The sequence below is a fragment of the Streptomyces sp. DH12 genome, assembly GCF_020873895.1.
Taxonomy (GTDB): domain Bacteria; phylum Actinomycetota; class Actinomycetes; order Streptomycetales; family Streptomycetaceae; genus Streptomyces.
Map to the genome: position 1 here is coordinate 115344 of NZ_JAHWGT010000010.1, position 85385 is coordinate 200728.

The 85385-nt window shown below is 73.0% G+C and carries 82 protein-coding genes and 1 pseudogene (1 of these 83 only partly in view); 69 read left to right on the forward strand and 14 right to left on the reverse strand.

Features of this window, described 5'->3' with window-relative positions; genetic code table 11:
• From rpoB to tuf, 6 genes are all read left to right on the forward strand, one after another.
• Positions 1-1176 carry the end of a DNA-directed RNA polymerase subunit beta gene (gene rpoB / locus LPA54_RS11635; RefSeq protein ID WP_228976535.1) on the forward strand. It extends 2310 nt beyond the left edge of the window, so the window shows 1176 of its 3486 coding nt (coding positions 2311-3486); the start codon falls outside the window, past its left edge; the stop codon is at positions 1174-1176.
• 92 nt (positions 1177-1268) lie between these two features.
• On the forward strand, positions 1269-5177 hold the full coding sequence (locus tag LPA54_RS11640; protein WP_228976537.1) for a DNA-directed RNA polymerase subunit beta': 3909 nt from the start codon (positions 1269-1271) through the stop codon (positions 5175-5177).
• Positions 5178-5826: 649 nt separating this feature from the next.
• On the forward strand, positions 5827-6198 hold the full coding sequence (gene rpsL, locus LPA54_RS11645) for a 30S ribosomal protein S12 (RefSeq protein WP_003948652.1): 372 nt from the start codon (positions 5827-5829) through the stop codon (positions 6196-6198).
• Positions 6199-6200: 2 nt separating this feature from the next.
• Entirely contained in the window at positions 6201-6671 is a 471-nt protein-coding gene (rpsG, locus tag LPA54_RS11650; RefSeq protein ID WP_023587042.1) for a 30S ribosomal protein S7, read from the forward strand.
• A 38-nt stretch (positions 6672-6709) separates the two neighbouring features.
• On the forward strand, positions 6710-8836 hold the full coding sequence (gene fusA / locus LPA54_RS11655) for an elongation factor G (RefSeq protein WP_228976538.1): 2127 nt from the start codon (positions 6710-6712) through the stop codon (positions 8834-8836).
• Between the two features lie 162 nt (positions 8837-8998).
• On the forward strand, positions 8999-10192 hold the full coding sequence (gene tuf / locus LPA54_RS11660) for an elongation factor Tu (RefSeq protein ID WP_058942712.1): 1194 nt from the start codon (positions 8999-9001) through the stop codon (positions 10190-10192).
• A gap of 174 nt (positions 10193-10366) precedes the next feature.
• On the opposite strand, the gene LPA54_RS11665 is transcribed toward tuf, so the two are convergent.
• Entirely contained in the window at positions 10367-12559 is a 2193-nt protein-coding gene (locus LPA54_RS11665; RefSeq protein ID WP_228976539.1) for a PIG-L family deacetylase, read from the reverse strand.
• Positions 12560-12803: 244 nt separating this feature from the next.
• Between LPA54_RS11665 and LPA54_RS11670 the strand changes: the two genes are divergently transcribed.
• Positions 12804-13331, forward strand: a complete 528-nt coding sequence (locus tag LPA54_RS11670; RefSeq protein WP_228976545.1) for a MarR family winged helix-turn-helix transcriptional regulator — start codon at positions 12804-12806, stop codon at positions 13329-13331.
• A gap of 73 nt (positions 13332-13404) precedes the next feature.
• Here the strand turns inward: LPA54_RS11670 and LPA54_RS11675 are convergent, their stop codons facing one another.
• Both LPA54_RS11675 and LPA54_RS11680 read right to left on the reverse strand, forming a co-directional pair.
• Positions 13405-16656 carry a poly(A) polymerase gene (locus tag LPA54_RS11675; RefSeq protein ID WP_228976547.1) on the reverse strand — a complete coding sequence of 1084 codons (3252 nt, stop codon included), beginning with the start codon at positions 16654-16656 and terminating at the stop codon, positions 13405-13407.
• A complete protein-coding gene (locus LPA54_RS11680; protein ID WP_228976549.1) occupies positions 16657-18414 on the reverse strand; it encodes an RNA ligase family protein in 1758 nt (585 codons plus the stop codon).
• 630 nt (positions 18415-19044) lie between these two features.
• Between LPA54_RS11680 and rpsJ the strand changes: the two genes are divergently transcribed.
• The 31 genes from rpsJ (at position 19045) to truA (ending at position 36480) form a co-directional block, all read left to right on the forward strand.
• On the forward strand, positions 19045-19353 hold the full coding sequence (rpsJ, locus tag LPA54_RS11685) for a 30S ribosomal protein S10 (RefSeq protein WP_003948644.1): 309 nt from the start codon (positions 19045-19047) through the stop codon (positions 19351-19353).
• A 13-nt stretch (positions 19354-19366) separates the two neighbouring features.
• Complete coding sequence (gene rplC / locus LPA54_RS11690) at positions 19367-20011, forward strand: 50S ribosomal protein L3 (RefSeq protein WP_149184893.1); 645 nt, start codon at positions 19367-19369, stop codon at positions 20009-20011.
• A gap of 7 nt (positions 20012-20018) precedes the next feature.
• Positions 20019-20669, forward strand: coding sequence for a 50S ribosomal protein L4 (gene rplD, locus LPA54_RS11695; protein WP_058942715.1), 651 nt, complete (start codon positions 20019-20021; stop codon positions 20667-20669).
• On the forward strand, positions 20669-20995 hold the full coding sequence (gene rplW, locus LPA54_RS11700) for a 50S ribosomal protein L23 (protein WP_058942716.1): 327 nt from the start codon (positions 20669-20671) through the stop codon (positions 20993-20995). The genes rplD and rplW overlap by 1 nt, the downstream gene beginning before the upstream one ends.
• Before the next feature lie 41 nt (positions 20996-21036).
• Positions 21037-21873 carry a 50S ribosomal protein L2 gene (rplB, locus tag LPA54_RS11705; protein ID WP_228976551.1) on the forward strand — a complete coding sequence of 279 codons (837 nt, stop codon included), beginning with the start codon at positions 21037-21039 and terminating at the stop codon, positions 21871-21873.
• 12 nt (positions 21874-21885) lie between these two features.
• Entirely contained in the window at positions 21886-22167 is a 282-nt protein-coding gene (rpsS, locus tag LPA54_RS11710) for a 30S ribosomal protein S19 (RefSeq protein ID WP_003974263.1), read from the forward strand.
• A gap of 49 nt (positions 22168-22216) precedes the next feature.
• Complete coding sequence (gene rplV / locus LPA54_RS11715) at positions 22217-22564, forward strand: 50S ribosomal protein L22 (protein WP_009327087.1); 348 nt, start codon at positions 22217-22219, stop codon at positions 22562-22564.
• Positions 22564-23391 carry a 30S ribosomal protein S3 gene (gene rpsC / locus LPA54_RS11720; protein WP_023587025.1) on the forward strand — a complete coding sequence of 276 codons (828 nt, stop codon included), beginning with the start codon at positions 22564-22566 and terminating at the stop codon, positions 23389-23391. The genes rplV and rpsC overlap by 1 nt, the downstream gene beginning before the upstream one ends.
• Before the next feature lie 5 nt (positions 23392-23396).
• A complete protein-coding gene (gene rplP / locus LPA54_RS11725; RefSeq protein ID WP_017949658.1) occupies positions 23397-23816 on the forward strand; it encodes a 50S ribosomal protein L16 in 420 nt (139 codons plus the stop codon).
• The gene (gene rpmC / locus LPA54_RS11730; RefSeq protein WP_058942719.1) at positions 23816-24040 is read left to right on the forward strand and encodes a 50S ribosomal protein L29; all 225 of its coding nucleotides are present in this window, start codon (positions 23816-23818) and stop codon (positions 24038-24040) included. Before rplP ends, rpmC begins: the two co-directional genes overlap by 1 nt.
• The gene (gene rpsQ, locus LPA54_RS11735; protein ID WP_228976554.1) at positions 24040-24324 is read left to right on the forward strand and encodes a 30S ribosomal protein S17; all 285 of its coding nucleotides are present in this window, start codon (positions 24040-24042) and stop codon (positions 24322-24324) included. Before rpmC ends, rpsQ begins: the two co-directional genes overlap by 1 nt.
• Positions 24325-24424: 100 nt before the next feature.
• The gene (gene rplN, locus LPA54_RS11740; RefSeq protein WP_003956455.1) at positions 24425-24793 is read left to right on the forward strand and encodes a 50S ribosomal protein L14; all 369 of its coding nucleotides are present in this window, start codon (positions 24425-24427) and stop codon (positions 24791-24793) included.
• A gap of 2 nt (positions 24794-24795) precedes the next feature.
• Entirely contained in the window at positions 24796-25119 is a 324-nt protein-coding gene (rplX, locus tag LPA54_RS11745; RefSeq protein ID WP_058942721.1) for a 50S ribosomal protein L24, read from the forward strand.
• A complete protein-coding gene (gene rplE / locus LPA54_RS11750; protein ID WP_228976555.1) occupies positions 25119-25676 on the forward strand; it encodes a 50S ribosomal protein L5 in 558 nt (185 codons plus the stop codon). Before rplX ends, rplE begins: the two co-directional genes overlap by 1 nt.
• Positions 25677-25678: 2 nt before the next feature.
• Positions 25679-25864, forward strand: a complete 186-nt coding sequence (locus LPA54_RS11755) for a type Z 30S ribosomal protein S14 (protein ID WP_003956452.1) — start codon at positions 25679-25681, stop codon at positions 25862-25864.
• A gap of 209 nt (positions 25865-26073) precedes the next feature.
• Positions 26074-26472 (forward strand): 30S ribosomal protein S8, encoded by a 399-nt coding sequence (gene rpsH, locus LPA54_RS11760; protein WP_228976557.1) that lies wholly within the window; start codon positions 26074-26076, stop codon positions 26470-26472.
• Between the two features lie 21 nt (positions 26473-26493).
• Positions 26494-27033 carry a 50S ribosomal protein L6 gene (gene rplF / locus LPA54_RS11765; RefSeq protein WP_228976559.1) on the forward strand — a complete coding sequence of 180 codons (540 nt, stop codon included), beginning with the start codon at positions 26494-26496 and terminating at the stop codon, positions 27031-27033.
• A gap of 3 nt (positions 27034-27036) precedes the next feature.
• Positions 27037-27420, forward strand: coding sequence for a 50S ribosomal protein L18 (gene rplR / locus LPA54_RS11770; RefSeq protein WP_228976560.1), 384 nt, complete (start codon positions 27037-27039; stop codon positions 27418-27420).
• Between the two features lie 43 nt (positions 27421-27463).
• Entirely contained in the window at positions 27464-28072 is a 609-nt protein-coding gene (rpsE, locus tag LPA54_RS11775; protein ID WP_005481208.1) for a 30S ribosomal protein S5, read from the forward strand.
• Complete coding sequence (gene rpmD / locus LPA54_RS11780) at positions 28072-28254, forward strand: 50S ribosomal protein L30 (protein ID WP_053846785.1); 183 nt, start codon at positions 28072-28074, stop codon at positions 28252-28254. Before rpsE ends, rpmD begins: the two co-directional genes overlap by 1 nt.
• Position 28255: 1 nt before the next feature.
• Positions 28256-28711, forward strand: a complete 456-nt coding sequence (rplO, locus tag LPA54_RS11785; protein ID WP_228976562.1) for a 50S ribosomal protein L15 — start codon at positions 28256-28258, stop codon at positions 28709-28711.
• 452 nt (positions 28712-29163) lie between these two features.
• Entirely contained in the window at positions 29164-30483 is a 1320-nt protein-coding gene (gene secY / locus LPA54_RS11790) for a preprotein translocase subunit SecY (protein ID WP_228976564.1), read from the forward strand.
• On the forward strand, positions 30483-31142 hold the full coding sequence (locus LPA54_RS11795) for an adenylate kinase (RefSeq protein ID WP_228976566.1): 660 nt from the start codon (positions 30483-30485) through the stop codon (positions 31140-31142). The genes secY and LPA54_RS11795 overlap by 1 nt, the downstream gene beginning before the upstream one ends.
• A 153-nt stretch (positions 31143-31295) precedes the next feature.
• Positions 31296-32147 carry a type I methionyl aminopeptidase gene (gene map / locus LPA54_RS11800; protein ID WP_228976568.1) on the forward strand — a complete coding sequence of 284 codons (852 nt, stop codon included), beginning with the start codon at positions 31296-31298 and terminating at the stop codon, positions 32145-32147.
• A gap of 189 nt (positions 32148-32336) precedes the next feature.
• Positions 32337-32558, forward strand: a complete 222-nt coding sequence (infA, locus tag LPA54_RS11805) for a translation initiation factor IF-1 (protein WP_003956442.1) — start codon at positions 32337-32339, stop codon at positions 32556-32558.
• A 63-nt stretch (positions 32559-32621) separates the two neighbouring features.
• The gene (gene rpmJ, locus LPA54_RS11810) at positions 32622-32735 is read left to right on the forward strand and encodes a 50S ribosomal protein L36 (RefSeq protein ID WP_003956441.1); all 114 of its coding nucleotides are present in this window, start codon (positions 32622-32624) and stop codon (positions 32733-32735) included.
• Positions 32736-32919: 184 nt separating this feature from the next.
• Positions 32920-33300: a 30S ribosomal protein S13 gene (gene rpsM / locus LPA54_RS11815; protein WP_058943152.1), complete on the forward strand. Its 381-nt coding sequence runs from the start codon at positions 32920-32922 to the stop codon at positions 33298-33300.
• A 65-nt stretch (positions 33301-33365) separates the two neighbouring features.
• A complete protein-coding gene (rpsK, locus tag LPA54_RS11820) occupies positions 33366-33770 on the forward strand; it encodes a 30S ribosomal protein S11 (RefSeq protein ID WP_003956432.1) in 405 nt (134 codons plus the stop codon).
• A gap of 153 nt (positions 33771-33923) precedes the next feature.
• Entirely contained in the window at positions 33924-34946 is a 1023-nt protein-coding gene (locus LPA54_RS11825; protein ID WP_003956430.1) for a DNA-directed RNA polymerase subunit alpha, read from the forward strand.
• A gap of 80 nt (positions 34947-35026) precedes the next feature.
• On the forward strand, positions 35027-35539 hold the full coding sequence (rplQ, locus tag LPA54_RS11830; protein ID WP_228976569.1) for a 50S ribosomal protein L17: 513 nt from the start codon (positions 35027-35029) through the stop codon (positions 35537-35539).
• 77 nt (positions 35540-35616) lie between these two features.
• Complete coding sequence (truA, locus tag LPA54_RS11835; protein WP_228976572.1) at positions 35617-36480, forward strand: tRNA pseudouridine(38-40) synthase TruA; 864 nt, start codon at positions 35617-35619, stop codon at positions 36478-36480.
• On the opposite strand, the gene LPA54_RS11840 is transcribed toward truA, so the two are convergent.
• Positions 36445-37527: a hypothetical protein gene (locus LPA54_RS11840; protein ID WP_228976573.1), complete on the reverse strand. Its 1083-nt coding sequence runs from the start codon at positions 37525-37527 to the stop codon at positions 36445-36447. The genes truA and LPA54_RS11840 overlap by 36 nt on opposite strands.
• Positions 37528-37583: 56 nt before the next feature.
• Here LPA54_RS11840 and LPA54_RS11845 point away from each other — a divergent pair, with 56 nt between their 5' ends.
• The 4 genes from LPA54_RS11845 (at position 37584) to glmM (ending at position 41945) form a co-directional block, all read left to right on the forward strand.
• Positions 37584-39206 carry an ABC-F family ATP-binding cassette domain-containing protein gene (locus tag LPA54_RS11845; protein WP_228976574.1) on the forward strand — a complete coding sequence of 541 codons (1623 nt, stop codon included), beginning with the start codon at positions 37584-37586 and terminating at the stop codon, positions 39204-39206.
• Positions 39207-39472: 266 nt separating this feature from the next.
• Positions 39473-39916 carry a 50S ribosomal protein L13 gene (rplM, locus tag LPA54_RS11850; protein ID WP_023587008.1) on the forward strand — a complete coding sequence of 148 codons (444 nt, stop codon included), beginning with the start codon at positions 39473-39475 and terminating at the stop codon, positions 39914-39916.
• 41 nt (positions 39917-39957) lie between these two features.
• Entirely contained in the window at positions 39958-40476 is a 519-nt protein-coding gene (gene rpsI, locus LPA54_RS11855) for a 30S ribosomal protein S9 (protein WP_058943147.1), read from the forward strand.
• 110 nt (positions 40477-40586) lie between these two features.
• Entirely contained in the window at positions 40587-41945 is a 1359-nt protein-coding gene (glmM, locus tag LPA54_RS11860) for a phosphoglucosamine mutase (RefSeq protein ID WP_228976576.1), read from the forward strand.
• Positions 41946-42158: 213 nt separating this feature from the next.
• Here glmM and LPA54_RS11865 read toward each other — a convergent pair whose 3' ends face one another.
• Both LPA54_RS11865 and coaA read right to left on the reverse strand, forming a co-directional pair.
• Positions 42159-43097: a DUF389 domain-containing protein gene (locus tag LPA54_RS11865; RefSeq protein WP_228976578.1), complete on the reverse strand. Its 939-nt coding sequence runs from the start codon at positions 43095-43097 to the stop codon at positions 42159-42161.
• Between the two features lie 31 nt (positions 43098-43128).
• Entirely contained in the window at positions 43129-44136 is a 1008-nt protein-coding gene (gene coaA, locus LPA54_RS11870) for a type I pantothenate kinase (RefSeq protein WP_308112836.1), read from the reverse strand.
• Positions 44137-44323: 187 nt separating this feature from the next.
• Here coaA and LPA54_RS11875 point away from each other — a divergent pair, with 187 nt between their 5' ends.
• The 9 genes from LPA54_RS11875 to LPA54_RS11915 all read left to right on the forward strand — a co-directional run bounded on the left by LPA54_RS11875 (position 44324) and on the right by LPA54_RS11915 (position 53450).
• The gene (locus tag LPA54_RS11875) at positions 44324-45136 is read left to right on the forward strand and encodes a hypothetical protein (protein ID WP_228976579.1); all 813 of its coding nucleotides are present in this window, start codon (positions 44324-44326) and stop codon (positions 45134-45136) included.
• 161 nt (positions 45137-45297) lie between these two features.
• Positions 45298-47145 carry a glutamine--fructose-6-phosphate transaminase (isomerizing) gene (gene glmS, locus LPA54_RS11880; protein WP_228976582.1) on the forward strand — a complete coding sequence of 616 codons (1848 nt, stop codon included), beginning with the start codon at positions 45298-45300 and terminating at the stop codon, positions 47143-47145.
• Entirely contained in the window at positions 47142-47510 is a 369-nt protein-coding gene (locus LPA54_RS11885) for a holo-ACP synthase (protein ID WP_228976584.1), read from the forward strand. Before glmS ends, LPA54_RS11885 begins: the two co-directional genes overlap by 4 nt.
• Before the next feature lie 4 nt (positions 47511-47514).
• Positions 47515-48942, forward strand: coding sequence for an NAD(P)H-hydrate dehydratase (locus tag LPA54_RS11890; RefSeq protein WP_228976586.1), 1428 nt, complete (start codon positions 47515-47517; stop codon positions 48940-48942).
• A gap of 112 nt (positions 48943-49054) precedes the next feature.
• Entirely contained in the window at positions 49055-49696 is a 642-nt protein-coding gene (locus tag LPA54_RS11895; protein WP_228976588.1) for an SMI1/KNR4 family protein, read from the forward strand.
• Positions 49697-49858: 162 nt separating this feature from the next.
• Positions 49859-51142 carry an alanine racemase gene (gene alr / locus LPA54_RS11900; RefSeq protein ID WP_228976591.1) on the forward strand — a complete coding sequence of 428 codons (1284 nt, stop codon included), beginning with the start codon at positions 49859-49861 and terminating at the stop codon, positions 51140-51142.
• A gap of 49 nt (positions 51143-51191) precedes the next feature.
• The gene (locus tag LPA54_RS11905; RefSeq protein WP_228976658.1) at positions 51192-52499 is read left to right on the forward strand and encodes an alpha/beta fold hydrolase; all 1308 of its coding nucleotides are present in this window, start codon (positions 51192-51194) and stop codon (positions 52497-52499) included.
• A gap of 9 nt (positions 52500-52508) precedes the next feature.
• Entirely contained in the window at positions 52509-53042 is a 534-nt protein-coding gene (gene tsaE / locus LPA54_RS11910; protein ID WP_228976592.1) for a tRNA (adenosine(37)-N6)-threonylcarbamoyltransferase complex ATPase subunit type 1 TsaE, read from the forward strand.
• Positions 53043-53198: 156 nt separating this feature from the next.
• Positions 53199-53450, forward strand: a complete 252-nt coding sequence (locus tag LPA54_RS11915; protein WP_228976665.1) for a hypothetical protein — start codon at positions 53199-53201, stop codon at positions 53448-53450.
• A gap of 61 nt (positions 53451-53511) precedes the next feature.
• Here LPA54_RS11915 and LPA54_RS11920 read toward each other — a convergent pair whose 3' ends face one another.
• The gene (locus tag LPA54_RS11920) at positions 53512-54066 is read right to left on the reverse strand and encodes a L,D-transpeptidase (protein ID WP_228976659.1); all 555 of its coding nucleotides are present in this window, start codon (positions 54064-54066) and stop codon (positions 53512-53514) included.
• Positions 54067-54192: 126 nt separating this feature from the next.
• Here LPA54_RS11920 and tsaB point away from each other — a divergent pair, with 126 nt between their 5' ends.
• From tsaB to LPA54_RS11945, 5 genes and pseudogenes are all read left to right on the forward strand, one after another.
• On the forward strand, positions 54193-54846 hold the full coding sequence (gene tsaB, locus LPA54_RS11925) for a tRNA (adenosine(37)-N6)-threonylcarbamoyltransferase complex dimerization subunit type 1 TsaB (RefSeq protein WP_228976595.1): 654 nt from the start codon (positions 54193-54195) through the stop codon (positions 54844-54846).
• A 20-nt stretch (positions 54847-54866) separates the two neighbouring features.
• A pseudogene (rimI, locus tag LPA54_RS11930) lies at positions 54867-55298 on the forward strand (ribosomal protein S18-alanine N-acetyltransferase); the annotation flags it as partial.
• Positions 55299-55494: 196 nt separating this feature from the next.
• Positions 55495-56592 (forward strand): tRNA (adenosine(37)-N6)-threonylcarbamoyltransferase complex transferase subunit TsaD, encoded by a 1098-nt coding sequence (gene tsaD / locus LPA54_RS11935; protein ID WP_228976601.1) that lies wholly within the window; start codon positions 55495-55497, stop codon positions 56590-56592.
• Positions 56589-56933 carry a hypothetical protein gene (locus tag LPA54_RS11940; protein WP_228976603.1) on the forward strand — a complete coding sequence of 115 codons (345 nt, stop codon included), beginning with the start codon at positions 56589-56591 and terminating at the stop codon, positions 56931-56933. The genes tsaD and LPA54_RS11940 overlap by 4 nt, the downstream gene beginning before the upstream one ends.
• Before the next feature lie 103 nt (positions 56934-57036).
• On the forward strand, positions 57037-57942 hold the full coding sequence (locus LPA54_RS11945) for a polysaccharide deacetylase family protein (RefSeq protein ID WP_228976605.1): 906 nt from the start codon (positions 57037-57039) through the stop codon (positions 57940-57942).
• 417 nt (positions 57943-58359) lie between these two features.
• On the opposite strand, the gene LPA54_RS11950 is transcribed toward LPA54_RS11945, so the two are convergent.
• Positions 58360-59583, reverse strand: a complete 1224-nt coding sequence (locus LPA54_RS11950) for a methyltransferase domain-containing protein (RefSeq protein ID WP_228976607.1) — start codon at positions 59581-59583, stop codon at positions 58360-58362.
• 92 nt (positions 59584-59675) lie between these two features.
• Here LPA54_RS11950 and LPA54_RS11955 point away from each other — a divergent pair, with 92 nt between their 5' ends.
• The 3 genes from LPA54_RS11955 to groL all read left to right on the forward strand — a co-directional run bounded on the left by LPA54_RS11955 (position 59676) and on the right by groL (position 62959).
• Complete coding sequence (locus LPA54_RS11955; RefSeq protein WP_228976608.1) at positions 59676-60632, forward strand: polysaccharide deacetylase family protein; 957 nt, start codon at positions 59676-59678, stop codon at positions 60630-60632.
• Positions 60633-60870: 238 nt separating this feature from the next.
• Positions 60871-61179: a co-chaperone GroES gene (gene groES, locus LPA54_RS11960; RefSeq protein ID WP_017949608.1), complete on the forward strand. Its 309-nt coding sequence runs from the start codon at positions 60871-60873 to the stop codon at positions 61177-61179.
• 157 nt (positions 61180-61336) lie between these two features.
• The gene (groL, locus tag LPA54_RS11965) at positions 61337-62959 is read left to right on the forward strand and encodes a chaperonin GroEL (protein ID WP_228976609.1); all 1623 of its coding nucleotides are present in this window, start codon (positions 61337-61339) and stop codon (positions 62957-62959) included.
• 158 nt (positions 62960-63117) lie between these two features.
• Here the strand turns inward: groL and LPA54_RS11970 are convergent, their stop codons facing one another.
• Positions 63118-63891, reverse strand: coding sequence for an SDR family oxidoreductase (locus tag LPA54_RS11970; RefSeq protein WP_228976611.1), 774 nt, complete (start codon positions 63889-63891; stop codon positions 63118-63120).
• A 10-nt stretch (positions 63892-63901) separates the two neighbouring features.
• Positions 63902-64648: an MOSC domain-containing protein gene (locus tag LPA54_RS11975; protein ID WP_228976613.1), complete on the reverse strand. Its 747-nt coding sequence runs from the start codon at positions 64646-64648 to the stop codon at positions 63902-63904.
• A 79-nt stretch (positions 64649-64727) separates the two neighbouring features.
• Between LPA54_RS11975 and LPA54_RS11980 the strand changes: the two genes are divergently transcribed.
• Positions 64728-65621 (forward strand): LysR family transcriptional regulator, encoded by an 894-nt coding sequence (locus LPA54_RS11980; protein WP_228976614.1) that lies wholly within the window; start codon positions 64728-64730, stop codon positions 65619-65621.
• A 197-nt stretch (positions 65622-65818) separates the two neighbouring features.
• Here LPA54_RS11980 and LPA54_RS11985 read toward each other — a convergent pair whose 3' ends face one another.
• Positions 65819-66136 carry a WhiB family transcriptional regulator gene (locus tag LPA54_RS11985; RefSeq protein WP_228976616.1) on the reverse strand — a complete coding sequence of 106 codons (318 nt, stop codon included), beginning with the start codon at positions 66134-66136 and terminating at the stop codon, positions 65819-65821.
• A 367-nt stretch (positions 66137-66503) separates the two neighbouring features.
• Between LPA54_RS11985 and LPA54_RS11990 the strand changes: the two genes are divergently transcribed.
• The 4 genes from LPA54_RS11990 (at position 66504) to LPA54_RS12005 (ending at position 70907) form a co-directional block, all read left to right on the forward strand.
• Positions 66504-67115 carry a response regulator transcription factor gene (locus tag LPA54_RS11990; protein WP_003948568.1) on the forward strand — a complete coding sequence of 204 codons (612 nt, stop codon included), beginning with the start codon at positions 66504-66506 and terminating at the stop codon, positions 67113-67115.
• A gap of 263 nt (positions 67116-67378) precedes the next feature.
• Positions 67379-67984, forward strand: coding sequence for a sigma-70 family RNA polymerase sigma factor (locus tag LPA54_RS11995; RefSeq protein WP_058943125.1), 606 nt, complete (start codon positions 67379-67381; stop codon positions 67982-67984).
• Between the two features lie 191 nt (positions 67985-68175).
• Positions 68176-69678, forward strand: a complete 1503-nt coding sequence (gene guaB / locus LPA54_RS12000; RefSeq protein WP_228976618.1) for an IMP dehydrogenase — start codon at positions 68176-68178, stop codon at positions 69676-69678.
• A gap of 104 nt (positions 69679-69782) precedes the next feature.
• A complete protein-coding gene (locus LPA54_RS12005) occupies positions 69783-70907 on the forward strand; it encodes a GuaB3 family IMP dehydrogenase-related protein (RefSeq protein ID WP_228976621.1) in 1125 nt (374 codons plus the stop codon).
• A 94-nt stretch (positions 70908-71001) separates the two neighbouring features.
• Here LPA54_RS12005 and LPA54_RS12010 read toward each other — a convergent pair whose 3' ends face one another.
• Both LPA54_RS12010 and LPA54_RS12015 read right to left on the reverse strand, forming a co-directional pair.
• Positions 71002-71511: a hypothetical protein gene (locus tag LPA54_RS12010; protein ID WP_228976623.1), complete on the reverse strand. Its 510-nt coding sequence runs from the start codon at positions 71509-71511 to the stop codon at positions 71002-71004.
• 178 nt (positions 71512-71689) lie between these two features.
• Positions 71690-72931 (reverse strand): nucleotide sugar dehydrogenase, encoded by a 1242-nt coding sequence (locus LPA54_RS12015; RefSeq protein WP_228976625.1) that lies wholly within the window; start codon positions 72929-72931, stop codon positions 71690-71692.
• A gap of 240 nt (positions 72932-73171) precedes the next feature.
• Here LPA54_RS12015 and LPA54_RS12020 point away from each other — a divergent pair, with 240 nt between their 5' ends.
• Positions 73172-74878 carry a glycerol-3-phosphate dehydrogenase/oxidase gene (locus LPA54_RS12020; protein ID WP_228976626.1) on the forward strand — a complete coding sequence of 569 codons (1707 nt, stop codon included), beginning with the start codon at positions 73172-73174 and terminating at the stop codon, positions 74876-74878.
• Between the two features lie 120 nt (positions 74879-74998).
• On the opposite strand, the gene LPA54_RS12025 is transcribed toward LPA54_RS12020, so the two are convergent.
• A complete protein-coding gene (locus tag LPA54_RS12025; RefSeq protein ID WP_228976628.1) occupies positions 74999-76072 on the reverse strand; it encodes a serine hydrolase in 1074 nt (357 codons plus the stop codon).
• A gap of 157 nt (positions 76073-76229) precedes the next feature.
• Here LPA54_RS12025 and LPA54_RS12030 point away from each other — a divergent pair, with 157 nt between their 5' ends.
• The 4 genes from LPA54_RS12030 to LPA54_RS12045 all read left to right on the forward strand — a co-directional run bounded on the left by LPA54_RS12030 (position 76230) and on the right by LPA54_RS12045 (position 85345).
• Entirely contained in the window at positions 76230-78605 is a 2376-nt protein-coding gene (locus LPA54_RS12030; RefSeq protein ID WP_228976630.1) for a serine/threonine-protein kinase, read from the forward strand.
• Positions 78606-78751: 146 nt separating this feature from the next.
• On the forward strand, positions 78752-81427 hold the full coding sequence (locus LPA54_RS12035) for a protein kinase (protein WP_228976632.1): 2676 nt from the start codon (positions 78752-78754) through the stop codon (positions 81425-81427).
• A gap of 163 nt (positions 81428-81590) precedes the next feature.
• Complete coding sequence (locus tag LPA54_RS12040) at positions 81591-83408, forward strand: serine/threonine-protein kinase (protein WP_228976634.1); 1818 nt, start codon at positions 81591-81593, stop codon at positions 83406-83408.
• 233 nt (positions 83409-83641) lie between these two features.
• Positions 83642-85345: a serine/threonine-protein kinase gene (locus LPA54_RS12045; protein WP_228976662.1), complete on the forward strand. Its 1704-nt coding sequence runs from the start codon at positions 83642-83644 to the stop codon at positions 85343-85345.
• Positions 85346-85385 lie beyond the last annotated feature (40 nt).

Here is an 85385-nt window from a genome sequence, read left to right on the forward strand (position 1 = left end):
GACGAGCGCGGCATCATCCGCATCGGTGCCGAGGTCGTCGCCGGCGACATCCTGGTCGGCAAGGTCACGCCCAAGGGCGAGACCGAGCTGACGCCGGAGGAGCGCCTGCTCCGCGCGATCTTCGGTGAGAAGGCCCGCGAGGTCCGCGACACCTCGCTGAAGGTGCCGCACGGCGAGACCGGCAAGATCATCGGCGTGCGCGTCTTCGACCGCGAGGAGGGGGACGAGCTGCCCCCGGGCGTGAACCAGCTGGTCCGCGTCTACGTCGCGCAGAAGCGCAAGATCACCGACGGTGACAAGCTCGCCGGCCGCCACGGCAACAAGGGCGTCATCTCCAAGATCCTTCCGATCGAGGACATGCCGTTCCTGGAGGACGGCACCCCGGTCGACATCATCCTCAACCCGCTGGGCGTCCCGTCCCGAATGAACCCGGGACAGGTCTTGGAGATCCACCTCGGCTGGCTCGCCAGCCAGGGCTGGGACGTCTCCGGCCTCGCCGAGGACTGGGCCAAGCGGCTCCAGGTCATCGGCGCCGACGTGGTCGAGCCCCGCACGAACGTCGCGACCCCGGTCTTCGACGGCGCGCGCGAGGACGAGCTGGCGGGCCTGCTGGAGAACACGCTCCCCAACCGCGACGGCGACCGCATGATGCTGCCGTCCGGCAAGGCGCGCCTGTTCGACGGCCGCTCCGGTGAGCCGTTCCCGGACCCGATCTCGGTCGGGTACATGTACATCCTCAAGCTCCACCACCTGGTCGACGACAAGCTGCACGCCCGGTCGACCGGTCCGTACTCGATGATCACCCAGCAGCCGCTGGGCGGTAAGGCTCAGTTCGGTGGCCAGCGCTTCGGTGAGATGGAGGTGTGGGCGCTTGAGGCATACGGCGCCGCGTACGCCCTCCAGGAGCTGCTGACCATCAAGTCCGACGACGTCACCGGCCGCGTGAAGGTCTACGAGGCCATCGTCAAGGGCGAGAACATCCCCGAGCCCGGCATCCCCGAGTCCTTCAAGGTGCTCATCAAGGAGATGCAGTCCCTGTGCCTCAACGTGGAGGTGCTGTCCTCGGACGGCATGTCCATCGAGATGCGCGACACCGACGAGGACGTCTTCCGCGCAGCGGAGGAGCTCGGCATCGACCTGTCCCGGCGCGAGCCGAGCAGCGTCGAAGAGGTCTGACGGGTCGGCCGGCCGGATCTCCCATCCGGCCGGCCTCCCAGCGACCCGTACAGACCATTGATTGACACAACCCTGAGAGGGATTGACGCATAGTGCTCGACGTCAACTTCTTCGACGAGCTGCGGATCGGCCTGGCCACCGCGGACGACATCCGACAGTGGTCCCACGGCGAAGTCAAGAAGCCGGAGACCATCAACTACCGCACCCTGAAGCCCGAGAAGGACGGCCTCTTCTGCGAGAAGATCTTCGGCCCCACTCGGGACTGGGAGTGCTACTGCGGCAAGTACAAGCGTGTCCGCTTCAAGGGCATCATCTGTGAGCGGTGTGGCGTCGAGGTCACCCGCGCCAAGGTGCGCCGCGAGCGGATGGGCCACATCGAGCTCGCCGCCCCCGTCACCCACATCTGGTACTTCAAGGGCGTCCCGTCCCGGCTCGGCTACCTGCTGGACCTCGCCCCGAAGGACCTGGAGAAGGTCATCTACTTCGCGGCGTACATGATCACGTACGTCGACGAGGAGCGCCGTCAGCGCGACCTGCCGTCGCTGGAGGCCCACGTCTCCGTCGAGCGCCAGCAGATCGAGCAGCGCCGCGACGCCGACCTCGAAGCCCGCGCCAAGAAGCTCGAGACCGACCTGGCCGAGCTGGAGGCCGAGGGCGCCAAGGCCGACGTGCGCCGCAAGGTGCGCGAGGGCGCCGAGCGCGAGATGAAGCAGCTGCGCGACCGCGCCCAGCGCGAGATCGACCGCCTCGACGAGGTGTGGAGCCGCTTCAAGAACCTCAAGGTCCAGGACCTCGAGGGCGACGAGCTGCTCTACCGCGAGCTCCGCGACCGCTTCGGCACGTACTTCGACGGCTCGATGGGCGCCGCCGCGCTGCAGAAGCGCCTGGAGTCCTTCGACCTCGACGAGGAGGCCGAGCGCCTCCGCGAGATCATCCGCACCGGCAAGGGCCAGAAGAAGACCCGCGCGCTCAAGCGCCTCAAGGTCGTCTCCGCCTTCCTGCAGACCAGCAACAGCCCCAAGGGCATGGTGCTGGACTGCGTCCCGGTGATCCCGCCGGACCTGCGTCCGATGGTGCAGCTGGACGGTGGCCGCTTCGCGACCTCCGACCTGAACGACCTGTACCGCCGCGTCATCAACCGCAACAACCGTCTGAAGCGGCTTCTCGACCTCGGCGCGCCCGAGATCATCGTGAACAACGAGAAGCGCATGCTCCAGGAGGCCGTCGACGCGCTCTTCGACAACGGCCGCCGCGGCCGCCCGGTCACGGGCCCCGGCAACCGTCCGCTGAAGTCGCTGTCCGACATGCTCAAGGGCAAGCAGGGCCGCTTCCGTCAGAACCTGCTCGGCAAGCGAGTCGACTACTCGGCGCGTTCCGTCATCGTCGTCGGCCCGCAGCTCAAGCTGCACCAGTGCGGTCTGCCGAAGGCCATGGCGCTGGAGCTCTTCAAGCCGTTCGTGATGAAGCGCCTGGTCGACCTGAACCACGCGCAGAACATCAAGTCGGCCAAGCGCATGGTCGAGCGCGGCCGCACGGTCGTGTACGACGTGCTCGAAGAGGTCATCGCCGAGCACCCGGTGCTGCTGAACCGTGCGCCCACGCTGCACCGTCTCGGCATCCAGGCCTTCGAGCCGCAGCTGGTCGAGGGCAAGGCCATCCAGATCCACCCGCTCGTCTGCACCGCGTTCAACGCGGACTTCGACGGTGACCAGATGGCCGTGCACCTGCCGCTCTCCGCGGAGGCGCAGGCCGAGGCCCGCATCCTGATGCTGTCCTCGAACAACATCCTCAAGCCGGCCGACGGCCGTCCGGTCACCATGCCGACCCAGGACATGGTGCTGGGCCTCTTCTTCCTCACCACGGACGAGGAGGAGCGCGAGGTCAAGGGTGAGGGCCGCGCGTTCAACTCGACCGCCGAGGCGATCATGGCCTTCGACGCCCGGGAGCTCTCGCTCCAGGCGAAGGTGGACATCCGCTTCCCGGTCGGCTCCATCCCGCCCCGCGGCTGGACCCCGCCGGCCGAGGAGGACAACGACCTCGGTGTCGGTCCCTGGCAGCAGGGCGACTCGTTCCGGCTGCGGACGACCCTGGGCCGCGCGCTCTTCAACGAGCTGCTGCCCGAGGACTACCCGTTCGTCGACTACACGGTCGGCAAGAAGCAGCTCTCCGAGATCGTCAACGACCTCGCCGAGCGCTACCCCAAGGTCATCGTGGCGGCGACGCTCGACAACCTGAAGGCGGCCGGCTTCTTCTGGGCCACCCGCTCCGGCGTCACCGTCGCCATCTCGGACGTCGTCGTCCCGGAGGCGAAGAAGGCGATCGTCGCCGAGTACGAGGCGCGCGACGAGAAGGTCCAGAAGCAGTACGAGCGTGGTCTGATCACCAAGGACGAGCGCACCCAGGAGCTCATCCAGATCTGGACCGAGGCGACCAACAAGGTCGCCGACGCGATGAACGAGAACTTCCCGAAGACGAACCCGATCTTCATGATGGTGAACTCGGGCGCTCGAGGAAACATGATGCAGATGCGCCAGATCGCGGGTATGCGCGGTCTGGTGTCGAACGCCAAGAACGAGACGATCCCGCGTCCCATCAAGGCGTCCTTCCGCGAGGGCCTGTCCGTGCTGGAGTACTTCATCTCCACGCACGGTGCCCGTAAGGGTCTGGCCGACACCGCCCTGCGTACCGCCGACTCGGGTTACCTGACCCGTCGTCTCGTGGACGTCTCGCAGGACGTGATCATCCGCGAGGAGGACTGCGGCACCGACCGCGGTCTGAAGCTGCGGATCGGGTTCAAGGACGAGGCCGGCATCCTGCGGAAGGCGGAGGACGTCGAGACCTCCGTGTACGCCCGGATGCTCGCCGAGGACGTCGTGGTGGACGGCAAGGTCATCGCGCCGGCCAACGTCGACCTCGGTGACGTGCTCATCGACCAGCTCATCGCGGCGGGTGTCGAGCAGGTCAAGACCCGCTCGGTCCTCACCTGCGAGTCCGCGGTCGGCACGTGTGCGTACTGCTACGGCCGTTCGCTCGCGACCGGCAAGCTGGTCGACATCGGTGAGGCGGTCGGCATCATCGCCGCCCAGTCCATCGGTGAGCCCGGTACGCAGCTGACGATGCGTACCTTCCACACCGGTGGTGTGGCCGGTGACGACATCACGCAGGGTCTGCCGCGTGTCGTCGAGCTCTTCGAGGCCCGCTCCCCGAAGGGCATGGCCCCGATCGCCGAGGCGTCGGGCCGGGTCCGCATCGAGGAGACCGAGAAGACCAAGAAGATCGTCATCACCCCGGACGACGGCAGCGACGAGACGGCCTACCCGATCTCGAAGCGCGCCCGTGTCCTGGTCGGCGAGGGCGACCACGTCGAGGTGGGCCAGAAGCTCACCGTGGGTACCGAGAACCCGCACGACGTGCTGCGCATCCTCGGTCAGCGGGCCGTCCAGGTCCACCTGGTCGGCGAGGTGCAGAAGGTCTACAACTCGCAGGGCGTGTCGATCCACGACAAGCACATCGAGATCATCATCCGGCAGATGCTGCGTCGCGTGACGATCATCGAGTCCGGCGACGCGGAGCTGCTGCCGGGCGAGCTCGTGGAGCGTTCGCGCTTCGAGCAGGAGAACCGTCGTGTGGTCACGGAAGGCGGCCACCCGGCCTCCGGCCGTCCGCAGCTGATGGGTATCACCAAGGCGTCGCTGGCGACGGAGTCGTGGCTGTCCGCGGCCTCCTTCCAGGAGACGACCAGGGTCCTGACGGACGCGGCGATCAACGCCAAGTCCGACTCCCTGATCGGCCTCAAGGAGAACGTCATCATCGGTAAGCTCATCCCGGCCGGTACGGGCCTGTCCCGCTACCGCAATATCCGGGTCGAGCCGACCGAGGAGGCCAAGGCCGCCATGTACTCGGCCGTCGGCTACGACGACATCGACTACTCGCCGTTCGGCACCGGCTCCGGCCAGGCCGTCCCGCTGGAGGACTACGACTACGGTCCGTACAACCAGTAAGCGCGCAGTCTGATCGGAGGGCGGCACCCCGTCGCGGGACGGGGTGCCGCCCTCCGGCGTGCCCGGGGCCCGGTGGGTCCGGCCTCCGGGCGGCGGGGGTGCCCGGGGCCGCGGATGTGTCGATCCGGCCACTCCTCGTACGGATGTGCGTTTCTCCGTACGGGCTGGTCCGCCCGCTGTCGGCGGGCGCCCGGCGGCGGGGGCCCGTGCGCCCCTACGGGCCTGGCGGCCGTGGTGGTACGGAGGCGGCGCCTCCGGCTCCACGCGGGCGCACAGGGCCGCCCAGGGGACCGGGAAGGGGCAGTTCAGGGCCGCCGCGGACCGTGCGGCGGCCCTGCGGCGGGGGGCCGGCGGCCCATCCGGCCGCTCATCCGTGTGGCGGGGGCCCGTGGCCGGTCGTGACTGATCTTCGGCGTGGCATTTGTTTTGACCGGAGTCCATGCGATAGGTACGCTCAGACCTTGTGCCTGGGGTGTGCCTGGGCTCCTGTGCGTGTCCTCAACCGCACGGCGAGTCCGTCAAAGGCCACCGCGATCCGCGCTCCTCCCCGCCCGGGGCGGGGGTTCGCCGGATCCGACACACCCGACCGCGTGGGTCGGCGACGTTCCAGGTTAGCTTCACTACACGGCACACAGAAACCGGAGAAGTAGTGCCTACGATCCAGCAGCTGGTCCGGAAGGGCCGGCAGGACAAGGTCGAGAAGAACAAGACGCCCGCCCTCGAGGGTTCCCCTCAGCGCCGCGGCGTCTGCACGCGTGTGTTCACGACCACCCCGAAGAAGCCGAACTCGGCCCTCCGTAAGGTCGCGCGTGTGCGTCTGACCTCCGGGATCGAGGTCACGGCCTACATTCCGGGTGAGGGACACAACCTGCAGGAGCACTCCATCGTGCTCGTGCGTGGTGGCCGTGTGAAGGACCTGCCGGGTGTTCGCTACAAGATCATCCGCGGTTCGCTCGACACCCAGGGTGTCAAGAACCGCAAGCAGGCCCGCAGCCGCTACGGCGCCAAGAAGGAGAAGTAAGAATGCCTCGTAAGGGCCCCGCCCCGAAGCGCCCGGTCATCATCGACCCGGTTTACGGTTCTCCTCTGGTGACCTCGCTCATCAACAAGATCCTGCTCAACGGCAAGCGTTCCACCGCCGAGCGCATCGTCTACGGCGCCATGGAGGGTCTCCGTGAGAAGACCGGCCAGGACCCGGTCATCACGCTGAAGCGCGCGCTCGAGAACGTCAAGCCGGCTCTCGAGGTGAAGTCCCGCCGTGTCGGTGGCGCCACCTACCAGGTGCCGATCGAGGTCAAGCCCGGTCGCGCCTCCACGCTCGCGCTGCGCTGGCTGGTCGGCTACTCGCGCGCCCGTCGTGAGAAGACCATGACCGAGCGCCTGATGAACGAGCTGCTGGACGCCTCGAACGGCCTCGGCGCCTCGGTCAAGAAGCGCGAGGACACGCACAAGATGGCCGAGTCCAACAAGGCCTTCGCGCACTACCGCTGGTAGTCGCACCCACATCGAGACCGAGAGAAGACTGAAGCCTTATGGCTACCACTTCGCTTGACCTGGCCAAGGTCCGCAACATCGGGATCATGGCCCACATCGACGCGGGCAAGACGACCACCACCGAGCGCATCCTCTTCTACACCGGTGTCTCTTACAAGATCGGTGAGGTCCACGACGGCGCTGCCACGATGGACTGGATGGAGCAGGAGCAGGAGCGCGGCATCACGATCACGTCCGCCGCGACGACCTGCCACTGGTCGCTCGAGGACGTCGATCACACCATCAACATCATCGACACCCCGGGTCACGTCGACTTCACCGTCGAGGTGGAGCGTTCGCTCCGCGTCCTCGACGGCGCCGTGACGGTGTTCGACGGTGTGGCCGGTGTCGAGCCGCAGTCCGAGACCGTGTGGCGTCAGGCGGACCGCTACGGCGTTCCGCGTATCTGCTTCGTCAACAAGCTCGACCGTACGGGCGCCGAGTTCCACCGCTGCGTGGACATGATCTCGGACCGCCTGGGCGCGCAGCCGCTCGTCATGCAGCTGCCGATCGGTGCCGAGGCGGACTTCAAGGGCGTCATCGACCTGGTCCGCATGAAGGCGCTGGTCTGGTCCGCCGAGGCCGCCAAGGGCGAGATGTACGACGTCGTCGACATCCCGGACACCCACGCCGAGGCCGCCGAGGAGTACCGCAACAAGCTCGTCGAGGCCGTCGCGGAGAACGACGAAGAGATCATGGAGCTGTACCTGGAGGGCCAGGAGCCTTCCGAGGAGCAGCTGTACGCCGCGATCCGTCGTATCACCATCGCCTCCGGCAAGGGCACCGGCACCACGGTGACCCCGGTGTTCTGCGGCACCGCGTTCAAGAACAAGGGCGTCCAGCCCCTGCTCGACGCGGTCGTGCGCTACCTGCCGTCGCCCGTCGACATCGAGGCCATCGAGGGCCACGACGTCAAGGACGCCGAGACGGTCGTGAAGCGCAAGCCGTCCGACGACGAGCCGCTGTCGGCGCTGGCGTTCAAGATCATGAGCGACCCGCACCTCGGCAAGCTCACCTTCGTCCGGATCTACTCCGGTCGCCTGGAGTCCGGCACCTCGGTGCTGAACTCCGTCAAGGGCAAGAAGGAGCGCATCGGCAAGATCTACCGCATGCACGCGAACAAGCGTGAGGAGATCGACTCGGTGGGCGCCGGCGACATCATCGCCGTCATGGGTCTGAAGCAGACCACGACCGGTGAGACGCTGTGCGACGAGAAGTCCCCGGTGATCCTGGAGTCCATGGACTTCCCGGCGCCGGTGATCGAGGTCGCCATCGAGCCGAAGTCCAAGGGTGACCAGGAGAAGCTGGGTGTCGCCATCCAGCGTCTCGCGGAGGAGGACCCCTCCTTCCAGGTGCACACCAACGAGGAGACCGGCCAGACCGTCATCGGCGGCATGGGCGAGCTTCACCTCGAGGTCCTCGTCGACCGCATGAAGCGCGAGTTCAAGGTCGAGGCCAACGTCGGCAAGCCGCAGGTCGCGTACCGTGAGACGATCCGCAAGGCCGTCGAGCGCGTGGACTACACCCACAAGAAGCAGACCGGTGGTACCGGTCAGTTCGCCAAGGTGCAGATCGCGGTCGAGCCCATCGAGGGCGGCGACGCCTCGTACGAGTTCGTGAACAAGGTGACCGGTGGTCGCATCCCGAAGGAGTACATCCCTTCGGTCGACGCCGGTGCGCAGGAGGCCATGCAGTTCGGCATCCTCGCCGGGTACGAGATGACCGGCGTGCGCGTCACGCTGCTCGACGGCGCCTACCACGAGGTCGACTCCTCCGAGCTCGCCTTCAAGATCGCCGGCTCGCAGGCCTTCAAGGAGGCCGCGCGCAAGGCGTCCCCCGTGCTCCTCGAGCCGATGATGGCCGTCGAGGTCACCACGCCCGAGGACTACATGGGTGACGTGATCGGTGACATCAACTCCCGCCGTGGCCAGATCCAGGCCATGGAGGAGCGTGCCGGTGCCCGTGTCGTCAAGGGCCTGGTGCCGCTGTCGGAGATGTTCGGCTACGTCGGCGACCTCCGCAGCAAGACCTCGGGTCGCGCAAGCTACTCGATGCAGTTCGACTCCTACGCCGAGGTTCCGCGGAACGTCGCCGAGGAGATCATCGCGAAGGCCAAGGGCGAGTAACTCCACCGAGTTCACGCTTTAGGCTTGTCACCGGATACACCGGGGCGTTCCGCCGCACACCGCGCGAGCGGAGTGACGGAACGCCCCGGGGCCGGCATCCCAGCAAAGATCACCTGGCGCCGATGAGTAAGGCGTACAGAACCACTCCACAGGAGGACCCCAGTGGCGAAGGCGAAGTTCGAGCGGACTAAGCCGCACGTCAACATCGGCACCATCGGTCACATCGACCACGGTAAGACGACCCTCACGGCCGCCATTACCAAGGTGCTGCACGACAAGTACCCGGACCTGAACGAGGCCTCGGCCTTCGACCAGATCGACAAGGCTCCTGAGGAGCGTCAGCGCGGTATCACCATCTCGATCGCGCACGTCGAGTACCAGACGGAGTCGCGTCACTACGCGCACGTCGACTGCCCGGGTCACGCGGACTACATCAAGAACATGATCACCGGTGCGGCCCAGATGGACGGTGCCATCCTCGTGGTCGCCGCCACCGACGGCCCGATGCCGCAGACCAAGGAGCACGTGCTCCTGGCCCGCCAGGTCGGCGTGCCGTACATCGTCGTCGCCCTGAACAAGGCCGACATGGTGGACGACGAGGAGATCCTGGAGCTCGTCGAGCTCGAGGTGCGTGAGCTCCTCTCCGAGTACGAGTTCCCGGGCGACGACCTGCCGGTCGTCAAGGTCTCGGCGCTCAAGGCGCTCGAGGGTGACGCCGAGTGGGGCCAGTCCGTCCTCGACCTGATGAAGGCCGTCGACGAGTCCATCCCGCAGCCCGAGCGTGACGTCGACAAGCCGTTCCTCATGCCGATCGAGGACGTCTTCACGATCACCGGTCGCGGTACGGTCGTCACCGGCCGTATCGAGCGTGGTGTCCTGAAGGTCAACGAGACCGTCGACATCGTCGGTATCAAGCAGGAGAAGACCACCACCACGGTCACCGGCATCGAGATGTTCCGCAAGCTGCTCGACGAGGGCCAGGCCGGTGAGAACGTCGGTCTGCTCCTCCGTGGCATCAAGCGCGAGGACGTCGAGCGCGGCCAGGTCATCATCAAGCCGGGCTCGGTCACCCCGCACACCGAGTTCGAGGCGCAGGCGTACATCCTGTCCAAGGACGAGGGTGGCCGTCACACGCCGTTCTTCAACAACTACCGCCCGCAGTTCTACTTCCGTACCACGGACGTGACCGGCGTCGTGACCCTCCCCGAGGGCACCGAGATGGTCATGCCGGGCGACAACACCACCATGTCGGTCTCGCTGATCCAGCCGGTCGCCATGGAGGAGGGCCTGAAGTTCGCCATCCGTGAGGGTGGCCGGACCGTCGGCGCCGGCCAGGTCACCAAGATCGTCAAGTAAGCTCCGCTTGCTCGACGGCCTGAACGGCTGACCTGGTAGCTCCTGGAGCTGCACGCGAAGGGCCCCGCACCGTGAGGTGCGGGGCCCTTCGTCGTTCCCGTTCCGTCGTTCCCGTTCCGCTCCCGGTGCTTCCGGCGCGGCCGGGGGCCGGTGGGTGCCGGTGGGGGCGCCCGGTCAGGCCGTGTCGGTGTGGGCCGACCACGACCAGGGGTACGCGTCCGCGCCGAGGCCGACCGCCGTCGCCCCCTTCGGGCCCAGGTGCAGCGTCGTCGGCTCCAGGGCGGTGACCCCCTGCGCGCGGACCGCGGTACGGCCGCCGACGTGCAGCTGGACGCGGCCGCGTAGGTCGCGGCCGAGGAGGACCGGGCCCCGCGGCGTACCGGTGGCGGTGACCGCGCCGTACCCGTCGAAGCGCGGTACGGGCAGCCGGCCCCCGTCGACCCGGACGGCCGTGAGTTCCTCGCGGGCCGGCTGCCGGTAGTACAGGGCGAGGTCGCCCGCGGGGGTGGTCGCCACGTCGACCGGCCCGCCCGGTACGGGCAGGGCGCCGCCGGGCCGGAAGGCGACCGGCCCGCCGGCCGCGTCCTGCGCCCAGTGGTGCACGGTGTCCCGCCCGGCGGCGAAGAGGTGCACCAGACCGCGCCCGTCGACCGCGGCGGACAGCCCGTCCTGGACCTCGGCGCCGCCCGCGTCCCGCCAGCGGGACCACGTGCCGTCGGCCTCGCGGACGCGGGTGCTGACGCCCTTGTCCGCGTTGCGCACGAAGAGGTGGACGCGCCCGTCGGGGGCCGTCACCGCGACCGGCACGCCCACGCGGCGGCCGCGGTCGTCGCCGCGCTCGGGGTTGCCCAGGCCCGCCCAGGCGAGGAACGGCCCGCCCGGGGCCCGCTGCTCCAGCACCACGACCTCGCGCTCGTTGGCGCCGCCGTGCCCGCCGAGGGCGGCGAACCGCAGCCCGAACAGCAGCTGCCGGCCGTCGAGCAGGGTCGCCGTGCCGAGCCCCGGGGCGAGGGGGCCGCCGCCCAGGTCGGTCGGGTCGCCCCACTGTCCGCTGCCCGGCTCCGTCTCCTGCCAGCACACCGCGCGCAGCCCCAGCACCCCGTACACGCGCAGCCGCCCGTCCGGGCCGGTCGCGACGACCGGGCCCGGGCCGGGGTAGCGGTGGTGGGTGGAGCGGACCCAGCCCTTCTTGTTGGTGAGCGGGCGGGTGCCGCCGACCATGTAGTCGCCGCAGCCCGCGCTGTTGCCGCACTGCCACGACGGGTCGCCGCCGTACGGGACGAGGTGGGCGGCCTTCTCGCGCAGGACCGGCTCGGGGAGGTTCTTGGGCCAGTGGCGGTTGTAGTAGCCGCGGAACGAGGTGGCCACGAACCCCGGTATCGCCCCGCCGTCGCCGGTGGCCTCGGCGACCCAGCGGACCAGCGCGGCCCAGCTGAAGGAGGCGACGGCGGTGTGGTCGGCGTGGTCGGAGTACCCCGGCTGCTCGGAGTCCTTCTTGCGGGTCGCCTCGTCGCTGTGCTGGATGTCGGGGTCCGGGTCGAGCGTGTGGACGACGGTCGGCCGGTAGCGCTCCAGCAGCCCGACGAGCACGTCCACCAGGCCGTCGTAGTCGTAGTCGCTGGCGCGGCGGACGGGGGAGCCGGTGGCGAGGACGGTCCGCAGGCCCAGCGCGCGGTCCTGCCACAGGGCGGGCAGCGCCATCCAGCGGCGCGGAGTGTGCATGGGGAGGTTGAGGAAGACGAGCTCGACGCGGCGGGTGCCGTGCGTGAGGGTGTTGATCTCGGCCTCGCGGTCGCCGCGGAGGGTGACGACGGCCTTGTGCCAGGGGGTGAACTTGTCCAGGCCGATCATCTCGGCGTACGCCTGGCGCAGGCCCTGGTGGCGGGCGGAGGAGTAGGCGGCCCGGTCGGCGACGGGCTCGGTCCGGCTGCCGGGGACGTGGTTCTTGCCCGTGTGCTCGCCGGCGGAGACGTACACGCAGACGAGGGGGACGCCGGCGTCGACCATGCGCCGGCAGTCGGGGTTCATGAAGTACAGGTCGTCGTCCGGGTGCGCCAGGACCTGCATGAGCTGCGCCCGCCGCGAGCTGGTGATCGGCATGCCGGGGGCCGGGTCGGCGGTGGGCCCGCCGCGGCGCGGGGCGGGGACGGAGCAGCCGGTGAGGCCCGCGGCGCCGACCGTTCCGGCGAGGGCGGTGGCGGCGGCGGTGGCGAGGGTGCGGCGCCGGCTCGGGCCGCGGGGCGCGGGGGAGGGGCGGTCGGCCGCGGTGCGGTCGGTGGCGGGGGGCGTCCGGCCGGCCCGGCCGGTCCGCGCGCCGCCGTCCCGGAACACGGCAGCGCGAGGCCGGCCCCCCGGTATGTCGTTCACTTGTGCCCCCGTACTGCTGCTGCGGCGGATGCTGCTGGTGGTGCTGGTGGTGCCTGGGTGGTGAGCTGGGAGTGGCGGTCGAGGCGCTGGTCGAAGCGCCCTCCGGTCAGCTAGACGGATTATCGACACCGTGGGTTGCCCGGGGCGCGGCGGGGTGTTCAGCGGGGGAGCGGGGCGGTCCGGGGCGAGCGCGGGGACGGTCCGCGGTTGACCTCAAGTCGGGTCGAGGTCCTAGCGTCGAGGCATGACCACGACACGCCTCACCCCCGCCGTCGCCGATCCGGACGCCACCGACGCCGAACTAGCCGCGCAGCCCGTCGGCTACTGGAGCGGTACGGCCCACCGGGCGGTCATCACCTACCTCCGTGACGCCATGGCCCGCCTCGACGTCACCCAACCCCAGTGGTGGTCCCTCAACCGGGTCCTCGCCGCCGGAGAGGACGGTGTGGCCCGCGCGGAGGTCGCCGTACTCCTCGCGGAGGTCGCGGACGGCCCCCGGGAGGTGCCGCGCGCCCTCGACCAGCTCCTGCACCGCGGTTGGATCGCCGCCGGCCCGGCCGGTGCCCTGCGCATCACGGACGCGGGCCGGGAGGCCCACGCCCGGATCAAGCAGCTCGTCACGCGGTTGCGGGCGGAGGTCCACGAGGGCGTACCGGACGAGGAGTACGCGGCGGCGCTGCGCGTGCTGCGCCGGATCGCGGCGAACGCGGCGGCGGCCTCGGCGAAGGCGAAGGCGGAGGCGGAGTCGGGAGCCGAGGCTTCCGTGGGCTGAGGTTTGCTGGGCTGGCGCGGGGGGCCGTCGGCGTCCGGTCGGGGCCGGGCGCCGGGGACGCCGCAGGCCGGCTTCAGCCGAGCGTGGGCACCTCCCCGCCGTCCGCCCACGTCAGCGTCACCCCGGGCAGGCCGCGCAGCCACCGGTCCGCCACGGCCGCGAGGGCGGCGCGGTTCGGCGGGGCGGCGCCCAGCCCCACGGCGTACCGGAGCACGCCGGGCCCGGTGTCGAAGGGCCGGGGCCAGGCGTGGGCGTCCGGCGCGCCCGCCTCGGCCAACGCGGTGAGCAGCGCGCGCGTACGGCCCCGGACGCGCCCCTCCAGGGGGCCCGGCGGCACGGACACCACCGCCCAGGCCGCGTGGCGGCGGTGCAGCGGCGGCGGGGCGCAGAGCCGTTCCCGGGCGTCGGGTCCGCCGTCTTCGAGCAGCTCCCACGCCCGGTACAGCTCCTGTGCGAGCAGGTCGCGGCCGCCCGGCGTGACCTGGTCCGTGCACGGGCGCCGGGGGTACGTCGGGGTGAGCACGGTCAGAGGCGGGGCGCCGGCGTCCCCCGGGCGCGCCTCCCCGGCGCCGCCTCCGGGAACGGCCACGGCGATCCGCCAGTCCCAGGCGGCCCAGGTGGCGAAGAAGCGCCGCAGCAGCTCCGGCGGCCTCAGGTCGTCCGCCTCGCGGACCGTGCGGGCCGCCAGCAGCGTCCACGCCAGACCGGGCAGGCCGCCGAGGGGGGCCGCGTCCAAGCCGCGCGCCCGCGCCCACCGCTTCACCTCGCGCGCCAGCCCCGCGAAGGCGACCCGCCGGTCGCCCGCTTCGGCGAGGACGGCGTCCGCGTCACTCACCGCGCTCAGCGCCACGGCGGCGTCGCCGTCCAGCTCGGCGCGGCGCGCCACGGCGTCAGCCGGCGGTACGGCGCCCGTGCCGACCACGACCAGGTCCACGACGAGGTCCAGGTCCTCGCCCCCGTCGTCGTCCCGGTCCCGGTCCCTGCCCCAGGCCAGGCCCCGGGCCAGGTCCGGGGCTCCGACCACGGCGGGGCCCCGCCCCCTGGCGCGTGCCGTGTCGGTGCCGCCCCCGGTCCCGCGCCGCCCCGCGGGGCCACCGGCGCGGACGGTGAGGCGCAGCCCGGGTACGCGGGCGCCGACCACCTCCCGCACGTGCCGGAGCCCCGGGAGCGCGGCGGTGACGCGGGCCCGCACCTCGGCAAGGTCGGCTCCGCCGGGCAGCGCCGCCACCAGGTCCAGGTCGGCGCCCGGCAGGGCGCAGCCCATGCGGCGCGAGCCGACCACGTGCACGACGCCCTCCGGAAGCGCCTGCGCCACCCGCCGCGCGACCCTCGCCGCGTGGGTCGCGCCGACCGCGCCGGGGTCCTGCCCGAGGTCCTGTCCGAGACCGTGCCCGGGGTCCTGCCCGGGGTGGGCCGGGGCCGGGCGTCCCGTACCGCCCGCCGGACCGTCGTCCCGCCATCGCACCTCACCCGAGCCGAGGGCGACCGTCGCCCGGACCCGCGGCGGTTCGTCGCCGCGCCGGGACAGCAGCGCCACCTGGTCGACGCGCGCACCCCGGGCGCCGCCCCACCGGCCGGCCCGGTTCCCGCCGCACCGCGGGAACTTCCGCTCCAGCGCCCGGCGCAGCTCGTCCCACGGCGCGTCACCGCCTGCCGCCGGGCCCGACCGCACGGTGGCGTCCTCGCCGTGGCCGGAGCCGGGGCCGTCCGGCGGCCGGGTGTCGAACGGCGCGAGCCCGCGGACGGCCTCCGCCACCAGCTCGGCCGCCCGCTCGAACTCCGCCTCCGGGACGAAACCGGAGAGCAGGTCCACGCGCGCCGACCGGCGGGACACCTCCGGGTCGTGGTCCGGCCGTACGTCCCGGTCCGGCAGCCACGCCACCGCCGTACGGGCCGTCGGCCGCACGTCCGGCGCCCCGGCCCCGTCCACCCGTGCAGGCCCAGGCCGAGGCCCAGGGGCAGCATCATGACCGGAGCCGGAGCCGGAGCCGGAGCCGGAGCCGGAGCCGGAGCCGGAGCCGGAGCCGGAGCCGGAGCCGGAGCCGGGGTCCGGCCCCGCGCCCGGCGGGCCGTCGACGCCCAGGTCGACGACCACCCCGTAGTGGTCCGAGACGAAAAGCCCGTCCGCCGCCGCCGGCGCGTCGCCGGCCAGCACCGCCGCGTCCGCGCGCAGTCCGTCGCCGCGCAGCAGCACCCGGTCCAGCCGCGACGCGCGGCCCGACAGCGAGGAGACGGCGGCCAGCGGGTTCGCGCCCGGGTCGAACGTCGGCGTGCGGTCCTCCGGCCCGTGCACCTCGCTCCACGCGTCCCGCATGCCGAGCGCCGCCTGCGGCAGGTCACCGCCGTCGTTGACGTCCCCGGCCAGCACCACGTCCGCGTCGACGCCCGCGAACACCTCGGCCAGCCGGGCCAGTTCGGCCGCCCGCCGCCCGGCGCCGTCCTGGGAGTGGTCGCTGCTCAGGTGCGTCACCGCGACCACCGGCGGCCGTGCCGCACCGGTCTCCAGGACCACCGCCGCCACCGCCTTGTGCGGGCCCAGCACGTGCACGGCCGCCTCCCGTACGGGTACGCGGCTGAGCAGCAGCAGCCCGCACTCGGCGACGTCCCGCCCGCCCGGGTCGGTCGCCACCGCGTACGCCCGGCGCACCCACGGCGCGGCGAGCAGCGTGCCGAGCAGCTCCGGTTCGACCTCCTGAAGGGCGATCACGTCCGCGTCGGCGTCCCGCAGCGCCTCCAGCAGCAGCGGGCGGCGCCGCGCCGTGTCGATGCGGTCGCTGTCGTACCGGTCCCACAGGGTGTTCCACGTCAGGACCCGCAGCCCGCCGACCGCCGGACCCCCCGCACCGGGCCCGCCCCCCGCACCAGGCCCGCCCCCCGCACCGAGCACGCCCCCCGCACCAGGCCCGCCGACCGCCGGACCCCCGACACCATGTCCGCCTCCCGCACCGAGCCGGCCCCGCAGGCCGGCCACCCCGTCGCCGCCCCCGCCCGGTGTCCCGCCCGGTTCCCAGCGCCTGGCCGCCGCGTCCCACGCGTACGGCCGGCGCGCCGTGAAGAACGGCGACCGCAGCAGCCGCGCCTCCCGGACCCGGCCCGCGCCGGTCGCGTCGATCCGGTCGACCCCGGTCGCCCGGTCCCACACCACCTCGCCGTCCGCCTCGAAGAACAGCACCCGGTGCCACGGCACCTCCCCGCCCGGCACGAACGCCGGCAGCGGCACCCGCTTCGGCGCCGCCCCGCGCTGCAGGACACCGACGGTGAACCGCGCCGGGTCGAACCGCGGGTCCCACCGGACCCGGTGGTAGATCTCGTCGCTCGTACGCACCTACGCCTCCTCCTCCACGGTGCCGCGCGCGCCGATGTACCAGGTGCGGTGCGCCTGGCCCGGGTACGGCGGCACGAACCGGCGCAGCTGCGCGGCGAGCACCCCGGCCGGTACGGGGTGCTGCCGCACGGCGTTGCGCCGTACCAGCTCCTCCTCGTCGACCAGCACCACCGCGTGGGTCAGCAGCGCGTCCCGGCGGCGGGCCACGCCGTGGACCAGGGAGCGCTGGTGCGGGTTGAGCGAGGTGGCGTCCCAGACGACGGTCCCGCCGACGGGGGCGGCGGCGGTGAGGGCCGCGTCGAGCCGCTCCAGGGCCGTCCGCAGCACGGCGCCGCCCCCGCGCTGGTCGGCGCGGTCGCCCCGCTCCTCGCGGACCGCGTCCGGCGAGACGTACGCGCCCACCCCGGGCAGGCCGCGCGCGAAGGTGCTCTTGCCGCTGCCCGACGGCCCGACCAGGTGCACGAGACGCGGGAAGCGCCCGTCCCGCAGGCGCCAGGTGGCGGCGACGGCCTCCTCGGGCGCGGTCACGCGCCCGAGCGCGCGCAGCTCGCGCGCCTCGCCCCGACACCGCGCCGCCACGTCCGGCTCCAGTCCGGCGAACGGGTCCTCCGCGTACGCCCCCTCGGGCCCGCCCGGCAGCCCGCGCAGCTCCTGCGCGAACAGCGCCGACCACTCCACCTGCTCCCGCTCCGGCGCCCCCGCCGCGGTGGCCGCCGCGACGGCGTGCAGGACGCGCAGGTCGGCGGCGTACGACAGGCGTACGAGTCCGGCGGCTCGCTCGTCGTCCGGGTACGGGCGGTGCAGCGCCCCCTGGAGGCCCACCAGGTCGGCGACGCGCCGGGCCGCCGGCAGCCCCACGGTCGGCGCCAGCCGCCCGGCGAGCGGGCCGCGCCGCTCCCGGTGCAGCAGCGCCGCCAGCACCCCGGCGAGCCGCGCGTCCCCGCCCACCGACGGCGGGACGACGCCGCCGTCACCGCCGTCCCCGACGCCGCCGTCACCGCCGGCCTCGCCGAGCCGCGCGGCGGCCTCGGCGGCGGCCGCGGCGTCACCGTCGGCCACGCCCACCGCGGCGAGCAGCGCCCCCGCGTCGGGCGCCGCCCCGGACCGCACGTCCCACAGGGCGGCGGACACCCCCAGGCCGTTCGGCGTGACCGCGGCGTGCATCCAGTGCGTACCGGTCCGCACGTGCGCGGCCCGCACCCACTTCGCGACCCGCCGCCCGAACTCCGCCGCCGGGAAGCCCTCGGCGGTCCGGACGACGTACCCCTCCTGCCGGGCGGTGTCCACCCGCAGCCGCCGGAGCGCCCGCTCGTCGAAGACCCCGCGCCACAGCACGCGCGGCACGGGCACCCCCAGCCCCCGCAGGAACACCACCGTCCGGTCCCAGTCCAGGCAGCGCCCCCGCCCGTCCCACACGGAGAAGCCGTAGAAGTAGCCGTCCAGCGCGTCGTACGCGAGCGAGTGGCGGGCGTAGAGGTTCTCGCCGCACACCCGCCACCCCGCCGGGACGGCGTGCCCGACGCGCGCCTGCAGCGCCTTGACCCACGCCCGCGACGGGTGGTGCGCCGAGTCGAGGGACCGCGCGTGGAGCCCGTCGGCGTACAGGGTGGTGTTCTCCCCGTCGAGCTTCTCGGTGACCACCACCTCCCGCCCGGCGAACCCCGACAGGTCGGCGGCCCGGACGTCGTCCCCCGCCACCCCCGGCGACCAGGGCAGGTGCGGCGTGCGCGGATAGTGGGTGCGCTGCTGCGCGGCCATGGCGATCGACCCCCGTCGGTCTGGTGAGGTGCCCGGTCACTGTAGGAGTCGCCCCGGCGCCGTACGACCGATTAACCCGGCGCCCGCGGCGTGCCCGAGCCGCGCCGGTGGCGGCCGTGGGGCAGGCGGGGCGCGGGCTTCGAAGGGGGCCGGAGGGGTCGGGCGACCGCCCGGGAAGGCACCACGAGGGCCGGGCGGCGGCCGGCCGGAGGTCGGGTGCGGGCGGCTCGCCCGCGTGCCCCAGTTTGATCAGCAGGCGCCCCGGGGTATTCTCTTCGGCTCGATTGGCTTTGAGGCTGCCCCGTATGGCAGACTGTCCGGGTTGCTCGGTTGAGTGCCGATGCTGCGCGCCTCCCGCCGGGAGGACCGGAAGCGAGTCCCACAGTACTCGTCGTCCCTGCGTGGGGCGGACGTACGGGAATCTTCCGGGAAGTGTCAGCGGGGCCCCGACCAGGCACCCGGTGGGTGTCTCCCCCGGACCCGCGGTCACAGGCCCGCACCCCCTTGGTTGGGAAATCCTTCGGGAGATCTTCGTAGAGGGAGCGCGACACGCCCGACCGCGTGGGTCGGAGAAGACACGAAGCCCACCAGGTTCCAGAGCGTTACGAGAGACAGGACTACTGAGTAGCCATGGCGGGACAGAAGATCCGCATCCGGCTCAAGGCCTACGACCACGAGGTCATCGACTCCTCGGCGAAGAAGATCGTCGAGACGGTGACGCGCACTGGTGCGTCGGTCGCGGGCCCGGTGCCGCTGCCCACTGAGAAGAACGTGTACTGCGTCATCAAGTCGCCGCACAAGTACAAGGACTCGCGCGAGCACTTCGAGATGCGCACGCACAAGCGCCTCATCGACATCCTCGACCCCACGCCGAAGACGGTCGACTCGCTCATGCGTCTCGACCTGCCGGCGGGCGTCGACATCGAGATCAAGCTCTGAGGTGACGCGCGAGATGGCTAAGAACATTAAGGGCGTCCTGGGCGAGAAGCTCGGCATGACCCAGGTCTGGGACGAGAACAACCGGGTCGTCCCGGTCACCGTCGTCAAGGCCGGGCCGTGCGTCGTCACCCAGGTCCGCACGAACGACACGGACGGCTACGAGTCGGTCCAGATCGCCTTCGGCGAGATCGACCCGCGCAAGGTGAACAAGCCCCTCAAGGGTCACTTCGCCAAGGCCGACGTCACCCCGCGCCGCCACCTGGTGGAGCTGCGTACCGCTGACGCCAGCGAGTACACGCTCGGCCAGGAGATCACCGCTGCCGTGTTCGAGTCGGGCGTCAAGGTCGACGTCACCGGCAAGAGCAAGGGCAAGGGCTTCGCCGGTGTCATGAAGCGTCACAACTTCAAGGGCCTCGGCGCCGGTCACGGCACCCAGCGCAAGCACCGCTCGCCCGGTTCCATCGGTGGCTGCGCCACCCCGGGCCGCGTGTTCAAGGGCCTCCGCATGGCGGGCCGCATGGGCAACGAGCGGGTCACCACCCAGAACCTGACCGTCCACGCCGTTGACGCGGAGAAGGGTCTGCTGCTCATCAAGGGCGCGGTCCCGGGTCCGAACGGCGGCCTCGTCCTGGTCCGTACCGCGGCCAAGGGGGCCTGAGGTAACGATGAGCACCATTGACATCCTTTCGCCGGCAGGCGACAAGGCCGGTACCGTCGAGCTCCCCGCGGAGATCTTCGACGCGAAGACCAGCGTTCCGCTGATCCACCAGGTCGTCGTCGCACAGCTGGCCGCTGCCCGTCAGGGCACGCACAAGACCAAGACCCGTGGCGAAGTCCGCGGTGGCGGCAAGAAGCCGTACCGCCAGAAGGGCACCGGCCGCGCCCGCCAGGGTTCGACCCGTGCGCCGCAGTTCGCCGGCGGTGGCGTCGTCCACGGCCCCGTGCCGCGTGACTACTCGCAGCGCACCCCGAAGAAGATGAAGGCCGCCGCCCTCCGCGGTGCCCTCTCGGACCGGGCGCGTCACTCCCGCATCCACGTCGTCACCGGCGTGGTCGAGGGCGAGGTCTCCACCAAGGCCGCCAAGACGCTGTTCGGCAAGATCTCGGAGCGCAAGAACCTGCTCCTGGTCGTCGACCGCGCCGACGAGGCCGCGTGGCTCTCCGCCCGCAACCTGCCCCAGGTTCACATCCTGGAGCCGGGCCAGCTGAACACGTACGACGTGATCGTCTCCGACGACGTGGTCTTCACCAAGGCCGCTTTCGAGTCCTTCGTGTCTGGCCCCCAGACCGCTGAGACCGAAGGGAGCGACGCCTGATGACTGAGGCCGTCGTCACCAGCAAGACCTTCTCGGACCCGCGCGACATTCTCGTCAAGCCGGTCGTCTCCGAGAAGAGCTACGCGCTGCTGGACGAGAACAAGTACACGTTCATCGTCGACCCGCGCGCCAACAAGACCCAGATCAAGCAGGCCGTCGAGGCGGTCTGGCCGGCGGTCAAGGTCGTCGGGGTCAACACGATCAACCGTCAGGGCAAGCGCAAGCGCACCCGCACCGGTTTCGGCAAGCGCGCCAACACCAAGCGCGCCATCGTGACCCTTGCCGAGGGCAGCCGTATCGACATCTTCGGCGGTCCGACCGCCTAAGGGCGGTCTGGATCGTCCGAATATCGGACGAGGACTGAGAAATGGGTATCCGCAAGTACAAGCCGACGACTCCGGGCCGTCGTGGCTCCAGCGTCGCCGACTTTGTCGAGATCACGCGGTCCACGCCGGAGAAGTCGCTGGTCCGCCCCCTGCACAGCAAGGGCGGCCGTAACAACACCGGTCGTGTGACCGTCCGCCACCAGGGCGGTGGCCACAAGCGCGCCTACCGAGTGATCGACTTCCGTCGTCACGACAAGGACGGCGTGCCGGCGAAGGTCGCTCACATCGAGTACGACCCCAACCGCACCGCGCGCATCGCGCTCCTGCACTACGCGGACGGCGAGAAGCGCTACATCATCGCCCCCCGTGGCCTCAACCAGGGCGACCGGATCGAGAACGGTCCCGGCGCCGACATCAAGCCCGGCAACAACCTGGCGCTGCGCAACATCCCGGTCGGTACCACGATCCACGCGATCGAGCTCCGTCCCGGCGGCGGCGCCAAGTTCGCCCGCTCCGCGGGTGCCTCCGTGCAGCTGCTCGCGAAGGAGGGCTCGATGGCCCACCTCCGCATGCCGTCCGGTGAGATCCGCCTGGTCGACGCCCGCTGCCGCGCCACCATCGGCGAGGTCGGCAACGCCGAGCAGTCGAACATCAACTGGGGCAAGGCCGGCCGCAAGCGCTGGCTGGGCGTTCGCCCGACCGTCCGTGGTGTCGCCATGAACCCGGTCGACCACCCGCACGGTGGTGGTGAGGGCAAGACCTCCGGTGGTCGCCACCCGGTCTCCCCGTGGGGTCAGAAGGAGGGTCGTACTCGTTCTCCCAAGAAGGCGAGCAACAAGTACATCGTCCGCCGCCGCAAGACGAACAAGAAGCGCTAGGAGCGGGTTTAGATGCCGCGTAGTCTCAAGAAGGGGCCCTTCGTCGACGACCACCTGATCAAGAAGGTGGACACTCAGAACGAAGCCGGCACCAAGAACGTCATCAAGACCTGGTCCCGTCGCTCGATGATCGTCCCGGCCATGCTCGGCCACACGATCGCGGTGCACAACGGCAAGACCCACATCCCGGTGTTCGTCACCGAGTCGATGGTCGGCCACAAGCTCGGCGAGTTCTCGCCGACGCGCACCTTCCGGGGTCACGTCAAGGACGACCGGAAGTCGAAGCGCCGCTAACGCGGGGTGAAAGACCATGACGAACGTGTCAGACACTGAAGGGACAACCATGGAAGCCAGGGCCCAGGCGCGGTACATCCGCGTCACGCCCATGAAGGCCCGCCGCGTGGTGGACCTCATCCGTGGCATGGATGCCACGGAGGCTCAGGCGGTCCTGCGTTTCGCCCCGCAGGCCGCCAGTGTGCCGGTCGGCAAGGTGCTGGACAGCGCCATCGCCAACGCCGCGCACAACTACGACCACACGGACGCCTCCTCGCTGTTCATCAGCGAGGCGTACGTCGACGAGGGCCCGACCCTGAAGCGGTTCCGGCCGCGCGCCCAGGGTCGTGCCTACCGGATCCGCAAGCGGACCAGCCACATCACCGTGGTCGTCAGCAGCAAGGAAGGAACCCGGTAATGGGCCAGAAGGTAAACCCGCACGGGTTCCGGCTCGGCATCACCACCGACTTCAAGTCGCGTTGGTACGCCGACAAGCTGTACAAGGACTACGTCAAGGAAGACGTCGCCATCCGTCGGATGATGACGTCCGGCATGGAGCGCGCCGGCATCTCCAAGGTCGAGATCGAGCGCACCCGTGACCGCGTCCGTGTGGACATCCACACCGCGCGCCCGGGCATCGTCATCGGCCGCCGTGGCGCCGAGGCCGACCGCATCCGCGGCGACCTCGAGAAGCTGACGGGCAAGCAGGTCCAGCTGAACATCCTCGAGGTCAAGAACCCCGAGGTCGACGCTCAGCTCGTGGCCCAGGCCGTGGCCGAGCAGCTGTCCTCCCGCGTCTCCTTCCGCCGTGCCATGCGCAAGAGCATGCAGTCGGCGATGAAGGCCGGCGCCAAGGGCATCAAGATCCAGTGTGGTGGCCGTCTCGGCGGCGCCGAGATGTCCCGCTCGGAGTTCTACCGCGAGGGCCGTGTGCCGCTGCACACGCTCCGCGCGAACGTCGAGTACGGCTTCTTCGAGGCCAAGACCACCTTCGGCCGCATCGGCGTGAAGGTCTGGATCTACAAGGGCGACGTCAAGAACATCGCCGAGGTTCGCGCCGAGAACGCCGCGGCCCGCGCCGGCAACCGTCCGGCCCGTGGCGGTGCCGACCGCCCGGCCCGCGGTGGCCGTGGTGGCGAGCGTGGCGGTCGCGGCCGCAAGCCGCAGCAGAACGCCGCTGCCGAGGCCCCCAAGGCCGAGGCCGCTGCCGCTGCTCCGGCTGAGAGCACCGGAACGGAGGCCTGACCGAAATGCTGATCCCCCGTAGGGTCAAGCACCGCAAGCAGCACCACCCGAAGCGCAGCGGTATGTCCAAGGGTGGTACGCAGGTTGCGTTCGGCGAGTACGGCATCCAGGCCCTCACTCCGGCGTACGTGACCAACCGCCAGATCGAGGCGGCCCGTATCGCGATGACCCGCCACATCAAGCGTGGCGGCAAGGTCTGGATCAACATCTACCCGGACCGCCCGCTGACCAAGAAGCCCGCCGAGACCCGCATGGGTTCCGGTAAGGGTTCCCCGGAGTGGTGGGTCGCGAACGTCAAGCCCGGTCGGGTGATGTTCGAGCTGTCCTACCCGAACGAGAAGATTGCGCGTGAGGCGCTTACCCGCGCTGCTCACAAGCTTCCGATGAAGTGCCGGATCGTTCGGCGCGAGGCAGGTGAGGCGTGATGTCGGCCGGTACCAAGGCGTCCGAGCTGCGCGAGCTGGGCAACGAGGAGCTTGTCGGCAAGCTCCGCGAGGCCAAGGAAGAGCTGTTCAACCTCCGCTTCCAGGCGGCCACGGGACAGCTCGAGAACCACGGTCGGCTCAAGTCCGTCCGTAAGGACATCGCCCGGATCTACACCCTGATGCGCGAGCGCGAGCTGGGCATCGAGACGGTGGAGAGCGCCTGATGAGCGAGAGCAACGTGACTGAGAACAAGGTTGAGCGCGGATTCCGCAAGACCCGTGAGGGTCTGGTCGTCAGCGACAAGATGGACAAGACCGTCGTCGTCGCCGTCGAGGACCGTGTGAAGCACGCGCTGTACGGCAAGGTCATCCGCCGTACGAACAAGCTCAAGGCGCACGACGAGCAGAACGCCGCGGGTGTCGGCGACCGTGTCCTCCTCATGGAGACCCGGCCGCTGTCCGCGACGAAGCGCTGGCGCGTCGTCGAGATCCTCGAGAAGGCCAAGTAAGCACTTGAAGGGGTAACCCTTCGAGTTCGTTCCGCCAGGCTCGGCGTCCCGTGGGTTCGCCCACGGGCGCCGGGAACCGGCAGACAATCAGGAGATAGACGTGATCCAGCAGGAGTCGCGACTGCGTGTCGCCGACAACACTGGTGCGAAGGAAATCCTTTGCATCCGTGTGCTCGGTGGCTCCGGTCGCCGCTACGCGGGCATCGGTGACGTCATCGTCGCCACCGTCAAGGACGCGATCCCCGGTGGCAACGTGAAGAAGGGTGACGTCGTCAAGGCGGTCATCGTTCGCACCGTCAAGGAGCGCCGCCGCCAGGACGGCTCGTACATCCGCTTCGACGAGAACGCCGCCGTCATTCTGAAGAACGACGGCGACCCTCGCGGCACCCGTATCTTCGGCCCGGTCGGCCGTGAGCTGCGCGAGAAGAAGTTCATGAAGATCATCTCGCTCGCGCCGGAGGTGCTGTAAGCATGAAGATCAAGAAGGGCGACCTGGTCCAGGTCATCACCGGTAAGGACAAGGGCAAGCAGGGCAAGGTCATCGCGGCCTTCCCCCGCGAGGACCGCGTCCTGGTCGAGGGTGTCAACCGGGTCAAGAAGCACACCAAGGCGAACCAGCCGGGCCGCGCCTCCCAGGCCGGCGGCATCGTCACGGTCGAGGCCCCCATCCACGTGAGCAACGTCCAGCTCGTCGTGGAGAAGGACGGCCAGAAGGTCGTGACCCGCGTCGGTTACCGCTTCGACGAGGAAGGCAACAAGATCCGCGTTGCCAAGCGGACGGGTGAGGACATCTGATGGCTACCACCACGACTCCGCGTCTCAAGACGAAGTACCGCGAGGAGATCGTCGGCAAGCTGCGTGAGGAGTTCTCCTACGAGAACGTCATGCAGGTGCCGGGCCTCGTCAAGATCGTGGTCAACATGGGTGTGGGCGACGCCGCCCGCGACTCCAAGCTGATCGAGGGCGCCATCCGCGACCTCACCACGATCACCGGTCAGAAGCCGGCCGTCACCAAGGCCCGCAAGTCCATCGCGCAGTTCAAGCTGCGTGAGGGCCAGCCGATCGGCGCCCACGTCACGCTCCGTGGCGACCGCATGTGGGAGTTCCTGGACCGCACCCTGTCGCTCGCGCTTCCGCGCATCCGCGACTTCCGTGGTCTGTCCCCGAAGCAGTTCGACGGCCGTGGCAACTACACCTTCGGTCTCACGGAGCAGGTCATGTTCCACGAGATCGACCAGGACAAGATCGACCGGGTCCGGGGCATGGACATCACCGTGGTCACCACGGCGACCAACGACGACGAGGGTCGTGCCCTCCTCCGTCACCTCGGCTTCCCGTTCAAGGAGAACTGACCGTGGCGAAGAAGGCTCTGATCGCTAAGGCCGCCCGCAAGCCGAAGTTCGGTGTGCGCGCGTACACCCGCTGCCAGCGCTGCGGCCGGCCCCACTCCGTCTACCGCAAGTTCGGCCTGTGCCGCGTGTGCCTCCGTGAGATGGCTCACCGTGGCGAGCTGCCGGGCGTGACCAAGAGCTCCTGGTAATCGACCCAGTTGGGTTGATGCCGGGCTCTCGGTAAGCATCTGGTCGGCAGGGGCCCTCCTCCGCATGCCGTAGGCTTGTGGGGTTGGGCGCCTGCCGCCCGTACGACTTACTACGCCGTAGGTCCCCGCACCGCACCCGTCCCGCCCATGAGTGGGGAGAGGGATGGCGCATACAGGAAACCCCGGCGAGAGAGGCCGAAGGCCAATTCATGACCATGACTGATCCGATCGCAGACATGCTTACGCGTCTGCGGAACGCGAACTCGGCGTACCACGACTCCGTGACCATGCCGCACAGCAAGATCAAGTCTCACATCGCGGAGATCCTCAAGCAGGAGGGCTTCATCACGGGCTGGAAGGTCGAGGACGCCGAGGTCGGCAAGAACCTCGTCCTCGAGCTCAAGTTCGGCCCGAACCGTGAGCGCTCCATCGCGGGCATCAAGCGGATCTCGAAGCCCGGCCTCCGGGTCTACGCGAAGTCCACCAACCTGCCGAAGGTCCTCGGCGGTCTCGGCGTGGCGATCATCTCCACGTCGCACGGCCTCCTGACCGGCCAGCAGGCGCAGAAGAAGGGCGTGGGTGGGGAAGTCCTCGCCTACGTCTGGTAGTCGGGAACGGAGGTAAAGCTAATGTCGCGTATTGGCAAGCTCCCCATCACGGTTCCCGCCGGCGTGGACGTCACCATCGAGGGCCGCACGGTCACGGTGAAGGGTTCCAAGGGGACCCTGAGCCACACCGTCGCCGCGCCGATCGAGATCGTCAAGGGTGAGGACGGCGTTCTGAACGTCTCCCGTCCGAACGATGAGCGTCAGAACAAGGCCCTCCACGGCCTGTCCCGCACGCTGGTGGCCAACATGATCACCGGTGTGACCCAGGGGTACACGAAGGCGCTCGAGATCAGCGGTGTCGGTTACCGCGTCGCCGCGAAGGGCTCCAGCCTGGAGTTCCAGCTCGGTTACAGCCACCCGATCCTCGTCGAGGCGCCCGAGGGCATCTCGTTCAAGGTCGAGTCGCCGACCAAGTTCTCGGTCGAGGGCATCGACAAGCAGAAGGTCGGCGAGGTCGCCGCGAACATCCGCAAGCTGCGCAAGCCCGACCCGTACAAGGCCAAGGGCGTGAAGTACGCGGGCGAGGTCATCCGCCGCAAGGTCGGAAAGGCTGGTAAGTAAGCCATGGCATACGGCGTGAAGATTGCCAAGGGCAAGGCCTACAAGGGCGCTGCTCTCAAGCGTCGCCACATCCGCATCCGCAAGAAGGTCTCGGGTACCGCTGAGCGTCCGCGCCTGGTCGTGACCCGGTCCAACCGTGGGATCACCGCCCAGGTCATCGACGACATCGCGGGTCACACCGTGGCGTCGGCGTCGACCCTGGACGCGTCCATCCGCGGCGGCGAAGGCGACAAGTCGGCGAAGGCCCAGCAGGTCGGCAAGCTCGTCGCCGAGCGCGCCAAGGCCGCCGGTATCGAGGCTGTCGTGTTCGACCGTGGCGGCAACAGGTACGCCGGGCGCATCGCCGCCCTGGCGGACGCCGCCCGCGAAGCCGGCCTGAAGTTCTGAGCCGGTTCCGTAGCTCAGCGGAAAACGAAGAGAGGTAATTCCAATGGCTGGACCCCAGCGCCGCGGAAGCGGTGCCGGTGGCGGCGAGCGGCGGGACCGGAAGGGCCGTGACGGCGGCGCTGCTGCCGCCGAGAAGACCGCGTACGTTGAGCGCGTCGTCGCGATCAACCGCGTCGCCAAGGTTGTGAAGGGTGGTCGTCGCTTCAGCTTCACCGCGCTGGTCGTGGTGGGCGATGGTGACGGCACCGTGGGTGTCGGTTACGGCAAGGCCAAGGAGGTGCCGGCCGCCATCGCCAAGGGCGTTGAGGAGGCCAAGAAGCACTTCTTCAAGGTCCCCCGTATCCAGGGCACCATCCCGCACCCGATCACGGGCGAGAAGGCCGCGGGCGTCGTCCTGCTCAAGCCTGCCTCCCCCGGTACCGGCGTCATCGCCGGTGGCCCGGTGCGTGCGGTGCTCGAGTGCGCCGGCGTCCACGACATCCTGTCGAAGTCGCTCGGTTCGTCGAACGCGATCAACATCGTGCACGCGACCGTGGCGGCCCTCAAGGGTCTGCAGCGTCCCGAGGAGATCGCGGCCCGCCGCGGTCTGCCCCTCGAGGACGTCGCCCCCGCGGCTCTGCTGCGGGCGCGTGCCGGGGCTGGTGCTGCGTAATGGCACAGCTCAGGATCACGCAGACCAAGTCGTACATCGGCAGCAAGCAGAACCACCGCGACACCCTGCGCTCCCTTGGTCTCAAGGGGATCAACACGCAGGTCGTCAAGGAGGACCGCCCCGAGTTCCGCGGCATGGTGCACACCGTCCGCCACCTCGTGACGGTCGAGGAGGTCGACTGACATGGCGGAGAACAACCCGCTGAAGGTCCACAACCTCCGTCCCGCCCCGGGCGCCAAGACCGCCAAGACCCGTGTGGGTCGTGGTGAGGCGTCGAAGGGTAAGACGGCCGGCCGTGGTACCAAGGGCACGAAGGCCCGCTACCAGGTTCCGGAGCGCTTCGAGGGTGGGCAGATGCCCCTCCACATGCGGCTCCCGAAGCTGAAGGGCTTCAAGAACCCGTTCAAGACCGAGTACCAGGTCGTGAACCTGGACAAGCTCGCCTCCCTCTACCCCGAGGGCGGCGAGGTGACGGTCGCCGACCTGGTCGCCAAGGGCGCGGTTCGCAAGAACCAGCTCGTCAAGGTGCTCGGCCAGGGCGAGGTCTCCGTGGCGCTGCAGGTGACGGTCGACGCCGTCTCCGGCTCCGCCAAGGAGAAGATCACCGCCGCCGGCGGTTCGGTCACCGAGCTCGTCTGAGCCTCGTACTGACCTGACGGCCCGGGTGCCGCCCCCACGGGGGCGGCACCCGGGCCGTCGGCCTTTCCCCGGGCCCCACCGCCCGCCCCACCGCACCCGCCCCTCGGCACCGGGCTCGCCGCAGGCCCCCGTGGCCGTTCCGCTTCCGGCGGAACTCCCGCGCGGAACGCGGCCCTCCCGGGGACTCCGCCACCGCTGCCGGTACGCTGGGTGCGCGCGTCCTGCCTGAGGGTGAACGTCCCGGAGCCGCGAGGGCCCGCCGTACCCGGTCCGACAGGGCGTTCCGGACTGTGCGTGGTGGGAGATGTTTCCCGCGTGGCGTACGGCCAGGTAGGGTGGCGCCATTAATCTTCGGGCGGCCTGTGCCAGCACAGCGCCGCCCTGCCAGGTAACCGCTGATCTTTCAAACCCGTCGCCTCTGACGCGCTAGCTCGGGGGTCGCAGGAGGCACCGTGCTCACCGCGTTCGCCCGGGCGTTCAAGACGCCCGACCTGCGTAAGAAGCTGCTCTTCACGTTCGGCATCATCGTGCTCTACCGGCTCGGTGCGCACATCCCCGTTCCCGGTGTGGACTACGAGAACGTCCAGCAATGTGTCAAGCAGGCCCAGCAGGGCAACAACAACCTGCTCGGCCTGATGGACATGTTCAGCGGTGGTGCCCTGCTGCAGATCACCATCTTCGCGCTCGGCATCATGCCGTACATCACGGCGAGCATCATCCTTCAGCTGCTGACCGTGGTCATCCCGCGGCTCGAAGCCCTGAAGAAGGAGGGTCAGTCCGGTCAGGCGAAGATCACGCAGTACACCCGCTACCTGACCGTCGCCCTCGCCGTCCTGCAGGGCACCGGCCTGGTCGCCACCGCGAAGAGCGGCGCGCTCTTCAGCAACTGCACCGTGGCGAACCAGATCGTCCCCAACCAGTCGATCTTCACCATCATCGTCATGGTCATCACGATGACGGCCGGCACGGCCCTCGTGATGTGGCTCGGTGAGCTCATCACCGACCGCGGCGTCGGCAACGGCATGTCGATCCTGATGTTCATCTCGATCGCCGCCGGCTTCCCCGGCTCCCTGTGGGCCATCAAGGAGAGCGGCAAGCTCGCCAAGGGCTGGATCGAGTTCGGCACGGTCATCCTCATCGGCTTCGTGATGGTCGCCCTCGTCGTCTTCGTCGAGCAGGCCCAGCGCCGGATCCCGGTCCAGTACGCCAAGCGCATGATCGGCCGCCGCTCGTACGGCGGGACCTCGACGTACATCCCCCTCAAGGTGAACCAGGCGGGTGTGATTCCCGTCATCTTCGCCTCGTCGCTGCTCTACATCCCCATCCTGATCGTGCAGTTCGCCGGTAGCGGGACCACCGGGTGGTCTGCCTGGATTCAGCAGCATTTGGTGGACGGCAAGCCCATCCACACGGTGATCTACTTCTTCCTCATCGTGTTCTTCGCCTTCTTCTATGTGGCCATCTCCTTCAACCCCGAGGAAGTCGCCGACAACATGAAGAAGTATGGTGGCTTCATCCCGGGCATCCGGGCTGGTCGACCTACTGCTGAGTACTTGAGCTACGTGCTCAACCGGATCACTTGGCCCGGCTCGCTGTACCTGGGTCTGATCGCTCTTGTGCCGACGATGGCGTTGGCCGGCTTCGGCGGTGCGAACGCCAACTTCCCGTTCGGCGGGACGAGCATCCTCATCATCGTGGGTGTGGGGCTGGAGACCGTGAAGCAGATCGAGAGCCAGCTCCAGCAGCGCAATTACGAAGGGTTCCTCCGCTGATGCGAATCGTCCTCGTCGGACCACCCGGTGCAGGCAAGGGGACGCAGGCCGCGTTCCTCGCCAGGAATCTCTCGATTCCGCACATCTCCACGGGTGACCTGTTCCGGGCAAACATCAGTCAGGGCACGGAGCTGGGCAAGCAGGCGAAGGCGTACATGGACGCCGGGAACCTGGTGCCCGACGAGGTCACGATCGGCATGGCCAAGGACCGCATGGAGCAGGCGGACGCCGCGAACGGCTTCCTCCTCGACGGCTTCCCGCGGAACGTGGCCCAGGCCGAGGCGCTCGACCGGATGCTCGAGGCCGCGGACATGAAGCTCGACGCCGTCCTGGACCTGGAGGTCCCGGAGGACGAGGTCGTCAAGCGGATCGCCGGCCGCCGCATCTGCCGCAACGACAGCGCGCACGTCTTCCACGTCACGTACACCCCGCCGAAGCAGGAGGGCGTCTGCGACGTCTGCGGCGGCGAGCTGTACCAGCGGGCCGACGACTCCGAGGAGACCGTCCGCACGCGGCTGGAGGTCTACCACACGCAGACCGAGCCGATCATCGACCACTACCGGGCCCAGGGCCTGGTCGTCACGATCTCCGCGCTCGGCAAGGTCAACGACGTGACCGACCGCGCCATGGCGGCCCTGCGCGGCGAGCACGCCGCCTAGGACCCCGCGCACAGCGCACCACGTACCCGCGCTTCGGCCGCGGCCCCCGACCCGGGTGCCGCGGCCGAAGCCATTGCCGCGTGCGCGCCCGTATCGTGGTACCGAGAGCCCCCGCTCGCCCCCCCGAGAAGTCCGAGAAAGGCGTTTGCCGTCATGGTGCAGATCAAGACCCCGGAGCAGATCGCGAAGATGCGCGAGGCGGGGCTGGTCGTCGCCGCCATCCACGCGGCGACGCGCGAGGTGGCCGTCCCCGGCGCCACCACCAAGGACCTCGACGAGGCCGCGCGCAAGGTCCTCGCCGACCACGGCGCGAAGTCGAACTTCCTCGGGTACGGCGGCTTCCCCGCGACCATCTGCACCTCGGTGAACGAGGTCGTCGTGCACGGCATCCCCAGCGAGGACGTCGTGCTGAAGGACGGCGACATCATCTCCGTCGACTGCGGCGCCGTCGTCGACGGCTGGCACGGCGACGCGGCGTACACGGCGTTCGTCGGCTCGGGGCACGCCCCGGAGCTGGTCGAGCTGTCCCGGGTGACCGAGGAGTCGATGTGGCACGGCATCGCCGCGATGCGCAACGGCAACCGGCTCGTGGACATCTCCCGCGCGATCGAGACGTACATCCGCCGCCAGCCGCGGCCGGCGACCGGTGAGCACAGCCTCGGCAAGTTCGGGATCATCGAGGACTACGGCGGCCACGGCATCGGCACCGAGATGCACATGGACCCGCACCTGCTGAACTACGTCGCGCGCAAGCGCGGCAAGGGCCCCAAGCTCGTCCCCGGCTTCTGCCTCGCCATCGAGCCGATGGTCTCCCTGGGCACGCCCCGCACGGAGGTGCTGGAGGACGACTGGACGGTCATCACGACCGACGGGACCTGGTCCTCCCACTGGGAGCACTCCGTCGCCCTCACCGAGGACGGCCCGCTGGTCCTCACCGCCCCCGACGGCGGCCGGGCGAAGCTCGCCGAGCTCGGCGTCACCGCCGCCCCCGACCCGCTGGCCTGACCCCGCCCCGCGCTGACCCCCGCGGACCGCGGGGGCCGCGGGCGCTTAGGGATCTCCACGGGTGGGGATGCTCTGCTGATTCGTCTTTTCCAGGGGCCTCGCGTAGACTGATGCGTCGGCTCTCGTGTACCCGTGTGTTCGCACGCGGCTGCGGGAGTCGATCAAGGTAGCCGATTCGAAGGGCGAAGCGTGGCCAAGAAGCAAGGTGCCATCGAGATTGAGGGCACCGTGATCGAGTCCCTGCCGAACGCCATGTTCAAGGTAGAGCTCCAGAACGGTCACAAGGTCCTCGCGCACATCAGCGGCAAGATGCGGATGCACTACATCCGCATCCTCCCGGATGACCGGGTCGTCGTGGAGCTGTCTCCGTACGACCTGACGCGTGGCCGGATCGTCTACCGCTACAAGTAGATCTTGCCCACACCCCCGCTTTCCGCGCGGGTGGTGGCACTGACCCGGAGAACCTCACATCCCATGAAGGTCAAGCCGAGCGTCAAGAAGATCTGCGACAAGTGCAAGGTGATCCGCCGTCACGGCCGGGTCATGGTGATCTGCGACAACCTGCGCCACAAGCAGCGCCAGGGCTGACGCACGCCGACCTGCACCTCGCAGTTCTTCGCGCGACGCAAGCAAATTCGTACATACGCAGTGCCCGCCAAGCCCCGAAGGGGCCGGCGACACCTCCGGCGGGGGCCGGGGACCTGGTCCGTACCTGGTACGGCGGCCAGAGAACGGCACTGCGGAAGACCCCCGATCACACAGGAGCCATTGAATGGCACGCGTTTCCGGTGTTGACATCCCGCGCGACAAGCGCGTGGAGGTCGCACTCACCTACGTCTTCGGCATCGGCCGCACCCTGGCGAAGGAGACCCTCGCCGCCACCGGTGTGAACCCGAACACCCGCGTTCGTGACCTGTCCGAGGAGGACCTGGTCAAGATCCGCGAGTACGTGGACGCCAACCTCAAGACCGAGGGTGACCTCCGTCGCGAGGTCCAGGCCGACATCCGCCGCAAGGTCGAGATCGGCACGTACCAGGGTCTGCGTCACCGCCGTGGCCTGCCGGTCCGCGGTCAGCGCACCAGCACGAACGCCCGTACCCGCAAGGGCCCGCGTCGCGCCATCGCCGGCAAGAAGAAGCCGGGCAAGAAGTAGTCCGCAGCGGACGACTGTCCACGGTCTTCGCTGTAGGACCGACCACCTCCCGTAGGAGTTAAGACATGCCCCCCAAGGGACGTCAGGGCGCTGCCAAGAAGGTGCGCCGCAAGGAAAAGAAGAACGTCGCTCACGGCCACGCGCACATCAAGAGCACGTTCAACAACACCATCGTTTCGATCACGGACCCGTCCGGCAACGTGATCTCCTGGGCCTCCGCCGGCCACGTCGGCTTCAAGGGCTCGCGCAAGTCCACCCCCTTCGCCGCGCAGATGGCCGCCGAGTCGGCCGCCCGCCGCGCGCAGGAGCACGGCATGCGCAAGGTCGACGTCTTCGTCAAGGGTCCCGGCTCCGGCCGTGAGACCGCGATCCGCTCCCTCCAGGCCACCGGCCTCGAGGTCGGCTCGATCCAGGACGTCACCCCCACGCCGCACAACGGCTGCCGTCCGCCGAAGCGCCGCCGCGTCTGACGCACGGCCGAGTGGAGCGCCGTCGCGTCCGACGCACGGCTGCTCCGCGCAGGGACTCTCGGGCGGTACGGCTCTTCGGGGGCGTGCCGCCCGTACCCTTGCAACAACCGAGGACGTCAAATAGCGGGCGTCCACGACTGAAGGAAGAACACCATGCTGATCGCTCAGCGTCCCTCGCTGACCGAAGAGGTCGTCGACGAGTACCGCTCGCGGTTCGTCATCGAGCCGCTGGAGCCGGGCTTCGGCTACACGCTCGGCAACAGCCTGCGCCGTACGCTCCTGTCCTCGATCCCGGGTGCGGCGGTCACGTCCATCCGCATCGACGGCGTCCTGCACGAGTTCACCACCGTGCCGGGTGTCAAGGAGGACGTCACCGACCTCATCCTCAACATCAAGCAGCTGGTCGTCTCCTCGGAGCACGACGAGCCGGTCGTGATGTACCTGCGCAAGCAGGGCCCCGGCCTGGTCACCGCCGCGGACATCGCCCCGCCGGCCGGTGTCGAGGTGCACAACCCCGACCTGGTCCTCGCCACGCTCAACGGCAAGGGCAAGCTGGAGATGGAGCTGACCGTCGAGCGCGGTCGCGGCTACGTCTCCGCCGTGCAGAACAAGCAGGTGGGTCAGGAGATCGGCCGCATCCCGGTCGACTCGATCTACTCGCCGGTCCTCAAGGTCACCTACAAGGTCGAGGCCACCCGAGTCGAGCAGCGCACCGACTTCGACAAGCTGATCGTCGACGTCGAGACCAAGCAGGCCATGCGCCCGCGTGACGCCATGGCGTCCGCCGGCAAGACCCTGGTCGAGCTGTTCGGCCTGGCCCGCGAGCTCAACATCGACGCCGAGGGCATCGACATGGGCCCGTCCCCGACGGACGCCGCCCTCGCCGCCGACCTGGCGCTGCCGATCGAGGAGCTCGAGCTCACGGTCCGCTCGTACAACTGCCTCAAGCGCGAGGGCATCCACTCCGTGGGTGAGCTCGTGGCGCGTTCCGAGGCCGACCTGCTCGACATCCGCAACTTCGGTGCGAAGTCGATCGACGAGGTCAAGGCGAAGCTGGCCGGCATGGGCCTGGCCCTCAAGGACAGCCCGCCCGGATTCGACCCGACCGCCGCCGCCGACGCCTTCGGCGCCGACGACGACGCGGACGCCGGTTTCGTCGAGACCGAGCAGTACTGATCACTGCCCGTGGGCGACCGCCCGCGGGGCCCTGACCCCGGTACCTGACACGGCCGGGGCAGATCACAAGGAGAAACACCATGCCGAAGCCCGCCAAGGGTGCCCGTCTGGGCGGCGGCGCCGCGCACGAGAAGCTGCTCCTCGCGAACCTCGCGAAGGCGCTCTTCGAGCACGGCCGCATCACCACGACCGAGGCCAAGGCCCGCCGCCTGCGTCCGGTCGCCGAGCGCCTGATCACCAAGGCGAAGAGGGGCGACATCCACAACCGTCGCCTGGTGCTGCAGACGATCACGGACAAGGGCATCGTCCACACGCTCTTCACCGAGATCGCCCCGCGCTACGCCGAGCGTCCCGGTGGCTACACCCGGATCACCAAGATCGGCAACCGTCGTGGCGACAACGCCCCGATGGCCGTGATCGAGCTGGTCGAGGGTGAGATCGCCAAGAAGGCGACCGTCGCCGAGGCCGAGGCCGCCACGAAGCGCGCGGTCAAGGAGTCGGACGAGGCCAACGCCAAGGTCGACGAGGCGAAGGCCGACGAGGCGGAGGCCAAGGCCGACGAGGCCAAGGCCGAAGAGTCCAAGGACGCCTGAACCGCGTTCTGAAGGCGCAACGACGGGCCCGTCCCCCTCAAGGGGGGCGGGCCCGTTCGGCTTGAGAGGATTGACGCGTGAGCGATGACGTGAAGCCCGGTTCCGTACGGGTGCGGCTGGACCTGTCCTACGACGGCAGGGACTTCCACGGCTGGGCCAAGCAGGCCGGCGGGCAGCGGACCGTGCAGGGCGAGATCGAGGACGCCCTGCGCACGGTGACGCGGTCCTCGGAGACGTACGAGCTGACCGTCGCCGGGCGGACCGACGCGGGCGTCCACGCGCGCGGGCAGGTCGCCCACGTGGACCTGCCCGAGGCCGTCTGGGCCGAGCACCGAGAGAAGCTGCTGCGGCGGCTCGCCGGGCGGCTCTCCCACGATGTGCGGATCCGGCGGGTCGAGGAGGCGCCGAGCGGCTTCAACGCCCGCTTCTCGGCGATCTGGCGGCGGTACGCCTACCGGGTCACCGACGACCCCGGCGGCGTCGACCCGCTGCTGCGCGGCCACGTGCTGTGGCACGACTGGCCGCTCGACGTCGACGCGATGAACGCCGCCGCCGAGCCGCTGCTCGGGGAGCACGACTTCGCCGCGTACTGCAAGAGGCGGGAGGGCGCGACGACCATCCGCACCCTTCAGCAGCTGCGGTGGGAGCGGCTGCCGTCCGGGGTCATGGAGGCCACGGTCAGGGCGGACGCCTTCTGCCACAACATGGTGCGCTCGCTCGTCGGCGCGCTGCTGTTCGTCGGCGACGGGCACCGGCCGGTGGAGTGGCCGGCGAAGGTCCTCGCCGCGGGGGTGCGGGACTCCGCCGTCCACGTCGTACGGCCGCACGGGCTGACCCTGGAGGAGGTCGGCTACCCGGCGGACGAGCTGCTGGCCGCCCGGAACCTGGAGGCCCGCAACAAGCGGTCACTGGCCCCCGGCGGGAGCGGTGGCTGCTGCTGACGCCTGCGCGCGGCCGCGGGCGTAGATCTGGTTGAAGGTGAAGGAGCCCAGGTCGTCGCTGGTCTTGTAGACGGCGGTGTCGGAGGTGGTGACCTTCCGGCCGTCGGTGAAGCCGGCCTGGGTGAAGTACGCGTAGCGGCCCAGCGCGTTGGAGCGGCGCAGGCAGACGGTGGCGCGGCAGAAGTCGCCGACGCCGGCGCCCGCGAGCGGGGCGATCCCGCCCCGGGCGCCCTCCTTCGCCGCGAGCGCCTTGCCCTGGTCGGCGAAGACGGCGACGCCGACCGTGACCGCGACGCCGTCCCGCACGTAGGTGGCGCGGATGACGCGGGCGCAGCCGTGCTCCCGCAGGACGGCGCCCAGGCCGCCCTGGCCCGTGCCGGCGCACTCCGTGGTGGAGGCGGTGGCGCCCTTGGCGTACACCCGGTCGCCGAAGGTCAGCTTCCGGCCGGGGAAGAGGCCCTCCGGGGTGAGCGGGGCGGTGTCCTTGGCGGCCGTGGAGAGGAAGTCCATCGGGTCCGGCGGGGGCGCGGGGGCGACGGGGGAGAAGGACGGCTGGGGGCCGGTCCCGTCGGTGGGGACCTCGGCGCCGCCCGGCGGCGCGGTCGTCGCGGAGGCGGCCGGGGCGGTGCCGCCGCCGCTGCCGCCGTTGACGACGGCGACGGCGACGACGGTGGCGATGGCGGCCGTGGCGAGGACCCCGCCGGCGGCGACCAGCCGGCGTCGGCGGCGCTGGCGCGCCTCGGACGCCTCCGCCAGGGCGCTCCAGTCGGGGGTGCCGTCGGCCGTCGCGCCGAAGGGGGCCGCGGGCCGCTGCCCGAACGGCTCACGGCCCTGGTCGTACGGCTCCTGCCCGGGGGCGTACGGCGCCCGGTCCCGGCCCTGCCCCTGGCCGTACGGGCCCTGGCCCGCGCCCGGGTCCTGCGGCTGCTGCTGCCCGTACGGCCCGCCGTACGGGGCGGCGGGCTGCTGCTGCCCGTACGGGTCGTGGCCGGCGGCCCCGTCCGGCTGGTGTGGCTCCTGCGGCCACCGCGGTCCCCCAAAGCTCATGGCGCGCATCCTAATCCGGTTGGGGATCGGCGGGACCGGCGGTCAGAATGCGGCCCATGGGACATGTGGAGGTCGCGCACCTGGAGTACTACCTGCCGGACGGGCGGGCGCTGCTCGGTGATGTGTCGTTCCGGGTCGGCGAGGGCGCCGTGGTCGCGCTCGTCGGACCGAACGGAGCCGGCAAGACGACGCTGCTGCGGCTGGTCGCGGGGGAGGCGCAGCCGCACGGCGGGACCGTGGCGGTGAGCGGCGGGCTGGGGGTGATGCCGCAGTTCGTGGGGTCCGTACGGGACGAGCGCACCGTCCGCGACCTGCTGGTGTCGGTGGCGCCGCCGCGGATCCGGGAGGCGGCCGCCGCGGTCGACGCGGCCGAGCACCTGATCCTGACCGTGGACGACGAGGCCGCGCAGATGGGGTATGCGCAGGCGCTGAGCGACTGGGCGGAGGCGCGCGGCTACGAGGCCGAGACGCTGTGGGACATGTGCACCACGGCGGCGCTGGGCGTGCCGTACGAGCGGGCGCAGTTCCGGGAGGTGCGCACGCTCAGCGGCGGCGAGCAGAAGCGGCTCGTGCTGGAGGCGCTGCTGCGCGGCCCGGAGGAGGTGCTGCTCCTGGACGAGCCGGACAACTACCTCGACGTGCCGGGCAAGCGGTGGCTGGAGGAGCGGCTCGCCGAGACCCGCAAGACGGTGCTGTTCGTCTCCCACGACCGGGAGCTGCTGGCGCGGGCCGCGCAGAAGATCGTCGCGGTGGAGCCGGGCCCGGCCGGGTCGGACGTGTGGGTGCACGGCGGCGGCTTCGCGACGTTCCACGAGGCGCGCCGGGAGCGGTTCGCGCGGTTCGAGGAGCTGAAGCGGCGCTGGGAGGAGAAGCACGCCCAGCTGAAGAAGCTCGTGGTCAACCTGCGGCAGGCCGCGTCCGTCAGCCACGAGATGGCCTCGCGGTACGCGGCGGCCCAGACCCGGCTGCGGAAGTTCGAGGAGGCCGGGCCGCCGCCGGAGCCCCCGCGCGAGCAGGACATCCGGATGCGGCTGCGCGGCGGGCGCACCGGTGTGCGGGCCGTGGTGTGCGAGGGGCTGGAGCTGTCCGGCCTGATGAAGCCGTTCGACCTGGAGGTCTTCTACGGGGAGCGGGTCGCCGTCCTCGGCTCCAACGGCTCCGGCAAGTCGCACTTCCTGCGCCTCCTGGCGGGCGACCCCTCGGTGGCGCACACCGGCGCGTGGAAGCTCGGCGCGCGGGTCGTGCCCGGCCACTTCGCCCAGACCCACGCCCACCCCGAGCTCCAGGGCCGCACCCTCGTGGACATCCTGTGGACCGAGCACGCCAAGGACCGGGGCGGGGCGATGTCGGTGCTGCGCCGGTACGAGCTGGAGCGGCAGGGGGACCAGCCCTTCGGGCGGCTCTCCGGCGGGCAGCAGGCCCGGTTCCAGATCCTGCTGCTGGAGCTGTCGGGCGCGACGGCGCTGCTGCTCGACGAGCCGACGGACAACCTCGACCTGGAGTCGGCGGAGGCCCTCCAGGCGGGTCTGGAGGCGTACGACGGGACGGTGCTCGCGGTGACGCACGACCGGTGGTTCGCGCGCTCGTTCGACCGGTACCTGGTCTTCGGTGCCGACGGCGCGGTCCGGGAGACGGCGGAGCCGGTGTGGGACGAGCGGCGGGTGCGGCGCGAGCGGTAGCGGGCGGGCGGGGTGCGGCGGACCGGCGCGGGCGGGCGGGCGCGGCGGCGCCGTTTTGACCCGGGTGGGGGACGCCGCGTATTCTTCTGGTTCGTTATGCGTACTGGCTTGCTCGATCTCACGTGAGAGGCCGTTACGCCGGCTCACCGGGCCGATGACCAGCGACCTGCACTCGGTATGCGTCACCGACGTGTGGTCATGGCTGTCGTGATCGTCCGTGGTGGCCTTGACAGGACCCACTCACTGAAGAAGCGAAGGCTACGACCGTGCGTACGTACAGCCCCAAGCCCGGCGATGTCACTCGCCAGTGGCACGTCATTGACGCCCAGGACGTCGTCCTGGGTCGACTGGCCACCACCGCCGCCACGCTCCTCCGGGGCAAGCACAAGCCGATCTACGCGCCGCACGTCGACGCTGGTGACTTCGTCATCATCATCAACGCCGACAAGGTGCACCTGTCCGGCAACAAGCGGACCCAGAAGATGGCCTACCGCCACTCCGGGTACCCGGGCGGCCTGCGCTCCGTGCGCTACGACGACCTCCTCGCGAACAACCCCGAGAAGGCCGTCGAGAAGGCCGTCAAGGGCATGCTCCCCAAGAACTCCCTCGGCCGTCAGATGCTCTCGAAGCTGAAGGTCTACGCGGGCGAGAACCACCCGCACGCTGCCCAGCAGCCGGTTCCGTTCGAGATCACCCAGGTCGCGCAGTAAGTCCGGCCACCCCCTAAGACGAAGAGAAGCTGAGGAGCATCGTGGCCGAGACCACTGTTGAGAACCCCATCGAGGGCGAGGAGACCTACGCCGAGGTCACCACCTTCGAGTCCGAGGTCCCCGTCGAGGGCGAGTACACCTCGGAGTCCCTCGCGTCCCGCTTCGGCGAGCCGCAGCCGGCGGCCGGCCTGGGCCGCCGCAAGAACGCCATCGCCCGCGTCCGGATCGTCCCGGGCACCGGCAAGTGGAAGATCAACGGTCGCACCCTTGAGGACTACTTCCCGAACAAGGTGCACCAGCAGGAAGTCAACGAGCCCTTCAAGGTGCTCGAGCTCGAGGGCCGCTACGACGTCATCGCCCGCATCTCGGGTGGCGGCGTCTCCGGCCAGGCCGGCGCCCTGCGCCTGGGCGTGGCCCGCGCGCTGAACGAGGCGGACGTGGACAACAACCGCGGCGCCCTGAAGAAGGCCGGCTTCCTCAGCCGCGACGACCGCGCGGTCGAGCGCAAGAAGGCCGGTCTCAAGAAGGCCCGTAAGGCCCCGCAGTACAGCAAGCGCTAAACACGCCTGCTCGGTCTGCTCGACGTACGCCCCGGCGGCACCTCCGTGCTGCCGGGGCGTACGTCTATACGCTTCACCTTGCTTTTTTCGGAGTAACTCGGAGGACAGCTGTGGGACGACTCTTCGGCACGGACGGTGTGCGCGGTGTCGCCAACGCGGATCTGACGGCGGAGCTCGCGCTCGGTCTGTCGGTCGCGGCGGCGCACGTGCTCGCCGAAGCGGGGACCTTTGCGGGACACCGGCCGACCGCCGTGGTGGGGCGGGACCCGCGGGCGTCGGGAGAGTTCCTGGAGGCCGCCGTCGTCGCGGGCCTCGCCAGCGCGGGCGTCGACGTCATGCGGGTGGGCGTGCTGCCCACCCCTGCGGTCGCCCACCTGACCGCCTCGCTCGGCGCCGACCTCGGTGTGATGCTGTCCGCCTCGCACAACGCCATGCCGGACAACGGCATCAAGTTCTTCGCGCGCGGCGGCCACAAGCTCGCCGACGAGCTGGAGGACCGCATCGAGTCCGTGTACGAGCAGCACCGCACCGGCGCGCCCTGGGACCGGCCCACCGGCTCCGGCGTCGGCCGCGTCGCCGACTACCGGGAGGGCTTCGACCAGTACGTCGCCCACCTGCTCGGCGTCCTGCCCAACCGGCTCGACGGGCTGAAGGTCGTCCTCGACGAGGCGCACGGCGCCGCGTCCGGCGTGTCGCCCGCCGCGTTCCGGCAGGCCGGCGCGGAGGTCGTCACCATCGGCGCCACCCCGGACGGGCTCAACATCAACGACGGCTGCGGCTCCACCCACCTGGAGCTGCTGAAGGCCGCCGTCGTCGAGCACGGCGCGGACCTCGGCATCGCCCACGACGGCGACGCCGACCGCTGCCTCGCCGTGGACCACACCGGTACCGAGGTCGACGGCGACCAGATCCTCGCCGTACTCGCCCTCGCCATGCGCGAGGCGGGCACGCTGCGCGGCGACACCGTCGTCGCGACCGTCATGTCGAACCTCGGCTTCAAGCTCGCCATGGAGCGCGAGGGCCTGCGCCTCGTCCAGACGGCGGTCGGTGACCGGTACGTGCTGGAGGAGATGAAGGAGAAGGACTACGCCCTCGGCGGCGAGCAGTCCGGGCACGTCATCGTGCTGGACCACGCCACCACCGGCGACGGCACGCTCACCGGGCTGCTCCTCGCGGCGCGCGTCGCGGCGACGGGGCGGTCCCTCGCGGAGCTGGCGGGCGTCATGGAGCGCCTCCCGCAGGTCCTGGTCAACGTCAAGAACGTCGACCGGAGCCGCGTGGGCACCTGCGCCGAGCTGGCCGCCGCCGTGGCGGACGCCGAACGCGCCCTCGGCACCACCGGCCGCGTCCTGCTGCGCCCGTCCGGCACCGAGCCGCTGGTGAGGGTCATGGTCGAGGCCGCGGACATCGAGCAGGCCCGCTCGATCGCCGGCCAGCTCGCGGACGCGGTGAAGGCCACGCTCGGCTGACCCGGCCGCCCGGCCGTACGGCATCGGGGGCGCCCCACGTCCGTGGGGCGCCCCTCGCGCGCATCCGGCGTGCCCGGCGCGGGTCCGGCGGCGGTACCGACCACGCCCCGGCGGGCCCGGCGCGCCCGCCCGGTGGACGGGTCCGGTGCGCCCGCCCGGCGGGCGAACCGGGCCCGGCGGCCGCCCGGCGGACGGCCCGGTGCGTGCCCGGGGTCAGCTCCGCCGCGGGCCGCGGCGCCGGCGGGCCCAGAGGAGCTTCTGCGTCAGCAGGGTCAGGGTGCCGGCGAGCACGATCGCCAGCATGTTCAGCAGCAGCTGCTCCATGGAGCCCTCGGTCTGGCCGAGGTCGCCGTACGCCAGCGCCACGGCGGCGTTGGCGGCCGCCGGGACGGTGGTGACGGAGATGGCCACCCCGACCAGCGCCCCGGACTTCGCGGAGGTGAGCGACAGGGTGCCGGCGGCCCCCGCGAGCAGACCGACGACGAACGAGAACCAGTCCGGCGCGTAGACGAACCCGGTGTTGGGGCGCTCGCCGTGCAGCCGCTCCTCGGTGAACAGGCCCGCCGCGTCCATCCCCAGGCTGAACACCACCGTCGACGCGATGGCCGCCGCGAAGCCCACCAGCAGGGCTGCCAGCGACCGCCAGGCCAGGCGGGAGCGGCGCTGCACCAGCGCGGTGCAGACGCCCGCCAGCGGGCCGAACTCGGGGCCCACCGCCATCGCGCCCACGATCAGCACGGCGTTGTCCAGGACCACGCCGCAGGCCGCGATCATCGTGGCGAGCGTCAGGAACGCCACGTAGGTGACGCTGAGGGTGGACTCCTCGTGGGTGGCTTCCCGCAACCGGTCCCACAGCACGGCGTCGGCGGCCTCGCCGGGCGCCTCCGCCTCGGCCCGGTCCGCCCGCGCGGAGAGCGACAGGCCGACGTCCTGGACGGCGATCGAGCCGGCCTCGTCGATGCCCAGGGCGCACAGGTCGGCGAGGAGCCCGTCGCCCGCCTCGCGCGCCACGTCGCACAGGACGAGGTCGCCGGCCGGGTCGCGGGCGGCGCCGGGGACGACGGCGAGGTGGGTGGTGCCGACCGTCCTCTCGATCGTGCCGACCACCTCGTCGGTACGGTCGGCCGGGACCATCAGGCGCAGGTGCAGCACGGCCGCGCTCCGTTCGGTGGTTGCGGCGGGGTCAGAGCTTGCGCAGGGAGAGCCGCTGCACCTTGTGGTCGGGGCCCTTGCGGACGACCAGGTTGGCGCGGCCGCGGGTCGGGGCGACGTTCTCCAGCAGGTTCACCTTGTTGATCGTGCGCCACATCGTGCGCGCGTAGTCGAGCGCCTCCTCCTCACCGACCTGCGTGTACTTGCGGAAGTACGACGAGGGGTCCTGGAAGGCGGTCGCGCGCAGCTTGCGGAAGCGGTTCAGGTACCAGCGCTCGATGTCCTCGGGCCGGGCGTCGACGTACACGGAGAAGTCGAAGTAGTCGGCGAGGCCCACGCGGGTGCGGCCGTCCTTGCCGGGCAGGGCCGGCTGGAGGACGTTGAGGCCCTCGACGATGAGGATGTCGGGGCGCCGCACGGTCAGCAGCCGGCCGGGGACGATGTCGTAGATCAGGTGCGAGTAGACGGGCGCGGTCACCTCGTCCTTGCCGGCCTTGATGTCGGCGACGAACCGGGTGAGCGCCCGCCGGTCGTACGACTCGGGGAAGCCCTTGCGCGACATCAGCCCCCGCGCCTGGAGCTCCTTCATCGGCAGCAGGAAGCCGTCGGTGGTGACCAGCTCGACGCGCGGGTGCTCCGGCCAGCGGGCCAGCAGCGCCTGGAGGAGGCGGGCCACGGTCGACTTGCCGACGGCGACGGAGCCGGCGACGCCTATGACGAACGGGGTGCCCCGCTGGGCGCCCTTCTCGCCGAGGAAGGTGTTGAGCGTCCCCCGCAGGTTCGCGGTGGCGCCCACGTAGAGGTTGAGGAGCCGGGAGAGCGGCAGGTAGATGTCCCGGACCTCGTCGAGGTCGATGACGTCGCCGAGGCCGCGCAGCCGCTCCACCTCGTCGGCGGTGAGCGGCAGCGGCGTCTTGTCCCGCAGCGCGCTCCACTGGTCCCGGGTCAGGTCGACGTAGGGCGTCGTCTCGGCACGCCGGGGCGGGGCGGCGGCGTTGCCGGGCGGCGGTGTGCTGCTTCGTGGCGGCGAAGTGATCACAGGGCCATTGTCGGGCGTCCGGGGCCGGCGTGGGGGGTGGGGTCGGTCACGTGGGCTACGGCGGGCGGTGTTGATCACGTACGCGTCACGGTCGGGTACCGGCATGGGGTGTCCGTCGGAGATGTGTTCGAGGGGTCGGACGTGCGCACTTATCGTGTGCACAACATCCATAGAGAAAGTTGTGCTCATGCGCGCCTCCGTCATCCGCCGTTCCGCCGTCGCCGCCTCCGCGGTCTCGCTCGCCCTGCTCGTCACCGCCTGCGGCGGCGGCGAGAAGGCGGGGGACGGGGACAAGGGCGCCGCCAAGGAGGGTGCCTCGGCCGCGCCCGCCGCCAAGGCTCTCACCGCCGCCGAGCTGGAGAAGGCCGTGCTCGCCCAGGGCGACCTCAAGGGCCACAAGGTCGAGCCGGCCGGCGCGGACGAGATCGGCAAGCCCGGTTCGGTCACCGTCGACAAGGCCGAGTGCCTCCCGCTGGCCGAGCTCGGATCCGGGCTCGCCCTCGGCAAGCCCACCGCCGACGTCACCCGCAAGGTGATGGAGGAGCCCAAGGCCGGCGCGGAGAAGCCGAGCCTGGAGGACATGACGGAGAAGCAGATCGAGGAGGCGCTCACCCAGTCGATGGCCGTCACGGTCACGGTCGACAAGCTCGCCTCGTACGAGGCGAAGGGCGCCGCCGACGCGCTCGCCTCGCTGCGTGCCGCCGCCACCGCCTGCACCGGGGGCTTCACGGTGACGCAGGACGGCGAGAAGACGAAGATCGTCAAGGTGGCGGAGGAGAAGGTGTCCGGCGGCGACGAGGCCGGCGCCTGGGTGGTCACCGCCGACCTGGAGGACGGCGACTCCATGACGGTCAAGGCCGCGGCCGTCCGCCAGGGCACCACGCTCGCCACCTTCACGGCGATGAACATCGGCGCGTCCGCCGGCGGCAAGGACTTCCCGATGCCGACCGCCGTCATCGACGCCCAGGTCGCGAAGGTCGCCAAGGCGGCCCAGGGCTGACCCGCCGTCGGCCCGGCCCGGCGGTCCCGCGCCCGGCCCGGCGGTCCCGCGCCCGGCCGGGCCGGCACGCCGTCGGGCCGTCCGCCCGGCCCGGCTGACACGTGGTCCGGTCGTCCGCCGGTCGGGCGGCCCGCCGCGCCCCGGAGCCGTAGGCTGCCGCCATGTGCGGAATCGTGGGATACGTCGGCGGGCAGTCGGCGCTTGATGTCGTCATCGCGGGTCTGAAGCGGCTCGAGTACCGGGGTTACGACTCGGCCGGGGTCGCCGTCCTCGCCGACGGCGGCCTGGCCGCGGCGAAGAAGGCCGGCAAGCTCGTCAACCTCGACAAGGAGCTGGCCGGCCGACCCCTGCCGACCGGGTCCACCGGGATCGGGCACACCCGGTGGGCCACGCACGGCGGGCCCACCGACGCCAACGCCCACCCGCACCTGGACAACGCGGGTCGCGTCGCCGTCGTGCACAACGGCATCATCGAGAACTTCGCGGCGCTGAGGGCCGAGCTCGCCGGACGCGGGCACGAGCTCGCCTCCGAGACCGACACCGAGGTGGTCGCCCACCTCCTCGCCGAGGCCCACTCGTCCACGGACGACCTCGCCGAGGCCATGCGGCAGGTGTGCCGCCGGCTCGAAGGGGCGTTCACGCTCGTCGCCGTCCACGCCGACGAGCCGGACGTGGTCGTCGGCGCCCGGCGCAACTCGCCGCTCGTCGTCGGCATCGGCGAGGGCGAGTCGTTCCTCGCCTCCGACGTCGCCGCGTTCATCGACCACACCCGCTCGGCCGTCGAACTCGGCCAGGACCAGGTCGTCGAGGTGCGCCGGGACGGCGTCACGGTCACCGACTTCGACGGCGCCCCCGCCGACGTTCGGGCGTACCACGTCGACTGGGACGCCTCCGCCGCCGAGAAGGGCGGCTACGACTACTTCATGCTCAAGGAGATCGCCGAGCAGCCGAAGGCCGTCGCCGACACCCTGCTCGGGCGCATCGACGCCGAGGGCTCCCTCACCCTGGACGAGGTGCGCATCCCGGCCGCGGTGCTGCGGGAGGCCACCAAGGTCGTCATCGTCGCCTGCGGCACGGCCTTCCACGCCGGGCTCATCGCCAAGTACGCCATCGAGCACTGGACCCGCATCCCCTGCGAGGTGGAGCTGGCCAGCGAGTTCCGCTACCGCGACCCCATCCTCGACCAGCGGACGCTGGTGGTGGCCGTCTCGCAGTCCGGCGAGACCATGGACACGCTGATGGCGCTGCGCCACGCCCGCGAGCAGGGCGCCCGGGTGCTGGCGATCTGCAACACCAACGGGTCGACCATCCCGCGCGAGTCCGACGCCGTCCTCTACACGCACGCCGGGCCCGAGGTCGCCGTCGCCTCGACCAAGGCGTTCCTCACCCAGCTCGTCGCCTGCTACCTCGTGGCGCTCTACCTCGGCCAGGTGCGCGGCACCCAGTGGGGGGACGAGATCCGCGCCGTCATCCGGGACCTCTCCCGGATCGCCGAGGACGTGGAGCGGGTCCTGGAGACCATGGAGCCCGTCCGGGCGCTCGCCCGGTCCCTCGCCGACCACGACACGGTGCTCTTCCTCGGCCGGCACGTCGGCTACCCGGTGGCCCTGGAGGGGGCGCTGAAGCTCAAGGAGCTGGCGTACATGCACGCCGAGGGGTTCGCCGCGGGCGAGTTGAAGCACGGCCCGATCGCGCTCATCGAGGAGGACCTGCCCGTCGTCGTGGTGGTGCCCTCGCCGCGCGGGCGCTCCGTGCTCCACGGCAAGATCCTGTCGAACATCCAGGAGATCCGGGCGCGGGGCGCGCGGACCATCGTCATCGCCGAGGAGGGGGACGAGGCCGTCGTGCCGTACGCCGACCACCTGATCCGCGTCCCGGTGACGCCCACCCTCCTCCAGCCGCTCGTCTCCACCGTGCCGCTCCAGGTCTTCGCCTGCGAGCTGGCCACGGCCCGCGGCAACGAGGTGGACCAGCCGCGCAACCTCGCCAAGTCGGTCACCGTCGAATGATCATCGGGGTGGGGATCGACGTGGCCGAGATCGACCGGTTCGCGGAGGCGCTGGAGCGGACGCCGCAGATGGCGCAGAGGCTGTTCCTGGAGCGTGAGTTGATACTGCCCAGCGGGGAGCGGCGCGGAGTCGCCTCGCTCGCCGCGCGGTTCGCCGCGAAGGAGGCCGTCGCCAAGGCGCTCGGCGCGCCGGGGGGACTGCACTGGACGGACGCCGAGGTGTACGTCGAGGAGAGCGGCCGGCCGCGGCTGCGGGTGCGCGGCACCGTCGCCGCGCGCGCCGCCGAACTGGGCGTGCGGAACTGGCACGTGTCGCTCAGCCACGACGCGGGGGTGGCGTCCGCCGTGGTCATCGCGGAGGGTTGACGGCATGCGTACTGCGTACCGGGTGGAGAGTGTGCGGGCCGCCGAGGCGGCGCTGATGGCAGGGCTTCCCGAGGGGGCGCTGATGCGGCGGGCCGCCGCCGGGCTCGCGGGGGCCTGCGCGGGGCTGCTGGGGCGGGTGTACGGGTCGCGGGTCGTCCTGCTGGTCGGCAGCGGTGCCAACGGTGGTGACGCCCTGCACGCCGGGGCGAGGCTCGCCCGGCGCGGCGCCGGCGTGTCGGCCGTCGTGCTCGGCGCGCGCGCCCACGAGGGCGGGCTCGCCGCGCTGCTCGCGGCGGGCGGCCGGGTGGCCGACGACCCGTTCGCCGTGCTGGCCCGTGCGGACCTGGTGCTGGACGGCATCACCGGCATCGGCGGCCGCGGCGGGCTCCGCCCGGAGGCCGTGCCGGTGGTGCGGGCCGCGCGGGGCTCCGGCGCCGTCGTGGTGGCCGTGGACCTGCCGAGCGGCGTGGACGCCGACACCGGCGCCGTCGACGGGGAGGCGGTGCGGGCCGACGCGACGGTGACGTTCGGGGCGTACAAGCCGGGGCTGCTCGTCGACCCGGCGCGGGAGTACGCGGGCGCGGTGCGGCTCGTCGACATCGGCCTGGGCGGTCTGCTGCCGTCCCTGCCGGAGCTGGAGGCCCTGCACCACGCCGACGTGGCGCGGCTGCTGCCGGTGCCGGCCGCCGAGAGCGACAAGTACCGGCGCGGCGTCGTCGGGGTCGTCGCCGGTTCGGCCCGCTACCCGGGCGCGGCCGTGCTGGCCGTCGCGGGAGCGCTGCGGGGCGGGGCGGGGGCCGTGCGGTACGTGGGGCCGGCGGGCGGCGCCGTGCTCGCCCGGTACCCGGAGACGCTGGCGCACGCCGGCCCGCCGGCGGCCGCCGGGCGCGTCCAGGCGTGGGTGCTCGGGCCGGGGCTCGGCGACACCCCGGGCGCGGACGACGTCCTCGGCTCGGACGTGCCGGTGCTCGTCGACGCCGACGGCCTGCACGCGCTGGACCCGGCGGCGGTACGGGCCCGCCCGGCGCCGACGCTCCTCACCCCGCACGCGGGCGAGGCCGCCGCGCTGCTCGGCACGGCCCGCGCGGACGTGGAGGCGCGGCGGCTGGAGGCGGTGCGGGAACTGGCGGCGCGGTACGGGGCGACGGTGCTGCTCAAGGGGTCCACGACGCTCGTCGCCGACCCGGACCCGTCCGTCCCGGTGCGGGTGAACCCGACCGGTACGCCCTGGCTCGCCACCGCGGGCAGCGGCGACGTCCTGTCGGGGCTGGCCGGTTCGCTGCTCGCCGCCGGACTCGCCCCGCGCGACGCCGCGTCGGCCGCCGCGTACCTGCACGGGCTCGCCGCCCGCCGGGCCGCCGCCGGGGCGCCGGTCGCGGCGCACGACGTGGCCGACGCGCTGCCGGGCGCGTGGCGGGACGTCGCCGCCTGACGGGCCCGCCGGGCCGGGGCCCCCGCCCCCGGGGCGGCGCGGGGGAGCGCAGGTCCGGCCGGGCGGGCCCGGCTGCGTAGGATTCCCTCGTTCACCAGGGGTGGGAGAGATCGTGGGGGAGAACCCGCACGTCGCCGCGCTCGCGCGGCTCATGCCGTCGGACCACGGGGCCGACGAGCAGGTCGACTGGGCGGCCGCCGAAGCCCGGTGGGGCGTCCGCTTCCCCGCCGACTACCGGGACTTCATGGCCCGCTACGGCGGCGGCTCCGTCAACGGCGAGGCCGTCGTCCTGCTGCCGCTGCCGCGGCGCGGCGTGCGGTGGCAGCCGGGCGACCTCGCCGAGGAGACGGCGAACGTACGCCTGGCCTGGCGGGCGGAGGGCGGGCGCGACGCCCTCGACGTGGACCCCGAGCACCTGCTGGCCTGGGGCGTGACGGCCGGTCCGGACATCCTGTGCTGGCTCACCGCCGACCCGGACCCCGACCGCTGGCCGGTCGTCGTGTGCGGGCGCCACACCTCCCCGACGTTCAGCGTCCACCCGTACGGGATGGCCGCCTTCCTCCACCGGCTCCTCGCGGACGAGTTCGACGACCCGCCGGTGAGCCTCGTCTTCTGGGACGGCACCCCGGCCCGGTTCGTGCACTGGCGCGAGGAGCAGCGCCGGTACCTCGCCGGCCTCGACCCGCTCACCGGCGAGCCCGACCCGTACGCCCAGCCGCGCCACCGCGCGGCGGACGACGGCGGGCCGCAGTGACCGGGGCGGCGGCCGGGCGTACGGCTCGGGCGGCGGCGGCCGGGCGCGGTGACCGGGACGGCGCGGGGCCCGGCGGCCGGGGTGGCGGCGGCCGGGCGACAGTGACCGGGGCGACACGGCGGGGCGCCGGGGTGCCGGGGCACACCTGAGACACTGGGCGCGATGAGTGAGACACCGCAGCACACCCGCGCCACCCGCGCGTACGAGCGCCCCGACACCCGCGCCCGCGCCGAGATCGACCTCGGTGCGCTGCGCGCCAACGTCCGCGCGCTGCGCGCCCGCGTCGCGCCGAGCGGCGCCCGGCTCATGGCGGTCGTGAAGGCGGACGCGTACGGGCACGGCGCCGTGCCGTGCGCCCGCGCCGCGCTCCGGGCGGGGGCCGCCTGGCTCGGCACCGCCACGCCGCACGAGGCGCTCGCGCTGCGCGCCGCGGGCATCGACGCCCCGCTCCTGTGCTGGTTGTGGACGCCCGGCGGGCCCTTCCGCGCGGCGGTCGAGGCGGACGTCGACATCGCGGTCAGCGGACTGTGGGCGCTCGACGAGGTCACCGCGGCGGCGCGGGCCGCCGGGCGCACCGCCCGGGTGCAGCTCAAGGCGGACACCGGGCTCGGCCGCAACGGCTGCCTGCCCGGCGACTGGCCGCGCCTCGTCGGGGAGGCCCTGCGCGCGCAGGCCGAGGGACTGGTCCGGGTGACCGGCCTGTGGTCCCACTTCGCCTGCGCCGACGAGCCGGGCCACCCGTCGGTCGGCGAACAGCTCGCCCGGTTCCACGACATGCTGGAGCACGCGGAGAAGGCCGGCGTCACACCGGAGGTGCGGCACATGGCCAACTCCCCGGCGACGCTCACCCTCCCCGAGTCGCACTTCGACCTGGTGCGCACCGGGGTGGCGATGTACGGCGTCTCGCCCAGCCCCGAGATCGGCACGCCCGCCGACTTCGGGCTGCGCCCCGTGATGCGGCTGAGCGCCTCCGTGGCGTCCGTGAAGCAGGCGCCCGCCGGGCTGGGCGTCAGCTACGGCCACCACCACGTCACCGACGCCGAGACGACCCTCGCCCTCGTCCCGCTCGGGTACGCCGACGGCGTCCCCCGCCACGCCTCGGGCCGCGGCCCGGTCCTGCTGGGCGGCGCCGTGCGGACCGTGGCCGGGCGGGTCGCGATGGACCAGTTCGTGCTGGACCTGGGCGGCGACACCGTCGAGCCGGGCGAGCGCGCGGTGCTCTTCGGCCCCGGCGACGACGGCGAGCCGACGGCCGAGGACTGGGCGCGCGCGGCGGGGACCATCGCGTACGAGATCGTCACCCGGGTCGGCGCCCGCGTCCCGCGCGTCCTCCTCCACGAGGACGCGGACGGAGACGGGGACGGGGACGGAGTCGAGGACGGGGACGGGGCCGAGTGCGGGAACGGGCGCGAGCACGAGGACGCGCACGGGCGCGAGCGGGAGTAGGGGGGCGAGCGTGGCGGAGACCGGTGCGGGGGCGGCCGCGGTCGGTGACGTGGTCGGCGGGGCGGTCGGTGACGCCCTCGAGGCCGTCGCCGGGGCCGCGGCGGGCGGTGCCTGGCGGCGCCGCGCCGGGTTCGCCGGGGTCGCGCTCGGGGTCGTCGCCGCCACGGCGGCCACCGGGGTGGCCCTGGAGCGGTTGACGGTCGGGCGCGGCGTCCGCCGCAAGGCCCGCCTCGCCCTCGACACGGCCGGCCCGTACGGCGCGCTGCGCGGCACGCCCGGCACCGCGTACGCCGACGACGGCACGGCACTGCGGTACGAGGTCGACGAGGTCGACGAGGTCGACGGAGCCCGCGGGCGCGACGGGGTCGACGACGGAGCCCCCCGGCGCGGCGACGGGGTCCGCGATGCGGTCGAGGCCGGCCGGGGCGGCGGGGCCGGGGCGTCCGGGGCCGCCCAAGCGCGACGGGGAGCCGCCCCCGTCACGGTCGTCTTCAGCCACGGTTACTGCCTCAACCAGGACTCCTGGCACTTCCAGCGGGCCGCGCTGCGCGGGCTGGTCCGCACCGTCCACTGGGACCAGCGCAGCCACGGCCGCTCCGGGCGCGGCGTCGCGCAGGGCGGCACCGACGCCGCACCGGTCTGCATGGACCAGCTCGGCCGCGACCTGCGGGCCGTGATCGACGCGGCGGCGCCCGAGGGCCCGCTGGTCCTGGTGGGCCACTCCATGGGCGGCATGACGATCATGGCGCTGGCCGACCAGTACCCCGACCTCGTACGGGACCGGGTCGTCGGCGTCGCCTTCGTCGGCACGTCGGCGGGGCGGCTCGCCGAGGTCACCTTCGGCCTGCCGGTGGCCGGGGCGAATGCCGCGCGCCGGGTGCTGCCGGGCGTGCTGCGCGCCCTGGGCACCCGCACGGAGCTGGTGGAGCGGGGCCGGCGGGCCACCGCCGACCTCTTCGCCGGGCTGGTGCGCCGCTACAGCTTCGGCACGCGCGACGTGGACCCGGCCGTGGCGCGGTTCGCGGAGCGCATGATCGAGGCGACCCCGATAGACGTGGTGGCCGAGTTCTACCCGGCTTTCGCCGAGCACGACAAGGCGGACGCGCTCGCCGTGCTCTCCGCCGCGGGCGTGCCGGTACTGGCGCTGGCGGGCGGGCGGGACATGGTGACGCCCGGCTCCCACACGGAGGCCATCGCCGCGCTGCTGCCGCAGGCCGAGCTGGTCGTCGTGGAGGACGGCGGGCACCTCGTGATGCTGGAGCACCCGGAGACGGTCACCGGGCACCTCGCCGCGCTGCTCGTACGGGCCGGCGCGCTGGCCCCGGGCACGGCGGAGGCGGTCGCCGGCAGCGGTTAGGTTGGCGGTATGGAAGCAGCACACACCGAAGCGGCCCACACGGAGGCGCCGGGGACCCCCGTGGCCGCCACCGCCCGGCTGACCGTCCACTCGCCCGACGAGATGCAGGAGCTCGGCCGCGCCCTGGCCGGGCTGCTGCGCCCCGGCGACCTCGTGATGCTCACCGGCGAGCTGGGCGCGGGCAAGACGACCCTGACGCGCGGCCTCGGCGAGGGGCTCGGCGTGCGCGGCGCGGTCACCTCCCCGACGTTCGTCATCGCCCGCGTCCACCCCTCCCTGGTCGACGGGCCCGCCCTCGTCCACGTCGACGCCTACCGGCTGGACGGCGGCCTGGACGAGATGGAGGACCTGGACCTCGACGTCTCGCTGCCGGACTCGGTGGTGGTCGTGGAGTGGGGCGACGGCAAGGTCGAGGAGCTGACCGAGGACCGGCTGCACGTGGTGATCGACCGGGTCGTCGGCGCGACCGACGACGACCGGCGCGAGGTCACGCTCACGGGCCTCGGCGCGCGCTGGAAGGGCACCGACCTCGCGCTGCGCTGACGTCGCGTCACTGTGCGCCCGGCCCGGCGCCGTACTTTCCGACAAGTCGTCGGCACATTGTTGCGCCGTACCTCCGAGGCGTGGTCACATGGATACCAGCCGTTGGTTAGGTCTACCTAACTACGCTCGTCCCGCCCGTGGAGCCAGGAGGCAACCATGCCGCAGCAGCAGTCGGAGCGGCCGCAGCCGTCGGACGTGTCCATGCGTGATCTGCTGGCGTCCTGCGCTGCCGCGAACGCCGTGTCCACGCCGCCGCGCCGGTCCCCCGCCGGGGACCCGGCCGAGAACCCCGCGGAGGGCGCGGCCGACGGCGTGCCCGCGGACGCGGCAGACGACGACGCCGCCACGGCCGAGGGCGCCGGCGAGCCCGCCGGGCCCCGGAAGCACCGGGCGCCCCGGGCCGCCTGAGCGCGGCGCCGAGGCGCGTTCCGGGCGACGGGCCGTCCCGCCGGGGCGGCGCGGGCGGGCGTCAGGGGACGACGACGACCGTGGAGTTGACCGTCGCGACCGTCCACAGCGCTTCGCCGTCGGCGCGCGCCATCCGCACCCCGCCGGTCTTGCGGGACGGGTCGGGGCTGGACATCGAGCCGTCCACGGCCGCGCTGAAGCCCACCGTCACACCGTCCACCACGGCGAACCGCACCACGTGCTCCACCTGCACCCCGTCGGAGCCGCGGACCTTGCCCGTGCGGGAGGTGACCGCGTAGGTGCCGGGTGTCGGGCTGACCGCGCTCGGCATGACCGGGAAGGTGCGCAGGACCTTCTCGTCCTCGTCGACCAGCCAGACCCGCCGGTCGGCCAGCGCGTACACGACCCGCTCGCCCGAGCCCGACCGCGGGGGCAGCGCCAGGGCGTCGGGGGCGGGCTTGCCGGCGGACCCCGGAGCGGCCGGGGCGGTCGCCGCGGACGGCGACACGGTGCTCGACGGCTTGGTGGGGGAGCGGAGGTCGGCGGGGGCGCCGGCCGACGCCTGGTAGGCGAGGAAGCCGACCGCCGCGAGCGCCGCCGCCGTGAGCCCGGCCACGAATCCCGAGCTGCTCCTAGCCACGCTGCCCCACCTCTCGTACGACGTTTCGGTGTGACGGTAGCAGCAGCGCCGGGCCGGGACCGGGGCGCCGTGCCCGCCCCGCGGGCGCCGTAGGCTGTTCGCGTGCTGCTGCTCGCCATGGATACCGCCACGCCCGCCGTCACCGTCGCCCTGCACGACGGGCGGTCCGTCCTCGCCCGGTCGCACCAGGTCGACGCCCGGCGCCACGGGGAGCTGCTGCTCCCCGCCGTCCACCGGGTGCTGGGCGACGCGGGCCTCGGCGTCGACGCCGTCACGGACGTCGTCGTGGGGGTCGGCCCCGGCCCGTACACCGGGCTGCGCGTCGGCCTCGTCACGGCCGCCACCTTCGCCTCCGCGCTGGGCGTCCCCGTCCACGGGGTGTGCACCCTCGACGGGCTGGCGTACGCCTCCGGGATCGACGAGCCGTTCGTGGTCGCCACGGACGCCCGTCGCAAGGAGGTCTACTGGGCCCGGTACGACGACTCCCGCACCCGCGTCACCGACCCGTCCGTCGACCGGCCCGCCGACATCGCCGAGCAGGTGGCCGGCCTCCCCGCGGTCGGCGCGGGCGCGCGGTTGTACGCCGAGGTCTTCCCCGATGCCCGCGACCCCGAGCACCAGTCGGCGGCCGCGCTGGCCGCGCTGGCGGCCGAGCGGCTCGCGGCGGGGGAGCGGCTGCTGGAGCCCCTGCCCCTGTACCTGCGCCGGCCCGACGCCCAGGTGCCGAAGAACTACAAGGTGGTCACGCCCCGGTGACCGGCCCCGTGCTGCGCGAGATGCGCTGGTGGGACATCGCACCGGTGCTGGAGCTGGAACGGGAGCTGTTCCCCGAGGACGCCTGGTCGGAGGGGATGTTCTGGTCGGAGCTGGCCCATGCCCGCGGGCCGGGCGCCACCCGCCGGTACGTCGTCGCCGAGGACGCGGGCGGGCGGATCGCCGGGTACGGGGGGCTCGCGGCGGCGGGCGGGCTCGGCGACGTCCAGACCATCGCGGTCGCCCGCGCGCACTGGGGCAGCGGCCTCGGCGCCCGGCTGCTGACCGAGCTCCTGCACCACGCCACCTCCTTCGAGTGCGAGGAGGTGCTGCTGGAGGTCCGCGTGGACAACACCCGGGCCCAGCGGCTGTACGAGCGCTTCGGCTTCGAGCCGATCGGCTTCCGCCGCGGCTACTACCAGCCGGGCAACGTCGACGCGCTGGTGATGCGCCTGCCCCTGCACGAGACCCGCCCGGCCGCGGGGACACCCGAGCCGCCCGGAACACCCGAGCCGAGCGAGGCATCCGAGCCCGTCGAGACACCCGAGCGGGTCGAGACACCCGAGCGGGTCGAGACACCCGAGCGGGTCGAGACATCCGAGACCACCGAGACACCCGAGCCCACCGAGACACCTGAGAGCGTTGAGACCCATGGCTGACGAACCCCTCGTCCTCGGTATCGAGACGTCCTGCGACGAGACCGGCGTCGGCATCGTCCGCGGCACCACGCTGCTCGCGAACGCCGTCGCGTCGAGCGTGGACACGCACGCCCGCTTCGGCGGCGTCGTCCCCGAGATCGCCTCCCGCGCGCACCTGGAGGCCATGGTCCCCACCATCGAGCGCGCCCTGGAGGACGCCGGCGTCTCCCCGCGCGACCTCGACGGCGTCGCGGTCACCGCGGGCCCCGGCCTCGCGGGCGCGCTGCTGGTGGGCGTCTCGGCGGCGAAGGCGTACGCGTACGCGCTCGGCAAGCCGCTGTACGGGGTCAACCACCTCGCCTCGCACATCTGCGTCGACCAGCTGGAGCACGGCCCGCTGCCCGAGCCGACGATGGCGCTGCTCGTCAGCGGCGGCCACTCCTCGCTCCTCCTCGCGCCCGACATCACCGCCGACGTCCGCCCGATGGGAGCGACCATCGACGACGCGGCGGGCGAGGCGTTCGACAAGGTCGCGCGGCTGCTGGACCTGGGCTTCCCGGGCGGCCCCGTCATCGACCGGCTCGCCCGGGAGGGCGACCCGGAGGCCATCGCCTTCCCGCGCGGGCTCACCGGGTCGCGCGACCCCGCGTACGACTTCTCCTTCTCCGGGCTCAAGACCGCCGTGGCCCGCTGGGTGGAGGCCAAGCGGAAGGCGGGCGAGGAGGTCCCCGTGCGGGACGTCGCCGCCTCCTTCCAGGAGGCCGTGGTGGACGTCCTCACCCGCAAGGCCGTCCGGGCCTGCAAGGACCAGGGCGTCGACCACCTGATGATCGGCGGCGGCGTGGCGGCCAACTCCCGGCTGCGGGCGCTCGCGGAGGAGCGCTGCGAGCGCGCCGGCATCCGGCTGCGGGTGCCGCGCCCGGGCCTGTGCACCGACAACGGCGCGATGGTGGCGGCGCTCGGCGCCGAGATGGTCGCCCGCAACCGGCCCGCCTCGGACCTGGAGCTCTCCGCGGACTCGTCGCTGCCGGTGACGGACCCGCACGTCCCGGGCCACGACCACGGCCACGACCATCTGCACGAGATCAGCAAGGAGAACCTCTACCCGTGACGGTCACCCTGATGTGGGAGGCCCGGGCGGTGCCCGGCCGGGGCGCCGAGCTCCTGGAGTGGGCCCGCGCGCAGCGGCTGGCCGCCCGGCCGCTGCGCCGCGAGACGTTCACCGCGCCGCAGGACCGGGTGCTGGTCCTGACCTGGTGGGAGACGCCGGAGGAGCCCCCCGGGCAGTCCCCGCAGGTCCCCGGGCGGTCCCCGCAGGCCCCCGGGCGGTCCTCCGAGCCCGCCGGGCGGTCCCGGGCGTACCCGGAGCTGCCCGAGCTGCCGGAGCCGCCCGCGGAGCTGGTGACCCGCCCGGTCCACCGCTGGCGGTTCGCCTCGCACGGCGTCGACTGACCCCGCCCGGATCCCCTCGGAGCGGCTCCCGGCCCGGTGCACCCTCCACACCGTTCCCCCGAACGAGTGAACCGCGGGGGTGTGTTTCCGCATCCACCGTCATGTGAACAGGACGACGGTGAAGGTGGCGGCGCTGTCCGCCCTGGTGGCGGCGGGACTCGCGGCGGGCTGCACGGCCGGCGGCGGCGGCCCGGCCCCGAGGCCGGGCCACGACGGGACGGCCGCCGCCCCCACGCCCCCCGCCGAGGGGACCGGGGCCGGGACCGGGAGCGCTGGTGCGGACGGGGCGGGCGAGGCCGGTCCGCCCGACGCGGCGCAGCGGGCCGCCGCGTACCGCAAGTGGGGCCTGGAGCCGCTGCCCGCGCCGCCCGCCCCGCCCGCGGTGAAGCCGGTCAGGACCGTCCGCACCGGCGCCGAGCGGGTGCCCGTCATCAGCGACGTCCCGACGAAGGACAAGGTCGTCTTCCTCACCATCGACGACGGCGCGGAGAAGGACCCGAAGTTCGCCGAGATGATGCGGGACCTCGGCGTGCCCTTCACGATGTTCCTCACCGACTCCGCGATACGCGGCGACCACGGCTACTTCAGGCCGCTCGCGGCCCTCGGCAACGGCGTCGCCAACCACACGCTGACCCACCCGAACCTGCGCACCCTCGGCGCCGGGGAGCAGCAGCGCGAGATCTGCGGGCAGCAGCGGAGGCTGGAGGAGGCGTACGGCACCGCCCCCCGGCTGTTCCGCCCGCCCTACGGCAACTGGAACGAGGACACCCGCGCCGCCGCCGCCCGCTGCGGGGTCGACGCGATCGTCCTGTGGCGCGAGTCCATGCAGATCACCGACATGCAGTACCAGCGCGGCGACCGGAAGCTGCGCCCGGGCGACATCGTCCTCGCCCACTTCCGCGGCCCGGCCGACCTCAAGGGGAAGACCATGACGGAGATGACCGCGAACCTCCTGCGGCGGATACACGAGCAGGGCTTCGCCGTGGCCCGCCTGGAGGACTACGTGTGACCCGGCCGCCCGCCGGACCCCGGTGAGGGGTACCGGCCACCCGCGACCTGGCCCCGGCCCGTGCCGTCCCCTCCTGACCTCCTGCCCCCGCCGCCTCCGCCGCCGCACCTGCGGAGCCGGCCCGACCGTGCCGCGCTGCTCGCCGACCGCGACTCGTCCGGTGGGCCGCCGTGGACCGCGGCCCGGGGCACGACGCCCGGCACCGCGCCGCCCGGAGCCCGACCCGGCTGCTCGGGTCGTTCGCGCCGGGCGCGGCGGGCCTGGCCCTGTGCGTCGGCGTGCCGGCGGCGGCCCGGCCCGGCACGACGACCCACCCGGAGGTCGCCCACGGGGTGGGCGCCGGGCTCCTGCCGCGGGTGCGCGGGCTCGCCGGCGGGGCGAGAGCCGTGGCCCACCGCCGGGCGGCCGTACGGCTGCTCAGTCCCGCCCGGCCGGCGTCGCCGGCCTCCCGACCAGCATCGTCGGAGCGCCCGCCACACGCGTGAGGAAGACCGTCGCGGAGTTCGGCCCCTTCGGTCCGACCTTGCGGCGCAGCTCCTCCGGCACCACCGCCGAACCGCGCTTCTTCACGGTGAGGACGCCCACCTCGCGCTCCCGCAGCAGCGCCTTCAGCCGCTTCAGGTGGAACGGCAGCACGTCCGTGATCTCGTACGCGGTCGCGTACGGCGTCGGGCGCAGCTCGTCGGCGGTGACGTAGGCGATCGTCTCGTCGACGAGCCCGCCGCCCACCGCGCGGACGACCTCCGCGACCAGGTGCGCCCGGATCACGGCGCCGTCCGGCTCGTACAGGTAGCGGCCCACCGGTCGGACCGGCGGGGCGGGCGGCGGCGCTGACACGGCGAGCGACGCGCCGGACGGCAGCAGGGTCGCGCGGACGGAGCCGGGGGACGTGCCGAACCACAGCACGGCCTCCTTCACGTCGCCGCCGTCCGAGATCCACTCGGCCTCGGCCTCCGGGGGGATCACCTCGTGCGGGATGCCCGGCGCGATCTTCAGCGCGGCGTGCGGGGCCCGGCGCGCGGTGTCGATCGCCCAGGACAGGGGCGGGGAGTACGCCTCCGGGTCGAAGATCCGCCCGCCGCCCCGGCCCCGGCCGCCCGTCGCCGTGCCGCGCCGGGCGGGGTCAACGAAGACGGCGTCGTACGGGGAGGCGTCGACCTCCGTGACGTCGGCGCAGCGCACCTCGACCAGCTCCGCGAGGCCGAGCACCTCGGCGTTGGCGCGGGCGACGGCCGCCGTGAGCGGGTCGCGGTCGACGGCGAGGACCCGGACGCCGGCGCGGGCGAGGGCGAGCGCGTCGCCGCCGACGCCGCAGCACAGGTCGGCGACGGACCGGACGCCGAGCCGGGCGAAGGAGGCCGCCCGGTGCTCGGCGACGGACCTGCGGGTGGACTGCTCGACGCCGTTCGGGGTGAAGAACATCCGGTACGCGTCGTCCGCGCCGAACTTCGCCACCGCCCGCTGCCGCAGCCGGGCCTGCCCGAGGGCGGCCGAGACCAGCTCGGCCGGGTGGTCGCGGCGCAGTCGCGAGGCGACGGCCAGCTCGCGCGCGGGGTCGTAGTGGCGCAGTTCGGTGAGGAGCGCGTGGCCCTCGGGGGTGCGGAGCGCGGAGAAGGCGGCGAGATCGGTCACCCGCCCCATTCTCGTCCAGTGTGGTCCAGGCGGGGGATGGTGCGGGTGCGGCGGCGGTGTCGCCCGTGCCGGGGGCCGGTGCGCTGACAGGATGCGGCGCCATGCAGCTAGTACGACAAAGGCGTCCATCGTCAGGTAATCGGACACGGCTGGGGGTCGCCGCCGCCCTGCTCTTCGCGGTCCTCGCCACGGCCTGCGGGGGCGAGGTGCGGCCCTCGGCCCAGGCGCAGGGCGAGACCGGGCTCCCCGACCGGCAGGGCAGGGCGGGAGCCGAGGCGGGGCAGGCGCAGCCGCGGACCGCGTCCGGGGCCCTCACCGCCTACGTCGACCGCTTCCGGCGCACCCAGGCGGCGCGGGCCGCCGCCGCCCGGCGGTGGGGGCTCAAGCAGACCCCGCTCCTGCCGCCCGCGCCGCCCGCGGTGAAGCCGGAGATCACCTTCCGCAAGGGCTTCGAGGTGGGCGACCCGTCCCTCCCGCCGGTCTTCACCACCGTCCCGACCAAGGAGCGGATCGTCTTCCTGACGATCGACGACGGGGCCGAGAAGGACCCGGAGCTGCTGCGCATGATGGCCGAGCTGGACATCCCGTACAGCGCCTTCCTCAGCGACTACCTGGCCAAGGAGGACTACGCCTACTTCGCGCGGATGCGGGACCGGGGCGTGGCCCTGCACAACCACACCCTCAACCACCGCTACATGCCCGCGCTCGACTACGAGGAGCAGCGGCGCGAGATCTGCGGCCAGCAGGACACCCTGGAGAAGCGCTTCGGCACGCGCCCCACCCTCTTCCGCCCGCCCTACGGGAACTACGACGCGGACACGCTGCGCGCCGCCCGGTCCTGCGGGATCAAGGCGGTGCCGCTGTGGACCGCCGAGGCGTTCCCCGACCGCATGGAGTGGCGGGAGTGGGACCGCGACCTGCACCCCGGCGACATCGTCCTCACCCACTTCCGGGGGCGCGGCGACTGGAAGGGGTCGATGGCCGACATGGTGCGCCGCGCCATGGACACCATCACGGCGCGCGGGTACGCCGTGGCCCGGCTGGAGGACTACGTCTGACCCCCCGCCCCACCCGTGATCCTCTTCGTACGCACGTGCGAGCTGAGGCGGCGCGCGGCGGGTCATTGGCACTCCGCTTGACCGAGTGCTAATCGCGGTCATAGTCTCAGGTCTGGCACTCCCCACCGGAGAGTGCCAACACAGCGACGGGCAGGTCCGGCACCCGCGACGACGGATCGACCTGGTCGCCACCTCAGACAGTTGACCCCGTGAGATCTCCGAAGGGGGAGGTCGGATCGTGACGACCACCAGCTCCAAGGTTGCCATCAAGCCGCTCGAGGACCGCATTGTGGTCCAGCCGCTCGACGCAGAGCAGACCACCGCCTCTGGCCTGGTCATCCCGGACACCGCCAAGGAGAAGCCCCAGGAGGGCGTCGTCCTGGCCGTGGGCCCGGGCCGTTTCGAGAACGGCGAGCGCCTGCCGCTCGACGTCAAGACCGGCGATGTCGTGCTGTACAGCAAGTACGGCGGCACCGAGGTGAAGTACAGCGGCGAGGAGTACCTCGTCCTCTCGGCCCGCGACGTCCTCGCGATCGTCGAGAAGTAGTCCGGGGGTCCGGGGGGTTCGCCCCCCGGCGTGACCCCGCGCTCCACGTGCCTTGAGCTGCGCCCCTGGCCCCCGTTGCTGTGCTGCCCGCACGTGCGCCGGGCGGCGAGGGGCGCCGCTCGTTTCCACCCAGTACCGAGAGGGCTGAACCGCTCCCATGGCGAAGATCCTGAAGTTCGACGAGGACGCCCGTCGCGCCCTTGAGCGCGGCGTCAACAAGCTTGCCGACACCGTCAAGGTGACGATCGGCCCCCGTGGTCGCAACGTCGTCATCGACAAGAAGTTCGGCGCCCCCACCATCACCAACGACGGTGTGACGATCGCCCGCGAGGTCGAGGTCGAGGACCCGTTCGAGAACCTCGGCGCCCAGCTGGTGAAGGAGGTGGCGACCAAGACCAACGACATCGCGGGTGACGGCACCACCACCGCCACCGTGCTCGCCCAGGCGCTCGTCCGCGAGGGCCTGCGCAACGTCGCCGCCGGCGCCTCCCCGGCCGCCCTGAAGAAGGGCATCGACGCCGCGGTCAAGGCCGTCTCCGACGAGCTGCTGGCCACGGCCCGCCCGATCGAGGAGAAGTCCGACATCGCGGCCGTCGCCGCGCTGTCCGCCCAGGACCAGCAGGTCGGCGAGCTCATCGCCGAGGCGATGGACAAGGTCGGCAAGGACGGCGTCATCACCGTCGAGGAGTCCAACACCTTCGGCCTGGAGCTCGACTTCACCGAGGGCATGGCCTTCGACAAGGGCTACCTGTCCCCGTACATGGTCACGGACCAGGAGCGCATGGAGGCCGTCCTCGACGACCCCTACATCCTGATCCACCAGGGCAAGATCGGCTCGATCGCCGACCTGCTGCCGCTGCTGGAGAAGATCATCCAGTCCGGCGCCTCCAAGCCGCTGCTGATCGTCGCCGAGGACGTCGAGGGCGAGGCCCTGTCGACCCTGGTCGTCAACAAGATCCGCGGCACGTTCAACGCCGTCGCGGTCAAGGCCCCCGGCTTCGGCGACCGCCGCAAGGCGATGCTCGGCGACATGGCCGCCCTCACCGGCGCCACGGTCGTCGCCGAGGAGGTCGGCCTCAAGCTCGACCAGGTCGGCCTCGACGTGCTGGGCACCGCCCGCCGCGTGACCGTCACCAAGGACGACACCACGCTCGTCGACGGCGGCGGCAACTCCGAGGACGTCACCGGCCGCATCGCCCAGATCAAGGGCGAGATCGAGACCACCGACTCCGACTGGGACCGCGAGAAGCTCCAGGAGCGCCTCGCGAAGCTGGCCGGCGGCGTGTGCGTCATCAAGGTCGGCGCCGCCACCGAGGTGGAGCTGAAGGAGAAGAAGCACCGTCTGGAGGACGCCATCTCCGCGACCCGCGCCGCGGTCGAGGAGGGCATCGTCTCCGGTGGTGGCTCCGCGCTGGTCCACGCCGTCAAGGTGCTGGACGACAACCTCGGCAAGGAGGGCGACGAGGCCACCGGTGTCGCCGTCGTCCGCCGCGCCGCCGTCGAGCCGCTGCGCTGGATCGCCGAGAACGCCGGCCTCGAGGGCTACGTCATCACCTCGAAGGTCGCCGACCTCGACAAGGGTCAGGGCTTCAACGCCGCCACCGGCGAGTACGGCGACCTGGTCAAGGCCGGCGTCATCGACCCGGTGAAGGTCACCCGTTCCGCGCTGGAGAACGCCGCCTCCATCGCCTCCCTCCTCCTCACCACCGAGACCCTCGTGGTGGAGAAGAAGGAAGAGGAGCCGGCGGACGCGGGCCACGGCCACGGCCACTCGCACTGACGCGCCGCGCGCACCCTCGGCCCCGCGCCGAGGACGACGAGGCCCGGTACCCCCTCGGGGGTACCGGGCCTCGCCCGTGTCCGGCGGCTCCCGTGTCCGGCGGCTCCCGGCGCCGGGAGCCGGTGGCGCGGGGGACCGGTGGCGCGGGAAGCCGGTGGCTACATGGGGCCGTACTTGCGCCCCGCCCGGGAGCTGACCCCGCCCAGCAGCCCGCGCGGCGCCAGCTTCACCACGCCCATCAGAGCCTTGTACCGCGGGTCCGGCACCGACAGCGTCCGGCCGCGCGCCAGGTCCGCCAGCGCGTCCGCCACCACCTTGTCGGCGTCCAGCCACATCCAGCCGGGGATGTTGTCCGTGCCCATGCCGGCCCGCTGGTGGAACTCCGTCCGCACGAAGCCGGGGCACAGCGCCATCAGCCGCACCCCGCTCCCCGCGAGGTCCCGCGCCGCGCCCTGCGTGAACTGCACGACCCACGACTTCGACGCCCCGTAGGTGCCGCGCGGCACGAACGCCGCGACCGACGCCACGTTCACGACGCCGCCCCGGCGCCGCTCGCGCATGGTCGCCGTCGCAGCCGCCGTCAGCCGCAGCACCGCCTCGCAGTGCACCTTCAGCATCCTCAACTCGTCGGCCATCGACACGTCGAGGAAGCGGCCCTTGTTGCCGAAGCCGGCGTTGTTGACCAGCAGGTCCACCGGCCTCCTGGTGTCCGCGAGGCGGGCCTCCACGGCCGCGATGCCGGCGTCGTCCGCGAGGTCCGCGGGCAGCACCTCCGCCTCCACGCCGTGCCGGTCGTGCAGTTCGGTCGCCTGCTCCCGCAGCCGGTCCACGTCGCGGGCGACCAGGACCACGTCATGGCCGTCGGCCGCCAGCCGCCGCGCGAACGCGGCCCCGATACCCGCGGTCGCGCCAGTAATCAGTGCACTCGTCATACGCGGCACGTTAGTGCCCCGCCTCCCGCAGCGGAGAGGCGCCCGGCCCCGCCCCCCGGGCCGGCGCGGGCACCCGGTCCAGTCCGGCCGCGTACTGCCGTGCCAGCGCCCGCAGTTCGGGGTGGGCGGCCTCGCCCGCGGCGAGGACCAGCGGCAGCAGCTCGCGCCGGGTCGTCATCGCGCGGAACGCCAGAGCCACCGTCACGTCGTGGTCCGGCCGGCGCACCACCTCCACCCGGTCACCCGCCCGGACCTCCCCCGGCACCACCACCCGCAGGTACGCGCCCGGCGCCCCGTGCTCCGTGAACCGCCGCACCCACCCCGCCTCGTCCAGCCGGCCGGCGAAGGTGCGGCAGGGGACGCGCGCGTTGGTCACCTCCAGCACCAGCGACGGCCCGATCCGCCACCGCTCGCCGAGCAGCGCGCCGTCCACGTCCACCCCACGGGTCGTCAGGTTCTCGCCGAAGCGGCCGTTGGGCAGGGTCCGGCCGAGCTCCCGCTCCCAGCGGTCCAGCTCCTCGCGCGCGAACGCGTACACCGCCTGGTCGGAGCCGCCGTGGTGGCGCCGGTCGCAGACCGCGTCCCCGGCCAGCCCTCCGCCGCCCTCGCCCTTCGGCCCCGGGTCGGCCACCCGGACCGGGCCCTCCACCGGCGCCTTCCCGATGCCGGTCTCCCCGCTCGGCGCGCTCGTGTACGCCACCTTCCGCGCGCGACCGACGTTCACCGTCAGCACGCGCCCCTCCATCGGCTCGTCCATGCGCGCACCGTAGCGCCACCGGCTCAAACCATCCACGGAATATCTCGCACCCGTCCAAAGAGTCCCTTATATTCATGGAGTGATCGAAGCCCGCCACCTCCGAGTGCTCCGCGCCGTCGCCGCCACCGGCTCCTTCTCCGCCGCCGCCCGCGAGCTGGGCTGCACCCAGCCGGCGGTCAGCCAGCAGATGAAGGCCCTGGAGGGCTCCGCCGGCACCCCTCTGCTCATCCGCACCGGCCGCGAGATGCGCCTCACCCAGGCGGGCGAGGCCCTCGTCCGGCACGCCGCGAGCATCCTCGCCGGGCTGACCGCGGCGGAGGAGGAGGTCGCCGCCATCGCCGGCCTGCGGGCGGGCCGCGTACGCCTCGTCTCGTTCCCCAGTGGCAGCTCCACCCTGGTGCCCACCGCCCTCGCCGCCCTGCGCGCCGCCCACCCGGGCACCCGCGTCTCGCTGGTCGAGGCGGAGCCGCCGCGCTCGGTCGAGATGCTCCGCGAGGGCGACTGCGACGTGGCACTCGCCTTCCGGTACGCGGGCGGCGCGGCCGAGTGGGACGACCTGGTCGTCCGCCCGCTGCTCACCGACCGGCTCGTCGGGCTCGTACCCGAGGGGCACCGCCTGGCCGGCGCCGGGTCCGTGGCGATCGGCGAGCTGGCCGACGAGCCGTGGATCGCGGGCTGCCCGCGTTGCCGCCGGCAGCTGGTCGACGTCTGCGAGGGTGCCGGGTTCACGCCGCGCATCGACTTCGCGACGGACGACTACCCGGCGGTCGTCGGCCTCGTCGGCGCGGGCCTCGGCGTCGCCGTCCTGCCGGAGCTGGCCGTCGAGTCGGTACGGCCGCGCGGCGCCCGCACGGTCGTGGTGGAGCCCCCGGTCGAACGGGAGATCGTCGCCCTCACCCTGCCCGACCTCGCCCATGTCCCGGCGGTCGCGGCGACCCTCGACCGGCTCACCGAGGCGGCGACGCGCGACTAGCCACGTCCGGGCGGACAGGGGGCACGCGCCCCCGCGTTCCGGGCGTGCCCGGGCAGGTCGGCCCGGCCCGCGTCGCGCGGGCGCGCGTGCCCGCCCGGTCCGGGGACGCGCGCCCCCGGGCACGCCTGCGCGGCACAGCCGGCGTGCGCCGCGCCGCTGTGCAGAAACGTTCCTTCTCAGTGGGGCCGGCGGCCCCGTCAGCTGTTGCCCGCCGCCCCCGAGGTCGTGATGAGCCGGGTGCGCGCCCGGCCCATGAGCTCCTCGCGCTCGTCCTCGGTCAGGCCGCCCCATACGCCGTAGGGCTCCCGCACGGCCAGCGCGTGGGCCGCGCACTCGGCGCGGACCGGGCATCTCATGCAGACCTCCTTCGCGGAGTTCTCACGCGCGCTCCGTGCGGCGCCGCGCTCTCCCTCGGGGTGGAAGAAGAGCGAGCTGTCGACCCCTCGGCAGGCCGCGAGCAGCTGCCAGTCCCACAGGTCGGCGTTGGGTCCGGGAAGGCGGGAGAAATCTGCCATGGCGCATGTCCCCTTGGTGCCGTACTGAGCTTACTGAGCGGTCTACTTGTCGGAGTAGATGTAAATATGACTCATTGCGAATCTAGCCACAGACACCACTGAAGGGAAGGAAAAGCCGCTAAATGGGGCATAGCTCCGAGTGAAGCGGCGGTGACCTGCGGCGCTCTCCTCCGTGTGCGCTCCCTCACGTAGAGTGTTGGAAGAGGTGCCCGCACCCGTAACTCTTTCGAGTGACCGTCGTTGAGAGTGCGGAGCGGTTGAAGGAACAAGCGCTCGGGCCGACGCCCGAGGGCGTCGACCGCTCAGGTGACGATTCGTAACCAGCCTGGAGGCCCAAGGTGACGCGCATCAGCTGCGGAGGACGGCCATGACATCCGTCCTCGTCTGCGACGACTCCCCGCTTGCCCGAGAAGCGCTCCGCCGCGCCGTCGCCACCGTGCCCGGCGTCGAGCGCGTGACGACCGCGGCCAACGGCGAGGAAGTCCTCCGCCGCTGGGGCGCCGACCGCTCGGACCTGATCCTGATGGACGTGCGCATGCCCGGTCTGGGCGGCGTCGAGACGGTCCGCCGGCTCCTCTCCGCGGACCCCGGCGCCCGCATCATCATGCTCACGGTCGCCGAGGACCTCGACGGCGTGGCGCTCGCCGTCGCCGCCGGCGCCCGCGGCTACCTGCACAAGGACGCCTCGCGCGCCGAGCTGCGCGCCACGGTCACCCAGGCGCTCGCCGACCCCACGTGGCGACTCGCCCCGCGGCGGCTGCGCTCCGCCGAGATGGGCGCCGCGCCCACCCTCACCGCCCGGGAGATCCAGGTGCTGGAGGGCATGAGCCACGGCCGGTCCAACGCCGAGATCGGACGCGAGCTGTTCCTCTCCGAGGACACGGTCAAGACCCACGCCCGCCGGCTGTTCAAGAAGCTCGGCGCCTCGGACCGGGCGCACGCCGTCGCGCTCGGCTTCCGCTGGGGCCTGGTGCGCTAGACCCACCCGCGGGGCCCCTCGGGCGGGCCCCGGGGCGGCCGTTCTCACCCCGTCCGCCACGCGGCGGACGGGGCGGCGCAGGCCCGATGTCTGTTTCCTGCGCGATGCCGCATCCTTGAGGAGTGGAGTTCCTCGGGGACGAGTCGATCGAGCGGGAGGGGAGGGCGCAGGGGATGAGTTCCGGCGCACCTGCTCATAACGCTTCGGTGCACAAGGCTGGACGCGGTGCCACGGAGCGGTCGCGGTCAAGGCACCATGGACCGATGCGTGACGACCAGACGCCGACCACCCCCACGCCCCCCGCGGGGCGGGGGTCGATCGGCGCACTCGTCCACCGCGCGGTGGAAGGGGACGAGCAGGCCACGCACGACCTGCTGGCCCACGTCCACCCGCTGGCCCTGCGCTACTGCCGCACCCGGCTGAACCGGCTGCCCGGCGACGCGCGCCACTTCGTCGAGGACCTCGCGCAGGAGGTCTGCGTCGCCGTCCTCATGGCCCTGCCCCGCTACAAGGACACGGGCCGCCCCTTCGAGGCGTTCGTCTTCGCCATCGCCGGGCACAAGGTCGCCGACCTCCAGCGCGCCGCCATGCGGCACCCCGGCTCCACCGCCGTGCCCTCCGACGAGATGCCCGAGCGCCCGGACGACTCGCTCGGACCCGAGGAGCGCGCCCTCCTCAGCGACGACGCCGAATGGGCCCGCCGCCTCCTCGCCAACCTTCCGGACAACCAGCGCGAGCTGCTCGTCCTGCGGGTCGCCGTGGGGCTCACCGCCGAGGAGACGGGGCAGATGCTCGGCATGTCCCCCGGGGCCGTCCGGGTGGCGCAGCACCGCGCGCTCAGCCGCCTCCGGGCGCTGGCCGGGCAGTAGCCGCGTGCGAGCCGCCCGGCCCGGTGCGGGCGCCGCCGGCTCCCGCGCACGCGCCACCGGCACGGCCGTATGGCGCATCTCATACGTGTGAACGTACGAAGCTTCCGAGTGATCTTGCTCGTGGAATGAGACACCCGCGCAGCCCGTTAGCATGGACATCCGCACCGATCAAGGCCATTGGGGAAGGTGTCATGACTGCCAACGTCGACGGAGTGCCCGAGAAATTCGCGACACTCGGGCTGACCTACGACGACGTGCTGCTGCTGCCGGGCGCGTCGGACATGGCGCCCGACCAGATCGACACCTCGTCGCGACTCTCGCGGAACGTCCGGGTCAACATCCCGCTGCTCTCGGCCGCGATGGACAAGGTCACCGAAGCCCGCATGGCGATCGCCATGGCCCGCCAGGGCGGCGTCGGCGTCCTCCACCGCAACCTCTCGATCGCCGACCAGGCCAACCAGGTCGACCTGGTCAAGCGGTCCGAGTCCGGCATGGTCACGGACCCGATCACGGTCCACCCCGACGCCACGCTCGCCGAGGCCGACGCGATCTGCGCCAAGTTCCGCATCAGCGGCGTCCCGGTCACCGACCAGGCGGGCAAGCTGCTCGGCATCGTCACCAACCGCGACATGGCCTTCGAGACCGACCGCGCCCGGCAGGTGCGCGAGGTCATGACGCCCATGCCGCTGGTCACCGGCAAGGTCGGCATCTCCGGCGTGGACGCCATGGAGCTGCTGCGCCGTCACAAGATCGAGAAGCTGCCGCTCGTCGACGACAGCGGCCTGCTCAAGGGCCTCATCACCGTCAAGGACTTCGTCAAGGCGGAGAAGTACCCGAACGCCGCGAAGGACAAGGAGGGCCGCCTCCTCGTCGGCGCCGCCGTCGGTGTCGCGGGCGACGCGTACGAGCGCGCCCAGGCGCTGATCGAGGCGGGCGTCGACTTCATCGTCGTCGACACCGCGCACGGCCACTCCAAGCTGGTCGGCGACATGATCGCCAAGATCAAGTCGAACGCGGTCGTCGACGTCATCGGCGGCAACGTCGCCACCCGCGACGGCGCCCAGGCGCTCGTCGACGCGGGCGCGGACGCCATCAAGGTCGGCGTCGGCCCCGGCTCCATCTGCACCACCCGCGTGGTCGCCGGCATCGGCGTCCCGCAGGTCACCGCGATCCACGAGGCCGCCCAGGCGGCCCGCGCGGCCGGCGTCCCCGTCATCGGCGACGGCGGGCTGCAGTACTCCGGCGACATCGCCAAGGCGCTGGTCGCCGGCGCGGACACGGTCATGCTCGGCTCGCTGCTCGCCGGCTGCGAGGAGTCCCCCGGCGAGCTGATGTTCATCAACGGCAAGCAGTTCAAGTCGTACCGCGGCATGGGCTCGCTCGGCGCCATGCAGTCCCGGGGCGAGCAGCGCTCGTTCTCGAAGGACCGGTACTTCCAGGAGGGCGTCGCCTCCGACGAGAAGCTGGTCCCCGAGGGCATCGAGGGCCAGGTGCCCTACCGCGGCCCGCTCTCCGCGGTCGTCCACCAGCTGGTCGGCGGTCTGCGCCAGTCGATGTTCTACGTCGGCGGCCGCACCGTCCCCGAGCTCCAGGACCGCGGCCGGTTCGTCCGGATCACCTCCGCGGGGCTCAAGGAGAGCCACCCGCACGACATCCAGATGACGGTCGAGGCGCCGAACTACAGCAGGAAGTAGCAGCACCCGCGCGAGGGGCGGTCCCGGCATGCGGCCGGGCCCGCCCCTCACGCGCGTGTCGGGGATACTGGTAGGCGCAGACGTAGAGGGAAAGGCCACACATCGTGACTGAGATCGAGATCGGGCGCGGCAAGCGCGGCCGCAGGGCGTACGCGTTCGACGACATCGCCGTCGTACCGAGCCGGCGCACCCGGGACCCGAAGGAGGTCTCGATCGCGTGGCAGATCGACGCCTACCGCTTCGAGCTGCCGTTCCTGGCCGCCCCCATGGACTCCGTGGTGTCCCCGGCGACCGCCATCCGCATCGGCGAGCTCGGTGGCCTCGGCGTCCTCAACCTGGAGGGCCTGTGGACCCGCCACGAGGACCCGCAGCCGCTCCTCGACGAGATCACCGAGCTGGACGGGGAGTCCGCGACCCGCCGTCTGCAGGAGATCTACGCGGCGCCCATCCAGGAGGAGCTGATCGGCCGGCGCCTCAAGGAGGTGCGCGACTCCGGCGTGGTCACCGCCGCCGCGCTCTCCCCGCAGCGCACGGCCCAGTTCTCCAAGGCCGTCGTCGACGCGGGTGTGGACATCTTCGTCATCCGCGGGACGACCGTCTCCGCCGAGCACGTCTCCGGCGCGGCCGAGCCGCTCAACCTCAAGCAGTTCATCTACGAGCTGGACGTCCCGGTCATCGTCGGCGGCTGCGCCACGTACACCGCCGCCCTGCACCTGATGCGCACGGGCGCCGCGGGCGTGCTCGTGGGCTTCGGTGGCGGCGCCGCGCACACCACGCGCAACGTCCTCGGCATCCAGGTCCCGATGGCCACGGCCGTCGCCGACGTGGCGGCCGCCCGCCGCGACTACATGGACGAGTCCGGCGGCCGGTACGTGCACGTCATCGCCGACGGCGGCGTGGGCTGGTCCGGCGACCTGCCGAAGGCCATCGCCTGCGGCGCCGACGCGGTGATGATGGGCTCCCCGCTCGCCCGCGCCACCGACGCGCCCGGCAGGGGCCACCACTGGGGCATGGAGGCCGTCCACGAGGACGTGCCGCGCGGCAAGCTCGTCGACCTGGGCGTGGCCGGTACGACGGAGGAGATCCTCACCGGTCCCTCGCACTCGCCGGACGGGTCGATGAACTTCTTCGGCGCCCTGCGCCGGGCCATGGCGACGACCGGCTACAGCGAGCTGAAGGAGTTCCAGCGCGTCGAGGTGACGGTCGCGGACTCGCAGCACAGCCGCTGACACCCGGCCGCGGCCGCAAGGAGAAGGGGCCCGCACCTGTGGTGCGGGCCCCTTCCGCGTGCCGCGGCGCGGCGCGGTCCGGCGTGGCGGGTGGCTACGCGGCGCCCTTCTTGGCGCCGGCGAAGGCGGTCAGCGCGCCGATGCCGAGGAAGACGTACGTCATCCCGTCCGCGGCGGTCTTCCACAGGTCCGCCAGCTCGGTGAAGTTCTCGAAGAAGATCTCCGCGAACGACGCCTGGCCGAGCTTGCCGAAGACGACGGCGATGGCGACCAGCTGGCCCAGGTAGACGGCGCCCGCCGCGAGGGCCGCGGCACCGACGGCGAGGACCGGGTTGCGGCCGCCGACCTTGCCGGCGACGAAGCCGACGAGCAGGCCGACACCGACCGCCGCGTACCCGATCTCGCGCTCCAGCGCGCCCCCGAGGCCGCCGTACGCGCCGGCGGCGACCAGGGCGGCACCCAGCGCGGCCAGCAGCCCGAGCGCGATGTTGTTCCGTGCGGGCGCCGGCGGCGGGACCGGGGCCTGCGGGTAGGGCTGCGGCGGCGCGGCCTGGCCGCCGGTGAACGGGTTGCCGGACTGCGGCGGCGGTACGGGCTGGCTCATGCTGGGATCCCCCCTGGAGTGGCTGCGCGGCCGGGGCGGGACGTGACGTGTCCACGGTCGCGATCAGAGGCGGACACTAGCAGGCCGCCCCGACGGCGAGCGGGGGCGTGAAGGGGCCGGCGTCCCGCGCGGAGGCGGGGCCGGCCTCGCGCGCGGGGGCGGCCGGGAGGGGCCCGCGTCACAGGCGGTGCGCCGCCCCCACCGGGGTCGCCCCGCGCGTGTCGAGCAGCAGCTGCGCCTTCACGGCCAGGCCCTGGAGGTCGTACGTGCGGTGGGGTTGGAGCAGGATCGTCAGGTCGGCCCCGGCCGCCGCCTCGTACAGGGAGTCCGCGCGCGGGACCGGCACGTCGTGGACGCGCCACACCGGGACGTACGGGTCGTGGTAGCTCACCGCCGCGCCCATCTCCCGGAGCCGCCGCGCGATCTCCGGGGCGGGCGAACCGGTGCGGTCGGCGAGGTCCGGCTTGTGGGTGACGCCGAGCAGCAGGACCCGGGCGCCGCGCACGGACTTGCCGTGCTCGTTGAGCAGGGTGGCGCAGCGGCGGGTGACGTACTGCGGCATCCGTTCGTTGATCTGGCTCGCCAGTTCGACCAGGCGCAGCGGGCGGTGGGCGCCGACGGTGTCGACCGGCGCGCAGTGGCCGCCGACGCCGGGGCCCGGGCGGAACGCCTGGAAGCCGTACGGCTTGGTCTCCGCGCACCGGATGACGTCCCACAGGTCGACGCCCAGCTCGTGGCAGAGCACGGCCATCTCGTTGACCAGGGCGATGTTGACGTGCCGGAAGTTGGTCTCCAGGAGCTGCACCGTCTCGGCCTCGCGCGGGCCGCGCGCCCGGACCACCTTGTCGGTGAGCCGGCCGTAGAAGGCGGCGGCGGACTCGGTGCAGGCCGGGGTGAGGCCGCCGATGACCTTCGGGGTGTGGCCGTGGCCGTGGTCGCGGTCCTCCGGGGCGGGGCGGGCGGGCGAGTAGGCGAGGTGGAAGTCCCGCCCGGCGCGGAGCCCGGAGCCCTGTTCGAGGAGGTCGCGGAGGGGGCCCTCGGTCGTGCCGGGCGGCACCGGGGACTCCACCAGCACGGTGGTGTGGGGGCGCAGCCGGGCCGCGAGGGCGGCGACGGCGTCGGTGACGGCCGTCAGGTCGAGGGTGCCGGAGGGGCCGGGCGGGGCGGGCGCGCAGACGACGGCCGTGCGGACGCGGCCCAGCTCGGCGGGGTTGGTGGTGGGGCGGAAGCCGGCGGCGAGCATCCGGCGGATCTCCGAGGGGGTCAGGGAGCCGTCGACCGGCGGCCGCCCGGCGGCGAGGTCCGCCGCCGGGCGGGGGTCGGTGTCGTAGCCGATGGTGTCGACACCGGCTGCGGAGGCGGCCTGGGCGAGGGGCAGTCCGAGGTGGCCGAGGCCGATGACGGCGAGGTCTGCGGGCATGGGGATGGGCCGTCCTTCCCAGTAGCCGGAGGGGACGAGACGCGCAAGTCCTGTGGACGGAACGAGCGGACGCAATGTCAGACTAGGCGTAAATATGACCGTTATGCGGTATTGGGTGGCCGTTGTCGCCCGAGTGTTGTCCACAGGTTGCGCGGGGCCGGTGGCCGATGTCGGGGAGCCGGGACAGAATCGACCCTGTGAGCCCGGTCACACGGGGGTCGGCGGCGACGGGAGGCAGCGGTGAGGACAGCGAGACTGGGACCCGCGGAGCGCACGGCGGCGCTGGCGGCGATGGCCGAGCGCCAGCTCGACCTACTGGTCGTGGGCGCGGGTGTGGTCGGCGCCGGCACCGCGCTCGACGCGGCGACGCGCGGCCTGTCCACGGGGCTGGTGGAGGCCCGCGACTGGGCGTCCGGCACCTCCAGCCGGTCCAGCAAGCTCATCCACGGCGGCCTGCGCTACCTGGAGATGCTGGACTTCGCCCTCGTCCGTGAGGCCCTCAAGGAGCGCGGCCTGCTGCTGGAGCGCCTCGCGCCGCACCTGGTCAAACCGGTGCCGTTCCTCTACCCGCTGCGGCACAAGGGGTGGGAGCGCCTGTACGCCGGCTCCGGCGTCGCCCTGTACGACGCCATGTCCGTCTCCTCCGGGCACGGCCGCGGCCTGCCCGTGCACCGCCACCTGTCGCGCCGCCGCGCCCTGCGGGTGGCCCCCGCCCTGCGCAGGGACGCCCTGGTCGGCGCGCTGCAGTACTACGACGCCCAGATGGACGACGCCCGGTTCGTCGCCACCCTGGTGCGCACGGCCGCGGCGTACGGCGCGCAGGTCGCGAGCCGCGCCCGGGTCGTGGGCTTCCTGCGCGAGGGCGAGCGGGTGGTGGGCGCCCGGGTCCGGGACGTCGAGGCGGGCGGCGAGTACGAGGTCCGCGCCCACCAGGTCGTCAACGCCACCGGCGTCTGGACCGACGACACCCAGGCGCTCATCGGGGAGCGCGGCCAGTTCCACGTCCGCGCCTCGAAGGGCATCCACCTCGTCGTCCCCAAGGACCGCATCCACTCCACGACAGGGCTGATCCTGCGCACGGAGAAGAGCGTCCTGTTCGTCATCCCCTGGGGCAGGCACTGGATCATCGGCACCACCGACACCGACTGGGACCTGGACAAGGCCCACCCGGCCGCGTCCAGCGCCGACATCGACTACCTCCTCGACCACGTCAACGGCGTCCTCGCCACCCCCCTCACCCGGGACGACGTCGAAGGCGTGTACGCCGGTCTGCGCCCCCTGCTGGCCGGCGAGTCGGACGCCACCAGCAAGCTCTCCCGGGAGCACACGGTCGCCCACCCCGTGCCCGGTCTCGTCGTGGTCGCGGGCGGCAAGTACACGACGTACCGCGTCATGGCCAAGGACGCCGTAGACGAGGCGGTGCACGGACTCGACACCCGCGTCGCCCCGTGCGTCACGGAGGAGGTCCCGCTGCTCGGCGCCGAGGGGTACCGGGCCCTGTGGAACGCCCGGGCCCGCACCGCCGCCCGCACCGGCGTCCACGTGGTGCGCGTCGAGCACCTGCTGAACCGCTACGGCTCCCTCGCCGACGAGGTCCTGGACCTGGTCGCGCAGGACCCGGCCCTGGGCCGGCCCGTGACGGGCGCCGACGACTACCTCCGCGCGGAGATCGTCTACGCCGCCTCCCACGAGGGCGCCCGCCACCTGGACGACGTCCTCACCCGCCGCACCCGCATCTCCATCGAGACCTTCGACCGGGGCACCGGATGCGCCCGGGAGTGCGCCGAGCTGATGGGGCGTGTCCTGGACTGGGACGAGGAGCGGATCGCCAAGGAGGTGGAGCACTACGAGAAGCGCGTCGAGGCGGAGCGCGAGTCGCAGCGGCAGCCGGACGACCAGACGGCCGACGCGGCCCGGCTCGGCGCCCCGGACATCGTGCCGCAGTGACGGCGCGCCGGGCGGAGAGGGCGTCAGGTCGCGGGTGACGTGGGGCGTCGGACGCCGGGTCGCCGGCCAGGCAGGCGGCGAGGGCTCTCGGAGTCGCCGGCCGGGTCGGGGGCGCGGGCTCTAGGGGTCGCCGGTCAGGTCGGGGGCCGGGCGGGTGTCGGCGGCGGCGCAGAACTCCGCCGTGAGCACGGAGCGCACCAGCGCGCGGCCGGCGGCGCGGGGGGACGGCGCGCGCGGGGCCGGAGTGTCGGCGCTCACCTGGAAGGTGACGACGTGTCGCCCGTCGCCCGTCGCGGCGGTACGGACGTAGCTCCCCGGTACGCGGCCGTCGTGGCCCCACACCGTCATGCCGCAGGGGAGCCGCGTCGGGACCGCGCCGTAGCGGCCGTCGGCCGGGGCCGTGTCGAGGAGGACGCGCAGGGACGGGCGGGGGAGGAGCCGGCCGCCGAGGAGGGCGGCGTGGAAGCGGTTCAGGTCGGCGAGGGTGCTGACCAGTTCACCGGCCGCGCCCGCGGTGCGGGGGTCGAGGGAGGTGACGTCCCGGCCCGCGGAGTCGTGGCCGCGGCCGTGCGGTTCGGGGAGTGATGTACGCGCCCCCGGGAACGACGTACCGGTGAGGCGCAGGGGCGCGATGACGCGGCGGTGGGCCTCCGCGGCGTGGGAACGGCCGGTGGCCCCGGCGATGACCTCGCCGAGGACGACGTATTCGGTGTTGGCGTAGGAGAAGGCGCCCGGCGCGCGGGCCGGGCGCCGGGCGAGCGCGGCGCGGACGGCCGCCGACGGGGTGGCGGGACGGATCGGTGGAGCGAGGTCGGGGAGGCCGCTGGTGTGGGTGAGGAGGTGCCGGAGGGTGATGCGGCGGTCGGGCGGAGCCGGGAGGAGACCGGGGGCGTACGTCGCCGGCGGGGCGTCCAGGGACAGGCGTCCCTCAGCCGCCAGTTGCAGGACGACGGTCGCGACGAACGTCTTGGTGACGCTGCCCGCGCGGAAGTGGTCGGCCTCGCCGATGGAGGGGCCGGTCGTCTCGAACCGGGTGGTCCCGGCCGTCTGCGCGAGCAGGCCGGCGGCGGGCGCTCCACCCGCCGTGACCAGCGCGGCGAGCACCGGCGACGGTCCGCCCACCGGGTCGCCGACGGACAGGCCGCAGATGGCCAGAACCAAGGGCACCAGGAGTCTCGTCCTCAACTTCGCCATGGCGCGGCACCCTCCCTCACCGTCATCCTTGCGGACGCCGGACCCGGGAGAATCACCGGTCCCGGAGTGAGGGACAATGAAGGCTCTGCCAGGGCGGGTTACCGCACCGCGCGGACGCGGCAGGCGCGGGCGGGAAACAGGAACGCAGAGGGGACGCATGTCGGGAGCGGAGCAGTCGCGGGACGCGGCGCGGGATCCTCAGCGGAGCGCCGATGGCGAGGGCACGACCTCGAAGGGTGCGACGGTGAAGGGTGACAAGGCCGAAGAGGCCACGGCTGCGAAGGGCGCCGGCGCGCAGGGCGGGGCCCCGGCGGGCGACGCACCGCGGGGCGCCCGGCCCGAGGGCGCGTCACCGGCGGGCGGCACCCCCGGGACCACCACGCCCGGGGGCGCCGCGCCGGACGGCGAAGCGCCGAAGGGCGGAGCGCCCCGGGCCGACACCTCGGAGGACGGCGGGCCTGCCAACGGCTCGGCCGGCAGCGGCGCGTCCGGCAGCGGCGCGTCCGGTTCCGGTGCGTCCGCCGGCGACGGCCCCGGCGTCGCCCCCGGCGTCGCCCCCGGGGTGGACGTCGCCAAGAAGCCCGCCGGCGGCACCGCCGCGGCCGGGACGCGCGCCACCACGGCCAGCGGTGACGGGCGGCTCCTGGCAGGCCGCTACCGCCTCGGCGGCGTGCTCGGACGCGGCGGCATGGGCACCGTGTGGCGCGCCGTCGACGAGACCCTCGGCCGAACCGTGGCCGTCAAGGAACTGCGCTTCCCGACCAGCATCGACGAGGACGAGAAGCGCCGCCTCATCACCCGGACCCTCCGCGAGGCCAAGGCCATCGCCCGGATCCGCAACACCAGCGCCGTCACGGTCTTCGACGTGGTCGACGAGGACGACCGCCCCTGGATCGTCATGGAGCTCATCGAGGGCCGCTCCCTCGCCGACGTGATCCGCGAGGACGGCACGCTCACCCCGCGGCGCGCCGCCGAGGTCGGCCTCGCCATCCTCGACGTGCTGCGCTCCGCCCACCGCCAGGGCATCCTGCACCGCGACGTGAAGCCGTCCAACGTCCTCATCTCCGACGACGGCCGCGTCGTCCTCACCGACTTCGGCATCGCCCAGGTCGAGGGCGACCCGTCCATCACCTCCACCGGGATGCTCGTCGGCGCGCCCTCCTACATCTCGCCGGAGCGCGCCCGCGGCCAGCGGCCCGGCCCCGCCGCCGACATGTGGTCCCTCGGCGGGCTCCTCTACGCGTGCGTCGAGGGCCACCCGCCCTACGACAAGGGCTCCGCCATCGCGACGCTCACGGCCGTGATGACCGAGCAGCTCGACCCGCCGCACAACGCCGGCCCGCTCGACAAGGTCATCTACGGGCTGCTCGCCAAGGACCCGGCGCAGCGGCTCGACGACGCCGGCGCGCGCGCCCTGCTGACCGAGGTCCTCCGGCTGACCGCCGCCCAGGCCGCGCCGTCCCCGGAGCCGTCCCCCGAGGCCACCCGCGTCGTGCCGCTGCCGCCCGTGCCGCCGCCGACCGCGGGGGACGCGGCGACCACCCCGTCCGGCCCGGCGGCCCCGGCCCCGGCCGGCGAAGCGGCCGCCGACCGGCTGCGCGGCGCCCTGCGGTCGGTACGGAACGCCGCGTCGGCGACCGCCGCGAAGCAGCACCGGCCCGCCAAGCCGGAACGTTCCACTCCGCCCGCTCCCGTACGGGCGTCGCTCACGGACGTGGTGCCGCGCCGCACGCTGGTCACCATCGCGGTCGTCGCGGTGCTCGCGGTCGTCGCCACCGTGCTGGCCCTCTCCCTCGGCAAGGACGGCGACTCCGGCGCCCAGGGCAAGGGCGGCGACACGGCGGCCACCGCCGGTACCACCGCGGGCGGCGCGGACGGCGCCGCCACGGGCGGCGGCGCGGGCAACGACGGCCGCCCCGACGGCGGGCAGGGCACCGAGCAGGGCAGCGGGAAGCCCGATCCCGGCGCGTCCGGCACGGCGGGCGCGGACGCCGGGACCGGCACGAGCCCCGGCACCGGCGCCACCAGCGGGACCGGCGCCAAGCCGTCCGGCGGCCCCGGCGCCGGGGCCGCCCTCCCCGCCGGGTACAAGACGGTGACCGACAGCCGGTTCCGCTTCTCCATGGCCATGCCGGAGAACTTCCGCATGACGGGCGTCGCGGGCCGCGGCTCCGGCGGGATATACAGCGCCTCCGGCGGCTTCCCGCGCGTCCAGGTGGACTACACCGGCAGCCCGGGCGGCGACGCCGCGGCCGCGTGGACCGCCGCCATGGGCGCCGTCGCCGCGAGCAGCAACGGCTACCGGCACCACGGCATCAAGTCCGTCTCCTACAACGGCTACCCGACCGTCGCCGACTGGCAGTTCGAGCGCAACCAGGGCGGCGCGCGGGTATGGGTGCTGAACAGGGGCTTCAAGGTCGACGCCACACACGGCTACGCGATCATGATCACCTGCAAGTCCGCCGAGTGGAACGAGCCGGCCTGCACCACGCTGCGGAACACGGCGTTCGCGACGTTCCGGCCCACGGACTGACCCCGGGCACGTATCGTGAGAGCGCCCGGACCGTACAAGGCTGAATCAAACGGGTAACCGCACAGGAACCGATCAGGAATTGACGGCTTCGGACGGTCGGTGCGATCGGGGGAGCCGGCGGGACAGCGCGCTGCTGGGGAGGCGTCGTGGACGACTACGCGGGAAGGGTGCTCGCCGACCGCTATCGCCTGCCGCTCGCGTCCGCCGGTGAGGACGGCGGGAGCGGGGCGTACGGGCCCGCCGAGACGCCCGCCTTCGACACGTACAGCGGCCAGGAGGTCATGGTCCGGCAGCTGCCCCTGCCGGAGACCGTCGACGCCGAAGTGGTCGACGCCGACGACCCCTACCACCGCCCCTACGGGCGGGCCGCGCAGGGCACGGCGGTCCGCGCGGCCGTCGACCCCGCCGTCCGGCGCGCGGTCGAGGCGGTGCAGGCCGTCGCCCGGATCCCCGACCACCCGCGCCTCGACCAGGTCTTCGACGTCTTCACCGAAGGCGGCTCGCTGTGGATCGTCAGCGAGTTGGTCGCCGCCCGGCCGCTCGCCGCGCTGGTCCGTGAGCAGCCGCTGACCGCCTACCGCGCCGCCGAGATCGCCTCCGACGTGGTGACGGCGCTGCGCGCGCTGCACGTCCACGGCTGGACCCACCGCAACGTCACCGCCCGCACGGTCCTCGTCTGCGACGACGGCCGCGTCGTCCTCAGCGGCCTGGCGGCGGGCGCCGCCGAGGAGGCCCTCTGCGGCTACGCCCCCGTGCCGCTCACCGAGGAGGCCGAGGACGCCGAGTACGCCGAGGACGCCGAGTACGCGGAGGCAGCCGAGTACGCGGAGGACGCCGAGGCCCACCCGTACGAGGAGGACGCCGCCGACGGCGACGGGACGTACGGGGACGAGGGGACGTACGACGGCGACGGCGACGGGACGTACGGCGACGGGGCGTACGAGGACGAGGACGGAACCGACTTCGACGGCGGCTTCGAGGGCGGGCCGGTCCGCGGCGGGTACCCGGGCGACGGCCCCCGCGCGTACGACGACGGCGACGCGTACGCCGACGCCTACGGCGGCGCCGGGCGCGGCGGCCGGTACGTGCCCGCCCACGGCACCGCCCCGGCGCCGCTTCCGCCCGGTCCGCCGGCCCTGCCGAGCGGTTACGAGCCGTACTACGTCGCCCAGGCCGCCGACCGCATCGCCGACGACTACGACGACGACCACCGCGACGACCACGGCGACGACCATCACGAGGACCACCGCGGCGGCGAAGACGGCGACGGCCCCCGCCACCCCCGCCACTCCGACGACGCGCCCCCCGGCCACGCCCCCCGCGACCACCGCCCCGGCGGCGGCCCCCCGCGGGCACTGCTCGCCGGCACCTGGCGGGACGGGCCGGTCTCCGCGGGCGGTGGCAGCTCCCCGTACGGCGAGGTCGCCTCGTACGGCGGCGCCCGCGCCGGCCTGAGCGCCGACGCCCGGCGCCGCGGCCCGCAGCCCCCGCCGCCCCGCCGCGAGGCCCCCGCGGCCGCCGTGCCGGTCGCCGCCGGGACGGGCGGCGCCGACGGCCCCTACCGCGGCCCCGCCACGCCGCTGGAGGCCGAGCGGGCCCGGCAGGCCAGGATCGCCCTCGTCGGCCCCGTCACGGAGCGCTGGGCGCCCGAGCAGGCGGGCCCGGTGCACGGCACCTGGCAGCTCGCCCCGCCGGTCGGCCCGGCCACCGACCTGTGGGCGCTCGGCGCGCTGCTGTTCCGCGTCCTCCAGGGCCACGCGCCCTACCCCGAGGACAGCGCCGCCGAGCTGGTGCAGATGGTGTGTTCGGAGCCGCCCGCGTACGCCGAGGACTGCGGTGCGCTGCGGCCCGTCGTCGAGTCGCTGCTGCGTCAGGACCCCACGGAGCGGCCGGACGTGGAGGAGCTGCGCGGCTGGCTGCGCTCGCTCGTCCGCTCGGCGCCGGAGCCGGACGCGGGCGCCTCCGTGGTGCCCATGCCGTCCGTCGACGCGGCCCGGCTGCCGATCGTCCGCCGCCGGGGCGACCTCGTCCGCAGGCGCCGGTCCGCCGCCGCCGTCCCGGCGCCCGCCCGGCACCGCCACAAGAAGGCCAGGGAGCCGCGCCGGGGCGGCGAAAGCCCGCGCGCCCTCGGGCGCACCCTGCTGCTGCTCATACTGCTGGCGCTGGGTGCCGCGCTGGCGTACGCGGTGCTGTTCATGCCGAAGGCGGGGACGCAGGACGAGTCGCGGGAGCCGACGGGCACGGCCGTGCCGACGGCGACCACGCCGCACGGGCAGGTGCCCGCCCCGGCGCCGGAGCCGTCGCTGAGCCCGTCGCCGGGCGGCCAGGCGCCCTCCACCAACGCCGTGACGCCCACCGCGCCCGCGCTGCCCGACGGCTACGTCGTGCGGGACGACCCCGAGGGGTTCCGCATCGGTGTCGACCGGACGTGGCGGCGCAGCCCGATCAACGACGTCGGGCAGGTCCGCTACTCGGACGGCGACTTCACGCTGATCGTCGTCCCCGGCCGCGACACCGTCCGCACGGCGGGCGCCGACCCGCTGGAGTACCAGCGCGCCAAGGAGCGGGAGCTCCAGCCGTGGCGGGACTCGTCCTGGTCGACGGCGAGCGGTCTGCGCCGCGTCGACGTCGGCCGACAGGCTATGGCGGAGGGCCAGTTCACCTGGCAGGACGTCAACGGCCGCCAGGTGTACGTGCGGAACCTCGCGCTGCTCGTCGGCGACCGGTACCACGTCGTCCAGGTCATCGGCCCGGAGGCCGAGCGGGACCGCGTCTCGGAGGTCTACGAACAGGCCACGCGCGTGTACCGCGCGCTGCGCTGACGAACCGCCAGGGCCTCCGCCGCGTCACCCTCAGTGGCGAATTCGCGCCGAAGGGCGGGCGGCTCGTCACGGTGCGGTCTCCGTGGCCGCCCCGAGGTTCCGCCGCCCGCACACCCTCCGTAACCTTGCTGCGAAGCAGCGGGGCGGGGCCGAGCGGAGACACGTGGAAGACACGCAGGGCATGGGCGCGGGGCTGGTACTCGCAGGCCGGTACCGGCTGGGGGAGACCATCGGCCGCGGGGGCATGGGCAAGGTGTGGCGCGCCCACGACGAGGTGCTCCACCGGATCGTCGCCGTCAAGGAGTTGACGGCCGGCCGGTACGTCTCCGAGGCCGACCGGGTCGTGCTGCACGCCCGGACGCAGAAGGAGGCGCGGGCCGCCGCGCGGATCACCCACCCCTCGGTCGTCACCGTGCACGACGTGCTGGAGCACGACGACCGCCCGTGGATCGTGATGCAGTACGTCGACGGCCCCTCGCTCGCCGACGCCGTCAAGGCGGGGACCGACGGCCGCATCGACGCGCGCGAGGCCGCCCGGATCGGTCTGCACGTCCTGGGCGCGCTGCGCGCCGCGCACGCCGCCGGCGTGCTGCACCGCGACGTCAAGCCGGGCAACGTCCTGCTCGCGCGGGACGGCCGGGTCCTCCTCACGGACTTCGGGATCGCCGCCATCGAGGGCGACTCCACCATCACCCGCACCGGGGAACTCGTCGGCTCCATCGACTACCTGGCGCCCGAGCGGGTCCGCGGCGCGGACCCCGGCCCGGCGTCGGACCTGTGGGCGCTGGGCGCCACGCTCTACACCGCCGTCCAGGGGTCGTCCCCCTTCCGCCGGTCCTCGCCGATCAGCACCATGCAGGCCGTGGTGACGGAGGAGGCGCGGCCCGCCGGACACGCTGGCCCGCTCGCCCCGGTGATCACCGCGCTGCTCCGCAAGGACCCCGCGGACCGGCCCGACGCGGCCGCCACCGAACGCATGCTGATCGAGGCGATGGAGGGCCGTACGCCCGCCGACGCCCAGGCGTACGTCGCCACCCGCTCCCTCTCGGCGGACGAGCTGAGGGAGTTGCGGGAGCTGCGTGAGGCGCACGCGGGCCGGGGGGCCGGTGGGACCCGTGAGGCCGTTGAGGGAGGCCGTACCGACCGATCCGGCGCCGGCCCCGATGCCGCTGCCGCCGGCGCGCGTTCCGGCGGCGCCTCAGGGCCGGACCCCCGGCACCCGTCCACCGTCCCCGCGCAGCGCGAGGCACCCCCGGCGCACGGGAACACGGCAACGGCGCACGCCCCGCCGCACGCGCCCCCCATGGGTGGCGGCCAAGGTGGGCCGGCCCGCCGGCGCAGGGCCGTCCTGGTGCTCCTGCTCGCCGCCGCCGTGGGCGCCGGCGCGGGCTTCGCCGGCATGCGGTACGCGGACGGCGGCCGCGGCGCGGACACCGCCGTCACCGGCTCCACCACGGGCTCCACCTCGGGTTCCACCACCGGGCCGACGCCCGATCCGCACACGTCGGCGGCGCGGGCGGGCGGTCTGCCGGAGGGCTGGCAGCGCGTGGAGGACCCGCTCGGCTTCAGTCTGGCGGTGCCCCCGGGCTGGAAGCGGCAGATGGACGGCGACCAGGTCGACTACACCCCGGACAACGGCCGGCACCGCATCCGGATCAGCGTCGACGAGGACCCGGACTTCGAAAACCCGTACACGCACATGCTCGACGTCGAGAAGAGCCTGAAGAAGCGGTTGCCGGAGTACCAACGGGTAAAGCTGACCCAGAATACGTTCCGAGATCGACAGGAATCCTGTCTCTGGGAGTTCACCTGGCGCGAGAAGAGGACACACCCCGGAAAGCGCCACGCGATCGACCAGGTGTACTACACGGACGACGGAACCGAGTACGCGCTGTACATGTCGTCTCCCGAGGAGGACTGGGCGACCACCCGGGAGCAGTTCGACATCGTGCTGCGCCACTGGCGACCCGCCGGGGGGTGACCTCCTCGGCGCGAGCGGAGGAGATGGCCGTGTCGGTCGGAGGGTGGAGACCGGAGGAGCAGGGGGACCCGCAGCACCCTGCGGACCCCCGGCGTCCGCAGCACCCCGTGGATCCCGCGGACCCCGTGCTTCCGCCGTACGCGCGGGAGCCGGCGCGGGCGCAGGAGGAGGCGCGCGAGCAGCGGCGGATCGTCGGGCGCTACCGCCTGGAGGCACGGCTGGGCCGGGGCGGCATGGGCACCGTGTGGCGCGCCCACGACGAGCTGCTGGGCCGCCCGGTGGCCGTCAAGGAGCTCCACGTCGACACGGTGGCCCCCGGCGGGGGTGACGCGGCCGTCGACACGACGCTGCGCGAGGCGCGGGCGGTGGCCCGGGTGCACCACCCGCACATCGTCTGCGTCCACGACGTGGTGGAGGAGGACGGCGTCCCGTACATCGTGATGGAGCTCGTCGAAGGGGTGTCGCTCGCCGAGCGGATCGCGGTACGGGGGCCGGTCGACGCCCGCGAGGCGGCCGGCATCGGACTGGCGCTGCTGTCCGCGCTGCGCGCCGCCCACGCCATCGGGGTGCTGCACCGGGATCTGAAACCGGCCAACGTGCTGGTGGAGGAGGCCACGGGGCGGGTCGTCCTCACGGACTTCGGGATCGCCCAGCTCGCCGGGGCCACGACGCTGACCGAGTCGGGCATGTTCGTCGGCTCGCCGGAGTACACCGCGCCCGAGCGGATGCAGGGCAACCAGACCGGGCCCGCGGCCGACCTGTGGTCGCTCGGGGTGCTGCTCTGCGCGGTGATGACGGGGCGTTCGCCCTTCCACCGCGACTCGCTGGGCGGGGTGCTGCACGCGGTGGTCGAGGCGGAGATCCGCCCGCCGGTCGCCGCCGGGCCGCTGCTGCCCGTGGTGCGCGGGCTGCTGGAGCGCGACCCGGCGCGCCGGATCGACGTCGTGGAGGCGGAGCGGCTGCTCAGGGCGTACGCGGCGATGCCGTCCGGCCCGGTCCCGCTCGCCCCCGGCACCCCGCCCGGTCCCGGACCGGTGCCGGGACAGTCCGGTGCCGGGGCCGGACCGGCGGGGGCCGGCGCCCGGGGATCCCGAGTCCCGGGGGCCGGCGGCGCGGGCCCCCGGGACGCCGTACCGCCGCCCGATCCGCACGCCCCCGCCGCCCACGACCGGCCCGAGGACGGCCAGGGGCAGGCCGGCGGCGCGCCGGGGGAGCGGGGGGACGCGCCGCAGGGCGCCCGTTCCCACAGCGTTCCGCCGGCCCGGGCGCGCGACCGGGTCCGGCACATGGCGCGGGTACTGCCCAACCGGTCGCCGCGCCGCGTACGGGAGGAGCCGCCCTTACCGCCCGCCCCCGAACCGCAGGACCGCGGCCCCGCCGCCCCCGCGCTGCCCACGCCGCCGCCCCCGGGCGCCGAGCCGGCGGACGCCGTGCTGCCCGACGCGGTGCCCTTCGACCCCCAGCCCGCCCCGGGCGCACCGCCCGCGCCCGGGACGCCCGAGCAGCCCGCGGCGCCCGGCCAGCCCGCGGCGCCCGAGCCCCGCGCGCCCGCCGCCGACGCGCCGCCGCCCTACGGGACGCCCGGCTACGACCCCGGGCCGTACGGGCCGCCCCCGTACGCCTCCCCGGCCGTCGTCCCGGCGCCGTACGGGGCGCCGGTCGACGGGTCACCGCCGTACGCGGCGGGCCCGTACGGTCCGCCCGCCGACGCGCCCTCGCCGTACGGCCCGGCGCCCTACGGCCACGCCGACACCCCGCCCTCCGCCGCACGCCGTACCGGCCGCCGGCGCCTCCTGGGCCGACCGGGGCGCGGCCGCAGCCCCGCTCCGCCCCGCCGGCCGGCCGGCCCGGCGGCCGCCGGGCTCGTCGTCGCCCTCGTCGCGGCCATCGCGGTCGCCGTCACCCTCGGCGTGGTCCTCTTCCTCACCACGCGCTGACGCCCGCCCCCGCGTTCGGCATGGACGACGAGAAGTACGC

Bases quoted from the DNA above. Each gene is read 5' to 3' on its own strand.
- LPA54_RS11890 (WP_228976586.1), top strand. From the start codon at position 47,515: ATGCGTACTGCGTACCGGGTGGAGAGTGTGCGGGCCGCCGAGGCGGCG.
- LPA54_RS11985 (WP_228976616.1), bottom strand. From the start codon at position 66,136: ATGGCAGATTTCTCCCGCCTTCCCGGACCCAACGCCGACCTGTGGGAC.
- rpsM (WP_058943152.1), top strand. From the start codon at position 32,920: ATGGCACGCGTTTCCGGTGTTGACATCCCGCGCGACAAGCGCGTGGAG.
- rplW (WP_058942716.1), top strand. From the start codon at position 20,669: ATGACTGAGGCCGTCGTCACCAGCAAGACCTTCTCGGACCCGCGCGAC.
- rplB (WP_228976551.1), top strand. From the start codon at position 21,037: ATGGGTATCCGCAAGTACAAGCCGACGACTCCGGGCCGTCGTGGCTCC.
- rplD (WP_058942715.1), top strand. From the start codon at position 20,019: ATGAGCACCATTGACATCCTTTCGCCGGCAGGCGACAAGGCCGGTACC.
- tsaE (WP_228976592.1), top strand. From the start codon at position 52,509: ATGGAAGCAGCACACACCGAAGCGGCCCACACGGAGGCGCCGGGGACC.
- LPA54_RS12010 (WP_228976623.1), bottom strand. From the start codon at position 71,511: ATGAGCCAGCCCGTACCGCCGCCGCAGTCCGGCAACCCGTTCACCGGC.
- rplR (WP_228976560.1), top strand. From the start codon at position 27,037: ATGGCATACGGCGTGAAGATTGCCAAGGGCAAGGCCTACAAGGGCGCT.
- LPA54_RS12045 (WP_228976662.1), top strand. From the start codon at position 83,642: ATGGGCACCGTGTGGCGCGCCCACGACGAGCTGCTGGGCCGCCCGGTG.
- LPA54_RS11995 (WP_058943125.1), top strand. From the start codon at position 67,379: ATGCGTGACGACCAGACGCCGACCACCCCCACGCCCCCCGCGGGGCGG.
- LPA54_RS11955 (WP_228976608.1), top strand. From the start codon at position 59,676: ATGCAGCTAGTACGACAAAGGCGTCCATCGTCAGGTAATCGGACACGG.
- LPA54_RS11970 (WP_228976611.1), bottom strand. From the start codon at position 63,891: ATGACGAGTGCACTGATTACTGGCGCGACCGCGGGTATCGGGGCCGCG.
- LPA54_RS11825 (WP_003956430.1), top strand. From the start codon at position 33,924: ATGCTGATCGCTCAGCGTCCCTCGCTGACCGAAGAGGTCGTCGACGAG.
- LPA54_RS11950 (WP_228976607.1), bottom strand. From the start codon at position 59,583: ATGGGGCGGGTGACCGATCTCGCCGCCTTCTCCGCGCTCCGCACCCCC.
- LPA54_RS11795 (WP_228976566.1), top strand. From the start codon at position 30,483: ATGCGAATCGTCCTCGTCGGACCACCCGGTGCAGGCAAGGGGACGCAG.
- tsaD (WP_228976601.1), top strand. From the start codon at position 55,495: ATGGCTGACGAACCCCTCGTCCTCGGTATCGAGACGTCCTGCGACGAG.
- LPA54_RS11990 (WP_003948568.1), top strand. From the start codon at position 66,504: ATGACATCCGTCCTCGTCTGCGACGACTCCCCGCTTGCCCGAGAAGCG.
- rpsS (WP_003974263.1), top strand. From the start codon at position 21,886: ATGCCGCGTAGTCTCAAGAAGGGGCCCTTCGTCGACGACCACCTGATC.
- LPA54_RS11875 (WP_228976579.1), top strand. From the start codon at position 44,324: ATGCGCGCCTCCGTCATCCGCCGTTCCGCCGTCGCCGCCTCCGCGGTC.
- rpsG (WP_023587042.1), top strand. From the start codon at position 6,201: ATGCCTCGTAAGGGCCCCGCCCCGAAGCGCCCGGTCATCATCGACCCG.
- LPA54_RS12030 (WP_228976630.1), top strand. From the start codon at position 76,230: ATGTCGGGAGCGGAGCAGTCGCGGGACGCGGCGCGGGATCCTCAGCGG.
- LPA54_RS11975 (WP_228976613.1), bottom strand. From the start codon at position 64,648: ATGGACGAGCCGATGGAGGGGCGCGTGCTGACGGTGAACGTCGGTCGC.
- rpsH (WP_228976557.1), top strand. From the start codon at position 26,074: ATGACCATGACTGATCCGATCGCAGACATGCTTACGCGTCTGCGGAAC.
- rpsQ (WP_228976554.1), top strand. From the start codon at position 24,040: ATGAGCGAGAGCAACGTGACTGAGAACAAGGTTGAGCGCGGATTCCGC.
- LPA54_RS11845 (WP_228976574.1), top strand. From the start codon at position 37,584: ATGGGACATGTGGAGGTCGCGCACCTGGAGTACTACCTGCCGGACGGG.
- fusA (WP_228976538.1), top strand. From the start codon at position 6,710: ATGGCTACCACTTCGCTTGACCTGGCCAAGGTCCGCAACATCGGGATC.
- rpmC (WP_058942719.1), top strand. From the start codon at position 23,816: ATGTCGGCCGGTACCAAGGCGTCCGAGCTGCGCGAGCTGGGCAACGAG.
- rplV (WP_009327087.1), top strand. From the start codon at position 22,217: ATGGAAGCCAGGGCCCAGGCGCGGTACATCCGCGTCACGCCCATGAAG.
- rplO (WP_228976562.1), top strand. From the start codon at position 28,256: ATGGCGGAGAACAACCCGCTGAAGGTCCACAACCTCCGTCCCGCCCCG.
- LPA54_RS11670 (WP_228976545.1), top strand. From the start codon at position 12,804: ATGACCACGACACGCCTCACCCCCGCCGTCGCCGATCCGGACGCCACC.
- rplQ (WP_228976569.1), top strand. From the start codon at position 35,027: ATGCCGAAGCCCGCCAAGGGTGCCCGTCTGGGCGGCGGCGCCGCGCAC.
- rpsK (WP_003956432.1), top strand. From the start codon at position 33,366: ATGCCCCCCAAGGGACGTCAGGGCGCTGCCAAGAAGGTGCGCCGCAAG.
- glmS (WP_228976582.1), top strand. From the start codon at position 45,298: ATGTGCGGAATCGTGGGATACGTCGGCGGGCAGTCGGCGCTTGATGTC.
- rpsJ (WP_003948644.1), top strand. From the start codon at position 19,045: ATGGCGGGACAGAAGATCCGCATCCGGCTCAAGGCCTACGACCACGAG.
- LPA54_RS11680 (WP_228976549.1), bottom strand. From the start codon at position 18,414: ATGGCCGCGCAGCAGCGCACCCACTATCCGCGCACGCCGCACCTGCCC.
- groL (WP_228976609.1), top strand. From the start codon at position 61,337: ATGGCGAAGATCCTGAAGTTCGACGAGGACGCCCGTCGCGCCCTTGAG.
- LPA54_RS12015 (WP_228976625.1), bottom strand. From the start codon at position 72,931: ATGCCCGCAGACCTCGCCGTCATCGGCCTCGGCCACCTCGGACTGCCC.
- LPA54_RS11915 (WP_228976665.1), top strand. From the start codon at position 53,199: ATGCCGCAGCAGCAGTCGGAGCGGCCGCAGCCGTCGGACGTGTCCATG.
- LPA54_RS11885 (WP_228976584.1), top strand. From the start codon at position 47,142: ATGATCATCGGGGTGGGGATCGACGTGGCCGAGATCGACCGGTTCGCG.
- rpsC (WP_023587025.1), top strand. From the start codon at position 22,564: ATGGGCCAGAAGGTAAACCCGCACGGGTTCCGGCTCGGCATCACCACC.
- rplX (WP_058942721.1), top strand. From the start codon at position 24,796: ATGAAGATCAAGAAGGGCGACCTGGTCCAGGTCATCACCGGTAAGGAC.
- rplF (WP_228976559.1), top strand. From the start codon at position 26,494: ATGTCGCGTATTGGCAAGCTCCCCATCACGGTTCCCGCCGGCGTGGAC.
- rplE (WP_228976555.1), top strand. From the start codon at position 25,119: ATGGCTACCACCACGACTCCGCGTCTCAAGACGAAGTACCGCGAGGAG.
- rpmD (WP_053846785.1), top strand. From the start codon at position 28,072: ATGGCACAGCTCAGGATCACGCAGACCAAGTCGTACATCGGCAGCAAG.
- rpmJ (WP_003956441.1), top strand. From the start codon at position 32,622: ATGAAGGTCAAGCCGAGCGTCAAGAAGATCTGCGACAAGTGCAAGGTG.
- map (WP_228976568.1), top strand. From the start codon at position 31,296: ATGGTGCAGATCAAGACCCCGGAGCAGATCGCGAAGATGCGCGAGGCG.
- rpsE (WP_005481208.1), top strand. From the start codon at position 27,464: ATGGCTGGACCCCAGCGCCGCGGAAGCGGTGCCGGTGGCGGCGAGCGG.
- LPA54_RS11840 (WP_228976573.1), bottom strand. From the start codon at position 37,527: ATGAGCTTTGGGGGACCGCGGTGGCCGCAGGAGCCACACCAGCCGGAC.
- guaB (WP_228976618.1), top strand. From the start codon at position 68,176: ATGACTGCCAACGTCGACGGAGTGCCCGAGAAATTCGCGACACTCGGG.
- LPA54_RS12025 (WP_228976628.1), bottom strand. From the start codon at position 76,072: ATGGCGAAGTTGAGGACGAGACTCCTGGTGCCCTTGGTTCTGGCCATC.
- rplC (WP_149184893.1), top strand. From the start codon at position 19,367: ATGGCTAAGAACATTAAGGGCGTCCTGGGCGAGAAGCTCGGCATGACC.
- alr (WP_228976591.1), top strand. From the start codon at position 49,859: ATGAGTGAGACACCGCAGCACACCCGCGCCACCCGCGCGTACGAGCGC.
- rplP (WP_017949658.1), top strand. From the start codon at position 23,397: ATGCTGATCCCCCGTAGGGTCAAGCACCGCAAGCAGCACCACCCGAAG.